Here is a 115343-nt window from a genome sequence, read left to right on the forward strand (position 1 = left end):
GATAATGCTAAAAGACCTTTTATTCCTTAAACTTACTACTTATTTTTGAAAAATAAGTAGAGATTAACAAAATGAATCTGCTAAAAATCAACCAGATTTATTTTGTTAATACATTCTAAAAAACCAATGGTTGATTACTTCTAAAGATATTACACATAAATATGGACTTGACTTGATACGCTGCTCTAACGTGCAAGAAATATAAGACAAGCTCGTTACATTTTCTAACGAGCTAGAGGTTGTATACAAGCCCGTTAGCGCAATATCTATCATCATTTCAATGTAATTTCACCCTAAATATATACGATACATAGCGCTAACGTGCAAGAAACATATGACAGGCCCGTTACATTTTATAACGAGCTAGTGATGATAAACAAGCCTGTTAGAGTGATATTTCCTACGATTTTGTATAATGTTGACTCCGTTTATATTCTAGATGACTTTATTATATATTAGTTTTTGTTTTTTAAATTTTTGTAGACTTCTGCAAACTGTTGTTCTGCTTTGGACGTTAATTTTGGTTGGTAGTATTGTTTATGCTTTAATGTATCAGGTAAATATTGTTGTTTTACATAACTATTTTCATAGTTATGAGGATATTTATAGCCTATTGCGTTACCTAAATCTTTAGCACCTTGATAGTGTCCATCTTTTAAATGTTTTGGCACAAGACCTGCTTTACCATTTTTAATATCTGATAATGCTGAATCTATTGAGGTAATAGCTGAGTTAGATTTAGGAGAGAGGCACAGCTCTATAACTGCCTGACTTAATGGAATACGTGCTTCGGGAAATCCTAATCGTTCACTTGCTTCAATTGCTGATAATGTTCTTGCTGCAGCGCCTGGTGAAGCTAAACCAATATCTTCATAGCTAATAACTAATAAACGCCTAGCTATAGTAGGTAAGTCTCCAGCTTCTATAAGTCGTGCTAAGTAATGTAGTGCAGCATCTACATCACTACCTCTAATAGATTTTTGGAATGCGCTCATGACATCGTAGTGTTGATCACCATCTTTGTCATGTTGAAAAGCGCTTTTTTGTATACATGTTTTTGCGTCTTCAACCGTAACGTGTCGAGTATCATTTTCGATATCTGCGCTTAATACAGCTAGTTCTAATGCATTCAAAGCGCTTCTTACATCACCATAACTAGCTTGTGCGAAATAAGCGATTGCTTCTTTATCTACTTCAGGTTGATATGATAATAATCCATTTTCTTCATCGTTTAATGCACGATTTAAAGCTTCTATAATGTCTTCCTCTTCTAGCGGATATAATTCGAAAATTTGAGCTCTACTTCTAATCGCTGGATTAATAGCATGATATGGATTTGAAGTGGTTGCACCAATTAAAACTATTTTGCCCGATTCTAAGTGAGGTAATAAAAAGTCTTGCTTCGCTTTATCTAATCTATGAATCTCATCTAACAGTAATATAACTTGTCCAGAAATTTTAGCTTCTTCTACGACAAGTTGCATATCTTTTTTCGTGTTTGTAACAGCGTTAAGCTGTCTAAACTTATATTGTGTACTACCTGCAATAGCTTGTGCAATGCTTGTTTTTCCTATTCCTGGGGGCCCATAAAAAATCATAGACGTTAATCTTTTAGTTTCTACCATTCGTCTAATAATGGCTTTAGGTCCAACTAAATGATTTTGACTAATGACATCATCTATCGTTTTTGGACGCATTCTATATGCTAACGGTTCGTTTTTCATCTGTGATCAACCTTTCTAATTACTCAAACTGTCAAAAAAATGATAAAATAAGTTAAACAATACTTTTTAAAGAAAACAAGAGGTGTAGTACATGAAAATTTCAACTAAGGGACGATATGGCTTAACACTAATGATATCGTTGACCAAGCGTTATGGTCAAGGATGTACATCATTGAAGTCTATCGCCGAAGAAAATAATTTAAGTGATTTATATTTAGAACAATTGGTAGGGCCATTAAGAAATGCTGGTCTTATTAAAAGTGTCAGAGGTGCAAAAGGGGGATATGAATTACAAAAATCACCATCTGAAATCACTGCTGGGGATGTTATAAGGTTATTAGAAGGACCAATTACACCAGTCGAAGGAATAGAAGATGAATCTCCAGCTCAACAACAGTTATGGATAAGAATACGTGACGCTGTTAAAGAAGTGCTGGATAATACGACTTTAGAATATTTAGCGAACTATACAAACCAAGATGAATTAGAAGGTTATATGTTCTATATTTAAAAATAATTGAGATTGAACGCGAGCGTTCAATCTCTTTTTTTTATGCCTAAGTGTACGATTTCAGTGCCCAACTGTAAAAAAACTGCTATAAAAGTTAACAGTTGGGTATAAATAATATCAAAGTGAGGTATTTTTATCCTAGAATATTAATTTCATATTAAAATAATTGTACATTACAACAAAGGAGTGTTTTAAATGAATAGATTAAAAATATTTATGTTGGCCTTAGTCTCCGTTATTATGGTTGGTTTAGTTAGTGCACCATTAGAAGCAAATGCACATAATGAACCAAAACAACCAAGAGTCATATTACCTAATAATGACCGCACGCAAATAACAGACACGACTTCTGGACATTACCAATCTGTTGCATTTGCTGATATAGGCGGTACGTCTATAGCATCTGGGGTTGTAGTAGGTAAAAATACAATTTTAACAAATAAACATGTAGTAGACTTTACGAATGGTGATGCATCTCAATTGAAATTCTCACCAGGAGCAAATGGCGAAGGAAATTACCCGTTTGGTACTTTCACAGCTACTGATTACACAACTGCTCCAGATGGAGAAGATTTAGCTGTGGTCCATGTTGGTAAGAATAGTAAAGGACAGTCTATTGGTGATGTAGTTCAACCTTCAAGTCCAGTAGATACATCATCTGTGAAAAAAGGTGATCCAATTACAGTTACAGGTTATCCTGGTGACAAGCCATTAGCTACTTTATGGGAAAGTAAAGGTAATGTATTATCCGCTTCAGGCAGTAGCATTACATATGATTTAAGCACATACGGTGGTAACTCAGGTTCACCTATATTTAACGCTAATAAAGAATTGATTGGTATTCATTATGGTGGTGTTACAGGTGAACATAACAGTGGTGTCCTATTCAATTCAAGTGTACAAGAATATATTAATAATAATTTAAAATAGAACATAAACACACAGTCCGAGACATTTAAAAATGTCTCGGACTGTGTGTTTTTATATCTAATTTACTCACTGTATATTTCGTCTACTACTTTTTTGAATGATTCAAATGATTTATACTGTTTATCTAAATCATAAATATAACTAACTGCCATAATTTCATCTACATTATATTTTTCTTGGAATGCTAAAAATTGTTTTTTAACTGTTTCTTCACTACCTATAAATGAAGTGTTTGTTTTATCTTGTGCCATATATTTTTCTTGAGGTGACCAAATATTTTCTAATTGATCTGTTGGTGGTTGTAATGGTAAACGTGAATTTCTAACAATACCTAAGAACATTAAATGCATAGTGGATGATAAATATGTTGCTTCTTCATCTGTTTCTCCTATTATGACATTTAAACATACTGTCACACGTGGTTTATCTAAATACTCAGATGGTTCGAATAAATCACGATAAATTTCTATAGCTTGTGCCATTTGTTGTGGTGCAAAATGAGCTGCAAACACATAAGGTAGACCAAGGCGAGCTGCTAAGTGTGCAGAATCTGTTGATGAACCTAACACGTATATAGGGATATTTGTATCTACACCAGGGTAAGGTCTTACATATGATTGATCTTCTTCAGGACCGAAATATTTTAATAATTGTTTAATGTCATCTCCGAATGTATATACACCTTTATGTGAATCACGTCTTAGTGCAGAAGCAGTCATCATATCAGTGCCGGGAGCGCGACCAAGTCCTAAATTAAGGCGGTTTGGAAACATAGTAGCCATTGTACCAAATTGTTCTGCTACGACTAGTGGAGCGTGGTTAGGAAGCATGATACCACCTGAACCTACCATGATTGAATCTGTATGTTCTAAAGTATGTTGTATTAATAAAGCAGTTGCAGAACTTACTAAATTAGGTGCATTGTGATGTTCAGCTATCCAATAACGTTCGTAACCTAATTTTTCTACATGTTGTGCAAGTTGTACCATATTTTGAATCGCTTCTTGCTCTGATTCTCCTTTTCTTAAAGGAACAAGATTCAAAGCAGAAATTGGGAAATGTGATTGCATGTTTAATTCTCCTTACTTATTTATATAATCGAAGTATAACAATAGTAAAGAAGGCGCTCTATGAAATTGCTCATTAAAAGTTGACTAATGTAAAACTTCTCGTTATACTATATGGAAATTTAGCGAAAGGTGGCATCAATATTAGACATGGACATCCAATAATTTTTACGCACTTAATTTGATTACGTAAAAATACCATTGTATTACACAATGATGATTGGATAAATATGTCTAAATATTATAAGCCACCATTACTGAGAATAGTGTAATGGTGCGTCCTTGTATGTGTAATACATGGGTCGGGAGGCAACATTATGCTATTTTTATTTGAAGAAAAACCATTAGAAATTGAGAATAAACAGCTTATAAAACGTTTGTCATTTCATATCGAAGACCATGAGCATTTAGCCATTATCGGCGTTAATGGTGTTGGTAAATCTACGCTATTACATCATATTCATAAAAATGAATTGATTGATACAGCCATGATGGAACAAGATTTAAGTAAATATGATGATATTGATGTTATGGATTATGTCATGTCTGCATATCCAAAGTTAGTTGGATTGAGAAAAGATTTATCTGACATTGATTCTTTAAATAGTTATATAGAATTAGACGGATATAACGTTGAAAATAACATTATTATTGAAGGAAATAAATTAGGATTATCATCAACACATTTTGAGCAAAAGATAGGCACTTTAAGTGGTGGTGAGCAAACTAAAGTCTCATTTTTAAAAGTTATTTTATCAGATGCACCATTATTATTAATAGACGAACCAACTAACCATATGGATAAAGAGATGAAAGTGTGGCTAATAAAAGCTTTTAAATCAGAACAAAGAGCTATTCTATTCGTTTCGCATGATAGAGAGTTTTTAAATGAAACACCAGATGCTATTTTAGAACTCACAAAAGATGGTGCAACTCGATATTCAGGTCATTATGATGATTATAAAAATCAAAAAGATATTGAAATTGAAACAGAAAAATTAAAATATGAAAAAGAACAGAAAGAACAAAAAGCAATAGAAGAAAGTATTAAGAAATACAAAGAATGGTATCAAAGCGCTGCTCAGAAAGCTTCTGTTCGAAGTCCATATGCTCAAAAACAATTAAGTAAATTAGCTAAAAGATTTAAATCAAAAGAACATCAGTTAAATCGTAAATTAGAAGAATCAAAATCTGATAATCCGTTAGAAGAAAATTCATTATTTTCTATAGAAAATAATGAATTTAAATCACATTATTTAGTAAGATTCGAAAATGTTTCATTTTCATATAAGAGTCGTGAAATTTTTAAAGACACTTATTTTGAAATAAAGAGAAATCAAACTGTAATTATAGAAGGTAAAAATGGGTCCGGTAAATCTACATTGATACAATTAATTTTAGGTAACTTATTACCAATGAGTGGAGCTGTCAAAAAGCACCCTGACTTAGACATAGGATACTTCTCGCAAGATTTTCAAAATTTAAACCCAAACAACTCGGTATTAGAAGAAGTTATGGATATTGAGAATATGACGATAACAGACGCGAGGACTATTTTAGCGAGTTTTTATTTTGATAAAAGCAGGATGAATGATAAAGTTCGTCAGTTATCAATGGGAGAAAAGTGCAGGTTACAATTTGTAAAATTATATTTTTCTAACCCACACATCTTAATTTTAGATGAACCAACTAATTATTTTGATATTGGTATGCAAGAGAAAATCATACAATTAATCCAAAGTTTTAATGGTGCAGTAATTATTGTGTCGCATGATGAAATTTTTAAAGATGAAATAAGAGACCAAGTTTGGAAGATTGAAAACTGTAAGCTCATTCATGAAAATGTATCTATTAATACACCTATTGATGCTGAATCGATGAAGGATGAGTTAAAAATATTAGAGCTATATACAGATGAAAGAAATAAAGAAACAGACTTCTAGTCAATTTTATAAAATGGTGCTAGAATAGTGACATTGAAAACTAAGAAAGGACGTTCAAGATGAAAGTATATGCAGATTATGCAGCGACAACGCCAGTAAAACCTATTGTTACTGAAAAAATAACAGAAATATTATCAGAGCATTATGGAAATCCATCTTCTATACATTCTATAGGTAGAGATGGGAGGAAATATTTAGATCAAGCGAGAAGAGACATTGCATCTGTTTTAGGGTCTCAACCAAATGAAATTATATTTACAAGTGGTGCGACAGAAGCAAACAATACGGCAATAAAAGGCGTTGCGAGAAAAAAAGAAAATAAAGGAAAGCATATTATCACAAGCAGTATAGAGCATCATTCTGTATTGCATGTCTTTGAAGAACTTGAGCGTGAAGGATTTGAAGTCACTTATTTAGATGTTCATCCAAATGGTGTTGTAGATTTAGAACATTTAAAAGAGAGCATTAGACCAGATACAACTTTAATTTCAATTATGCTTGTTAATAATGAAGTTGGAACTGTTCAACCTTTATATGAGATTGCCGAAATAATTGAAGGACAAGAAATTACATTCCATGTCGATGCTGTTCAAGCAATTGGACATATGCCTATTGATTTTAATGAAATGCCTATGGATATGCTAAGTATTACAGCTCATAAATTTGGTGGTCCAAAAGGTATAGGTGCTTTGCTTGTTAAAAAGGATATTCAGTTTAATACATTTATTCAAGGTGGAGAACAAGAACTAAAGAGAAGAGCAGGTACTGAGAATGTTCCTTATATTTGTGGAATGGCAACGGCTATAATTGAAGCTAATGAAAATATGGATTACCAAAATGTACACTTAATGAATTTAAAGCAAAATTTAATCGTAGGATTACAACAAAATGCGATACCATTTGAACTTAATGGAAGTATGACAGATACAACCGGCCATATAACGAATTTATACTTTCCATTTATAGAAGTTGAAACAATGCTTACGTTATTGGATATGTCTAATATTTATGTTTCAAGTGGTTCTGCTTGTACAGCTGGATCTACACTACCATCTCATGTACTACAAGCGATGTTTGGCAATGAAGAAAGAACGAAAAAATCTGTAAGATTTAGTTTTGGATTAGAGACAACTGAAGAAGAGATTAACTATATTGTAAGTGCAATTATGAAAATATATCATCAATTTAAGGAGGAAGAAAATGAATAATCAATCTACCCGTGTAGTCGTAGGTATGAGCGGGGGCGTAGATAGTTCTGTAACTGCGCATATATTAAAAGAACAAGGTTATGATGTCGTAGGCATATTTATGAAAAATTGGGATGACACTGATGAAAATGGTGTCTGTACAGCTACTGAAGACTATAATGATGTTATTGCAGTATGTAACCAACTAGATATTCCTTATTATGCAGTAAATTTTGAAAAAGAATATTGGGATAAAGTGTTTACGTATTTCTTAGATGAGTATAAAAAAGGAAGAACACCAAACCCTGATGTTATGTGTAATAAAGAAATTAAATTCAAAGCATTTTTAAATCATGCTTTAAAACTTGGAGCAGATTATGTTGCTACAGGTCATTATGCTCGTGTAAGACGCGATGGCGATAAAGTAGAAATGCTTAGAGGCGTAGACAATAATAAGGACCAAACTTATTTCTTAAACCAATTAACAGAAGAACAACTTTCTAAAGTTATGTTCCCATTAGGAGAATTAGAAAAAAGTGAAGTACGAAAAATTGCAGAAGAACAAGATTTAGCAACTGCTAAAAAGAAAGATTCTACGGGTATTTGTTTTATCGGCGAAAAAAACTTTAAAACATTTTTATCTCAATATTTACCTGCTCAAAATGGTAAAATGCAAACACTTGAAGGCGTAGATATGGGAGAACATACTGGTTTAATGTATTATACAATTGGACAAAGACATGGTCTAGGAATTGGCGGAGACGGAGATCCATGGTTTGTTGTAGGTAAAAACCTTAAAGATAATGTGTTATATGTTGAACAAGGCTTTCACCATGAAGCTTTATATAGTGATTACTTAATCGCTTCTGATATTTCTTTCATCAATGAATTAGATTTCAGCACACCAATTCAGTGTTCTGCAAAATTTAGATATAGACAAAAAGATACAAATGTTACAGTAGAAAAAATTTCAGATAACCAAATTAAAGTCATTTTTGAAGAACCAGTAAGAGCAATTACACCTGGACAAGCTGTCGTATTATATGATGGTGAAGTTTGTTTAGGTGGCGCTACAATTGATGAAGTATATAAAACTGAAAAGCAATTAGACTATATGGTATAAAATTTTTAGAGGTGATATCTTTTAAGATACACCTCTTTTTAATTTTGTTATAATGGTAGTCAATGATAATTTTAAAGGAGTTAAATCATGCATAACGAAAATCAAATCGTAGAATTAATAGAAAATAAAAAATTTGATGAAGCACTCAAATGTTTATTTGAAAATATAGAAGAGAATCCAAATGAAGTGACGAATTACATTAATGCGGGTACTATTTTGGCTGAAGCGGATGAAATAGAAAAAGCAGAAAAATTCTTCCAAAAAGCTATTACTATAAATGAAGAGCACGGTGGTGCATATTATAGTTTAGCGAATTTATATTACAATCAACAAAGATTTGATGAAGCTGTTAAATTATATCAATTTGCTATTCAAAAAGGTTTAAATGATTCAGATACTAACTTTATGTTAGGCATGTGTTTTAACGAATTAGGAGCACATACTGAAGCAATGCCATACGTTATGAGAGCTCATGAACTAAAACCAGATGACTTAGAAATAGCTTTTCAATATGGTTTAACACTTTGCCAAGTAGAAATGTTTGGAGAAGCCATTACGCAATTAGAAAATGTGCTTGAAAAAGATTCACAACATGTGGATGCATTATATAATTTAGGATTAGCAAAATATATGAAAAATGAAGATGCTGAAGAAGCGTTACAATACTTCAATAAAGCAGTAGAGATACAACCGGACCATTTATTAAGTGGACACGCAATTAAAATGTTTGAACAAATGTCAGAGGAGGACTAGCATTGGAAAATTTATCTTTATTTGATCTTTCACATGTTAAAGGTGAAGTTATTAGAATATTATTTCAAAATAGTGATAACTATTACACTGTTATAAAAGTTGATGTGATGGATTCAAATGAAGATTTTGACCATGAAGTCACTATAGTAGGGTATTTTCCTCAAATTGTAGAAGGTGAAACTTATCTTTTTAAAGGTAAGGTTATTGAACATCCTAAATATGGAAAGCAACTTCAAGCTGACACTTTCGAGAAAGAATTACCTCAAACGAAACAAGGTGTCATTCATTATTTGTCCAGTGATTTATTTAAAGGAATAGGTAAGAAAACTGCAGAGACAATCGTCAATAAATTGGGTGAAAATGCACTACAAAAAATATTGGATGATCCAGATGTATTAGAAGAAATACCTAAATTAAACAAACAAAAACGTAGTACTATAGTAGAATCTATAAGAGAAAATCAAGCGATAGAACGCATCATGATAAAGTTAAATGAATTAGGGTTTGGACCTAAACTAGCCATGAGTATTTATCAAACGTATAAAGAAGAAACAATGAACATCATAAAACAGTCTCCTTATCGATTAGTTATGGATATAAATGGTATTGGTTTTCAAAGAGCAGACCAAATCGCTGAACAAATTGGTATTTCAAAAGACCATAATGAACGTGTTGTGGCGGGTGTGAATTACTATTTAGATCAGCAATCGTTACAAAACGGTCATACATTTTTACCGATTGATATTTTGATCAATGGTGCATATGAATTATTAAATCATAACCAACCTGAAGTTGTAGCAAAAGAGCAAATTAATGATGTTATGGTTGAGATGAGTGAAGAAAGTAAAATTATAATAGAAGACAATAATTGTTTCATGCCATCTTTATATTACTCAGAAGCTAAAAGTGTTCAAATTATGCATAGATTGTATCAACACCAAGAAGATTTAAAAGAAATTGAAAAAAGTGATTTACAACTTCATATTGGTGAAATAGAAGACATGAATGACGTTTCTTATGCTGAAGGGCAGAAGAATGCACTCGAAACAGCCATCAATAATAAAATGATGTTATTAACAGGTGGTCCTGGTACAGGTAAGACGACTGTTATAAGAGGAATATGTGAGCTATATTCTGAAATTCATGGCGTTAGTTTGGATTATGATGATTATCAAGAAGGAACTGATTTTCCAATAGTTTTAGCAGCTCCAACAGGAAGAGCAGCTAAAAGATTAAGTGAATCAACTGGTTTAGAAGCCATGACTATCCATAGATTGATAGGTTGGAGTAAAGATACTCAACCTGATGATGTATTAGATAATGATATACATGCTCATTTAATTATATTGGATGAAATGTCTATGGTTGATACATGGTTAATGTACCAATTTTTAAGAGCAGTACCTGATTATGCGCAAATTATTTTTGTAGGTGATGAAGATCAATTACCTTCAGTTGGACCTGGTCAAATATTCAAAGATTTAATTGATTCAAAAGTCATTCCACGTGTGAACTTAACAGAAGTATATAGGCAACAAGAAGGTTCATCAATCATTGATTTAGCACATAAAATAAAAAATAATATTCCAGTTTCTATTAATGAAAAACATCATGACCGCTCATTTATCAGTTGTAACAGTAACCAAATTGCTTCAGTCGTTGAAAAAGTTGTTCAAGGTGCAGTTAAAAAAGGATATAATATGCAAGATATTCAAGTTCTTGCGCCAATATATCGTGGTCCAGCTGGTATCAATAAGTTAAATCAATTACTTCAAGACATTTTAAATCCTAAAACTGAAGAAACAAGGTTTTTACAATACGGTGAAGTAGAGTATCGTGAACAGGATAAAGTACTACAGCTTATTAATAGACCGGACGATAACGTGTTTAATGGTGATATTGGTGTTGTTATAGGCGTATATAAAGCTGAAGAAAATGCTTTAGGGAAAGATGTTATTATCGTTGATTATGAGGGAAATGAAATAACTTACACGAAACAAGATTTATCAGAGGTTACACATGCATATTGTTGTTCAATTCATAAATCACAAGGCTCGGAATTTCCGATTGTTATCATGCCTATTGTTAGACAATACTTTAGAATGTTACAGAAAAACATTTTATATACTGGTTTAACAAGAGCAAAACAGTCTTTAGTTGTCTGTGGTGAGGAAAATGCTTTTAATCAAGGTATTAAAACATTAGGAAATGGACGTATGACGTCTTTCGATACAAAACTTAAACTGTATTTTAGTAATGATGATACAGAGGAACCAACTGAAATCAAAAATTTGATACTGACAGAAGAAAATATGTATGAAATTGATCCAATGATAAACATGCAAAATAAAACACCTTATGACTTCATGAAATAATTGACATACAAAATAACTCTGCTTATAATCAAATAGAATAAGAAAAGAAGAGGAGTAAATAAATAATCGCTTAGAGAGACATGTTGGTTGGTGAAAAACATGACATTATTTATTGAACGCTGCTTCTTTGAACTATAATCAAATAAACTTAAAGTGATGACATTGTGTCATAACTAGGGTGGTACCGCGATACGTTCGTCCCTTTTTTAGGGATGGGCGTTTTTTATTTATTTTGAGGAGTGATTTGAATGAAAAATTTAAAAGCTAGTGAAATAAGACAGATGTACATTGATTTCTTCGTAGAAAAAGGGCATATGGTTGAACCATCAGCACCTTTAGTACCTATCGATGATGATACGTTATTATGGATAAATTCTGGGGTTGCGACATTGAAGAAATATTTCGATGGCCGTGAAATACCTAAAAATCCTAAAATTGTTAACGCTCAAAAGGCAATTCGTACAAACGATATTGAAAATGTAGGGTTTACGGCAAGACATCATACATTCTTTGAAATGTTAGGTAATTTCTCAATTGGTAACTATTTCAAAAAAGAAGCTATTCAATATGCATGGGAGTTTTTAACAAGCGAACGTTGGATGGCTATGGATCCTGAAAAACTGTACGTTACGATACATCCAGAAGATACAGAAGCTTATGATTTGTGGCGTGACATGATTGGTTTGGAAGAGAGTAGAATTATTAGAATCGAAGGTAACTTTTGGGATATAGGTGAAGGACCGTCTGGACCTAATACTGAAATCTTTTATGACCGCGGTGAAACATATGGACAAGAAGATCCTGAAGAAGAAATGTATCCAGGTGGAGAAAACGAGCGTTACTTAGAAGTTTGGAATTTAGTATTCAGTGAGTTTAACCATAATAGTGATCACACATATACACCATTACCTAATCAAAATATTGATACGGGATTGGGTCTAGAAAGAATGACATCTATTGCTCAAGATGTTCCAACAAACTATGATACTGATTTATTTATTCCAATTATTGAACAAGTAGAACTTATTAGTGGTTTGAAATATCGAGAAAATAAAGAACAAGATACAGCATTCAAAGTTATTTCTGATCATATTAGAACGATTAGTTTTGCTATTAGTGATGGCGCACTACCTGCTAACGAAGGTCGTGGATACGTATTAAGAAGGTTATTAAGAAGAGCAGTACGTTTTAGCCAAAGTTTAAAAATTAATGAACCATTCTTATATAAACTAGTTGATATTGTTGCAGAAATAATGGAACCATACTATCCAAATGTAAAAGAACAAAGCGATTTCATCAAGAAAGTAGTTAAATCAGAAGAAGACCGTTTCCATGAAACTTTAGAAGAAGGTCTTGCGATTCTTAACACGATGATGCTTAAAGCTAAAGAGAATAATCATATATTATCAGGTTCAGATGCATTTAAACTTTATGATACTTACGGTTTCCCAATTGAGTTAACAGAAGAAATCACAACTCAAGAAGGTATATCAATAGATGAAGAAGGCTTTGCGGATGAAATGCGTCAGCAAAGAGAGAGAGCAAGAGCAGCTCGTCAAAAAACGCAATCTATGCAAGTTCAAAATGAAGTGTTGAGTAAATTAACAACACCGAGCACATTTGTTGGTTATGATAAAACAGAAATACAAACAGAACTCACAGATATTATTCTAAACGGCGAAATATGTGAAGAAGCAGAAAGTGGAGAAACGATACAATTTATTTTAAGAGAAACGCCATTTTATGCAATTTCTGGTGGACAAGTTGCCGATACAGGAATCATTAGACATGATCAATTCGAAATTGCAGTGACAGAAGTTACTAAAGCACCAAATGGTCAAAACTTACACACTGGTCATGTTACATTTGGACAAGTTCATGTAGGCACTACAGTTGATGCATTTGTAAATAAAGATGAAAGAAGAAGTATTACAAAAAATCATTCTGCTACCCATTTATTACATGCAGCATTAAAAGAAGTATTAGGAAATCATGTTAACCAAGCTGGTTCACTAGTTGAAAGCGAAAGATTAAGATTTGATTTCTCTCACTTTGGACAAGTAACTGCTGAAGAATTAGAACAAATAGAGCAAATAGTGAACGAAAAAATTTGGGAAAACATTGCAGTCCAAATTGAAGAAATGTCTATCGATAAAGCTAAAGAAAAAGGTGCAATGGCATTATTCGGTGAAAAATACGGTGATATTGTACGCGTTGTAGATATGTCGCCATTCTCTATTGAGCTTTGTGGTGGTATACATGTCCAAAACACAAGCGAAATTGGATTGTTTAAAATCGTTTCAGAATCAGGTACTGGTGCAGGTGTAAGAAGAATAGAAGCAGTAACTGGCAAGGTAGCATACGAAACATTAAAAGAAACAGAGCAAATTCTTAACGATGTAATGAGTCATGTTAAAGTAAAAGAGCAAGATAGAACAATAGAAAAAATTGATCAAATTCAACAACAAATTAAAGACTTAGAAAAAGAACTTCAACATAAAAATAAAGTTATTACGGATTTAAAAACAGGTAATATTGAAGAAAGTGTAGAAGAAATTAACGGTATAAAAGTATTGTCTACACAAGTTGAAGCAGAAAATCCAAAAGTATTGAGAACAATTATGGATGACTATAAATCAAAAATGCAAGATACCGTATTGTTGTTAGCAAGTGTTAACGGCGAAAAAGTATCATTAGTAGCTTCAGTTCCAAAATCATTAACAGATAAAGTTAAAGCAGGAGATATCATTAAAGAAGCTGCTCAAATTACAAATGGTAAAGGTGGCGGTCGTCCTGATATGGCACAAGGTGGCGGTACTGATCCTTCCAAAGTAACAGAAGCATTACAGTTTGTTAAAAACTACATTAAAACTCTATAATTTTAAGTATTAAAGGAATATGATATAATTAATACTAAGTTAATGGAGTTAAGGAGTGTAAAAAAAGATGAATAATTTTGATAAAACAATGAAATTTAATTATGATGAATTTCCAAAAGAAGATGTCAAAACAGTACTACAAAATGTTTATCGCACTTTAGAAGAAAGAGGATATAATCCAGTAAATCAAATTGTTGGATATTTACTTTCTGGTGATCCTGCGTATATCCCTAGACACAATGAAGCTAGAAATCAAATAAGACGCTTAGACAGAGATGATATAATGGAAGAACTAGTATCAACTTATTTAAAGCAAGAAAATGAATTCAATGCTTAACAAGAGGATAATTGGTTTAGACGTTGGAAGTAAGACTATAGGTGTAGCTGTAAGTGACGCTATGGGATGGACAGCTCAAGGTATCGATACACTCCAAATTAACGAAGAAACAGAAGATTTTGGCTTTGATGAATTAATCAAAATTATAGATCAATATGATGTTGACACTGTCATTATTGGATTGCCTAAGAATATGAATAATTCAATCGGCCCACGTGGTGAAGCTTCCATCTACTTTAAAGAATTATTAGAGAAGAAAAGACCTGATTTGAAGTTGAAATTGTGGGATGAAAGATTAAGTACTGTCGGCGCTGAACGAACATTACTTGAAGCGGACGTATCTCGTAAAAAAAGAAAAAAAGTAATAGATAAAATGGCTGCAGTATTTATATTACAAGGTTATTTGGATTCTATTAAATAACGCATACAGAGGAGAATTAATAATGAGTGAACAAAATCATGAAGGACATTTAGAAATTAATAACGAAGAGGAATTACTAACTTTAATCGATGAGAATAAGAACGAAGTTCTTTATCGTAAAGTGTTAGAATTCTACCATCCTGAATTCAAAAAAGAATATATCATCTTAGCAGAAGAAGGTTCGGATCAAGACGAAGAAATTGAACTGATTCCAATGATTAATGAAGCTAATGATGACGGTGAAGGCGGGAAATTATTACCAGTTGAAACAGATGAAGAGTGGGATATGATTGAAGAAATCGTAAACACTGAAATGGATGATATCTAAACTTCACTTGTAATAGTACACTTTGTCCCTAATGTGATATAATCATTAGGGACAATTTATTTATCTAAGGAGTAAAAGTGGCTTATGAAGAAAAATAGTATTTATAAAGATGCAAGGTTGTTATCTAAGTATATAAGTTTAACGATTTTAGTCATCCTTTTCTTATTATTTATACTAACAGTTTTAATAGGGTTAATTGTTGCAGGAGTAAATACGAGACCAGTAAATGCTGACAGCAATGAAAAAATTATCATAACTGTTAATCCAAATACTACGACTGAAACGTTAAGTCACCAACTTGCAGATAAAAATATTATAAGAAACGCTACGACATTCAAATATTATTTAAAATTAAATAATATTTCTAGCTTTCAAGCAGGTGAATATAAGTTTTCGCCATCTATGACGCTCAAAGAAATAGCGAAAAGTTTAGAATCTGGTAAAGTTTATTTAAAAACTGCAGTTCAATTTGAAATAAAAGAAGGTTCTACAATTGAACTAATAGCGGGAGTAGTAGAAGAGAACACTTCAATATCAAGAGAAACTTTTAAGAAGAAAATGCGGGATAGAGACTACATAAAGAAATTCCAAAAAAAATATCCTGACATGTTAACTGACGAGATAATGAATAAAGATATTAGATATCCTTTAGAAGGGTATTTAGCTCCGAATACATATCAATATTCAGAAAGTGATGTATCATTAGATGATATTATAGATGAAATGTTGAAGAATACTTATGACACTACATTTAAGAAATATAAAGACAATGGTGCTTTTAAGATAACAAAAAACTACCAAGAAACTGAAATTACATTCCATGAATGTATGACATTATCTTCAATAGTTGAGTCGGAAATGAAGAAGATAACTGACAAATCAAGATATATTTCGTTATTAATAAACAGAATAGAAAATAACCCGCAAAGTGCTTTAGATTCTGACGCGACTGTTAGATATGCAGTTAGAAAAGAACCAAATGAGGATTTGTCAGAAAGTGACTTTAATAATGACTCCAAATATAACTCTTATACACACAAGGGTATTCCAATTGGACCAATAAGCAATATTTCTGAAGAAACAGCTAGTACAACAATTAATCCACCAGATACGGATTACTATTATTTTACAAAAAACAATAGTGGTAAAGTATTATTCTCATCTAGTTTAAAAGAACAAAAAGAAAACCAATCTAAATAAAATATTAAAGCAAGAACGCTGAAACTGATTATAAGCGTTCTTGTTTTAAATTTACTCTTACTATTTATGTCATTATGTGATAAAATATCTAATGTTTATAAAACCATATAAATAAATGAGTGAGACATACTAACTAGTTATATAAACTAGTTGGGTTTTTTATTATATTCAAGTGTAAGGAAGTCATGACATGGATAAAGATATAGAGTATATTGAACAATTGTTATTTCAAAACTCATCTCAAATTGATGATTTGAGACCGTATGCTGCTCAACATAATGTCCCAATTATGGATAAGATATCGACCGAATTTGTAAAACAAATTATTAGAATAAAAGAAGCTAAAAATATTTTAGAAATTGGTACAGCTATTGGATATAGTGCAATGCATTTCGCTTCATGTCATAACGATATTAAAGTTTGGACTATTGAAAGAAATGAAGAAATGTATGAGCTAGCTGCTCGCAATATAAAACAATATGGTTTTGAAAATCAAGTTCATCCCATTTTCGCTGATGCTTTAAAAGCAGAAAAATTCATTCCAAATGAAATTAAATTTGATATGATATTTATTGATGCAGCTAAGGCTCAATCACAAAAGTTTTTCGAGCTATATGAGCCATTTTTAAAAAATGATGGGGTCATTATTACTGATAATATTTTATATCATGGATTTGTAAGTGATATCGATATTGTTAGAAGTAGAAATGTAAGACAAATGGTTAAAAAAGTTAAAAATTATAATGAGTGGTTAATAAATCGCAAAGACTATAAGACAACTTTAATGAACGTAGGAGATGGCATAGCTATTTCTAAAAAGGAGTTAGAAGTATGACAGAATTACTAGTTACGCCTAAGTCAATCAACCACATTGAGACTTTAATTGAATTAGGTGCAGATGCGTTTGTCATTGGTGAAGAAAAATTTGGCTTAAGACTAGCAGGAGAATTTAAAGAACCCGAATTACGTGAGGCTATTAAAATTATTCATGAACATGGTAAAAAAGCATATGTAGCTGTAAATGCTATTTTTCATAATGAACATATAGCTGATCTAGAAGCATATATTGATTTATTACATGAATTAAACGTTGACCGCATTATTTTTGGAGATCCTGCAGTATTGATGGCAGTAAAAGAACAAGAGAACCCAATACCTTTAAATTGGAATGCTGAAACTATTGTCACAAATCATTTCCAATGTAATTATTGGGGAGAACGCGGTGCTAATAGAGCAGTTCTTGCACGTGAACTAAGCATAGAAGAAGTAATCGAAATAAAGAAAAACAGCAATGTGGAAATAGAAGTGCAAGTTCATGGAATGACATGTATGTTCCAATCTAAACGTAAACTGCTAGGTAATTACTTTATGTATCAAGATAAAGTAATGAAGATAGAAAACAGAGAAGAAAATAAAGATATGCTATTGTATGATGAAGAACGAAGTAATAAATATCCAATTTATGAAGATAGCAATGGTACGCATATTATGAGTCCTAATGATATTTGTTTAATTGAAGATTTAGAAGAGCTATTAGAAGCAAATATTGACAGTTTAAAAATTGATGGTGTTTTACAAACAGAAGAATATATAAATGTAGCTACAGAGCAGTATAGACAAGCCATCGATTTATATTACGAAGACCCAGAATTGTATGAAGATGAAAAATTTATGTTATTAGAGCCTATTGAAGATGTTCAAAAAGATCATCGTCCAATGGATCAAGGTTTCTTATTTAAACAAACAGTTTACTAAGTTAGATTAAAGGAATGATTAAAATGAAAGTATTAGAACCTATTGGCGCTAGTCGTAAATCAAAATTGAAAAAACCAGAATTACTAGCACCTGCAGGCAATTTAGAAAAATTAAAAATTGCTGTCCATTATGGTGCAGACGCTGTCTTTTTAGGTGGACAAGAATATGGGTTGAGATCTAATGCTGATAATTTCACTATGGAAGAGATAGCTGAAGGTGTTCAGTTTGCTGATAAATATGGTGCTAAAATATACGTTACGACAAACATATTTGCTCATGATGAGAATATTCCAGGCTTGGAAGATTACTTAAAAGGATTAAGTAATACAGGTGCTCATGGCATAATAGTTGCCGATCCACTTATTATTGAAACATGTAAACGTGTTGCGCCTAATTTAGAAATTCATTTAAGTACACAACAGTCATTATCTAATTATCGCGCTGTTCAATATTGGAAAGAAGAAGGCTTAGAAAGAGTCGTGTTAGCTCGTGAAACTAGTGCTGAAGAAATGCGTGAAATGAAAGAAAAAGTAGATATTGAAATAGAAACTTTCATCCACGGTGCTATGTGTATTGCATACTCTGGCAGATGTACATTAAGCAATCATATGACAGCGAGAGACTCAAATAGAGGTGGTTGTTGTCAAAGTTGCCGTTGGGATTATGATTTAATAACAGTTGAAGAAGATGGCGAATTAGAGCCTTATTTTGGCGATGAAGATACAACACCGTTTGCAATGAGTCCAAAAGACTTGAAATTAATCGAATCTATACCTAAAATGATGGACATCGGTATTGATTCTTTAAAAATTGAAGGTCGTATGAAATCTATGCACTATATCGCAACAGTTGTATCCGTTTACAGAAAAGTTGTCGATAGCTACGCTGAAGATCCAGAGAACTTTAAAATTGATCCAGAATGGTTAGTTGAACTTGATAAATGTGCTAATAGAGATACAGCTCCAGCATTCTTTGAAGGTGTCCCTCATTTTGAAGAGCAAATGTTTGGCCGCGAAGCAAATAAAAAAACACCTTTTGATTTTTGTGGTTTAGTGATAGACTATGACCCAGAATCACAAATTGCAACTATTCAACAAAGAAATTATTTTAAGCCTGGTCAGAAAATTGAATTCTTTGGACCTGAAATTGATAATTTCACACAAGTTATTGATAAAATATATGACGAAGATGGCGTGGAATTAGATGCAGCGAGACATCCACTACAAATAATACAAATTAAAGTGGATCATCCAATATACCCAAATAATATGATGAGAAAGGGATTAGTTTGATGGGAAAGACAACAATAATAGGTATTGCAGGGGGTTCTGGTTCAGGGAAAACTTCTGTAACATCCGAGATAATGAAAGATTTAGATGGATATAGTGTTGCTTTAATTGAACAAGATTACTATTATAAAGATCAATCACATATGTCTTTTGAAGATAGGTTGAAGACAAATTATGATCATCCATTTGCTTTCGATAACGAAAGGTTAGTGAATGATTTAAAAAATCTTAAAGAGGGAAATGTAATTGAAGTTCCAACTTATGATTATTCAAATCATACTAGAAGTGATAAGACAATTAGGTTCGAACCTAAAGATGTAATTATACTTGAAGGTATATTCGCTTTAGAAAATGAAGATTTAAGAGATTTGATGGATGTTAAGATTTATGTTGATACTGACGCTGATCTTAGAATACTTCGACGTTTAACGAGAGATATTAAAGAGCGTGGACGTACAATGGATTCAGTAATAGATCAATACCTATCAGTTGTTAGACCTATGCATATTCAATTTATAGAACCTACAAAAAAATATGCAGACATCATTATCCCTGAAGGTGGTAGTAATAAGGTTGCAATAGACATCATGACGACTAAGATTCAATCATTAGTCCAAAATATCTAAATAATTACAAAGTAAAGGAAGATGGAAGAATGGAAACACAAAAAGAATTTCCTATGACACAGGAAGGTTTTGAAAAATTAGAACAAGAATTAGAAGAATTAAAAACAGTTAAACGACCAGAAGTCGTTGAAAAAATAAAAGTTGCTCGTAGCTTTGGTGACTTATCTGAGAACTCAGAATACGATGCAGCAAAAGATGAGCAAGGCTTTATTGAACAAGAAATTCAAAAAATAGAAAATATGATTCGTCACGCTCAAATTATCGAAGATAATGGTGCTAAAAATGAAATTCAAATTGGTAGAACAGTTACTTTTACAGAAATACCAGGCGACGAAGAAGAAAGCTACAAAATAGTAGGTTCAGCTGAAGCAGACCCATTTGAAGGTAAAATTTCTAACGAATCTCCAATTGCTAAAGCATTAATAGGTAAAAAATTAAATCAAGAAGTAAATGTTCCATTACCAAATGGTAATGAAATGAAAGTTAAAATAGTAAAAATAGACTAAATATTTTTACAAAATATAAAAAGGCTGTTTATGCATTTCCATTAAATGTATAAACAGCCTTTTTGTTTTGATTTAATTCATGTTATTATAGTGAAGTATTAATTTAAATAGTCTGATTATTATGGCTAATAAAAAGGGGGGTAAAATTGAATATAAAAGCGATTAGCGAAACACATTTCATGATTTATGATAAAAATGAAATTAATCCTGATGTAAAAGAAAAAATTTCATTTTTAGCTATGCAACTAGAAGAATTAAATCATCCAGGTGTACTAAGTGTTACAACTTCGTATAATTCTATTATGGTTGAGTTTGATGGTTTGAATTTTACATATGAGCAATTGTTAGAAGACTTGAAATTAAACGAAATAGAAAAAACTAAAAAATCATCTAACCAATCTAAAAAGTGCATTACATTACCAGTTGTTTATGGGGAGCAATATGGACCGGACTTAAATGTAGTTGCAGATCATGCAAATATAACAAAAGAGGATGTTATTAATATTCACACTGGTGGGCAATATTTAATATATGCTATAGGATTTTTACCAGGATTTCCATTTTTAGGTGGATTAGACAAGAAAATACATACACCGAGAAAGGAAACACCGAGAAAGAAAATTGCAGCCGGATCTGTTGGGATTGCTAATAACCAAACTGGTTTATACCCTAAAGAATCTCCAGGGGGATGGCAAATTATCGGTAGGACACCTATAGATGTATTTAATTTAAATCGTGATCCAATGATTTTATATGAAGCTGGAGACTATATTTCTTTTGAATCAATAGACGAAGAAACTTATAACAAAATTGAGAAAGAGATATTAGATGGTACGTATGATTATAATCAGTTAGTTGGTGAAGTGAGATGAAAGTAATAAAACCTGGGTTGTTTACAACAGTACAAGATTTAGGTAGGTATAAACATGAAAAAGATGGTTTTTCAGTTGCTGGCGTTATGAATCAATATTTTTATAAATTAGCTACTGCATTGGTAGATAATGAAAATTCAGCTGTGTTAGAAGTTACTTTAAATGGTCCGACATTGAAATTTTCAGAATCAAACATTATTACATTTGTCGCATATGACGCTGAAATATATTTAGATAATTTAACTGTACCGGTAAATACTGCAATTTTTGTAGATAAAGGTCAAGTTTTAAATATTAAGCAAATCACTAAAGGAACAAGAGGATATTTAGCATTTCATAAATTGTTGAATATTGATCCTATTTTAGGTAGTTTATCAACTCATACACGTAGTGGTATAGGTGGGTACAAAGGTAGAACATTAAAGTCTGGTGACACTTTAAGCTTTAAAGATAAAAATTTAAACCACGACGTCATAGGTAATAAGTTTAATGTTGAAGAAGACGAGGAAAAATATATTATACCAATAATAAAAGGATTACAATTCGACCAGTTTACTGATGCTTCAAAAAGGTTATTAACAGAACAAGTTTATAAGATTTCGGATATGTCAGATAGGATGGGCTATCGAATAATCGGAGAATCTAACTTAGAACATCTGGATAGTGCGGATATTATATCTGAACCAATTGCACCTGGTAGCGTCCAAATACCAAGCAATGGCCAACCTATTATTCTTCTAAACGACAGACAAACAATAGGTGGCTACACTAAGATAGCTACAGTTAGTTTCGTGGGCAGAGAAAGATTATCTCAATTAAAGGCAAATGATGAAATAACATTTAAATGGATTTCAGTCGAAGAAGCCAATGAATCATACAAAGAATATTCAAACAAGGTGAAACGTGATTTAGACCTAATAAAGATTAAAAAATTCAAATCATTAGATTTTATTAGACCTAAATCTAAAAAATTAGGACAATTAATAAAGGGGAAATAAAAATGAGTATAGAAAAAGTAGAACAATTAATCAATTTAATGAAAACGAATGATATTCCTTATATGAAATATAAAGAAGAACAGTTTCAAGTTGAATTAGATTTAAATTCTCATAATTCAGAAGTAGTACAACAACCTAAAGAAACAACTAAACAAAATACTAATGAAGAATCTGAACCAAAATCTATAAATGCTGAAATTATTGGTACTTTTTATCTTCAAGATGAAGAAACGTTATCTAATCCATTAGTAAATATAGGAGATAAAGTAAACAAAGGACAAGTAGTAGGATATATAGAATCGATGAAAGTTCTTAATGAAATAACGAGTGATGAAGATGGTGTTATTGAAGAAATACATATTGACCATGGAGAACCAGTTGAATACGGACAAACAATCTTTACATTAAAGTAAAAAAGGGGAATTGTAATGATTAAACGTTTATTAATAGCTAATAGAGGAGAAATTGCTGTTAGAATTATCAGGACTTGTAGGATGATGAACATCACAACCATAGCTATTTATTCAGAAGCAGATAAAGATAGTTTACATGTACAATTAGCAGATGAAGCGTATTGTATTGGACCCAATCAATCTATAGACAGTTATTTGGATATCGAGCGTATTTTAGAAGCATGTAGAATGAGTAAAGCTGAGGCAATACATCCTGGTTATGGCTTTTTATCTGAATCAACTACATTTAGAAAAAGAGTAGACGAAGAAAATCTTATATTTGTAGGTCCAAGTTATAGCACTATGGATTTGATGGGAGATAAAATTAAAGCTAGAGAAACAATGTATAATGCTGATGTACCAATTATTCCAGGATCTATTGGGGAGGTTACAGATGTCGCTGATGCAAAAAACATAGCTAAAGAAATTAATTATCCATTTGTGATTAAAGCTGCCAGCGGTGGTGGTGGTAAAGGTATTCGAATCGTAAATGATGAAACCGAAGTAGAAAAATATTTTAAAGAAGCACAATCTGAAGGTGAAAAATATTTTAATGATAAACGAGTATATATCGAAGCATTTATAGATAAAGCAAGACATGTGGAAGTACAAGTTTTAGGAAGTAAACATAAAGAAGCTGTCCATTTAGGTGAAAGAGATTGTTCTATACAAAGAAAGAACCAAAAATTAATAGAAGAAGCACCTTGTGCGGCCTTAGACAAAGACACACGAGATTCACTACATGAAGATGCTGTAAAAGCTGCATTAGCTTGTGATTATGAAGGGGCAGGAACAATTGAATTTTTATTGACAGATGATGGTTATTATTTCTTAGAAATGAATACAAGAATTCAAGTAGAACATACTGTCACAGAACTATTAACTGATATTGATTTAATTAAACAACAGATATTAATGGTTAATGGTGAACATTTAAAAATCAAACAAGAAGATATTAATTTTAATGGACATGTTATTGAATGTCGAATTAATGCAGAGGATCCTGAGAAGAAATTTAGACCGGCTGCTGGTAAAGTGAATGCGCTTCACTTACCTAATGGATTTAATACAAGAATAGATAGCATGTTATATAATGGCTATGAAATACCGCCTTATTATGATTCATTAGTTGCTAAAATACTTGTTAAAGGGGCTAATCGTCAAGAAGCTATAGAAAAAATGAAAGGTACGCTTGAAGAGACTGTAATAGAAGGATTTCCTACTACATTAGACTTCTTGTATCGAGTCTTAAGTTATCAACCATACATAGACAATGATATAACAATTAAATTCTTACATGAACATAAAATAGTATAAAGGAGATGGGAATCATGCAAGTTGATTTAAATTGTGATTTAGGTGAAAGTTTTGGTAATTATAAATTAGGTGATGATGAGACGATATTACCTTTAATAACTTCAGCAAACGTAGCATGTGGTTTTCACGCAGGTGATCAACATGTTATGAATCAAACAGTTGAAATTGCTAAACAACATAATATTCATATCGGTGCACATCCGGGCTACCAAGATTTAATAGGGTTTGGAAGAAGAAATATTGATGTAACACCGCAAGAAGTATATGATTTGGTTATTTATCAATTAGGTGCACTGTCAGCATTTTGTAAAATACATGATACAAAACTTTATCATGTAAAACCTCATGGCGCTTTGTACCAAATGGGTGCTAGGGATTCAAAGATAGCTGATGCTATTGTTAAGGCTGTAAAAGACTTTGATGACCAGTTATTTCTCGTAGGATTGTCTAACAGTGAACTTATTAAATCTTGTAAGCGTCTTGATCTTAAATATAAAAGTGAAGTTTTTGCTGATAGAGCTTATGAAGACGATGCACAGTTGGTTTCTAGAAAGAAAGAAGGTGCTCTAATAACCGATACACAACAAGCGGTTAATCAAGTATTAAAAATGGTAAAAGAATCGAAAGTAACATCTATAAACGGTAAAGAAATAGATATAGAAGCAGATACAATTTGTGTTCATGGTGATGGTGAACATGCTTTAAATTTTGTAAAAGAAATAATAAAGCAATTTAAATCTGAAGGTATTGAGATTAAAGCGTTAAACTAGGAGGAATGTACATGAAAGAACAAAAGGGGTATGATGATTTAAGCAAGCCATTTGAATATACTAATAAACATCGTAGAATACTATGGGGTGCCGTATTCTTGATGGCCACATCTTCTATTGGCCCAGCATTTTTAACACAAACGGCAGTATTCACAGAACAGTTTATGGCTAGTTTTGCTTTTGCTATTTTAGCATCTATTATTATAGACATAGGTGCTCAAATTAATATATGGCGAGTAATTACAGTAGTCGGTAAAGGCGGCCAAGATATTGCTAATGATGTATTCAAAGGTTTAGGTACATTTATTGCGGTATTAATTGCTATTGGTGGACTTGCATTTAACATTGGTAACGTAGCAGGTGCAGGTCTAGGTTTAAATGCAATTTTTGGTATTGATGTACGGATAGGTGCCGGTATAACTGGTGTATTAGCAATATTAATATTTATTGTTAGAAATGCACAGAAAGTTGTAGATATTATTACACAAATACTAGGTGTTCTAATGATAGCAATTGTTGCTTATGTTATGGTTTTAACAAAACCGCCTGTAATGGAAGCAGCTCAAAAAATGATAGTACCAGATGATATTAATAAGCTGATAGTACCGATTATTACATTAGTTGGTGGTACGGTAGGTGGTTATATTACATTTGCTGGAGCACATAGATTACTCGAGGCCGGTATAACTGGTAAGCATTACATTCCTTTTGTTAACAGAGCTGCAATTTCGGGTATATTAACAACAGGCGTAATGAGAACATTTTTATTTCTAGCTGTTTTAGGTGTTGTAGTCACTGGATTTACACTTAATCCAGATAACCCTCCAGCATCGGTATTTGAACATGTCCTAGGTCCAGTTGGCAAACAAGTTTTTGGAGTTGTATTATTTGCAGCGGCTTTATCGTCAGTTATTGGTTGTGCTTATACAAGTACTACTTTTATACAATCGCTACATCCATCAATTAAAAACCATAAAAACTTAGTAATTATATTATTTATTGTAATTTCTTCTATTATTTTCTTAACGATTGGTAAACCAGTTAAGTTATTAATAATTGCAGGTGCTATGAATGGATTAATATTACCAGTTACTTTAGGAACAATCTTAATAGCGTCTCGTAAAAAGAGTATTGTTGGAGATTATAGACATCCAACTTGGATGCTTGTAATAGGTGTAATAGCTGTATTAACGACATTGATAGCAGGTGTCTTATCTCTACAAGGTCTACAAGATTTATGGAATAATTAAATTTATATCTATAATTAAGTCTATTATGTTAATATATATAAGAATGAACATGATGGAGTGATTTAACATGATAGGTATTATTGGAGCAATGGAAGAAGAAGTTGAAATATTAAAATCCGCTATAGAAAATAAAGAAACAATTAAAAAAGCACATGTTATATTCTATAAAGGACATTTAGAAGGAAAAGAAATAGTTCTTGCACAAAGTGGTATAGGTAAAGTTAATGCAGCAATTACTACCGCTTTAATGATTAATGATTTTAAACCAGATCTAATTATTAACACTGGTTCAGCTGGAGCTATTGATCCTAATTTAAATATAGGTGACATTATTATAAGTAATAAAGTTTACTATCATGATGTAAATGCTACTGCATTTGGGTATAAAATGGGACAAGTTCCTGGCATGCCTGAATCTTATACGACAGAAAATCATTTAATTAAAAGTGCGCGTTCAACAATTGAAGAATTAGAATTAAACGGAGTTGTTGGAGAAGTTGCAACAGCTGATAGTTTTATTGGTTCTTTAGAACAAAGAAGAGTAATAAAAGAAACATTCCCTACAGCTAGTGTCGTTGAAATGGAAGCTGGCGCTATTGCGCAAACTTGTTATCAATATGAAGTTCCGATTATAGTAACAAGAGCAGTTTCAGATTTAGCTGATAAAGAATCAGATGTGACTTTTGATGAATTCTTAAAAGTTGCTTGCGTGAACTCAAGTAAAATTGTAAAATTATTATTAAATAGAGTGGCATAAGGAGGCAGTAAAATGTTAATATTAATGGCTATCGCTGTCATTGCTACAGCACTTGTTGGATTTGTAATTTATGCGAATACAGATGTTGAAAAATCTTCTGACCGTGAAATTACAGAATAATATTGAGTGTTGCAAATCTTTAAAGGTTTGCAACACTTTTATTTTGTTTTATGTAAAAGAAATTTAAGTTATTTTTATGTTAGAATAAGAAATAATATAGAGGTGTAAACATGGGTATATTTACAAAATATTTTTTACCAAATGAATATGTAGAATCAATTTATCATATTCGTCCAGAGCATTTAAAAAGTAAAGGCATTAAAGCTATTATTACAGATTTAGATAACACTTTAGTTGGTTGGGATGTTAAAGATCCAACAGATGATGTGAGAAATTGGTTTGAACGAATGAAAGAAAATGATATTACTGTAACGATTGTTTCTAATAACGGTCAAAAGCGTGTAGAATCATTTTCAAAAACATTAAACATTGATTTTATATTTAAAGCTCGTAAGCCAAGAGGTAAAGCGTTTAGACAAGCTTCTCATCTTATGAATGTACAAAAATCAGAAGTGGTTGTAATAGGCGATCAAATGTTAACAGATGTATTTGGAGGCAACCGAAATGGTTTATATACAATTATGGTTGTTCCTGTGAAAAAAACAGACGGTTTAATTACTAAATTTAATCGATTAATAGAAAGAAGATTATTAAATCGTTTCAAAAGAAAAGGTTTAATTAATTGGGAGGAATAAATTTGACAGAAACAGCAAAATGTATTGGTTGTGGGGCGACCTTACAATCAGAACACCCGAACGAAGCGGGTTACGTTCCAAAATCCAGCTTGCATAAAGAAGATGTAATTTGTAAAAGGTGTTTTAGACTAAAAAATTATAATGAAGTACAAGATGTAGATTTAACAAGTGATGATTTTTTAAATATGTTGAAATCACTTCATAATGAAGATGGTTTGATTGTAAACGTAGTGGACGTATTTGATTTGGAAGGTTCAATGATACATCGACTAAAGGATATTGTAGGAAAGAAAAAAGTGATTTTAGTTGCAAACAAGATGGATATTTTACCAAAAGCCATTAATAAAAAGAGAGTAGAAATATGGCTGAGACAAAGAGCGAAAGATTATGGTTTAAATCCTGACAAAGTTGTACTTATTTCTGCCGCTAAAAATCAAGGAATTGATGAACTATTAGGCACAATAGAAGAAATCAGAGATAGAAAAGATGTCTTTGTTGTAGGTACGACAAACGTAGGTAAATCTACGCTTATAAATCGTTTGATTGAAAAGAGTGTTGGAGAAAAAGATGTTATCACAACAAGTCATTTTCCAGGTACAACTTTAGATATGATAGATATACCTTTAGATGATGATTCTTATATGTTTGATACACCTGGAATTATCCAAAGTCATCAAATGACTCATTATGTTACAGATAAAGAATTAAAAGTAATAATGCCGAAAAAAGAAATTAAACCTAAAGTTTATCAATTGAATGAAGAACAATCTTTATTCTTAGGTGGGCTAGTAAGAGTTGATTATAAAAAAGGTGGACGTCGTTCATTAACTTGTTTCATTTCAAATGATTTGAATATTCATAGAACAAAGCTAGAAAATGCTGATGATCTATGGGAACGCCAAATTGGGGAATTATTAAAACCACCATATTCTAAAGAAAATTTTAATTTTAATAATTTGAAAAACAATGAAATATTTGTTAAAGATGAAAGACGTGATATTATGATTTCTGGGTTAGGCTTTATTACAGTGGACGAAGGCGCAGAAATAAACGTAATAGCACCTAAAGAGGTAGAGGTTACATCAAGAAAATCAATTTTATAAGAGGTGAGCGACATGAAATTTGCAGTTATAGGACATCCAATAGGACATTCTCTTTCTCCAATTATGCATTTAAATAACTTTGAAGCGTTAGAAAGAGATGATGAATATATAGCACTTGATATAGACCCTAAACATATGCAGCATATAAGAGATATCATAAAAGAAAAAGAACTTGATGGATTTAATATTACGATTCCACATAAAGAAACGATTATTCCATACTTAGATGAAATTTCTACAAATGCTGAGCATATAGGAGCTGTTAATACTGTTCATATAGATGGTGATAAATGGACAGGTTATAATACAGATGGTATTGGATTTGTTAAAGGTTTACTAGATAATTATGGTTCTATAGCAGGCAAAAATATACTTGTACTAGGTGCTGGCGGTGCAAGTAAAGGCATAGTCGCTGAAATGATGAAGTATACTGAAAGGAAAATTTCTGTAGCAAATCGCAGTCTTGAAAGATTTGAAAATTGGAATTTAGATATTAATCAGTATCAATTAGATAAAATAAAGCCTATTTTGAACGAATTCGATATTATTATTAATACGACACCAGTTGGTATGAATGAATCATCGGATGAACTCATTATACCTATAGAAGAAATTCACGCAAATGCTTTAGTCTGTGATATTATTTATATCCCAGACAAAACACCACTTTTACGAGCATGTGAAAGTAGAGGATTAACTATATATAATGGTTTAGATATGTTTATATACCAAGGTGCAGAAAGTTTTAAAATATGGACAGGTGAAACTGCGGATATAAAAGCAATGAAAAATAAAGTTATAGAAGAACTTAAAAGGAGATAAATATGTTAACAGGTAAACAAAAGAGATATTTAAGAAAAGAAGCTCATCACTTAGATCCAATATTCCAAATAGGTAAAGGCGGAATAAGTGAAAACATGATAGAACAATTAAACGAGGCATTAGAAAAAAGAGAATTAATTAAAGTACACATTTTACAAAACAACATGGATGATCATAAAGAAGTAGCAAATTCAATATCTGAACAAACTGAAAGTGAACTCGTTCAACTTATAGGTAGTATCATTATTCTTTATAAAGAATCTAAAGAAAACAAAAAAAGAGAATTACCTTAAATAAAATGAAAAAAATCATGATATACGGTGGCCAATTCAATCCAATACATGTAGGCCATATGTTAGTTGCGAGTGAAGCCTATCAATTTGTTAAACCAGATGAGTTTGTGTTTTTACCAAGTTATCAATCACCTTTAAAAAGCCACAATGAATCTCAGTTGTTAGAAAATGAAAGAATTGACATGCTAAAGTTAGCAATTGAAGATTTAGAATTCGGCGTAATTGATAAAAGAGAAATAAACAGACAAGGAACAAGTTATACTTTTGATACTATTAGTGAAATTCAAAATGAATATCCAGAATATCAAATCTATTTAATCATCGGAACAGATCAATATGTAAATTTAGATAAATGGAGAAATATTGATAAATTGAAAGAAATGGTTACGTTTGTAGTGGTCAATAGAGAAGTAGATAAACAAAATGTTGATAGTGGTATGTTATCCCTAAATATCCCAAGGATGGATATAAGCTCGACGAGTATACGAAATCGTTGTAAAAATCATCATTCAGTCAAGATGTTAGTTACACCAAGAATTGAAAGATATATCAAAAGGGGACGGTTGTATGAAGATTAAAAAAGCAGTTAAACTCGTAGAAGAAACTTTACCCACAAAACGTTATAACCATTCAATAAGAGTAGCAGAAACTGGTAAGAAAATGGCGGAAATTTTTGATGGAGATCCGAAAAAAGTTGAGCTCGCAGGCATTCTACATGACTTATGTAAATATGAAGAGTTATCAGAGTTGTATCAAAGTGTAACGAAGTATGATTTAGGTCAAGATTTATTAAGCTATGGATCTGAGATTTTACATGGGCCAGTGGCAGCTGCAAGATTAAAAGATGAATATGAAATTGATGATGAGGAAGTATATTATGCGATATATAACCACACTACTGGTAGAGCGCATATGAATAAAACTGAGAAAATAATCTTTATCGCTGATTATATTGAACCTAAAAGAACGCAACCTGGTGTAGATGATATTAGAGATATCGTGTTTAAAGATAAAAATTTAGATAAAGCGATTTATGAAATATCTAAACGAACAGTGTTACATTTAGTTGGTAAAGATAAAACTGTACATTTAAAAACAATTGAATGCTTAAATTATTATAATATGCATACAGAACAATAAAGGAATGATTAAATGAATTCGAATGAATTAATGAAACAAAGTTTAATTGCATGTGATGATAAACGTGCAGAAGATATAATAGCAATCGATATGCAAGGTATTAGTGATGTTGCTGATTACTTTGTAGTTTGTCATGGTAATAGTGATAAACAAGTACAAGCTATCGCTAGAAATGTTAAAGACGAAGCGGAAATCAATGAAGTTAATGTCAAAAGACTAGAAGGCTTTAACGAAGCAAGATGGATTTTAATCGATTTAGGTAATGTAGTCGTACATGTATTCCATAGAGAAGAAAGAGATTATTATAACTTGGAAAGATTATACAAAGATGCACCAATCATTACCTTGAATGAGGTTATGTCTTAATGGCTTATAATAGAATGAGCGATTATTATGATTTGTTGACAGCTGATCAACCTTATCATAAGTGGAAATATATAGTTGAGCATTTTATAAGTAGCTCAGAAAATGAAATATTAGATATAGGTTGTGGAACAGGTACATTAACTTCGCAATTGACTGAATATGGTCAAGTGAGTGGTGTAGACATTAGTCAAGAAATGCTAGAAATAGCAGAGTTTCGTAATCCATCTATAAATTGGTATTGTCAAGATATGAGAGATTTAGAACTACCAAATCAATATGATATGATTACTATATTTTGTGATAGTTTAAACTATGTGACTGAACCGGAAGATATATTACAAGTATTTAATTATATAGATAAATATTTAAAAGACGAGGGTATATTTATTTTTGATGTCCATAGCATATATAAGATGAATCATCAATTTAATAACCAAAATTATATCGATGAAGAAGAACGCCTTACGCTAATTTGGCAGGCTATAACAGGAGAAGAACCTAATAGCGTTTATCATCAGATGTCATTTTTCGTAGAACGCGAAGATGGTTTATACGAACGATTTGATGAAGAGCACTACCAATGTACTTTTGAAATAAGTTTATACGAAGAATTATTAAAACTAGCAGGATTTGAAATTAAAACAAAATTCACTGATTTTGATATAGATACGTATAGTGAACAAGGCGATAGACAATTTATCGTTGCTCAAAAAATGAATAAGTAATTTTAGACACCTTTTACGTTTATATATGTAGGAGGTGTTTTTTTGGATAAAATCAAAATGATTAAGGAGTATTTTTCGCAATATTATCGTTATATTTTAATTGGATTTATAGCTTTGATTATCATACTGAAATTAATTTTTGGAATGAATGAACCAGAGGAAGAGCCAATAGAAACTATAAATAAAAATAATAGTGGAATGATTGAAAATGAAGAAAGTAAAGAATCAAAGCAAGAAATAGATAGGAGAGAAATATCATCTAAAGAAAATATTAAAGAAGTAATTGTAGATGTTAAAGGAGCTGTTAAATTTCCAAAAACATATGAAATGAAATCTTCAGAAAGAATAAATGATGTTTTAAAGAAAGCACAAATAAATGAGTAAGCTGACTTATCTAAATTAAATCTTTCAGAGAAATTAAAAGATCAAATGAGTATATATGTTCCAATGAAAGGTGAAAAAATACCTTCAAATTTGAATAAGCAAAGTAGTCAAAATGAAAATGTTGAAGTAAATATTAATACTGCAACTAAAGAACAAATACAGAAAATACCCGGGATAGGACCAAGTAAAGCCGACGCAATTATAAAATATAGAGAAGCAAAAGGAGATTTTAAATCTATAGACGATATGAAGAAGATAAAAGGATTTGGAGATAAAACAGTAGAATCTTTGAAAGAATATGTCATTTTAAATTGAAATTGCATTTCATAAACATAATACTTACAATAATAGTATATGAAAGGTTGGATGATTAATATGGAAAGAATCAAGTGGAAGGAATATTTTATGGCTCAAAGCCATTTGTTATCACTAAGATCAACATGTGAAAGGTTGTCGGTAGGTGCAACTATCGTTAAAGATAATAGAGTGATTGCAGGGGGATACAATGGGTCTGTTTCAGGTGAAGAACATTGTATTGATAATGGATGTTTAGTTGTCGACGGACATTGTATAAGAACAATCCATGCTGAAATGAACGCTATTATTCAGTGCGCAAAATTGGGTGTATCTTCAGAAGACGCAACAATATATGTAACACACTTTCCTTGTTTAAACTGTACTAAATCTATAATACAAGCTGGCATTAAACAAATTTATTATGCAGACGATTATCACAATCATACATATGCGATTCAGTTATTAGAACAATCAGGTGTTCATTTTGAAAGAATTGATTTCCATCCTGAAGATATTATGAAATATTTAAAATAATAGGTTACGCAGCGTTATGTATTTTTACTTAGCCTTATATTTATTATCAGGTATTTTAATTGTCTTTAATATTTATATCGGGATGATATTTTTAAGTATAGTCATGCTAAGTTGTATGATCAAATTGAAATCATATAGAATTGCGATACTTGGTATTATCTTTGTCGTAATTGGTTATTTAATTTTACCGTCAATACAACTACCACAATTGGATTCGTTTAATCATGAAAAGCGTAACAAAGCACCGTTACATGATTTTATAGAATTTAAAGATGATATGGTAATTGACGGTGATTTATTTAAATCAATTGCTCAACAAAAAGGTGAAACTTATCAAGTTTATTACACAATTAAATCTAAAGAAGAAAAAGATAAAATCCTTAATAACTTACCTTTATTTAAAAAATGTGAAGTTTATTATGATTATAGTAACCCTTTACCTAATACTAATAGTTTGAAGTTTAACTATAAAGAATATCTTATCCAACAAGATATTGAAGGCATCATTAAAATTAAACAACCGTTTCTCAAATCTTGTATTAATAGTAAATTGAATCTTTTAGAAAAATTGCAGTTTCATAGGGAACATCTTATTTTAAATTTAAAAAGGTTAAATTCAAAATATATTGAAGATATTATTGCATTGACTTTAGGAGAAACGAAGTATTTATCTAGCGAACGAATTGAAGAATTAATACATTTAGGTATATACCACTTGTATGCAGTAAGTGGTTCACATGTTGCTTTACTCAGTGTGTTTTTGTTTAATATATTGTTGAAATTTAAGCTAAGATATCATCAGGCAGAACTGATTATTTTTATTTTATTACCTATATATGCAGTATTAACAGGATTAAGTCCAAGTGTTATTAGAGCAGTAGCTGTTGTAATGTTATATCTTGTGATTAAAAAGTTTACACGTCTTGATTCACTACAAATTCTTTCAATTACCTTTATTTTGTCTGTCATGTATAAACCGTTTATAATTTATGACATAGGTTTTCAATTATCTTATTTAGTTTCTACATTTTTACTACTTACTATCCCCATTATTAAAACATTTCATTTCATTTATAAACTAATATGTATTAACTTAATAGCTCAAATTTCTACTTTTCCTATTCTTATTATGCATTTTAATACTTTTCAATGGTTAGGTTTATTAACCAACTTCTTTTTTATTCCTTGGTTTGAATTAATATTATTCCCTCTAGTTATGATTTTTTTGATTATCTATGTAACAATCGGCTTTGTACCTAATATTTTGATATATTTAACAGATTTAATGTTAAGTATAACTATTGATATTATACAAATAATAAATAATTTCAATATAGAAGATATTGTAGTAAGGAATCTTTCTCATATATCGTATTTTCTAATATTTATTATTTGTGTGATGATAAGTATGTATATTCTTAAAAAGAAAATTTTTAAAGCTATTATTATTTTTATATTAGTTATTATAACTATAACTTATGATTTTAAAGAAGATAGAGTGATATTAAGGTTTTTGGATGTGGGACAAGGGGATGCAATGGTTTCATATCATAAAGATACAAATCAAATTGTAATGATAGATACAGGCGGTAAAATGTTATCAAATAAAAAAGACTGGCAAATCAAAGATAATGAACTTTCTTATACAAAGTCTGTATTAATACCTGAACTTCATGAAAAAGGCATTCGAAAAATCGATTATTTAATTGTATCACATCCACATTTAGATCATATGGGAGAACTAGAAGAATTAAGTCAAAAAATAAAAATTAAAAATCTAATAATAAATAAAAGAACTTGGGATAACAAAGAATTGAAGTTACTAATTAGTAGCCTTGAACAAAAAGGAATAACTATTATTGATAGTGTAGGGTTGAAAAATATAAAAGTAGGTAAAGCGATTTATAGGTTTTATAATCAAGATACAAAAAGTCATCCTGATAAAAATGAAAATTCAATCATAACGGAATTAGAAGTTTACAATAAGAAGATAATTTCTACAGGAGATGCAACGCAGAATAATGAACGAGCTGTTTTAAATAAAATTGATCATCAATATGATATTTTAAAAGTCGGACATCATGGTAGTTCAACGAGTTCAACTGAAGAATTTTTATCTTGAGTGAAACCTAGGTATGTATTATAAGTGCTGGTAGAGGAAATAAATATGGCTTACCTAAAAAAGTAACTATTAAAAAACTTCAAAACCATAAATGTAAAATATTAAACACGCAAGATATAGGGGGAATAACCATCACATTGACTAAAGCTGGGATATCAACAACTAATGGTTTATACGATTACAATAAATCAGGCTGAGACATTATTATGTCCCAGCCTTGATTAAAAAATATAAATATGTACTATTAGTTAGGTAGTAAGCTGAATACTTGAGCAATGATATAAATCGCTGCTAAAAATAAGAAGCCTACAATAAAACCTAATCCAGAGTCTTTAACGTCATTGTTACGCCCTTGAGTATTTTCACCTTCAAATCTGTTCATATGACTCCCTCCTATACTTACATTCATTATATGATAATAAGCTTAAAAATGCTATACTTAATTAGAACTTTATAAGAGAGGAAGACTTATTTTGAAAGATAATATTGTATTAAATTATGGTGCAGTAGATGCATTAATAGAGAAAAAATCTAACGAAATTATCAATCAATATTTAAAAGAAGGGCGTGATGAATTCAATTACGCCAAATATGATTTATACGAAACACCCATTTCTAATGCAATAGAAGAAGCGTTAACTTTACCTTTCCTCTCAGACAAGAAAGTTGTTCATATTAAAAATGCTTACTTATTTACAGGTGAAAAAGTGAATAATAGCATTAACCATAGTACTGATGCTTTACTTGAATTTATAGAGCAATATGATGGAGATACGCTAGTAGTTTTTGATGTAAGTAACGAAAAATTAGATGAAAGAAAGAAACTCGTAAAAACTGTTAAAAAGAATGCAACACTAAATAAAATAGAGCAAATGTCAGAACAAGAAATGAAACAATGGATTAAGTCATATTTAAATGAGCAGTATAAAGACATTAAAGAAGACGCACTCGTCGCATTTTTAGAGTTAACTGGTATTCAATTTAATATTATACATGCAGAATTAGAAAAATTAATTTTATTTATTGGTGATGAACCAGTTATTAATAAAAAAGATGTTACTGAAATAGTTAGCCGTTCTCTTGAACAAAATGTATTTTTATTAACGGAGTATATACAAAAAGGAAAAAAAGAGAAGTCTATTGAATTGCTAAAAGATTTAATAAATTTGAAAGAAGAGCCTATTAAGTTGTTAGCATTAATAACAAGTAATTATAGATTGTACTATCAATGTAAAATATTAGCCGGCAAAAGTTACAGTGAGCAACAAATTGCTAAAACAATAGGAGTACATCCTTATAGAGTGAAATTAGCCTTAAGAATTATAAGAAATTTATCTTTAGAAAGACTGTTAAAGACGATAGATATATGTGCTGATACTGACTATGAATTGAAATCTTCATACATGGATAAAGTTTTAATTTTAGAGTTGTTTATCTTGAAAATTTAAAAATAAAAAAGCTACAGATGAACTGTAGCTTTTGTTAATTAGTTAGCTTTAGACATTAAGCTAGATTTAATTCTGTTAGCTTTATTTGAATGAATTAAGTTCTTTTTAGAAGCTTTATCAACCTTTTTGATAGCTAATGAAACTAATTCACCTTTGTTATCAGCATTATTTTCGATAGCAGTTCTTGCAGATTTAACAGCTGAACGCATATCATTTTTTTGTGAAATGTTTGCAGCGTCTTTCTTTTCAGTTACAGAAACACGTTTAATTGCAGATTTAATGTTTGGCATGAGAGTCACCTCCTAAATATGTTGTCCGTGATCAAATAATTTGATTGCAACAAAAAATATTTTATCAAATGTACGCCTTAAGTGCAATCATTATTTACATATTCCTTATAAAGCTTAACACTTTATGAACAGTTTGGTAATTGGTTTGCATTTATTCTATAAAGAAGGTATCATATCAAAGATGCTACTTACATCTGAAGATGTAAAATTAACGAGAAAGTTGGAGTTCAAATGGACAGAATGAAACGCCTAGAGCGCCAAAAGAAAATAAGAAACTTTTCTATTATTGCTCATATTGATCATGGAAAATCAACATTAGCTGATAGAATTTTGGAAAATACGAAAAGTGTTGAGACGAGAGATATGAAGTCTCAATTATTAGATTCAATGGATTTAGAAAGAGAACGTGGTATAACTATCAAATTAAACGCTGTTCAATTAAATTATACAGCGAAAGATGGGGAAACATACATACTACATTTAATTGATACACCGGGACACGTCGATTTTACTTATGAAGTATCACGTTCATTAGCTGCATGTGAAGGGGCTATTCTAATCGTAGATGCAGCTCAAGGTATCGAAGCACAAACTTTAGCAAACGTTTATCTTGCTTTAGACAATGACTTAGAGTTGATTCCAGTAATAAACAAAATCGATTTACCTGCTGCTGAACCGGAAAGGGTAAAGCAAGAAGTTGAAGATGTTATTGGTTTAGATGCGAGTGATGCGGTACTTGCAAGTGCGAAAGCTAATATTGGTATCGAAGAAATATTAGAGAAAGTCGTTGAAATAGTACCACCACCAGAAGGTGACCCAGAAAATCCACTACAAGCATTAGTATTTGATTCTACTTACGATGCTTATAGAGGTGTAATTTCTTCAATTAGAATAGTTGAAGGGTCAGTTAAAGCCGGAGACAAAATTCAAATGATGTCCACAGGTAAAACTTTTGAAGTTGCGGAAGTAGGTATTAATACACCTAAACCATTACCAGTTGAAACTTTATCAGTAGGTGATGTTGGATATATAATTGCATCTATTAAAAACGTTGCTGATTCTGACGTAGGTGATACGATAACAAATGCTGACAGACCTGCAGACAAACCACTTCAAGGTTATAAGAAAATGAATCCAATGGTATTCTGTGGGCTTTATCCAATAGACAATAGTAAATATAATGACTTAAGAGAAGCTTTAGAAAGACTTCAATTGAATGATGCTTCTTTAGAATTTGAGGCAGAAACATCTCAAGCATTAGGCTTTGGGTTCAGAACTGGATTTTTAGGATTATTACACATGGAAATCATACAAGAAAGAATTGAACGTGAATTTAACATTGAATTAATAGCAACTGCACCTTCAGTTATTTACGAATGTGAATTAACAGATGGAGAGAAAGTTGAAATTGATAACCCTTCACAATTCCCAGATCCACAAAAAATCAACACGATTTATGAACCGTATGTTAAAGCGACTATGATGGTACCAAGTGACTATGTCGGAGCAGTAATGGAATTATGTCAGAAAAAACGTGGTAATTTCGTTACAATGGATTATTTAGATGATATTCGAGTGAATATTATTTATGAAATTCCTTTATCTGAAGTTGTATTTGATTTCTTTGATCAATTGAAGTCTAATACGAAAGGTTATGCTTCTTTCGACTATGAATTAATCGGATATCAAGAAAGTAAACTTGTGAAAATGGATATCTTATTAAATGGAGACCAAGTAGATGCGTTAAGCTTTATTGTGCATAAAGAATTTGCTTACGAAAGAGGTAAAGCAATTGTAGATAAACTTAAAACATTAATTCCTAGACAACAATTTGAGGTGCCAGTTCAAGCAGCAATTGGTAATAAAATAGTAGCACGTACAAACATAAAATCTATGGGTAAAAATGTATTAGCAAAATGTTACGGTGGTGACATTAGTCGTAAACGTAAATTACTTGAAAAACAAAAAGCCGGTAAAGCTAAGATGAAGTCAGTCGGAAACGTTGAGATTCCACAAGATGCATTCCTAGCAGTACTGAAAATGGATGAAGATTAAACAAGAAACAGCTGCGTTTAAGTAGCTGTTTTTATTTTTAAAGGAGGATTTAAATGGCTAAAAGTGTATATATTCATATACCTTTCTGCGTTAGAATTTGTACTTATTGTGATTTTAATAAGTTTTTTATAGCCAATCAGCCTGTTGATGAATATTTAGATTGCTTAATAAAAGAAATGTCTACTCGCAAAGATAAAGTTGTAGAAACAATTTTTGTTGGAGGTGGGACGCCAACAGCATTATCAGAAGTTCAATTAGAAAAACTACTAATATCAATAAATGATTTATTTACTGTAACTGATGAATATACATTTGAAGCAAACCCGGATGAACTAACTGAAGGTAAAATTCAACTTTTAAAAAAATATGGTGTTAATAGGTTATCACTTGGAGTGCAAACTTTTGATGATGGTTTATTAGAAATTTTAGGACGTACACATCATAGTGACGATATTGAAAAAGCAGTTAAGTTATCTAGAAAACATAATATAGGCTCAGTTAGTTTAGATTTAATGTTTCACTTACCTGGTCAAACGTTGAAACAATTTGATGAATCAATAGATAAAGCATTATCACTTGATGTTGACCACATTTCAAGCTATGCACTTATACTTGAACCTAAAACTCAATTCTATAATTTATATAGAAAAGGAAAATTAAAATTACCTAATGAAGATTTAGGTGAAGAAATGTATCAACACTTACAAAATAAATTAAAAAAATCACCTCTACATCAATATGAAATATCTAATTTTTCTAAAGTAGGCCATGAATCACTTCATAACAAAGTATATTGGAAGAATGAAGAATATTATGGTTTCGGAGCTGGCGCACACGGATATATAAACGGTGTGAGATATAGTAATATTAATCCGGTTAATCAATATATAAATAAACTAACTAATGGAGAAATGCCTGTACTGCAAAATAGTGAAGTTACATTGAAAGAGCAAATGGAAGAACAAATGTTCTTAGGCTTACGCATGACTGAAGGTGTTTCAAAATCTAGATTTTATAAAAAATTTGATCAAACGATTGAAGAAGTATTTGGTCAAAAGGTTAATAATTTATTGGAAAATGGTTTGTTAAATGAAAATGAAGATTATTTATACTTAAGTGAACGTGGTCAAATCATTGGTAACGAAGTATTTGAGCAGTTTTTATTAACTTAAATAAAAGAATGAAAAATCTTTCAAAAATTCGAGGGTTTAATGTTGACTTACTTTGACCAATTTGATAAATTATAATTAGCACTTGGATAGATAGAGTGCTAATCGAGGTGATAACATGATTACTGAGAGACAATTACAAATACTAAATGTAATTGTTGAGGATTATGTTGAGTTAGGCCAGCCAATTGGTTCTAAGTCGATTATTGAAAGGCATCAATTGCCTATAAGCCCAGCAACAGTTAGAAATGAGATGAAACAATTAGAAGAATTAGAACTCCTCGAGAAGACACATACTTCATCAGGAAGAGTTCCTTCTGAAAAAGGAATTAGACATTATGTTGACCAATTACTAAAGGTTAAATCACGTAGTAAACAATCAATAGACTGGTTCAACCAATTTTATGATGATAATCAATATGATGTTAATGCAATGCTAAAATGGTTAGCTTTGGAAATATCCAATCGTTCTCATTATACGACTGTTGTATTAGGACCCAATAAATTTTCAAGACATATTTTTGAAATTCATTTCGTTAGAGTGAACCCTAATCATTTAATGAGTGTTATCGTTTTTGCAGATGGATATGTAGAGAAAGTTCATTTACAAATTTCTAAACTCATAACACATGAACAAATAGAAAAGTTTATGAATTACTTGAATCTACATTTTAAGCAAAATACTTTATCTACATTGATAAACACGTTAGAATCATTAACGTTGTCATTTATTGATCAACAATTTATAAATAATTTTAAGTACGCGCTAATTACACAAATTAATGATCAAAATGAAGAAATGTTTTTAGGTGGAAAAATGCACTTGATTGAGGCGTTAAACGTTTCGAATGTGTCCATGATACAGTCAATTTTAAAGTATCTGGAATCTGAACGAATTGCCCAATTTTTAAACGAAACAGCTAATGATTCCATTAGCGTAAACATTGGACAAGAAATTAATCAGGACTTAGAAGGTATTTCAATAGTAAGTACAAGTTATGAGATTTCGGGAGATATAAGCGGTCATTTAGCCGTTATAGGTCCAACTGCAATGCATTACAATAAAGTGATTCAACTTTTGAATCATTTTTAAATAAGGAAAGAAAATGGAGGGCATGAAATGACGGAAGAAAATCAAAATGAAAAATTCGACGAGTCGTCTGAACAATCTCAAAACGTTGCCACTGAAGAAACTAATGGTAACGAAAATGAAGAAGTTGAAAATGTAGAAGAGGTTGAAGAGACTGAAAAAACAGTCGAAATTCCGGAAACTGAACTCGAACAATTAAAAGAAAAATTAAACGAAGAAGAAGAAAAATACTTACGTTTGTATGCTGAGTTTGAAAATTACAAGCGTAGAATGAAACAAGAAGCTAGTGTGGCGAAAGATTACCAAGCGCAACGTGTTTTAACAGATGTGTTGCCAGCATTGGATAACATGGATCGCGCACTAAAACAAGAAGGCGAATCAGACGATTTCGTATCATTTAAAAAAGGTGTACAAATGGTTTATGATGACTTATTGAGATCATTAAAAGAAAATGGTCTAGAAGAAATTGAGTCAGAGAATAAAGAATTTGATCCAACTGTACATCAAGCAGTTATGCAAGATAGCAATCCTGATTTTGAATCAGGTGTTATTACTGAAGAACTACAAAGAGGTTACAAATTAAAAGAACGCGTTTTAAGACCAGCAATGGTTAAAGTAAATGAATAATTAATTGAATTTAAAACGCAAATAAATAATTGGAGGAATTTTCTTATGAGTAAAGTAATAGGTATAGACTTAGGTACAACAAATTCAGTAGTATCAGTATTAGAAGGTGGAGAACCTAAAGTTATTCAAAACCCTGAAGGTAACAGAACTACACCATCAGTAGTAGCATTTAAAGACGGTGAAACTCAAGTAGGTGAAGTTGCTAAGCGTCAAGCAGTAACAAACCCTAATACAATTCAATCAGTAAAACGTCATATGGGTACTGATTACAAAGAAAAAGTAGAAGATAAAGAGTATACTCCACAAGAAATTTCAGCAATGATTCTACAAAATCTTAAATCAACAGCAGAAAGTTATTTAGGCGAAAACGTAACTAAAGCAGTAATCACAGTTCCAGCTTACTTTAATGACTCTGAACGTCAAGCAACTAAAGACGCTGGTAGAATCGCTGGCTTAGAAGTAGAACGTATTATTAACGAGCCAACTGCAGCAGCTTTAGCATACGGTTTAGATAAAACAGAGCAAGATCAAAAAGTACTTGTATTTGACCTTGGTGGCGGTACATTTGACGTGTCTATTCTAGAATTAGGCGACGGTGTATTCGAAGTATTAGCAACTGCTGGTGACAATAAACTTGGTGGTGACGATTTTGACGACGTTATCATTCAATATTTAGCTGAAGAATTCAAAAAAGAAAATGGCATTGATTTATCACAAGATAAAATGGCTTTACAACGTCTAAAAGACGCTGCAGAAAAAGCTAAGAAAGATTTATCAGGTGTATCTTCAACACAAATTTCATTACCATTTATCTCAGGTGGCGCTAATGGCCCATTACACTTAGAAACTACTTTAACTAGAGCTAAATTCGAAGCTTTAACTAGTGAATTAGTAGAAAAAACTATGGGTCCAACTAGACAAGCTATGAAAGATGCTGGATTATCTAATTCAGATATCGATGAAGTAATTCTAGTAGGTGGTTCTACTCGTATACCAGCTGTACAAGATGCAATTAAAAAAGAAATCGGTAAGGATCCTAACAAAGGTGTTAACCCAGATGAAGTAGTAGCAATGGGTGCTGCTGTTCAAGGTGGCGTTATAACTGGTGATGTTAAAGACGTTGTATTATTAGACGTAACACCATTATCATTAGGTATTGAAACAATGGGTGGCGTTTCTACAGTATTAATCGAAAGAAACACAACTATCCCAACATCTAAATCTCAAGTATTCTCTACAGCAGCTGATAACCAACCAGCGGTAGACATTCACGTATTACAAGGTGAGCGTCAATTAGCAGCTGATAACAAAACACTTGGTAGATTCCAATTAACTGATATACCACCAGCTCCACGTGGTGTACCTCAAATCGAAGTATCATTCGATATCGACAAAAACGGTATTGTAAATGTTACAGCTAAAGATTTAGGTACTAATAAAGAACAAAAAATCACAATCGAATCTAGTTCTTCACTATCAGACGATGAAATCGACCGTATGGTTAAAGACGCAGAGAAAAATGCGGAAGAAGACAAAAAACGTCGTGAAGAAATCGATTTAAGAAATGAAGCAGACCAAATGGTATTCACTGTAGATAAAACATTATCTGACTTAGGTGATAATGTTGACGAAAGTGAAAAAACTAAAGCTGAAGATGCTAAAGAAGAATTGAAAAAAGCATTAGAAGGCGACGATATTGAAGATATCAGAACTAAAAAAGATGCTCTTGAAGAAATCGTTCAACAATTATCAGTGAAGATGTATGAACAAGCTGCTCAAGCACAACAAGGTGCAGAATCAGCTGAAGGACAAGGGAATTCAGATGATGATGTAGTAGATGCAGAGTATACTGAAGTTAACGACGAAGATAAAAAACAATAATATTACTCATTAAAAAGTCAAAGTCAATGTGATTGGCTTTGGCTTTTTTAATTCAAGTTTTTCTAGTAATATATCAATGTGTAAAGGAGAGTTTTTTTTGGCTAAAAGAGATTACTATGAAGTACTCGGTGTATCTAAAGATGCTTCACAAGATGAAATTAAAAAAGCTTATAGAAAATTATCAAAAAAGTATCACCCAGATATAAACCATGAAGAAGGTGCTGACGCCAAATTTAAAGAATTATCTGAAGCATACGAAATTCTTAGTGATGAAAATAAACGTGCTCAATATGATAGATTTGGACATAATACATCACAACAAGGATTTGGTGGAGGATCACAAGGATTTGGAGGTCAAGACTTCTCTGGCTTTGGTGGATTCGAAGATATATTTGGTTCATTCTTTGGTGGCGGTGCAAGAAGAGATCCTAATGCACCGAGACAAGGTGATGACTTACAATATAGCATGACGTTATCATTCGAAGAAGCAGTATTTGGTACTGAAAAAGATATTACAGTTCGTAAAGATGTAGAATGTGATACTTGTCATGGTAACGGTGCTAAACCAGGAACTAAGAAGAAAACATGTTCATATTGTAATGGACAAGGTCATGTAACAGTAGAACAAAATACAATTCTTGGTAGAATGCAAACGCAAAAAGTTTGTCCTGAATGTAATGGTACTGGACAAGAATTTGAAGAGAAATGTCCAGATTGTCAAGGTAAAGGTACTCAAAACAAAAAAGTTACAATCAAAGTTAAAGTACCAGCAGGTGTAGATAATGATCAACAAATTCGTCTAGCAGGCAAAGGTGGACCAGGTGTTAATGGTGGTCCAGCAGGTGATTTATATGTGGTATTTAGAGTTAGACCTCATGATAAATTCAAACGTGATGGAGACGATATATTCTACGACTTAAATCTATCATTCCCTCAAGCAGCATTAGGTGATGAAGTAACTGTTCCGACATTAAATGGCAGCGTGGCACTAACAGTACCTGCAGGAACACAAACTGGTAAGCAGTTCAGATTACGTGAAAAAGGTATTCAAAATGTTCATGGTTATGGTAAAGGTGATTATTTCGTAACTGTAAAAGTTGTAACACCGGATAAATTAACAGAACGTCAAGAAGAATTACTACGTGAATTCGCTGAAATTGGTGGAGAAACATTAACAGAACAACCTTCAAGTTTAAAAGATAGAGCTAAAAAGTTCTTTAAAGGAGAATAGCCCGTGAATTGGATTGAGTATTCTATAATGATAAATGAAGAATCAGAACCTGTCGTAACAGCACTATTAAATGAATTAGGTGCAAATGGTGTTGTTATTGAAGATTCATCTGAACTAGATAAAGAACACATCGATGTTTATGGTGAAATATATGAATTAAATCCTGATGATTACCCAGATCATGATATTAGAGTGAAATGTTATTTTAGTGAACTAGTATTTACTGAATCGCTAGAACAAGAAATAAAAAATACAATTTCAAATATTGATGGTATTAAACCGGAAGTATTGGCTTTTTCAAAGACGGTCATTCAAGAATCAGACTGGGAAAATGAATGGAAGAATTATTTTCATCCTTTTAAAGCTTCAGAACGCTTTGCGATTGTTCCTAGTTGGGAAGAATATGAAAACGCTGATGACAGTTTATGTATAGAACTTGATCCAGGGATGGCTTTTGGTACAGGAGATCATCCAACTACAAGTATGTGTTTAAGACACATAGAAGAAGTTGTAGAGCCAAATCATAAAGTGATTGATGTTGGTACCGGCTCAGGTATTTTAAGCATTGGGTGCTATTTATTAGGCGTTAAATCTATCAAAGCTATTGATTTAGATGACTTAGCTGTTAAAGTTGCTAAAGAAAACTTTGAAAAAAATCATTGCGAAAATAGTATAAAAGTTGAGACTGGGAATTTATTAACAGAAGAAACTGAGCAATACGATGTTATTATTGCAAATATTTTAGCGCATGTTATAGATTTAATGATAGAAGATAGTTACGATAGACTTAACGATGGTGGTTTCTTTATAACATCTGGCATCATTGATGAGAAATGCGATGAAATCACTAATAGATTAACCGAAGTTGGTTTTAAAATTGAGAAAGTTTTAAAAGAAAACGGCTGGGTTTCAATAAGAGCTAGAAAGTAGGAGAACAATGCAAAGATACTTCTTACTTGAAAACGCTGAGTTAAATCAGCGTTTTTTTCTACATAATAACGAAGACATACACCATATAAAAAATGTAATGAGAATGACAGTTGATGATGAGATTATCATCACTTTTAATGATCAAAAATCGATGATTTGCAAAATTATAGATTTTCATGAACAAAATATAGAAGTACTGACATTAGAAGATACGACGAGACAGACAGAATTACCTGTCGAGATTTCAATCGCTAGCGGATTAATAAAAGGCGATAAATATGAGTGGATGATTCAAAAAGCAACAGAAATGGGCGCACACCATTTTATTGCTGTTCAATCTGAACGTTCTGTAGTTAAATTAGATCATAAAAAGCAGTCTAAAAAGATTGATAGATGGCAAAAAATCATTAAAGAAGCAAGTGAGCAAAGCATGCGTTTGACTATCCCAGATATCAGGTATATGTCGAATTTTAATTCTGTTTGTGATATTATAAATGAATATGATTATGTATTAATAGCTTATGAAGAAGAAGCTAAACGTGGGGGAACAAGTAATTTACATCAAATTGGTTCTAACTTAAAAAAGGGACAAAAAGTTTTAATCATCTTTGGGCCAGAAGGTGGGCTTTCTGAAAAAGAAGTTGCTTTATTTGAAGATGGATATAACATAAGTCTAGGACCGAGAATATTAAGGGCTGAAACCGCTCCATTGTATGCTTTAGCTGCTTTAAGCTATCAATTAGAATTAATGAGGTGAATATAGTTGGCTACAGTAGCATTCCATACTTTAGGTTGTAAAGTTAACCATTATGAAACTGAAGCAATTTGGCAATTATTTAAGGAAAATGATTACGAAAGAGTAGAGTTTGAAACAAACGCTGATGTATTTATTATAAATACTTGTACAGTGACTAACACAGGAGACAAGAAGAGTAGACAAGTTATAAGAAGAGCTATTCGTAAAAACCCTGATGCAGTAGTATGTGTAACAGGTTGTTATGCGCAAACATCTCCAGCAGAAATCATGGCGATACCAGGAGTAGATATCGTTGTAGGTACTCAAGATCGTCATAAGTTAATTTCTTATATTGAAGACTATAAGACAAGCAGACAGCCAATAAATGGTGTTGGAAACATCATGAAGAATAGAAAATATGAAGAACTAGAAGTACCTTATTTCACTGACCGAACTCGTGCTTCATTAAAAATTCAAGAAGGCTGTAATAATTTCTGTACTTTTTGTATTATTCCATGGGCTAGAGGATTAATGCGTTCAAGAGATCCTAAACAAGTAGTTAGCCAAGCGACAACACTTGTAAATTCAGGATATAAAGAAATCGTATTAACTGGTATTCACACAGGTGGATATGGTGAAGATTTAAAAGATTATAACTTAGCGCAATTATTACGTGATTTAGAAGAAGTAGAAAACTTAGAAAGAATTAGAATTTCTTCTATAGAAGCGAGTCAATTAACAGATGAAGTTATCGATGTTATCGATAAATCTACAAAAGTCGTAAGGCATTTGCATATTCCATTACAATCCGGTTCTGATTCTGTATTGAAACGTATGAGAAGAAAATATACTATGGCTCATTTTTCAGAAAGACTACAAAAACTTCATAAAGCATTACCTGGTTTAGCAGTAACAAGTGATGTTATAGTTGGTTTCCCAGGTGAAACTGAAGAAGAATTCCAAGAAACTTATGATTTCATAGTTAAGCATCAATTCTCTGAACTGCATGTTTTCCCATATTCAATGAGAACAGGTACACCTGCAGCAAGAATGACAGATCAAGTAGATGAAGACATTAAAAATGATCGTGTTCATAGACTTATAGAACTATCAAATCAACTTGCAAAAGATTATGCATCAAAATTCGACCAAACTGTATTAGAAGTCATTCCTGAAGAAAAAGGCTCTAAAGATGGTAAATTAGTTGGTTATGCAGATAATTACATGAAGATAGAATTTGATGGAGATGAATCTCTAATTGGAGAATTAGTAAAAGTTAAAGTAATAGAACCAGGTTATCCAATTAATAAAGGAAAACTTGTAAAAGTAATCAATCATGCAACAAATAAAGACGAAAGATTAGTTGCATATTAAGATTCATTGCAAATGATTATTGACTTAAAAAATGACTTATTTTATAATGTTTAAGTACATAGTAATATATTTACTATGTAACTGACATATAAAGCTTTGTTGATATTTGGAGGGAGGGAAATACAGATGTCTAAAACAGTAGTTCGTAAAAACGAATCAATCGAAGATGCATTACGTCGCTTTAAACGTACAGTTTCAAAAAGCGGTACGATTCAAGAAGTGCGTAAACGTGAGTTCTATGAGAAACCTAGCGTTAAACGTAAGAAGAAATCAGAAGCAGCTCGCAAACGTAAATTTAAATAATTAATTTTCTATTGAACTCCCTCAAAGAATATTAATTAATTATAATGAAATCTACTTGCGTAAATTAAATGTTAAAGCAGTCCGAGACCTATAGGTTTCGGACTGCTTTTTTATATAGGCAATAGCTGACTTAAGTAAAATATAAATATATCAAGCTTTTTCAATCCTATTCATGGGTATACGATATTTTTAGAAAAATGAGTTTTCTATTCCTTTTTTCTAAATAAAATATAGTAAAAATTGAAAATAAAAAACTTTTCTATAAAATATTTAGAATAAAAGATATATACGTTTTAGTTCACTGGTGATTTATTGTATAATGAAATAGAGGGGTGGTAATATTGACATCAGCGTATGAATACATACTTATGTTTATTCAAAACAACATAAATTTAGGTATTGTTTCAAGTCAAAGTGTTTCTTCATTTGGTGACTTTATATCTTCGCCAATTATTACATTGATTTTGACTTGTATTATTTTTCTAGGCGCACTTTATCAACTATATTCAGAACGTATAAACTTTGCCGGCATTGCAAGTTTTATATGTACACTTATATTTTTTATAGGTTTTGTAATAGTTGATGAAATTAGTTTAATGTCCGTTTTATTGTTTTCAATTGGTGTTATTTTAGTCATTATTGAATTATTTGTTGTAGGCGCTGTACTTGGTATCCTTGGTTTTATTGCAATTATCGGCAGTTTTATATTAGTTGGTGATAATTTATTAATCATGGGCGCTATTATTGCAGTTGCTTTAATTTTAACAACTATAGAGTGGGTGATATTAGTGAAAGGTTTTAATCGAAAAATACCATTCTTTGAAAAAGTCATTCTTAGAGATTCTACAAACAAAGAGTCAGGTTATACATCACATGATGATAGAAGTCATTTAATTGGTAAAGTGTGTACAACTTTTACAGCGCTGAGACCCTCAGGTATTATCCTTGTTGATGATGATAGAATAGATGCTGTTTCTGATGGTAATTTTATTCAAAAAGACCAACAAGTTAAAATTGTACAGGTTGAAGGTACAAGAGTAGTCGTAAGAGAAATTTAAATTAAGGAGAGTTGCATATGTTATCAGGTTTAATCGCCATAATCATTATTGCGGTAATTGTTATTGTATTACTTATGATTCTATTCTCGTTTGTACCAGTTGGATTATGGATTTCAGCTGTAGCTGCAGGCGTTAAAGTAGGAATAGGAACATTAGTCGGAATGCGTTTAAGACGTGTTTCACCAAGACGAGTTATTAATCCGTTAATTAAAGCACATAAAGCAGGTTTAGCATTAACTACAAATCAATTAGAATCTCACTATTTAGCTGGAGGTAACGTTGATAGAGTAGTAGATGCGATTATTGCAGCACAAAGAGCTGAGATTAACTTAGCATTTGAACGTGGTGCAGCTATCGATCTAGCTGGTCGTGACGTTCTAGAAGCTGTACAAATGTCAGTTAACCCTAAAGTAATTGAAACACCATTTATTTCTGGTGTTGCTATGAATGGTATTGAAGTTAAAGCGAAAGCTAGAATTACTGTTAGAGCAAATATTGATCGCTTAGTTGGTGGTGCTGGTGAAGATACAATCATCGCACGTGTTGGTGAAGGTATTGTATCAACAATTGGTTCAAGTAAACACCATACGAAAGTACTTGAAAATCCAGACAGTATTTCACAAACAGTGTTAAGTAAAGGTTTAGATTCAGGTACAGCATTTGAAATCTTATCTATAGATATCGCAGACGTGGATATCGGTAAAAACATCGGTGCAGATCTTCAAACTGAGCAAGCACTTGCAGATAAAAATATTGCACAAGCTAAAGCTGAAGAACGTCGTGCAATGGCTGTAGCTACAGAACAAGAAATGAAAGCACGTGTACAAGAAATGCGTTCTAAAGTTGTTGAATCTGAAGCTGAAGTACCTCTTGCAATGGCTGAAGCACTTAAATCAGGCAATATCGGCGTTAAAGATTATTATAATTTAAAAAATATAGAAGCTGATACTGGTATGAGAGAAGCTATAAATAAGAGTACTAATCCACAAGACGCAAATTCACCGAACGAATAAGAGAGGTGATTTAAATGGAGATAGGCATTATAATCTTTGTTATTTGGATTATTATTAGTGTGATTAGTGGCATAGTTGAAAATGGCGCTAAAAATAAAAAGAAAAAGCAAAATACTCAATGGCCTGCACATCCAAATCCGAGTAAAAAGCCAGTCCAAAGACAAGCTAGTAATCAAGTGGATAATGCTCAACTAGAATTACAAGAATTAGTTAAAAAGTTCTATTCCTATAAAGAAAAGGCTGAAACTAGTTCGACTGATCGAATGTCTAACCACTATAAACAATTAGCTAAACAACTATCCAATCATCTAGAGAAACAAGGGATAGATGTTGAGCAAGTAAATACAAAGCAAAATAATAGTGAAACTCAGCCACAAACTCAAAGCCAAGCTCAGTCAACAGATGCTCATGAAAATGAATTGATTAATAAAAGAAAAGAAGAAATTCATAAAAATAAACCAAAGCGTCAAAAAGAAGCAATCAAAAATTTATTAGAATTTAGTAAAGAAGAAAAACAATCTTTATCTAAAGTTCAACAGGAAAGCTTTGAAAAACTTGAAGAAGAAGCTAATGAGATTATTCATAATACTCAACTTTCTGAAAGAACTAGAAGAACGATGGTTAAACAACTCTACTTAAATAGTAAACATAAATTTAATGATGAAGCTGTAAATATTGACGAGAACAATGTTGTTAATGGTATTATTTGGTCAGAAATTCTTAAAAGACCAGAGGGCATCAAATAAGTTGAATAGCTAGAGATTAACATTTATTAGAGTAGCATAACTCAGGGGAAATTCTTACAACTAGAATTTTCTCTGAGTTTTTATTTTGATAATACCTTTAGTTTTTATTCACAAATTGTAGATTTAGAATTACAATAAACTTAGTAAGAACAAAGGTGTGATAAAAATGATATTTAAAAAGAAACTAAGTGTTTCATCTATAATGATATCAATTTTGCTATTTTTAATATCTTTAATTCCGTTACTTATAAGTAATAAATTACTAATTTTTATTACTTTTGTTCTAGTGTTTTTAATTATAATTAATATACTTCTAGAGAGATATAGTGTAAAAGAACACTTCTTGACTATACGTAGAGGTCTTTTCAAAAAAACATATAATATATTTAATATTGAACAGTTAAATATGGCGAAATCTATCGAAGGAAATAGTATGATAGAAATAGTATACAAAGGAGAAATTATAGAAAAAGTTTCTCCAATAGAAGAAAGAGAATTTATTATTACATTAATTCGAATCAATCCGGATATTAAGTTAAATAATAGTAATAGGTTACGTGAATTTCAAAAAATAAATAAAATGATTAAATCACAGGAAAACTTAAATAATATTCAAAATAAAGTGCATAAGATTGCACGTTAGACAAAGGTTTGGTACATTTAAAGTGGTAACAATTCAACTAATAAAGGAGTTATTTAATGCCTACACTAATTCAAATCGAGAGTATGGATCAAGCTCAAGCATTACTAGGTAATGGAGATGAGCATATAAAATATATTGAAGAAGAACTCGAGGTGGATATTTTAACACGAGGACAAGAAATAAGTGTTCGTGGTAAACGTTTAGAAAATGTTGGAAAAGCTGAACGTGTATTAATGAATTTACTTAAAGTAATTGAAAGTGGTTCGAATATAACGATAAATGATGTACAAGCAGCAGTGAAAATGGCTGAAAAAGGTACAATTGATAAATTAGTCAATTTATACGACGAAGAAGTTGCGAAAGATAGTAATGGTAAAGTAATTAGAGCCAAAACAATGGGCCAAAGAATATATATTAATAACATTAAGAATAATGATTTAGTGTTTGGTATAGGACCAGCAGGTACCGGAAAAACATTCTTAGCTGTCGTAATGGCTGCAAGAGCGTTACGCTTAGGTAAAGTTAAAAGAATCGTATTAACAAGACCAGCTGTTGAAGCTGGAGAATCTTTAGGATTCTTACCTGGCGATTTAAAAGAAAAAGTCGACCCTTATTTAAGACCACTTTATGATGGTTTGCACACTATATTAGGGACTGAGCAAACAGCGCGCTTAATAGAAAGAGGTACAATTGAAATTGCTCCTTTAGCCTATATGAGAGGGCGTACGCTTGATGACGCATTCGTTATATTAGACGAAGCCCAAAATACAACTTTACCGCAAATGAAAATGTTTTTAACAAGATTAGGTTTTGGCTCAAAAATGGTAGTCACGGGTGATAGAACACAAATTGACTTACCTAAAGGCGTTAAAAGTGGTTTAATTGAAGCGGACCAAAAGCTAAGTGGTATTAAAGGTATTGAAATTACTTACTTAGAACAAACTGATGTTGTCAGACACCCATTAGTTGGTAAAATAATTAACGCTTATGAAGAGGAGAAATAACATGTTAACAATGGATTTTATTGATGATCACAACGTCATTAATCAAGATACGAAAGAACAAATAGAATCACTATTAAAATTTGCTGCTAAAAAGGAAAAAATTGAAGAAGAAGCAGAATTATCTATTTCATTTGTCGATGAAAGCGAAATACAAGCAATCAATAGAGACTATAGAGATAAAGATAAAGTAACAGATGTTATTTCATTTTCTCTAGAAGAAGATGAACCAGAGATTGAAGGGTTAGATATGCCTAGAATATTAGGTGATATCATAATTTGTTTAGAAGTTGCTAAAGAGCAAGCAGAATCATATAATCATAGCTTAAGTAGAGAATTAGGATTTTTAGCATTACATGGCTTTTTACACTTACTAGGTTATGATCATATGGCAGAATCAGAAGAAAAAGAAATGTTTTCACGACAAGATGAAATTTTAACTGAGTTTGGACTTACACGTGAATAAATTTTTTAATAGGTTTAAATTTCCTGTAGTAGGACTTTTTACGATTCTAAAGAAAGATAATAATTTTTTATTTCATTTATTAATGGCACTGATTGTTATTGTTTTGAGTTTTGTTTTTAAGTTAAATATGTATGAATGGTTATTTGTTTTAATTGCCATTTTTATAGTCTTAATAACAGAAGTGCTCAATACATCAATAGAATACATTGTAGACATGTACACTGATGATTTTCATATACTAGCAAAGCACGCTAAAGATACAGCTGCTTTAGCAGTATTATTAGCATCTATTATGGCTATCATTATCGGGATAATAATATTTTTACCTAAATTGTTAAATATTTTTTAAGGGGATGGAAAATATGGAATTTTTAAAAGAATGGTATGAAGGTGCTAGAGAAGCGCAAAAAAGAGCGTATACACCTTACTCTAAATTTAATGTAGGTGCTTATTTAATAACGAAAGACGGAAAAACATACTATGGCGCAAATATTGAGAACGCAGCCTATCCATCAACTATTTGTGCAGAACGATCAGCTTTAGTGGCGGCAATGTCAGATGGTTATAGACCCGGTGATTTCAAATGTATTACAATTACAGTTGATGCTGATGAACCTTCTTCACCATGTGGAACATGTAGACAAGTACTTAAAGAACTATGTGACGATGATATGCCAGTATTTTTAACAAATCAAACAGAAGAAAGAATTGAAACGACTGTTAATGAATTATTACCACTCGGTTTCTCAGGAAAGGATTTAGGATAAATGAGCGAATTCAAATCAGGTTTTATATCTATTATAGGTAGACCTAATGTCGGCAAATCAACATTTATGAATAAAGTTATAGGTCATAAAGTTGCGATTATGTCAGATAAAGCACAAACTACTAGAAATAAAGTACAAGGTGTATTAACAACGGATGATGCACAAATGATATTTATTGATACTCCAGGTATTCATAAACCTAAACATGCTTTAGGAGATTACATGATGAAAATAGCGAAAAACACTTTAAAAGAAGTGGATTTAATCATGTTTATGGTAAATGTTGATGAAAACATAGGTAAAGGTGATGAATATATCATTGAGTTACTTAAACAAACTAAAACACCAGTGTTTTTAGTTTTAAATAAAATTGATTTAATACACCCTGACCAATTATTAGTTGAAATTGAAAAATATCAAAAAACTATGGAATTTGCAGAAATTGTTCCAATATCAGCTTTAGAAGGCTTAAATATTGAAACGTTATTAGCTCAATTCAAAAAATATCTTGAAGAAGGTCCAATGTATTATCCAAAAGACCAAATTTCTGATCACCCTGAACAATTTGTTGTAGCAGAATTAATCAGAGAAAAAGCTTTGCATTTGACGAATCAAGAAATACCACATGCAGTAGGTGTAAATGTTGATAAAATGACAAAAGCTGAAAATGAAAAAGTTCATGTAGAAGCAACAATTTATGTAGAACGTGATTCACAAAAAGGTATTATCATCGGTAAAGGTGGAAAAATGCTTAAAGAAATAGGTAAACGGGCACGTAGAGACATTGAAATGTTGTTAGGTTCTAAAGTTTATTTAGATTTATGGGTTAAAGTACAAAAAGATTGGCGTAATAAACCTAACTTTATTAAGCAAATGGGTTATCGCGAAGACGAGTATTAATGAGAATGGAGGCGATGATAAAGTGCTTTATAAACAAGAAGGTTTTGTCATTCGCTCTGTAGATTACGGTGAAAATAATAAAATCATTACAATTTTAAATGAACATGGTCATAAAGTTCCGCTTATGGCTAGAGGTGCAAAAAAAACAAGTCATCATTTACAAGGTGCTACTCAACCCTTTGTACATGGCTTGTTTATTTTTTCTAAATTTAAAGGAATGGGCACTTTAACTTCTGCTGACATTATTAATAGTCATAGAATGATGCAAAGTGATATATTTAAAAGCGCTTATGGTGCTTATTGCATAGAAGTAATAGATAAAGCACTTGAAGCTGAAGAGCATGATGCATTTTTCTATGAATTATTGCTAGGTGTTTTTCAAGCGGTAGAGAAGGGTGTCGACGCTGACACAATGAGTATGATTGTCGCTTTAAAATGTATGCCTAAATATGGTTATGAACCAAGGTTTAATGCATGTGTTGTAACAGGTGATATGGATCAACAACAACTTAATGCTTACAGCTTTATATATAATGGTCCCTTAAGTAATCAGGCATTAATTCATGATGAGCATGCATTTAGAATTTCAAATAGAGCATTGTATCTTATGAATTTAATGTATCAATTACCAATACAGAATTTAAATAGTTTTAAAATCAATGATGATATAAAAAAAGAAATACAAAACCTTATCGATAATATGTACGATGAATATATAGGCGTTATTTTTAAAACCAAAAAGTTAATAAAGCAACTTGAAAATTTAAAAATATAAAAACACCCCTTAAATGAGCGTTTAAATTTCATTTAAGGGGTGTATGTTTTCTAAATTAAAAATTAGAATTTAATTTTTTCCGCTAAGAAGTTTTCAACTTCATCAATTGGCATACGAATTTGTTCCATTGTATCACGGTCACGTACTGTTACTTGATTATCTTCTAATGAGTCGAAGTCGAAAGTAATACAGTAAGGTGTACCAATTTCGTCTTGTCGACGGTAACGTTTACCAATAGATTGTGATTCGTCAAAGTCGATTGCGAAGTTTGCACTTAATTTTTCATAAACTTTAATAGCGTCAGGTGATAGCTTTTTACTTAATGGTAAAATTGCTGCTTTATATGGTGCTAGAGCAGGGTGGAAATGCATTACTGTACGTTGCTCTTTTTCACCTTCGTTTTCTTCTTCATAAGCATCACATAAAAATGCTAATGTTACACGGTCTGCACCAAGTGATGGTTCAATACAATAAGGGATGTATTTTTCATTTGTTTCTTGATCGTGATAATTGAAGTCTTCACCACTGAATTCACTATGTTGTTTTAAATCATAGTCTGTTCTTGAAGCGATACCCCATAGTTCTCCCCAACCAAACGGGAATTTATATTCAATATCAGTTGTAGCATTTGAATAGTGACTTAATTCATCTTCATCATGATCACGCATTTTAGTATTTTCTTTTTTAATACCTAAATCTGTTAACCAATTTGCTGCGAAATCTTTCCAGTAATTTTGCCATTCAATTTCAGTACCAGGTTTACAGAAGAATTCTAGTTCCATTTGTTCAAATTCTCTTGTTCTGAAAATAAAGTTACCTGGTGTTATTTCATTTCTAAATGATTTACCAACTTGTCCGATACCGAATGGTAATTTTTTACGCATTGAACGCTGAACATTTTTGTAGTTAACAAAAATACCTTGTGCAGTTTCAGGACGTAAGAAAATTTCGTTTGTAGATGATTCTGTTACACCTTGGAAAGTTTTAAACATTAAATTGAATTGTCTAATGTCAGTCCAGTTAGCTGTTCCACTTTCTGGACAAGTGATACCTTTGTCTTCAATTAACTGTTTCATTTCATCAAAGCTCATGCCATCAGCAATAAAGTTCTCATCGCCTTCAACATTTTGCATGTAATCTTCAATTAATTTATCTGCTCTATAACGAATTTTTGAGTCTTTGTTATCAATCATTGGGTCGTTAAAGTTTGATAAATGTCCTGATGCTTCCCAAGCTTTTGGATTCATTAAAATTGCAGCATCTAAACCAACATTATACGGAGACTGCTGAATAAATTTTTGCCACCAAGCTTTTTTGATATTATTCTTTAATTCTACACCTAGAGGACCATAATCCCATGTGTTAGCTAAACCACCATAAATTTCACTTCCTGGGAATACAAAACCTCTGTGTTTCGCTAACGTAACTATCTTATCCATATCTTTTGCCATAAAAAATTCACTCCTCATTTAATTAAAAAAGCCCCAAGACATCAAGTATCAATGCCTTGGGACGAGTATATTACCCGCGGTTCCACCCAAATTAGTGTAGCCACTCACTTTATATATATATATTTGTAAGCCAAAACTTTATTGTTAAGCTTTCACCGTCCTTAACTCGCTTTTAATTTCAAAGTTAATTAAAATATAGCACGCAATTTGGTACTAATCAAGTAAAAACAAGTATTCAAATTGAGTATATTTTATCAGTCATGTTATAATCAATATAACTGAGTTGTGTTTGAAGGGGTGAGAGAAATCGAATTAAATCAAAGACAAGAGCAAATCGTTCAAATTGTGAAAAATAATGGCCCGATAACAGGAGAAAAAATTGCTCAACGATTAAGCTTAACGCGAGCAACTTTACGACCGGATCTCGCTATTTTAACAATGGCTGGATATTTAGATGCCAGACCGAGGGTGGGGTATTTTTATACAGGAAAATCTAGTACACAATTATTAAGTGATTCTATCAAAAAAATAACAATTAAAGAATCTATGGCTATACCAGTTGTTATAGAAGAAAGTGTTTCAGTATATGAAGCAATTTGTAAAATGTTTTTAGAAGATGTAGGAACATTGTTTGTTATCGATAAAGAAGGTTATTTAATAGGTGTATGTTCAAGAAAAGACCTTTTAAGAGCAGCAATTGGTGGTCAAAGTTTAAAAGAGACACCAGTAAGTATAAATATGAGCCGCATGCCAAATATTACAGTTTGTTTAGAAGAAGATTTATTAATCTATGCTGCTAAATTATTAATTGATAAGCAAATTGATGCATTACCAGTAGTGAAAAAAGTAAAAGATAATAAATTGAAGGTTAAAGGTAGAATAACAAAAACTACTATAACTAGAGCTTTTGTTTCACTTATCGAAGACGAGTAGGAGGAATATTTCAAATGGAAGAAATTAGAATAATCATTGCATCTGATTCAGTAGGAGAAACAGCTGAACTTGTAACTAAAGCATGTACTTCACAATTTAAAACAGAAGGTAATGCATTGGATATTGTTAGATTGCCTTACATCGAAAATGAAAATAATATTAATGAAGTAGTATCACTCGCTTTAGAACAAAAATCAATCGTTGTATATACATTGGTGAAACCTGATATGAGAAATTACTTAAAGGAACAACTAGAAGAACATAACATAGAAAACGTAGATATTATGGGGCCATTAATGACAATACTGAGCAATGAGTTAAATGAAAAGTCTCTTAATGAACCAGGCAATATTCATAAATTAGATGAAGATTATTTTAAGAAGATAGAAGCTATTGAATTTGCTGTTAAATATGATGACGGAAGAGATCCACGAGGATTACCTAAAGCAGATATTGTACTAATAGGCGTATCTAGAACTTCTAAAACCCCTTTATCGCAATACTTAGCTCACAAAAGATATAAAGTGATGAACGTTCCATTAGTTCCGGAAGTAGCACCTCCAGAAGGATTATTTGATATTGATCCAAAAAAATGTATAGCGCTTAAAATTAATCAAAAAAATTTAAATGCCATTAGAAGAGCGAGATTAATACAATTAGGTTTAAGTGATGATGCAAATTATGCGAAAGATGACCGTATTGAAGAAGAGTTACACTATTTTGAAGAAGTAGTTGATAAAATTGGCTGTCCTGTACTTGATGTGTCAGATAAAGCAATAGAAGAAACAGCTAATGATATTATAAAAATCATTACTCAACAAAACCGCTAAAGGGTGAAATAATGAGAATTGAACAAGAAACAATAAACGAAATTCGGGAAAAAAATGACATATTAGATGTTGTAAGTGAATATGTAAAGTTAGAAAAAAAAGGTCGTAATTATATTGGACTTTGCCCTTTCCATGATGAAAAAACACCGTCCTTTTCTGTTTCTGAAGATAAACAAATATGTCATTGTTTTGGTTGTAAAAAAGGTGGTAACGTCTTTCAATTTATTCAAGAAATTAAGGATATTCCATTTGTTGAAGCAGTAAAAGAACTTGGAAGTAGAGTAGATATTCATGTTGAAAGTAATGAACCGAGTTCTTCTGAGGCAATAGTAGACGATCATATAAAAATGATTGAAATGCACGAACTAATGGCAAATAACTTTCATTATATTTTGAAACATACTGAAGAAGGAGAAGAAGCTTTAGCATATTTAAAATCTAGAGGATTTACAGATGAATTAATTAATGATAGAAAAATTGGTTATTCACCTAACCATTCTAAATTTACTCATGATTTTCTTGAAAAAAATGGATATGATGCAGTATTAGCGTTTGAGGCAGGGTTATTAAGTAGAAATGATGAAACTTTTGATTATTTCGACAGATTTAGAGATAGAATAATATTCCCGTTATTAAACTTTCAAGGTAAAACAGTTGGTTTCTCAGGGCGTACATATACAGATCAGACACCTAAATACTTAAACAGCCCAGAAACTCCTATATTTCAAAAGAGAAAAATGCTTTATAATATCGATCGAGCAAGAAAGTTTATTAGACAAAACGATGAAGTGATATTATTAGAAGGCTTTATGGATGTTATTAAAGCAGATCAAGCGGATATAAAGCAAGTTGTAGCAACAATGGGAACAGCTTTATCAAAAGAACATATTATTATGGTCAAAAAACTGGCATCTAATGTAACTTTGCTGTATGATGGAGATTTCGCAGGGAATGAAGCAGCTTTAAATGTAGGTAAAATATTATTAAATGAAGGCATAAATGTTTATGTAGTTCATTTACCTAAAAAAATGGACCCTGATGATTATATTACAGAGTACGGAAACGAAGCGTTTAAATCGTTTGTAGATAGTCAAAAACAATCATTTGTTGGATTTAAAGCACAACAATTATATTATGCTAATGAAAACAACGATTTAAAACACGAGCAACACTTAGAAGAATTAATTAATGATATAAATCTTATTCGCTCAGACTTTTTAAGAAAAAAAGTATTGCAACAAGTTGCTGATTTGTATAAAGTAGATGTTAACAGTCTAAAAAATCAACTCTCGCCTAATATAGTTCAAAATACTATCGATTACGACCAATATGTTCCGGATTTCAAGGAAAAAAAACTAGATAAAGTCGGTAGAGCTGAACAAGCATTAATAAAACATTTTATGAATCAAAAACAGTTATTTTTAGAATATCATTCTAGGATTAATCAAGAAGATTTTACTTCATTGAATAATAGAGTGATTTTTTCACGTTTAAATGGGTATTATAAGAATAACGATGTCTTTAATATTAGTGATTTTTCGAGTTACATTGAAGATCATAATATTATGGAAACCGTTATGTACCTCGATTCATTGCTTATTAATGACGATCCAGAAAGTGAAGAAATTGAAGACTATATTAATATAATCAGTCCTGAAGAAATTAAAGAAAATACAATCGAATATTTAAATGAACAATTAAATAAAGCAATGCAATCAGGTGATATGGCGTTGCAAAGACAGTATTTGGAACAAATTGTACAATATAATCGGAATAGAATGTAAGAGTTAAATAACCGGGAGGCCTATTCATGTCTGACAAAGAATTAAATAAAATCAATAGCGCTAACAATGAAGCAGTTTTAACAATTGAACAAGTTAAGCATCAATTAATTGAACAAGGTAAAAAAGCTGGACATTTAAGTCATGAAGAAATTGCTGATAAATTGCAAAATTATGAAATGGATTCAGATCAAATGGATGATTTCTTTGATTTGATCAATGAAAATGAAATCAATCTTATTAACGAAAAAGATTCTACTGATACTGATGATAAATTAAGTTTAAATGACTTAAGTGCTCCTCCAGGTGTAAAAATAAATGACCCAGTAAGAATGTACTTAAAAGAAATAGGACGTGTAAATCTATTAACAGCACAAGAAGAAATTGAATTAGCTAAAAGAATAGAAAAAGGCGATGAAGTAGCGAAGTCTCGTTTAGCTGAAGCGAACTTAAGACTTGTAGTAAGTATAGCTAAACGTTACGTTGGTAGAGGTATGTTATTCCTAGACCTTATTCAAGAAGGTAACATGGGTCTTATTAAAGCTGTAGAAAAATTCGACTTTAACAAAGGATTCAAGTTCTCAACTTATGCTACATGGTGGATTCGTCAAGCTATCACTAGAGCTATAGCTGACCAAGCACGTACTATACGTATTCCAGTACACATGGTAGAAACGATTAATAAATTAATTCGTGTTCAAAGACAATTATTACAAGATTTAGGTAGAGATCCATCACCAGAAGAAATTGGTGAAGAAATGGATTTACCACCAGAAAAAGTACGTGAAATCTTGAAAATTGCTCAAGAACCAGTGTCACTTGAAACGCCTATTGGTGAAGAAGATGACAGTCATTTAGGTGACTTTATAGAAGATCAAGATGCACAAAGTCCTTCTGACCACGCTGCTTATGAATTATTAAAAGAGCAATTAGAGGATGTTTTAGACACATTAACGGATAGAGAAGAAAATGTATTAAGATTACGTTTTGGTCTTGATGACGGTCGTACACGTACTTTAGAAGAAGTAGGAAAAGTATTTGGTGTAACAAGAGAACGTATTAGACAAATCGAAGCAAAAGCTTTACGCAAATTAAGACACCCATCAAGAAGTAAACGCTTGAAAGATTTTATGGACTAATTTGTAAAAGTTAATATTAATCCCAAAAAGCCTTTGACAATGCGTTGTTTTAATATAAAATATAATTGTATGAAGGTTTAATAAAAGGGAGGTTGTATGAATGAATCGTAATCCTGTTTTCCCGTTTATTCTGATTTTATTACTCGGTGTGGGATTAATATTCTTCATGTCAGCACATGGTGCTAACAAGGATGAAGAAAAAGAAGGCAAAGGTGGCGGTGAAAAAACTGAGAAGTTTGACGCTGCAACATTTGCAAAAGATAATTGTACAAGTTGTCATGGACAAAATCTTGAAGGTGGAATGGGTCCTAAATTAGCTGGTAGTTCTAATGACGCTGGTGAAATGAAAAAAATCATCCGTGATGGTAAAGGTTCAATGCCTGCGCATGACGAAGCGACTATTTCAGACAAAGATTTAGACACACTTGTCAAATATTTAAAAGAAGATGCTAAATAATAATAAAAAATCTTTTGCCTTGGCAAAAGATTTTTTTAATGAAAGGAAAATTTCATGATCCAAATAAATAAACGTTTAACAAAAGTTAGTGAGTACTTAAATCATAATAAATTAGCAGATATAGGATCAGACCATGCTTATTTGCCTATTTACGCCATTCAAAATAATTTAGTAAAAGAAGCTATCGCAGGGGAAGTTGTTAAAGGGCCATTTCTATCAGCTCAAAAAAACACCGAGTTACACGGACTTTCGAAGTCTATTGAGATAAAGTTAGGCGATGGATTAGAAGTTGTAAATGGTACGGTAGATGTTATTACAATATGTGGTATGGGTGGACCTTTAATTGCTCAAATATTAGATGAAGGTAAAGAAAAATTGATACATTACCCTGATTTAATATTACAAGCTAATATACATGCGTTACCAATTAGACAAGTATTGAAAAAGTTAGGATACAACATTGAAGCAGAGCAATTGATTAAAGATAAAAAGCATATATACGAGATTATTGTTGCTAAAAAAGGGAAAATGCAATTAAGTGAGAATGAATTAAAGTTTGGTCCTAAATTAATGATAGAAAAAGATGAATTATTTTATGAAAAATGGGAAAGAGAAATTGAATCTTTAGAGAATATTAGTAATCAGCTAAAAAATCATAAAGACCAAACTCGTTATAATGAAATACAGGCGCAAATAAAACAGATTAAAGAGGTGCTATGATGATTATTAAAGACTTATTACAAGTAATAGATAAGCATGTACCATTCTCAAGTAGTGAATCATGGGATAATGTAGGTTTGTTGATTGGTAACCAAGAAAATGAAGTGAATGGTATACTAACAACTCTCGATTGCACGAATGAAGTAGTAGATGAAGCAATTGAACAAAATATCAATACGATTATCGCACATCATCCTTTAATTTTTAAAGGTGTTCAAAACATCACAAATGATAGTTATGGACCGATTATAAGAAAATTAATCCAAAATGACATACAATTAATTGCCCTTCATACAAATTTAGATGTGTATGATAAAGGTGTAAGTTATATGATAGGTCAGAAAATAGGACTTACTAATGTGGAAATTTTAGATAAGCAAAATGAAACATATTATAAACTGCAAATATTTATACCAGATGAAAACGTAGAAGAAATGAAAAAGGCATTTGATAATCATCAATTAGCTCAAACAGAAGAATATAGTAATGTATTTTTCCAATCACAAGGTAAAGGCCAATTCAAGCCAAGTGAAAATGCTAATCCCCATATAGGTACATCTAATAAAACAAAAATAGTTTATGAAACGAAATTAGAGTTAATGATTGATGGGAAAGATAAAGCTTTAGCAACACGATTATTATACGAATATCATCCTTATGAGGAACCTGTTTTTGATTTTATTAAAATGGAGAAAGCTTCTTCAGTAGGTTTAGGTATTATAGGAGAATTACCACAAGAACTTTCTGTAGAGGATTTTGTTGGACATTATAAAACACAGTTAGATATACCAGCAGTTCGTTTTATAGGTGATAAAAAAGTTACTATTAAGAGAATTGCTATAGTAGGTGGAGCTGGTATTGGTTATGCTCATATCGCTAAAAATAAACAGGCTGATTTATTTATTACAGGCGATGTGAAACATCATGAAGCTTTAGATTCAATAATGGATGGTATAAACGTATTAGATGCCAATCACTATAGTGAATATGTCATGAAAGACGGATTAAAATCATTACTAGAAGATTGGACTAATGGTGAAATAAACGTTGTATCATCAAATATTAATACTGATCCTTACGAATATATGTAATAAACTATAAGTACAATTAATAGGTTTAATCAATTAGTCTGGGGCATTTGTTTGTGTCGCAGACTTTTTTTATTTAATTAATCCAATAAAACTTATCTATTTAATACTTACCTTATAAAAAAGCAGTGAAAAACTCCACCGATTTGAAATCTTTCACTGCAACTTATAATATTTAATCATTATTACTTCATAATTTCTACAGGCTTTGTTTTTTTAATTTTTGGTAATATTTTTTCAACTGGCACATTACTTTTAAGTTTTTCAACGTCAATATTTGTTGGGTCATAATTTTTAATATAATCAATTACTTCTTTAACAATTGGTGTAGGAGTGGAAGCACCTGCTGTTACTGCAACGGTACTTACACCTTGCAACCACTCAATTTTTAGTTCGCTTATATCTGAAATTCTATAGGCATTTGTATGTGCAATTTCTTTAGAGACTTGTGCTAATCTATTAGAGTTGTTACTTTTTGGGTCGCCAACAACAATTAATAAATCAGCTTGGTTTGCTTGGTTAGCAACAGCTTCTTGTCTAACTTGAGTCGCTAAGCAGATTTCTTCGTGTATTTCGATATTTGGATATTGTTCTTTTAATTCGTCCATAAGGTGTTTAACATCCCACTGAGACATTGTAGTTTGATTAGTTACGATTAATTTTTTATCTTTTAAAGACTCGGGTAAAGCATTAATATCATCAATTGTTTCAACTAAATGTACAATATCTGGTGCTACTCCTACTGCACCTTCTGGTTCTGGATGGCCTTTTTTACCTATATAAACAACGTTATAGCCATTTGATTTCATATTTCTAATTAATTGGTGTGTGTTTTCTACATCAGGACAAGTGGCATCAATACATACAAGCCCTTTTTCTTTGGCGCGACGTTTAACTTCTGGAGAAACGCCGTGCGCAGTAAATATAACAGTTCCATCGTTGATTTGTTCTAAAATTTCTAGTCTGTTTGGGCCATCTAAAGTAATAATACCATCAGATTCAAAAGCTTCAGTCACATGTTTATTATGAACAATCATACCTAAAATATATATCGGACGCGGTAACGTTTTATCTAATGAAGCATTTCGTGCAATAACCATGGCATCTACAACACCATAACAATATCCTCTAGGCGTTATTTTAACGATTTCCATACAAAGCCCCCCTTATTCTTAATCATTATAACAAGTGTCAAGAATGATTGAAACTAATTAAAGTATCAAAATAACCTTAAACTCTATCATATTACTTTCATTTACTATATAATATATGAAGTGAAAAAGAAACGAGGAGGGTCGCTTATGTCTAAGCATCCGTTTGAACATTTTCAATTAGAAAATGAATTAGTTGAGGCAGTTAAAGATTTGAAATTTAACCAGCCGACAGAAGTACAACGACGTGTAATACCAAAAATTAAAAAGGGTTCAAATATAATAGGACAATCACAAACTGGTACAGGTAAATCTCATGCATTTTTATTACCACTATTTGATAAAATAGATGTAGATTTAAAAGAACCACAAGTTATTATATTAGCTCCAACAAGAGAGTTAGCTAAACAATTGTATGACGCTGCATCTCATTTAGCGGAATATAAAAAAGGTATAAAAGTCAATTTATATATTGGTGGTACAGATAAATCAAGAGATATAGATAAGTCTAAGAACACGCCACAAGTTGTGGTAGGAACTCCAAATAGAATTGATGATATGGCTGTAGAAAAAGCATTAGATTTACATTTAGCAAAATCAGTAGTAATTGACGAAGCGGATTTAATGATTGATTTAGGATTTATGCCTAAAGTAGACAGCATTGCTAGCAGACTTGATAAATCTGCTCAAATTTCTGTGTTTAGTGCAACTATACCTAAAGCATTACATCCATTTTTAAATAAATATTTAGATAAACCTGAATTTGTTGAAATAGAAACAGAATCATCTAATAAAGATAATATAGATTTTTATTTAATACCTACTAAAGGTGAAGAGAAACAAGCGAAAATGTTAAAAGTAATGGACGTTATTAATCCATACTTAGCAATTATTTTTGCTAATAGTCGTGATAGAGCAAATGAGTTAGTGGCTTATTTATCTGAACATGGTTATAAAGTTGGTGTTATTCATGGTGGATTATCACCAAGAGAACGTACACAACAAATGAAACGTGTTAAGCAGTTAGACTTCGAATTTGTTGTTGCAAGTGACTTAGCTTCAAGAGGTATCGATATTGAAGGTGTAAGCCATGTTATTAACTATGACTTGCCAAAAGAAATTGACTTCTTTACACATAGAGTTGGTCGTACAGGTCGTGGAGACTATAAAGGTATTGCTATTACTTTATATACGCCTGATGAAGATGATTTAATTACGCAAATCGAAAAGAAAAACTATAAATTTAATCACGTTGATATAAAAAATGGTGAATTTGTCGAGATTAAAGATCGTCAAAAACGTACAAGACGTGTTAAAAAAGAAGATAATATAGAACAAAGTTTAAAACAAAGAATTAAACGTAACAAAAAAAATAAAGTAAAACCAGGATATAAAAAGAAATTCAAGAAAGAATTAGATGAGCTGAAATTCAAAGAGAAAAAAGCACATTCTAAACGTACAAAAAAGCAAAGTAGAAAAGGATAGGTGTCAGATATGTTAATTGGATCTCACGTTTCTATGAGTGGTAAGAAGATGTTACTTCAAGCAGCAGAGGAAGCTGCTAGTTATAATGCTTCAACATTTATGATTTATACTGGAGCGCCTCAAAACACACGACGCAAAAAAATAGAAGATTTAAATATTGAAAATGGTCAAGCAGCTATGAAAGAGTATGGCCTTTCAAATATTGTTGTTCATGCACCTTACATTATTAATATTGCGAATACAACGAAACCTGAAGTGTTTAATTTAGGCGTAGAATTTTTACAATCTGAAATTGAACGTACTGAAGCACTTGGGGCGAAAGATATTGTTTTACATCCAGGCGCTCACGTTGGGGCTGGAGAAGAAAAAGGTATTAAAAAAATTATAGAAGGTTTAAATGAAGTTTTAACTAACGATAATGATGTTCGTATTGCTTTAGAAACAATGGCAGGTAAAGGTTCAGAATGTGGTAAAACTTTCGAAGAACTTGCTCAAATCATTGATGGTGTAGAACATAACGAAAGGTTATCAGTATGTTTTGATACATGTCATACAAATGATGCTGGATATAATGTTAAAGAAGACTTTGACGGTGTATTAAATGAGTTCGATAAAATTGTAGGGCTTGATAGAATTAAAGTGCTACATGTTAACGATAGTAAAAACACACAAGGTGCTAGAAAAGATAGACACGAAAATATAGGCTTTGGTTCTATTGGCTATGATGCATTACATTATATTGTAAACCATGAAGCTTTCAATGACGTGCCAAAAATATTAGAAACACCATATGTCGGTGATGATAAGAAAAATAAAAAACCACCATATAAATTTGAGATTGAAATGATAAAGAATGGTACATTTGATCCAGATTTAAAAGATAAAATATTTAATCAATAATAAAAAAAGAATGCTAATCATATAGCATTCTTTTTTTATTCGTAAACATTACTATTTACATTTATAAATAATCGTTGTATAGTAATCTATTGACGAGGTGAATAATGTGGAAAATGAAACACCAATTTTCGAATTAAAAAACATAAGTTATAGTTATCCTAGTAAATTAGCATTAAGAGATATTAATATCCAAATATACAGAGGAGACTTTTTAGCTATTGTAGGTCCGAACGGATCAGGTAAGTCTACGTTATTAAAATTAATTTTAGGATTATTATCTTTACAAAAGGGTGATATATATATAAGTGGTAAAAAAATAAACCAATATAAATCATGGGAAAAAATAAGTTATGTATCTCAAAAATCTAACGCATTTAGTTCAGGATTTCCTGCAACTGTAAAAGAAGTTGTTATGAGTGGATTGACTAAAAATAAAGGTTTGTTTAAATGGTTTAATAAAGATGATGTAGCAAAAGTCGATGAAATATTAGAACGTTTAAATATAAGTAATTTAAAAAATGAAAATATAGCCCAATTATCAGGAGGGCAACAACAAAGAACTTTTATCGCACGTGCTTTAATATCTAAACCAAGCATTTTAATATTAGATGAACCAACTGTTGGTATAGATGCACGACACGTATCAGAATTCTATCAGTTATTAACACAACTGAAAGAAGAGGGAATCACAATTATTTTAGTAACACACGACATTGGTGTAGTTGCAGACACGGCAAGTAAAGTAGCATGCCTAAACCAACACATACATTTCCATGGAACAAGCGAATCATTCAAATCATTAGATGAAGTAGCTATTTCTAAAATATATGGACATCCAGTCCAGTTCGTAGACCATCAGCACGATAGAAGTTGTTGTGTTGAAGAAGAAGCCATAAGCGAATAGACAAAAAATATTGCGCATTACAAAATGTAATGTTACTATATAAATCTAAAAACACTCAGTAGCTTTGGGTGGTGTACTAAGTGTAAAATGTTAGGCCATAGATAATAATAGGTCTACTTTACCATAGCTTATTGAAGTTTAGTCGTTTGTGGTGCTACACAAGCGGCTATTTTTTATTACTATTTTAAAATAATACATTGAGGTTAAAACTTTATTTTATAAAACAATTAAGGTTGATTTAGTAATGAATACGATTTACACTACTAATAGTACTTTAAATGACTATAAAAATTATTAATAAAAAAGTAAGAATTGTGTAACTTAAATGAAAATGTTAGTTAATAGGATAAATATGATTTTAAGTGATTAGCTTCTTGCTACATAAACTAAAGTATAATAAACAAAACAAAAATGGTTAGGAGTTATGATATATGGAAGGTACACCCAATGATTCTAATGCGTATTGGGTTACGTATGAACAGCATACACAATCATATGAGCTCGAAAGGTCGTGCTGTGTATGATCGATGCTTTTATGAATTTTGATTTTATAAGATATTCGTTTATTAGTGGTATCCTTGTTGGGCTAATTGCGCCTTTAATTGGTGCTTTTATCGTTGTAAGAAGATTATCTCTTATCGCGGATGCATTGAGCCATGTGACGCTTGGTGGTATCTCTATGGGACTGTTCTTTATGAGCATTAGTCCAGTATTTGCTGCTGTAAATCCTATATGGTTCGGTATTATCTTTTCGATAGCAGGTGCTTTATTAATTGAAGAGTTAAGAACTGAATACAAACATTATCAAGAAATCGCGATACCAATTATTATGAGCGCAGGTATTGGAATAAGTGTTATTTTTATTTCTTTAGCTAGTGGCTTTAATCAAGATTTATTTGGTTATTTATTTGGATCAATTAGTGCTGTAAATTTAAGTGACTTATTTACGATATTGGCTATAACAATCATCGTATTAATATTTGTTATGTTACTGTATAAATCGCTTTTCGTTTTATCATTTGATGAAGAATATTCTCGAGTAATAGGGATGCCTAAGTGGATTCAATTATTATTCATTGTCATTGTAGCGCTAGTTATTTCCGCTTCAATGAGAGTTGTAGGAATATTATTAGTCAGTAGTTTAATGACTTTACCAGTTGCTACGAGTATGAGACTAGCAAAAGGCTTTAAACAACTAATAGGATTAAGTATCTTATTTGGTGAATTATCTGTAATACTGGGATTAATACTTTCATTCTATTTGAATATTTCTCCGGGTGGTATTATAGTAGGTTTATTGATAATAGAGTTATTAGGAAGTATTACTTATAGTAAAGTATTGATAAAAAAAGGAGGCTATCATCTTGAAAGTAGAAGAGGCCATTCAAATCTTGAAGAGTGAAGGACATAAATATACAAATAAACGCCGCGATATTATTTCATTATTTGTTAATGAAGATAAATATATAACGGCTAAATATATTCAAGAAGCTTTGAAAGATGATTACAAAGGTTTATCGTTTGATACTATCTATAGAAACTTATATTTATTTAAATCTCTAAATATTATAGAAAGTACGGAAATAGATGGAGAAATGAAGTTTAGAATTTCATGTCAGGATCATCACCATCATCACTTTATTTGTGAATCATGCGGAAACACAAAAGTTATTGATTTTTGTCCAATGGATGTAATCAAACAACAGTTAGGAAATGTTGAAATTACTTCACATAAATTAGAAGTATACGGTAAATGCGAAAATTGTAAAACGGGATAAATTAAAAGGACTTCTTCATTAGTTGTTAAATCTAGTGAAGAAGTCCTTTTTTATATTTTACTTAAAATGCTTGATACGTCATGCCAATTATTAATTCTATATATGCCTTTATTAAGTGATTTTTGATTATAAGGCGTATCGAATAAAAAGACCGGGATATTAAGCTTTTCGTTAATATCTAAAGCATTATCTAATTTATCTTCAAAGAATACATCAATACGTTGTTCTTTAGTAACCTTTAATTTATCGTGGCTCCCTGTTAATATGATTTGATCAAAAGGAATATTGTGTGTATCAAACCAAGTCTTAGTTATATCTTCTAAATAGTGGTGTCTGGCACTGATGTAATATAATTCATATTCGTGTTTTAGCTGGTTTAATATATCTTTAGCGCCTTCAGCAACTGGGGAATTTTGATATATATAAGATTCATTATTTTTGAACCAGTTTAACATTTCTTCTTCCTCACACTTTAATACATTAGCTAAATTGTATTCAGTTATATCTTCATAACGTAATTTCTCATTAAAATCTTTCTGTAAATAAGGAACGAAAGTTTTGGGACATGTAACTGTACCATCAATATCTATTCCTAATCTTGGTTTCCGAGTCATTTAAATCACCTTTTTATAAATTTAATAAAAACACAATAAATAAAATTTATTGTGCCTTAATTTGTTTTTCCTGTTTTGTTGAACTTTATGCTTTTTCCATTTCTATTGCCAGTTTATCGATTTCTTTTTTTAATTCTTCCACCATTGTTTCTTCTGGCACTTTTCGAACTGTTTTACCTTTCATGAATAAAAGTCCTTCTCCACGTGCTCCAGCTATACCTATATCAGCTTCACGAGCTTCGCCAGGACCATTTACTGCACAACCCAATACCGCTACTTTTAAAGGTACTTGAAGGTTAGAAATGTATTCTTCAACTTCGTTGGCAATGGATATTAAATCAATTTCAATACGTCCACAAGTAGGGCATGCAATTAAAGTAGCCGCATTACTAGCTAAGCCGAAAGCTTTAAGTAAAGATTTAGCTACTTTAACTTCTTCAACTGGATCGGCAGATAATGAAATTCGACAAGTATTTCCAATGCCTAGACTTAAAATAGCCCCTAAACCTGCTGATGATTTAACAGTACCATTAAATAACGTACCACTTTCTGTAATACCTAAATGTAATGGGTAATCAAAAGCTTGTGCTGCTTTAGTATAAGCTTCTATAGCTAAGTTAACATCACTAGCTTTCATAGATACGATAATATCATGAAAATCTAAATCTTCTAGTATTTTAATATGGTGTAATGCGCTTTCTACCATACCATCTGCAGTAGGGTAACCATATTTTTTTATAATATGTTTTTCTAAAGAGCCTGCATTAACGCCAATTCTTATTGGAATATTTTTTTCTTTACATGCTTTTACAACGGCTTCTACCTTTTCTCTTCTACCTATATTACCAGGATTGATACGAATCTTATCAGCACCGTTTTCAATTGCAATTAATGCTAATTTATAATTGAAATGTATATCTACGACAAGTGGAATGTTAATTTGTGACTTTATGTCTTTAATAGCATAAGCATCTTCTTCGTTAGGACAAGCTACACGGACTATTTGACAACCTGCTTCTTCTAAACGTTTGATTTCTGCTACTGTTGCTTCAACATCATGTGTTTTAGTAGTCGTCATACTTTGAATAACGACTTCATCAGAACCGCCTATTGTTAAATTGCCCACTTTAACTGGCTTCGTTTTAGTACGATGAGTGATTTGTGACATGATAAGACCCCTTTATTTAATTTATTATTGTTTAAGACTAGCACGTTTCTTTCCGTTTGGTAAATAATACGCCGTAACAATAATGCCCACAATTATTATACACCATGATACAAACATTAATAAAGCGTTCCCAATAAGAATACCTAATAATAAGACTAAAGTAGGGATAGATATAATAAATGTTATCATTTTAAACCAAGTCATATATCTAGATTTTTTATTTAACAGGATACTAATTAAGTGACCTATAAAAGCAACTATAGCAATTTTAAATGAAATACTCATAAATTGTATAAACAATAATAGTAAGATAATGATAGAGAAATAAAAATATTTGGAAGCATTAATAGTATCGATAAAACTAGATAAATCCTTTTCATCATGAATTACACTTGATAAAGAACCATAACTTATTTTAGTATGATCATTATAATTTGAAATTTCTATGTCCTGTGGTTTAAAGACGACTAGATGTTCGGGTTTCATTTTAAATTGTTGTGATTTAGTAAATACAATAGAATGTTTATCATTTAGTTTAATGATTTTTTCTTCAGACAGTTTCATTTCATTATTATGTATTTTAAACTTAGGAATTTCATCAACTTCTTCGTGAGCTAATGTAGATATATTTTGAGTGATTTGAAAATACTGAATAGTATTCGGTATAATTAGAATTATACTCAGTAGTAATATATGTAGAAAAACATATCTCAATTTAGTAATTCTATACATGGGATATTTTTTTGGATGCTTAATCAATCTCTTTAATTCATTAACATATTGCATGCGTTCACCTCATTCTTAATTAATAATAATGATAAATCGATTTAAGTGCAACATGATTAAATACTAAACTAAATATTTTGAATATTAATAAACAAAAGATTTGTTTAAATAGAATAAACTTGATAAGATAAGTATGTAAAACAAATGAGGAGGATGATTATTTATGGCTTTTGAATTACCAAAATTACCATATGCGTATGATGCATTAGAACCACACATCGATAAAGAGACAATGGAGATTCATCATACGAAACACCATAACACTTATGTAACAAAACTAAATGATGCAGTTAAAGGTACTGACTTAGAAAGTAAATCTATTGAAGATATTATTAAAAACTTAAATTCTGTACCAGATGATATCCGTACTGCAGTTCAAAACAATGGTGGCGGACATTACAATCACTCATTATTCTGGGAGATGTTAACTCCAAATGCTTCTGAACCATCAGGCGAAGTAGTAGATGCAATCAGTTCTACTTTCGGTTCATTAGACAAATTTAAAGAAGAGTTTGCAGCAGCAGCAGCTGGACGCTTCGGTTCAGGTTGGGCATGGTTAGTTGTAGATAACGGTGAATTATCAATCGTTTCAACTCCAAACCAAGATAACCCATTATCTGAAGGTAAAATTCCTGTATTAGGATTAGATGTTTGGGAACACGCTTACTACTTGAAATACCAAAATAAACGTCCAGATTATATCAGTGCATTCTGGAATGTTGTAAATTGGGATAAAGTAAACGAATTATACCAAGCAGCAAAATAATTTATTAATAGAGTCCGGGGCATAATTAATTGTCCCGGACTTGTTTTTTATTGGCAGTAGTTGATTGGATTGAAATTCTCTTATATCAAGCTTTTTTCATTCCTAATCATCCAAGCTGGGGTGAGATAACGAAATCTTTTTAGAAAAAAGAGATTTTCCTCTCGCTCTCTTTTTTTATAAAATTTCAACTATATCAATGGCATTGTTAGCTATAATCATATATTATGAAAGTATTATATTAGAGTTGAAAAGGTAGGTTTAGTTCTTGAAACGATTAAAAAAGAAATCTAAAGAAGAAGAATTTCGACTTTTAATGAATAAACGCGTAAGTATCATCTTAGGGATAGTTGTCATTTTATTCTCAGTCTTAATTATGCGATTAGGGTATTTACAAATTGTAAAAGGTGCTGAGTATAAGAGAACAATTGATAGTACAGAATCAATAACTGTGAACGAGTCGGTCCCTAGAGGTCGAATTTACGATAGAAATGGAAAAGTACTAGTCGATAATGAATCTAAGAAAGCAATTACATATACAAGAGATAGAAGAACGAGTCAGGATGATATTTTAGATATTGCAGAAAAATTATCTCATTTAATAAAAATGGATACTTCTCGTATCACAGATCGAGATAAACAAGATTACTGGATTATCAAAAATCAAGATAAAGTGCAAAAACTTATGAAAGATGAACAAGCACTTTTCTCTGACGGTAACATAAGTCAAGATGATTATGATGAAGCTTTATACAATAAAGTGACGAAGAAATATACAGATGAATTATCTAAAGACGATTTACAAGTTTTAGCTATTTTTAGAGAAATGAATTCAGGTTCTCAGTTAAGCCCGGTAGTCATAAAAAATGAAGATGTAGGCAATGAAGAATATGCAGCAGTATCTCAACATTTATCTGAATTACCAGGTGTTAATACGACAATGGACTGGGAAAGAAGATATCCATATGAAGAAACACTAAGAACATTATTTGGTGATGTTTCTAGCAAAGAGGAAGGTTTACCGAAAGAATTAGTAAACGACTATTTATCAAAAGGATATTCAAGAAACGATAGAGTAGGTAAATCATATTTAGAATACCAATATGAAGATATTCTAAAAGGTTCTAAGAAAAAAATGAAATACGTTACTGATAAATCCGGAAAAATAACAAGTTCTGAAGTTATATCTGAAGGGTCTAGAGGTAATGATCTTGTCTTAACAATCGATATAGATTTACAGAAAAAAGTTGAAGAATATGTTGATAAACATATAGAATCATTACGAAATAAAGGTGCCAAAGATATGGATCGAGTGATGGTTGTTGTACAAGACCCAAGAAATGGTGATGTACTTGCAATGGCAGGTCGAGATATTGATGAAAATGGCAAAATTACTGACAATCATATCGGAAATATTACAAGTCAATATACAGTTGGTTCATCTGTAAAAGGCGCTACTTTATTAGCGGGTTATCAAAACGATGCATTAAAAATTGGAGATTCAATGGTCGATGAACCATTAAAATTTAGTGGTGGTTTAACAAAACGTTCTTACTTTAACCAAGATGGTACGAAGAGAATAACAGATGCTGAAGCACTTATGCATTCATCTAACGTGTTTATGTATAAAACAGCATTATTATTAGCGGGAACACCATATAATAGTGGTATGTCATTACCATCTGATGTGGAAGAAGCCGGTATTAAATTAAGAAAAGGGTTAAACCAAGTAGGGTTAGGTGTTAAAACAGGTATAGATTTACCAAATGAAACAGCAGGTCAAATCGAACCTATTAAAGATAATCCAGGTAATTATATTGATTTAGCAATTGGACAATTTGATACTTATACACCAATACAATTATCACAATATGTTTCTACAATAGCTAACGATGGTTACCGCTTAAAACCACACTTAGCAAAAGAAATTAGAAATTCTACTAATGAAGATTCACTTGGACCTATTAAGAAATCATTTAAAGGTGAAGTGATGAACAAAGTAAACAATAATGATAAAGAAATAAAACAAGTCCAAAAAGGTTTCGATATGGCATTTAATAAAGAAGAAGGAACAGGGTATTCTAGTTTCCATGATACTGTAGTTAGATCAGCAGGTAAGACTGGAACAGCAGAAGTATTTAAAGATGGTAAACCACAGGTTAACTCAACATATGTAGGATATGCACCAGCTAAAGACCCTGAGTTATCATTCTCAATCACATATACAAACCAACCAGTACCAGAACCATGGTTACCAGGTGGGGACTTAGGTAGAGATATCATAAATTATTACTTTAAAGATAAGAAGTAATTCATAAAGAGGCTGAGACAAATAAATTGTCTCAGCCTCTTATTTGTGTAATTAAAGTAGCGAATGTTGCAAGACGAGGTCCACGTGCAACATAATTAACCAATCTATTACTCGCACTTATTGTTTATGAAGAAATAAGAAGAGAGTGGATACTCTAGGCAAGCATGCACGAACAAAATTGAAGTTTATATAAAAATAATATCTCATTTCTAATTGAATAAATCAGTAAAGTGAGGACTTATTTATTTTGAGTGAGGATTTATATTCCAAGCTCCTCTTTTATTTTATCAGCTATATTTAGCTGTTTTATGCCTTTTCGCCTTATATTTGTCACAACTAATGACGATATAAACGCTTTCATAACGTCTTAACACAAACTTTACATTAGGTTTATTTGTAATTAATAAAGTAATTGTAAAGTGAAGATGTAATAAAGATTAAGGGTGTAATTAATAGGAGGATTTGACATGAAAAAATGGCAATTGATTGGAACTACAACTGCATTAAGTTCTGCACTATTATTAGGTGCTTGTGGAGGCGCAGCAGAAAAATCTAGTTCAGGAGAAAGCAAATCTTCTGGAGACGATAAATTAAGTGGTGAAGTTAAAGGTGATGGTTCTTCAACAGTAGCACCTGTAATGGAAAAAATAAATGAAGAATTCTCAAAGGATCAGCCTGATGTGTCAGTATCAATCGGGGTTTCGGGAACTGGTGGAGGATTTGAAAAATTTATCGCTGGTGAAACAGACTTTTCGAATGCATCTCGAGAAATTAAAGATGAAGAAAAAGAGAAACTTAAAAAAGAAAACATAGAATATACAGAATTTAAAGTAGCTCAAGATGGTTTAACAGTAGCAGTTAATAAAGAAAATGATTTTGTAGACGAATTGAGTAAAGATGAACTAGCAAAAATTTATAATGGTGAAGCTAAAACTTGGAAAGATGTAAATTCTAAATTCCCAGATAAAAAAATAAAAGCTTTTTCACCAGACCAATCTCACGGTACTTACGATTTCTTTAGTGAAGAAGTATTAGATGAGAAAGATTTAAAATCAGAAAAAAATGCTGATACAAACGTTATTGTTAAATCAGTGCAAGATAACAAAGATTCAATTGGGTTCTTTGGATATAACTTCTATCAAGAAAATAAAGATTCATTAAAAGCAGTGAAAATTAAAGACGATAAAGATAAAGCAATAGTACCAGAAGAAAAAACAATAAATGATAATTCTTATCCTTTAAGTAGACCATTGTTTGTATACGCTAAAAATAAATCACTAGAAGAAAATGATGCATTCCACGGATTTATGGAATATGTAATTGAACATTCTAAGAAAGCATCTAAAGATGCAGGATATGTTCCACTTAAAGATGAAGAATATGACAAAGATAAAGAAACATTAGAAAAGTTTAAAAAATAAATAAAAATCAATCAAAGCTAAGGGCGTCTTAATGTCGCCCTTTTTCAAAATGAAGGAGTCAATTGTATGAAAGAACAAACTTCTGTTCAAGAATTAATAAAGAAAAATAATAATAATAAAGGAAAAGTATTTGCTGATAAAGCAGTTCCAATTGTATTGCTACTTATTGCCTCTGTTTCAGTACTTACAACTATCGGGATATTATTTACACTTTTAACTGAGACAGTAACTTTCTTTACAAGAGTAAATCCAATGGAATTCCTACTATCAAAAGAATGGGCGCCGTTTTCTTCTGATCCTAAATACGGAATTTTCTCTCTAATTCTCGGTACTTTAAAAGTAACTGCAGTTGCAACAGTCTTTGCTGTACCAGTTGGATTAGGAACAGCACTGTATTTAAGTGAGTATGCATCGGATAAATCAAGAAGAATTATTAAGCCGATTTTAGAAATTTTAGCGGGTATACCAACTATTGTTTATGGTTTCTTTGCTTTAACTTTTGTTACACCAATATTAAGAAGCGTTTTCCCAGAATTAGGCAGCTTTAACTCAATTAGTCCAGGTTTAGTCGTGGGGGTCATGATTATACCAATGATTACAAGTATGAGTGAAGATGCTATGAGTTCAGTACCTGATTCTATTAAAGAGGGTGCATTAGGTTTAGGAGCTACTAAATTTGAACTTGCTACAAAAATAGTGTTTCCTGCAGCGTTATCAGGCATCATTGCTTCAATTGTATTAGCGATTTCTAGAGCAATTGGGGAAACAATGATTGTTTCACTAGCAGCTGGTAGCACACCGGATTCATCATTTAGTTTAATAGGTTCTATACAAACCATGACAGGGTTTATTGTTCAAGTTGCAACTGGTGACGCAACATATGGTTCTGATATTTATTACAGTATATATGCGGTTGGTTTCACATTGTTCTTATTCACATTTATTATGAACATCATTTCTCAGTGGGTAACGAAGCGCTTTAGAGAGGAGTATTAATATGTCGAATACAAATTTAGTAGATCAATCAATAGTTCGCAAAAAATTACCTACTAGGCTAATGAAAAATAAAGTTATTAAAAGTGTATTTTTAATTTGTACACTAATAGGTTTAGTCGTATTAGCTATTTTGTTATTTGATATATTTAGAAAAGGAATGACACATCTTAATGTGGATTTCTTTACTAATTTCTCATCTACGACACCAAGCAGTGCAGGTATTAAAGGTGCGTTAATTGGTACACTTTGGTTAATGATGACGATTGCACCAATATCTATCATTCTTGGAGTAGGAACAGCTATATACATGGTGGAATATGCTAAAGAAAATTGGTTCACAAAATTCATTAGAGTGAACATCTCTAACTTAGCAGGTGTACCATCAGTAGTCTTTGGTTTATTAGGGCTAACAATATTTGTTCGAGGCGCAGGATTTGAGAATTTATCATTAGGGAAATCGGTAATAGCAGCAGCACTAACGATGTCTTTAATGATATTGCCAATTATCATTGTAGCTAGTCAAGAAGCGCTAAAATCAGTGCCTTCGTCTATTAGAGAAGCTTCTTTAGGCTTAGGCAGTACTAAGTGGCAAACAATTAAAAATGTTGTATTGCCAGCTTCTATACCAGGAATATTAACTGGTACCATATTAGCTTTATCGAGAGCGTTAGGAGAAACTGCTCCATTAGTAGTAATCGGTATACCAGCCATATTAATGAAAACACCAAATAGTATATTTGATTCATTCCAGGCCTTACCAATGCAAATATACAACTGGGCTAAACTGCCACAAGCTGAATTTCAATTGGTCTCATCAGCGGCAATTATTGTATTGTTAATCATACTCATAATAATGAACTCAATAGCTATATATATTAGAAATAAATATCAACGTAAACTTTAAATCAAAATGAAGAGGGGTCATAATGATGACAGACGTTAAAATAAGAGAGTTATCTCAAAATGCTACATCAAATGAAAACTTAGAAAATAAAAAGATTATAGAACAAGAAAAAAATATTGTATACAAAACAAACAATTTAGATTTATGGTATGGTGATTTCCATGCTTTAAAAAATATAAATTTAGATATTGCTGAAAATGAAGTTACAGCAATTATAGGACCATCTGGTTGTGGTAAATCAACTTATATCAAAACGTTAAATCGTATGATTGAATTAATTCCAAGTGTAAAAACATCTGGAGAAATTATTTATAGAGATAAAAATATTTTTGATAAGAAATATAGTGTTGAAGAATTAAGAACGAATGTTGGTATGGTGTTCCAAAAGCCAAATCCATTCCCTAAATCAATATATGATAACATAACTTATGGACCTAGAATTCATGGTATTACAGATAAAAAAATTCTTGATGAAATTGTAGAACGTTCTTTAAAAGGCGCTGCAATTTGGGACGAGTGTAAAGATAAATTAGATCAAAATGCTTACAGTTTATCTGGGGGACAACAGCAAAGAATTTGTATTGCACGTTGTTTAGCAATAGAACCTGATGTTATTTTAATGGATGAACCTACATCGGCTTTAGATCCAATATCAACTCTTAAAGTTGAAGAGTTAGTACAAGACTTAAAATCAAAATACTCTATCATTATTGTTACACATAACATGCAACAAGCAGCTAGAATTTCTGATAAAACAGCTTTCTTCTTAAATGGATACGTAAATGAATTTGATAACACTGACAAAATCTTTTCTAATCCGGCTGACAAACAAACTGAAGATTACATTTCAGGGAGATTTGGTTAATATGGTTATAAGAGAAAAGTACGAAGGCGAACTGAAAGCACTTATAGAAGATTTATTTGAATTAGGTAAAGAAGTATATAATATGATAGAACAGTCTGTGTCAGTGTTAAGCGATGAAGATAAAAAAAACGCTAGAGCACTTATTGCTTATGATAGTAAAATTAATAAAATGGAATATGATATTAATGAAAAAGTAGTAATATTAATTACAAAACAACAACCAATGGCTACAGATTTGCGCGTTATGATTTCTGCACTTAAAATTGCTTCTGAACTAGAAAGAATGGCGGACAACTCAACGAACATTGCTCAAATTAGGAAGCGTGTTATTATTACTGATTATTTTATTCTTACAAGATTAAAAACAATGGGTAAATTAGCGATGTTAATGTTAAAAGATTTAGAAAATGCAATTCGAAATAAAGATATATTATTAATCAAAGAGATTATTGAAAGAGATACAGATATTGATGATTTGTATAGAGAAATTAGTAATACAACTTATTTAATAGATGATGATCCATTTATTTCGACTCAAGCACATTTAGCTGCAAGGTATTTAGAAAGAATAGGCGACCATATAAAAAATATAAGTGAAAGTTGTTATTACTATATAACAGGTGAACACTATGAATCTATTGAAAAATAATACTGGAATTCTGTAACCATAGATGGTATTATAAAAAGGTCGTATATTAATTGAAATAAGAACAGGAGGGTTCATCATGCGCGTAAACGTAACTTTAGCATGTACTGATTGTGGTGAAAGAAACTACATCTCTAAAAAGAATAAACGTAATAACCCAGAGCGAATCGAAATGAAAAAATATTGTGCTCGCGACGGTAAACACACTCTTCATAGAGAAACTAAATAATAAAACGAATGAAAACACATGGCTATTTTATAGTTATGTGTTTTTTATTTTTATATAATGAAAATGAATTTATAAGGTGCAACAACTACCTTACCCTGTATTTCTTATGTTATTATTAAAGGTGTCTAACGTGGTTTTAAATAATTTATTTAGGAAGTGTAGAAGGCCATGACTACTAAAAAATTACTTAGAAAAAAAGTGCTTCAAGAAATGAAAGAACAAACTAAAGCTCAAAAATTAACTTTTGATGAAGATTTATATGAACAATTATTTAAACATGATTATTTTATACAAGCTAAATCTGTAGCAATTGTTTTGAGCATGGACCATGAAGTGAATACGGATCCTATTATCGAAGAATTGCTTAAATTAAATAAAGAAGTTTATGTACCGACGACAAATTACTTAACAAAAGAAATGAAGTTTCAGCGATTATACGATATGAATTCTATATCATTCGATTCAAAAGGAATAAGATTTATTACTAAAGAAACGGAAATAAGTGATGATATCGATTTAATTATTGTACCTGGTGTTGTATTTCGTCATGATGGTTATCGGATTGGTTATGGTGGAGGATATTTTGACAAATATCTTGCGGATTATACTGGTTCAACTTTAAGTTTAGTATATCCAATACAAATTCATGGTTTTGATATAGAAAGTCATGATGTACCAGTACAAGAATTATTATTACCAAGAGAAGTATATGGAGAAAAATAAATGGAAAAATTAAAAAGAATGTGGAAGTCGATTTATTATTTAGTGTACACAGAAGGTTATACAATATTATCAATTGATGAGGATAATGACGAAATTTGGCTGACTCATGAAGCTAAAAAAACAGTTAAACGATTTATATATAAAACACCAACTCATCAAGAAGTGGACTTTGACTTTAAAAAAGTCACAGACCATCTTAGTAATTTAATAGAGTTTATAGGGTTTAGTTTTGAACAGTTAGATGTATTTTATATATCTGATAAAGAGATGGACTTAACAGAGTTTAAGCAAACTAGTCGTCCTAAAATTAAATACTATGTTATTAATGAAATTAAAGATTTTGAGAAAGTAACATCACATGTAGTGACAAAACATCAAATTAAACGTAATAAATTAATGTCTGTTACAACATATAAAAATAAATTATTAAACGCTAGTTTTATAGATAAATTTATGTTGAAATTTTCACCAGTAACATATTTTTTAATCGCAACTAATGTCATTGTATGGTTATCAATAGTTCTAGTGTTTAAGCGAGATTCACAAATTAGCTTAATAGATTATGGAGGACTCGTTCATTTCAATGTGGTGCATGGCGAATGGTATAGATTGTTTACCTCCATGTTTTTACATGCAGACATCACACATTTACTTATGAATATGTTCTCGTTAATCGTATTTGGTAAATTGATAGAAGGAGCCATAGGTTCTATAAAGATGGGGACGATATACTTAATTTCCGGTTTATTCGCTGGCATCGTTTCTTTAAGTATTGATACAACTTCTATTTCGATTGGTGCTAGTGGCGCAATATTCGGGTTAATTGGTGCGTTTATCGTTTATCTATTTACTAAAAGTAATATTAATAAACAATTTGTTTTACAAACATTTATAGGTATTTTGATTATTTCATTATTTACGTTATTCATAAATAATGTTAACCATTTTGCTCATTTAGGTGGATTTATCGGTGGTGCTATCATTATGTATTGCATTCAAAAATGGATGGACAACGATAAGCGTAAATGGTTATATTTCATTGGATTTTTCGTATTAACTATTATTCTCATAATCGTAATTTTTAATAGGCAACAACATTATATTTATGATGAATTAACGAAAGATGCTATGAATCAAGGGAATTTTAATAGCGCTGAAAAGATGATTACACATATAAAAAATAAGCACTTTGAGTCAGATGAAACATATATACTTAGCGGTCTAATTAAAGCTAATGATAAGTCATTAGACGAGGCTATACTAGAATGGGAAAAAGGATTAAAAGCTTTTCCAGACTCAGCAGATTTAAATTATCAACTCGCATTAGGTTATCGTGCAAAAGATGATTACGATAAAGCAGAGAAATTTAATGATAAAGCGATAAAATTAAATGGAAATAATAAAAATTACAGTGCTTTGAAAAAAGAAATCGCAGCATTTAGGAGTTAAAGATGAATAATTTATATGATGTACAACAATTGTTGAAAAAATTTGGTTATATAATATATTTTAAAAATGAAGATGATCAATTAGAAATGATGGAGCAAGAAATTAAAGATTTATACAAATCGATGTTAATTTCGAAGGAAACATTTTTACAAGCAAGATTAATTATAAATCAGAGAAGGATTGAAAATAAATGACATATATACTATCAGCTGATATTGGCGGAACTACTTGTAAATTAGGGATTTTCGATGAAAAATTAGACATAGTTGAAAAATGGGAAATAGCGACTAATAAAGCAGGGGAAGGAATATTAGAGAATATCTCCGATTCTTTCAACGTACATTTAAAAAAACATGATATTACTTTATCAGACGTACTTGGGATGGGAATTGGAGTACCTGGGCCAATAGATTTTGATAATGGCATAGTTCATGGAGCGGTCAATTTAAATTGGACAGGTAAAATTGAAGTTAGAAAAATCATGCAACAATATTTTGATGGCCCAATTTATGTAGATAATGATGCTAATGTAGCTGCTTTAGGAGAGAAGTTTAAAGGTGGCGGACAAAACGAAAGTGATGTTGTTTGCATCACATTAGGAACTGGTGTTGGAGGTGGAATCGTCTCTAACGATGAATTAGTTCATGGACATAATGGTTCGGGAGCTGAAATTGGGCATTTCGTAGTAGATCATGAAAAAAGGTTCCGATGTAATTGTGGTATGAAAGGTTGCTTAGAAACTGTAGCTTCTGCTACTGGTGTTATTAATTTAGTACACCATTATTATTCAAATATGAGTGTTAAATCTAGTATCCACGACTTAATCACAACTAAAAATATTTCAGCAAAAGATGTTTTTGATGCAGCAAAAATAGGAGACGAGTTTAGTTTATTTATAATTGATAAAGTTGCTAATTATATTGCGTATGCGGCAAGTATTATGAGTGTCATGAGTAACCCTAAATATATTATAATTGGGGGAGGCGTTAGTAAAGCCGGTGATATTTTAATTGAATATATCAATGAGCATTATGAAAAAATGACGTTCAAGCCTGCTAAAGAAGACACAGAAATTGTTGTTGCGAGTTTAGGTAACGATGCAGGGATTATTGGTGCAGCAGCATTGATTAAAACATATGTAATAGATAAGGAGAATGCATAATGGCAATTGTAGATGTCGTAGTAATTCCAGTCGGGACTGAAGGACCAAGTGTAAGTGAGTATATCGCTGATATTCAATTAATTTTGGAAAAACATAAAGAAGCTGGTAAAATAGATTTTCAATTAACACCAATGAACACATTAATTGAAGGTGACTTAAAAGATTTATTAGAAGTTGTACAAGAGATTCATGAAAGTCCATTTAATAAAGGACTAGATAGAGTTTGTACAAATATTAGGATTGATGATAGAAGAGACAAATCGAGAAAAATGAATGAAAAATTAGATTCAGTACAAAGACATTTAGACAAATAAAAAAAAGACGAGTTTTAACTCGTCTTTCTTTAATGACTTAATATTGGATATCCATATGTGAATATTGTAGCAAGTGAAAAGAAACCAAATGCTACTACTGTAATCGCACCAAAAAGAATGCCTAAAACATTTTTGTTTTTGAATGCTGAAATTAAACCGAATATTCCGAGTATAAATACCGCTAGCATTAACAATGAGAAAATATTAACACCGATATGTATCTTTACTCCGAATAATTCAAATAGTTCCCCTGTGTCGATAAATGGCATTCCATTACCCCCAATACATTTTTCTTTTATTATCATATTAATTGTATAATTAATATTGTGTTTTGTCGAGATACTTTTTACAAGAGGAGGAAAGAAAATGAAAGTCCATAGTTATTCTTTAGGAATAGTTGAAACAAATTGTTATATAATTGAAGGTGAAAGTGAACTATTAGTTATCGATCCAGGTGATAACGGTGAATTTATAAATGAACGTATAAAAAAATTTAATAAAAAATTAGCTGCCATATTATTAACACATGCACACTTTGACCATATTGGTGGAATAGATGCAGTGGTCAACAAGCAGGGCGTTGAAGTTTATGTTCATAACGAAGAAAAATCTTGGTTAACTGATACTGTAAAAAATGGTTCTAAAAAGTTTGAAGCATATCAGTTACCTCAAGTAGTACAAAAAACAATACCAACAGTGATTGATGAAGGACATCATGTTATAGGTGAGTTTGAGTTTGAAGCTCTGCATACACCTGGTCATTCACCAGGCAGTTTAACGTTTGTATTTGATGACTTTGCAATCGTTGGAGATACACTATTTAAAGGTGGAATAGGTAGAACAGATTTATATAAAGGAGATACTCAAACTTTATTAAATTCTATTGAAGATAAACTTCTATCTTTAAATCCAGATACAACCGTGTTCCCTGGCCATGGTCCAGATACTACAATAGAACAAGAAGAAATGAGCAATCCTTATTTAAATGGTTTTAGTTAAAGCTATAAAAAACACCAATTCGTTAAATAACGAATTGGTGTTTTTAGGTTGAGATAAACTTCTATTAACCATGATGTCCGAAACTTGGCTCTAGTAAGAATGTTGAATAATATGTAAATCCAACAAAGCATACAACTAAATATAGTGCGAATATATACATATACATTCTTTCTGTTAATTTTAAGTATCCCAACAATACGAAAAATCCTGTTTGAGCTACGAAGAAATAAGCCATCATGTTCATACCGCCAACATAAAACATTGTAGCAAATATAGCAGTCCAGAAGCCTAGAGTTTTAAAAACTTTATCCATCTTCTTATGAACCCCCTCTGTGTTTACTTTCTTAGTCACTTACAATTATAAAGTTACTATGTGTAAAAGTAAATAGGCATTACTACAAAATATAAAGTATATAGTAAGTAAAACAAGGTTTTCATTACGTTTATATATATTAGGAGGCGATTATGGAAACTTTATTTAAGACAATTATCAAAGATGCTATTATTTTGAAAGCAACGGACATTCATTTTATTCCAGTGAAAGAGGATCGAGTCAAAGTTCAGTTGAGGATAAGTGGTGAGAATACGATTTATGATTGTGATATTAATAACGCTTTATATAACCGTTTATTAATTTATATGAAGTTTATTGCTCATCTAGATGTAAGTGAAAGGAATAAAGCTCAAAGTGGTCAATATATATTTGATGATATATATAAATATTATTTAAGAATATCCACTTTACCTTTAAGTCTAGGAATTGAGTCTTGCTCAATTAGGTTAACGCCTAAATATTTCGAAGAATATATTGACCATAATATTGATGACAATTATAAAATGATTAAAGAAGAAATGTTTAATTCCGAAGGCTTATTTTTGTTCACAGGACCAACCGGTTCGGGTAAATCGACGATTATGTACCAATTTTTATATGACTTACAACAAATTAAAGATAAACATATTATTACGATTGAAGACCCAGTTGAACAAGTTTTAGATGGTGTAGTACAAGTTTCTGTAAATGAAAAAGCAAACATAAATTATCATAATTCTTTTAAAGCCATTTTAAGATGTGATCCAGATGTTGTCATGATAGGAGAAATTAGAGATGAAGAAACAGCCAAGCAAGTTATACAAGCAAGTTTAAGTGGTCATTTAATATTATCTACAATGCATGCGAAAGATAATTTAGGGGCTATTTATAGACTTTTAGAACTTGGAATATCTAAAGAGCAAATAAAACAAGGTATCGCATGTATAGCCAATCAAAGACTTTTAAATGACCAATTAGGAAATAGATATAGACAAATGACTTATATATTTAGTCATGAAATTAATCTATATTTAGAAAATAAATCATGATGAAGAAAGGCAATATATTAAAGAAAGACCAAATACTATTTTTAACACGCTTATCAGATATGTTAAAGCAAGGTTTCACATTAATGGAATCAGTACAATTACTAACTGATCAATTTTCGCAATTATCAAGGTTACGTATTAAGGAAAAGCTTATTGAAATAGTAAAAAATACTGGTCAACTTCATGAAGTTGTTTCATTTTTAAATTATCCTCAAGTTATTATCACTCAAATTTATTTTGGTGAACAATATGGCAATATGATTGATTCTATAGATCACTCAATTTTGTATTTAAAAAAGATAGAACAAGTGAAACAAAAATTTATAAAAACGATTCAATATCCAACACTTTTATTTTTTATATTTTTCATGTTACTAACCGCAGTTAATCATACGATTATCCCTCAATTCAATGAAATTTATCAATCAATGAACATAAATGTCTCTACCTCATTAAAAGTATTATCTACAATATTTTCTTACTTACCAACTTCGTTATTAATTATATTTTTAATCGCAATACTCACATTGTTATTAGGTTATTTTTTCTATATAGGTATAGAAGTATCAAAGAAAATCTACTTTTTTAATAAAATTCCTATTTTGAATCAATATATTTCGATGTATCGCTCATATAGATTATCTAGAGACTTTTCATTTTTTATTCAAAATGGCATACCGCTTCATAAAATAATTGAAATTTATATTATGCAGACTAAAGACGATGTATTAAAATATATCGGATTATTTATTCAACAATCGATCAAATCAGGAGACTCCTTACCTCAAGCGATTAATAACTTGAATTGTTTTGATAGTACTCTGATTCAATATATTACACATGGAGAACATAAATCTAAATTAGACTTAGAATTATATTATTTTAGTGTATATATGCTTGAGAAATTAGAAAAATCTATTATCAAACATTTAAAGTGGGTACAACCCATCGTCTTTGGAACTTTGGCATTCCTAATCGTCACATTATATTTAATTATTATTTTACCAATGCTACAAATGGTTGATGGCATTAAATGAAAGAATGAAAAATATAAAGTTTTTTAAAAAAGAAGAAGGCTTCACGTTGATTGAGATGTTAATCGTATTATTAATTATAAGTATTTTACTTATAATTATAATCCCTAACATAAGCAAGCAGTCTGAAACCGTGAAAAGTACTGGTTGTCAGGCACAAGTTAAAATGGTTGCTGGCCAAGTAGAAGCATATACATTAAAACACGATGCTAAGCCAAATTCAATTAATGATTTAGTAAGTGATGGGTTCATAAAAGAGAATCAATTGACTTGTAAATCTGGTCAGAACATTGTTTTAAATAACGGAGAAGTAGTAGCTCAATAATGAATAATAAAGGCTTCACGTTAATAGAAATGGTAATTGTGTTGAGTATTCTAAGTATTATTGTTCTCATAACAATACACATTTCAATTAATTCTGTAGATAAATTTGGTTTAACAAGTGGCATTAATGATTTTGAAACAAAATTAGAATATTTAGAAACCAAATCTTTATCAACTAAACAACCTATACTTGTATGGTTTAAACCAAATTCAACCAAAATACAATATCAAATTAATAACGGAAATATAAATTCAATTAATCTATATAAAGGAAAAATATCTAAAGATAATAAATTCACTACATTAGTTTACGATGGAGAAGGTAATATCAATCAATTTGGAACATTAAAACTAGAGTTTAATAATAAACGTTATCTTGTCATATTTCGTATTGAAAAAGGGTGGTATAGAATTGTTGAAGAAAAATAATGGTTATGTATTTATAGATTTAATGTTATCTATATTTATTATCGTATTGTTAGGAGGCACTTTATTACCGATAGTTCATACATTAAATAAACATATACAAAGTGAACAGAAACAAATTAAGCTTTATCAAATTCTATATCAATCAGTACAATCCAAACAAATAAAGTACGATACTACTAAAATAAAATTAAGTCATTTGAATGACAAAGTATGCTTGGAAGACGTGTATAGTTATGAAAAAGTTTGTGTTCAGAAATAACAAAGGGTTTACGATGTTAGAAATGTTATTATCTTTATCATTTTTAATGATTATATTAGCGTTAATACCATTCTTAATTCAAAGTATATATGCTCTGAAAGAAAATGCTTTTAATCATAGTGAATATGAATTAATAATGTTTAGAAAAGATATTATAGAAGAGAGCAAAGAGGCTGAAATCAAACTTAATCAGGTTCATAATAAAATAATTTTTACCCATAAACTCTCGAGTTCTGAGTATACCTTATTAAATTCTAAAATTTATAAAAGTATAAATGGCAGAGGATATATAACTTTATTAAATAAAATTAAATCTTTTAAAATCAATAAAAACGATAATGGTAATATACAGATTGACTTAGAAATCATTAAGGGGAGAATCACAATTCGTGAAACGATATTTATTTAAAAATGATGGATTTATTTTACCATTTCTTCTTAGTATATTATTTGTCTATTCTGCTTTTTTATCATTTTATCTCGTTCAATATAGTTATAAAATAAAAATCTATAATCATCTAGAAGAATACTACAAAAACGAAATAAAAATTATTTTAAATAAATGATTTATAGTCTTTTTATTTTCTGAATAATGAGATAGAATATAGTTTAAGTTGGAATATAGCAACTAAGGAGTCGATATAATGTCAGTAGTATTAATAGGATTTATGGGCGTAGGTAAAACTTCAATCGGTAATTATTTAGGTGAACATTATGACAAACCTTTAGTTGATATCGATACTTATATCGTTGAAACAACTAAACTATCAATTCCAGAAATTTTTGCTAAGTATGGAGAATCACATTTTCGAGATTTGGAAAAAAAATCACTGGAAGAATGGATTGATAAAGACGTTATTATTTCAACTGGTGGTGGTATTATTGAGTCTGAGGCATCAAGAAATGTTATGAAAGGTAATCCTCATAACATTTGGTTAAAATGCGATGTTGATACAGTTTATGAGAGAATTAATCATGACCCAAACAGACCAAATGCTAATGGAAAATCACTAGAAGATTTAAAAAGCTTGTATTCAAAACGAGAATCAAGTTATAATGATATCGCATTCATACATATTGATGCAGATAGACCTAAAGAAGTAGTTGTTACAGAGATTATTAATTCTCTGGACAAAGATATATTTGCGAATGATCAAAGTTAGAGAGAATGAATGAATAATTCATCGCCGAAGGAGCAAGCCATGTTAGTGTGAATCTCTCAGGCAAAAGGATAACTTTGTGACGCATTCCTGAAGAGTACTTCAACAGGGTAGCTTAAGCTACCCTGTTTTTTTATTATACATAACAAGAAGGGAAGAAAAATAATGGCTAATGAATTAAAAAAGACACCGTTATATCAAACGTATCTTGATCAAGGTGCAAAAGTGATTGATTTTTCAGGTTGGGCTTTACCAGTCCAATTTACAAGTATTAAGGAAGAACATAATGCAGTAAGAAATGAAGTCGGTATTTTTGATGTTAGTCACATGGGAGAAATTTTAGTAACTGGGGAAGAAGCGTCTAATTTTGTACAATATGCACTTACAAATGACATTACAAAACTTAACGATTCTAAAGCTCAATATACAGTCCTTTGTACTGAAGAAGGCGGTATTATTGATGACTTAGTGATTTATAAACTGAAGGATTCTGTATATTTATTAGTTGTTAACGCTGGTAATACTGATAAAGATTACGAATGGTTGAAAAAAATAAAAGGATTTAACGCAAAAGTAGAAAATAAATCATCAGATTATGGTCAATTAGCGATTCAAGGTCCTAAAGCTAGATCAATTGTTCAAAAACTAGTAGACGTTAATATTAGTGAAATGAAAATGTTTGAATTCAAACAAAATGTAACGATATTTGGTAAAGAAGTTATACTTTCTCAATCAGGCTATACAGGTGAAGATGGTTTTGAAGTATATTGTCATTCTGAAGATACGAAATTAATTTGGGATGGTTTTATAAAAGAAGGTGTAACACCATGTGGTCTTGGTGCACGTGACACTTTAAGATTAGAAGCGGGTCTACCATTACATGGACAAGATTTATCTGAAGATATTACACCATATGAAGCCGGGATAGGTTTTGCTGTAAAGCCATTGATTGAAGATGACTTTATCGGAAAAGAAGTTTTAAAAGAGCAAAAAGAAAATGGTGCTGACAGAAAATCAATTGGAATTGAAATGATTGATAAAGGTATACCAAGAACTGATTATGAAATTTTAGATACTGATGGTAATGAAATAGGTTATGTAACATCAGGTACTCAATCACCTTCTACAGGTAAATCAATTGCTATGGGCTTAATTAAAAAAGAAGAGTTTGAATTGGATAAAGAACTACTTATTCAAGTAAGAAAAAGACAAGTTAAAGCTAAAATTGTTAAAAAATCATCATTTAAATCATAGGAGTGAAAAAAATGGGTCATCGTTATATTCCTTTAACAGAGAAGGATAAATCAGAAATGTTAGATGTAATTGGTATTAAATCAGTAGATGAATTATTTACTGACATCCCTGAGTCAGTTAGGTTTAATCAACCTTTAAATATTAAAGAAAAGAAATCAGAAACAGCTTTATTAAGGGAACTGTCTCAACTAGCTAATAAAAATATTACGAGTGAAACTCATGCTTCATTTTTAGGAGCAGGCGTATACGATCATTATATTCCTACGGTTGTTGACCATGTAATTTCTAGATCGGAATTTTACACTGCATATACACCATACCAACCAGAAATTTCTCAAGGCGAGTTACAAGCGATTTTTGAGTTCCAAACATTAATCTGCGAACTTACAGGTATGGATGTTGCAAACTCATCAATGTATGATGGCGGGACAGCATTTGCAGAAGCAGCTGTATTAGCAGCTGGTCATACAAAAAAGAAAAAAGTTATTGTTTCTAAATCTGTACATTATCAAACTATTGAAGTACTTAAAACATATACGAAAGCTCAAGATATTGATGTTGTAGAAATAGATTTAGATGGCACTGTTACGGATTTAGAGAAATTAGAAGCTGCAATAGATGATGATACAGCAGCAGTTTGTGTTCAGTATCCAAACTTCTTTGGTTCTTTAGAAGATTTAGAAAAAATTCAAACATTAATTGAAGACAAAAAAGCTTTATTTATTGTTTCTAGTAACCCATTAGCTTTAGGTTTAATTACTCCTCCTGGAGATTTTGGTGCAGATATTGTAGTTGGTGATGCACAAGTATTTGGTATTCCAGCTCAATATGGAGGACCTCATTGTGGTTACTTTGCTTCAACTAAAAAATTAATGCGTAAATTACCAGGTAGATTAGTTGGACAAACTCAAGATGATGACGGGAACAGAGGTTTTGTATTAACATTACAAGCTCGCGAGCAACATATTAGAAGAGATAAAGCAACTTCTAATATATGTTCAAACCAAGCATTGAACGCATTAGCAGCTTCAGTATGTATGAGTGCATTAGGCAAAAATGGCGTCTATGAAATGGCTGAAATGAACATGGAAAACACGTATTATATGAAAAATAAATTGAAAGAAAATGGTTTTGAAGTTTTAGAAGGCATTTCATTTAATGAATTTGTTGTTAAATTTAGCCAGCCTATTGCAGAAATTAATGAAAAACTATTGCAAGATGGCTTTATTGGTGGTTTTGATTTAGGATTTGTAGATGACAATTTAAAAAATCATATGTTAATTGCTGTAACTGAACTAAGAACGAAAGATGAAATAGATACATTTATTGAAAAAGTAGGTGAATATAATGCGTAAACCATCAAGTGAATTAATTTTTGAAAGATCAAGAGAAGACAGATTTGCATATTCATTACCTGAAAAAGAAGTAGACAATCAAAACATAAAAGAAATTTTAGGGGATAAATTCACTAGAAAACAAAAAGCCGAGTTACCTGAAGTTAGTGAATTGGATTTAATGAGACATTATACTGAGCTATCTAATAAAAACCATGGGGTTGATACAGGTTTTTATCCACTTGGTTCATGTACGATGAAATATAATCCTAAAGTTAATGAAAAAGTAGCAAGAATGTCTGGGTTTGCAAATGCTCATCCACTTCAAGATGAATCAACTGTTCAAGGTTCTTTAGAAATCATTTATGATTTACAAGAACACTTAAAAGAAATTACAGGTATGGATGAAGTAACATTACAGCCAGCAGCAGGTGCACATGGTGAATGGACTGCATTATTAATGATTAAAGCTTATCATGAAGCAAACGGTGACTATAATAGAACGAAGGTTATCGTACCAGATTCTGCTCATGGCACGAACCCAGCTTCTGCAAAAGTCGCAGGTTTTGATACTGTCACTGTAAAATCTAATGATAAAGGATTAGTCGATATAGAAGATTTGAAAAAGGTTGTAGGTGATGATACTGCAGCTATTATGTTAACGAACCCGAATACTTTAGGTTTATTCGAAGAAGATATACTTGAAATAAGAGAAATTGTTCATAAAGCAGGCGGTAAACTTTATTATGATGGCGCAAATTTAAACGCAATTATGAGTAAAGTACGTCCGGGAGATATGGGATTCGATGCTGTTCATTTAAACTTACACAAAACGTTTACTGGTCCTCATGGAGGTGGCGGTCCTGGTTCAGGTCCGGTTGGAGTCAAATCTGATTTAATTCCATATTTACCAAAACCAACTGTTATTAAAGAGAATGATGTATATAAATTTGAACATGATATGCCAAATTCTATTGGTCGAGTAAAACCATTCTTCGGCAACTTTGGTATATATTTACGTGCTTATACTTATATTAGAACTATGGGTCCTGATGGTCTAAAAGCAGTATCTGAAGCAGCAGTATTAAATGCTAATTACATGTTGAGAAGATTACAAGATCATTTTGATACACCATATACGCAACATTGTAAACACGAATTTGTAATTAGTGGTTCAAGACAGAAAAAGCTAGGTGTAAGAACTTTAGATATGGCAAAACGTTTGCTTGATTTCAATTTCCATCCACCTACAATTTACTTCCCGATAAATGTTGAGGAATGTATGATGATTGAACCAACAGAAACAGAATCAAAAGAAACACTAGATGCATTCTGTGATACATTAATTCAAATTTCAAAAGAAGTTGAAGAAGATCCTGAATTGGTATTAGATGCACCGCATACAACTGTTATTGGTAGACTAGATGAAACTCAAGCAGCTAGAAAACCAGTATTAAAATTCGAACTTTTAAAAGAAGAAAAAGTATAATGATAAAATAAAATAGCAGTGATGAATTCCAAAAAAACGGAATTTTTCACTGCTATTTTTTAAATATTAAAGCTTTTAATCTGGACGTTTTTAATCTATTTAGATTTAACTTTTCCTGTCCATTTTTTATATCCGCCTTTTAACATGTAAAGATCTGTGTAACCTTTTTTCTTCATCATTTTTGCGGCTCTATAACTTGCTACGCCATTGGCATCACAAAAGTATATAGGTTGATCTTTACGTAACCCTTGATATCTTGTGCGGAAAACACTCATTGGTATGTTTCTAGCACCAACGATATGACCATAGTCAAAATCGGCTTTTTCCCTTAAGTCTATGACTTGCGCCTTTCTTAATCCTTTGTGAAACTCATTTTGATCTAATTCTGTGACTGCGCGCTTATTTAATGTGTAGTTTATTGCCATATAAATGATAATCAAAACTAGGACGATGAGCGCGATGTACCAATAATTCATGGTCTGATTCCTCCCAATTTAACTCTATAACTACTATTATAAGATTTATTGTGAGATTTATCAAAATATATTTGCTAAAATAATAAAGTATATAGAATTTATCGAATAGGAGTTTTTATTGTGAAAGAAACTTGGCATTTTGTAAATACAAAATCTAGCAATCCGTTTTATAATATGGCTGTTGATGAAGCGCTTATGAATTTTGTAAGCAGGGAGGAAATTGATCCTGTAATAAGGTTTTATACTTGGAATCCAGCAACTTTATCAATCGGTTATTTTCAAAAACTCACTAAAGAAATAGATATTGAAAAGGTTAAAGAAAAAGGATTTGGTTTAGTAAGACGCGCAACAGGAGGCAGAGGTGTCTTACATGACAAAGAATTAACTTATAGTGTTATCGTACCAGAGTCGCATCCAAACATGCCTCAGACTGTAACTGAAGCATATAGAGTTATATCTGAAGGGTTGCTCGAAGGTTTTAAAGCATTAGGTTTTGAAGCTTACTTTTCGGTTCCGAAATCTAAAGAAGCAAGAGAAAAGTTAAAAAGTCCAAGAAGCTCAGTTTGTTTTGATGCACCGAGTTGGTATGAACTTGTAGTTGAAGGTAGAAAGATAGCTGGTAGCGCCCAAACTAGACAAAAAGGTGTTATCTTACAACATGGTTCAATTCTTCAAGATATTAATGTAGATGAATTGTTCGATATGTTTACATATAGAAATGATAGATTAAAAGAAAAAATGAAAGCTGCATTTATGGATAAAGCAATCGCTATAAATGATATTTCAGATCGTCACATTACATTAGAAGAAATGGAAACAGCATTCTATGAAGGTTTTAAAAAAGGACTAAATATTGAATTTAAACCATTAGAATTCACAGAATCTCAAAAAGAAGAAATAAAACACTTAGAAGATAAATATCGATCAGAAGAATGGACTTATAGAAAATAAAAAAATCCCAATCCGAAGTAAAAAAAATCAACGGATTGGGATTTTAATATTGAGAAGGGAATTTATCTCCCGATTTCATATTTATCTATTTTTTCTTTTGTTTTTACGAACTGCTTTTTTGTATTTTCTTTGATCGGGTGTTAAGAAGAAGAAATAATAAATTAAATAAATGATAATACCAAATATGATTAATGAAATAACCATTCTAATGAATCCCATAATAAAGAAATCAAGATTCATAATTAATCCAAACAATGCAATTATTATAATTAAATAAAACAAAAACTTTTTCATAAAATCTCACCTTAGTTTATTAGTCTATTTAATATATCATATTTCAGATAATACCTCACTTAATTTGACCTATTTCATCCTTCAAACCATTTAATTTATTAATAGATTCTTCTATTTTCTTTTTATCTTTTTTCTCATAAGCGTCATTTAAATCTTTGAAAACATTTTCTATATTTTTAGATAGACTTTCCAAATTTTCATGTAAATTTTTAAAATCTTTTGGAATGGTTTTGCCTTTCATTTCATTTTTATACTCATTTGAAATTGTCTTTTGATTCGTATATATATTTTCTATTTTATTTTTAATATTTTCGTCTCCAAGTTTTTTCTTAATATCATCATTTATTTTATTATATTCAGATATGTTCGATCTTGTTTCATTTATAAATTGAGTAGAAGAACGTAAATATGTAATAGAAAATTGTGATGTTACTTGGCTTTCTTTGTTTTTAATAGAATTTTCTAATGTTTTTTCCTTTTGTTTATATGTTTGATTTTTATCTTCTAGATTCGTAATTTCTTGTTTAGCTTTTCTATTTTCTTTTTTTAATTTTGATTTCTTTTGTTCTAATTGATCTATTTTATCATTACCACATGCTGATAATATGATTGTACTCGTCATTAATATTGTTATTATTTTTTTCATATTTTTTAACTCCCAATGTTTTACTCTGAAAAATTTAAACTATGTATGATATTATTTTAATGTATATAGATTTATTGTACAAATAGAAAGGGGATAAATATGAAATTTACAAACTTAAGAAAAGTAATGGAACAAAAAGGGTTAGATGCTATTGTTGTTCTTTCGCCATACAATAGAAGATACCTTTCTGGATTTACTGGTACAAGCGGGAGTTTATTAATCACCCAGGATACGAAACAATTAATTACTGATTTCAGATATATACAACAAGCGAATTCGCAAGCTGAAGATTTTGAAATTATTAATCAAAATGGTCCTATGATTAATAAAATTAATGAATTAATTCAACACGGTGATTATAAAAATGTAGGTGTTGAAGCAGATTTAATTACGTATAATGAATATCAAGCTTTAAATACAGACGAAGTACAATTATCTTCTATTGAAGGTGTAATTGAAACAATTCGTATGATTAAAGATGATTTTGAAATTAAACAAATCCAAAAAGCAGCTGATATCGTTGATGAAACATATGAACATATTCTTAAGTGGGTTAAACCAGGTATGACTGAGAACGAAGTAAATAATGAAATGGAAATGTTCATGCGTAGTAAAGGTGCAACATGCTCTTCATTCGATACAATAGTAGCATCTGGACATCGTGGAGCTTTACCTCATGGTGTTGCAAGTAATAAAGTAATTGAAGAAGGAGACATGATTACTTTAGATTTTGGTGCGTTATATGAAGGTTACGTTAGTGATATTACGAGAACATTTGCTATTGGTGAACCTAAAGAAGAAATGAAAAAAATATATAATATTGTATTAGAATCACAATTAGCAGCATTAGAGCAAATTAAACCAGGTATGACTGGTAAAGAAGCAGACTCTATCGCACGCGACATTATCTCTAGTTATGGTTACGGCGAGCAATTTGGACATTCTCTTGGACACGGTATAGGATTAGAAGTACATGAAGGTCCTGCATTATCACAAAAATCAGATATAGTTCTTGAAGAAAATATGTGCGTTACGTTAGAACCAGGTATATATGTAGAAGGACTTGGTGGTGTAAGAATAGAAGATGACGTATTAGTAACAAAAAATGGCTTACAGCGCTTTACTAAATCCACAAAAGACCTTATTATTTTATAAGAAGGATAATTAGGAGGAAAATGAATGATTTCAGTAAACGATTTTAAAACAGGCTTAACAGTTAAAGTAGATAATGGTATTTGGAAAGTTATGGACTTCCAACACGTTAAACCTGGTAAAGGTGCAGCATTTGTTCGTTCTAAGTTAAGAAACTTAAGAACTGGTGCCATTCAAGAAAAGACATTTAGAGCTGGTGAAAAAGTAGAAAGAGCACAAATCGATAACCACCGTATGCAATATTTATATGCTAATGGTGACAGCCATGTATTTATGGATAATGAAACATATGATCAATTAGAATTACCTGGCGACACTTTAGAAAATGAGCTTAAATTTATTAAAGAAAATATGGAAGTTCATATTCAAACGTACGAAGGTGAAACAATCGGTATCGAAATGCCTAACACAGTTACTTTAACAGTCACTGAAACTGAACCAGGTATTAAAGGTGATACAGCAACTGGTGCTATTAAACAAGCTACTGTAGAAACAGGATATACTTTAAATGTTCCTTTATTCGTTAACGAAGGTGACCAACTTGTTATTAATACAAGTGATGGAAGTTACGTATCAAGAGGATAATATTTAAACAATTTAGGCTGAGACATAAATAAGTGTCTCAGCCTAAATTATTATATGGATAGTGTGCGACTGTTTTGTAAATGTATTTATATAAGGCTTTTTAAAATTCAAAATTTGTATTACACTCCCAAATTTTAATTAAATATTAAAATCGCTTGAATTGGTATGACCACTAAAGTAAAATGTATGAAGTATCATGAATTTGAATTTAAAAGGAGTTTTTTTACATGAACTTGAAACAAATTAAAGAACTTGTTGACGTACTAGACAATTCTTCTTTAACTGAAATTGACATTAATGATAAAGAATTTAAACTGACTTTAAAAAAAGAAATTAAACAAGAAGTTATCTATAATCAGGAACCTACACGTGTAGCAGAGCCTGCACCAGTTACAAATCAAGCTGACACACAACCTGCTCCTGAAACTGAAGTAGATGATAGCATCACTATTAATGCACCAATGGTAGGTACTTTCTACAAATCTCCATCACCAGATGAAGGCCCATATGTACAAGTTGGATCTAGAGTTGAGTCTGATACTACTGTATGTATATTGGAAGCTATGAAACTATTTAATGAAATACAAGCCGAAGTATCAGGTGAAATAACTGAAATATTAGTTGAAGACGGACAAATGGTAGAGTATGGCCAACCGTTGTTCAAGGTGAAATAATATGAAAAAAGTATTAATAGCAAATAGAGGGGAAATAGCCGTAAGAATTATTAGAGCTTGTAGAGAACTTGATATACAAACAGTAGCCATTTATTCTGAAGCAGATAAAGAAGCATTACATACTCAAATTGCTGATGAAGCATATTGTGTTGGTCCAACACAATCTAAAGATTCATATCTACACATACCTAACATTCTATCAATTGCTAAATCTACAGGTTGTGATGGCATACATCCTGGATACGGCTTTTTAGCTGAAAATGGCGACTTTGCAGAAATGTGTGAAGCTTGCCAAATTAAATTTATCGGCCCTAGTTACAAATCCATTCAAAAAATGGGGATTAAAGATGTTGCTAAAGAGGAAATGATAAAAGCTAATGTACCTGTTGTACCAGGTAGTGACGGGTTAGTAGACACGGTTAAAATCGCAAAAAAATGCGCGAAAAAAATTGGTTATCCAGTAATTATTAAAGCAACAGCTGGCGGCGGCGGTAAGGGTATTAGAATAGCACGCGATGAAGAAGAGCTTGTTACTGGATTTAGAATGACTCAACAAGAAGCTGAAACAGCGTTTGGTAACAAAGGCGTTTATTTAGAAAAATTCATAGAAAACTTTAGACATATTGAAATTCAAGTATTAGGCGATTCATTTGGAAACGTGATTCATTTAGGAGAACGTGATTGTACGATTCAACGTCGTATGCAAAAATTAGTAGAAGAATCACCTTCACCTGTATTATCAGAGGAAATGAGAAAAGAAATGGGAGAGGCAGCTGTCAGAGCTGCTAAAGCCGTTGAATATGAAAATGCAGGTACGATTGAATTCATTTATGATTTAGATGAAGATACATTTTATTTCATGGAAATGAATACACGTATCCAAGTAGAACATCCTGTTACTGAAATGGTAACAGGTATGGATTTAGTTAAATTACAATTAAAAGTTGCAAGTGGTGAAGCATTACCATTGACGCAAGAAGATGTAGATTTATCAGGTCACGCTATTGAGTTTAGAATCAATGCAGAAAGTCCATTTAAAAACTTTATGCCTTCACCTGGTAAAATCAATCAATACTTAACACCTGGTGGATTTGGTGTACGTATAGATTCAGCTTGTTATGCAGGTTACACTATACCGCCTTATTATGATTCCATGGTTGCTAAGCTAATTGTATATGGTTCAGACCGTACTGAAGCAATACAAATTGGTAAAAGAGCTTTAACAGAATTTTTAGTAACTGGTATAGATACAACTATCCCTTTCCATCTAAGATTATTAGAAAATCATGTTTTCAAATCAGGTGATTTTAATACCAATTTCCTCGAGATTCATGATATTATAAATAATGAAGATAATTAAGGAGGGATTCAAGTGGCTAAAACAATTGAAAATGAAAAGCCTTCTTTAGGTAAAATAGAGATCGCGCCAGAAGTAATTGAGGTAATAGCAAGTATAGCAACTACAGATATCAAAGGTGTCTCTCACATGCAATCCGTTTTTAATAAGAATTCCTTAGAAAAATTCGGGAAAAAGAATTTTGGTAAAGGTATTAAAGTCGATATAAAAGAAGATGGTATTTATATTAATGTTTACTGTACATTTGACTACGGAACAAAAATTTCTGAAACAGCGAGAAAAGTCCAATCAGAAATTAAACAAGCATTAAATACAATGACTGCATTAACACCTAAAGAAGTTAATGTTCATATCGTCAATATACACTTTCAATAATAAACAATGATTAATTAAGAGGATGCGTGCATCCTCTTATTCTTTGAAGGAGAAGAATATGAAAAGACAAGAATTAAGAGAAATTGTGTTCAAAACTTTGTATCAATTAGAAAACAACAAAACTGAATTAACTGTAGAAGAAGCTATTTCTTATTTAGTTGAAGATTTTAAAGGTGAACAATATTTATATGTAAAAAACTATGTCAATCAAGTTATTGAAAAATCTAACGAATTAGATGATATTTTCAAACCACATTTGAAAAATTGGACGCTTGAACGGTTACTGAAAACAGATAGAATTATTTTAAGAATGGCCACATATGAATTAGAATATACAGATACACCTGAAAAGGTCGTATTTAACGAAGCGGTAGAAATATCAAAAACTTATAGTGATGATGATCATTATAAATTTATTAATGGTGTACTAAGCAGCCTATCAAAATAATAAAGAGTGATAATTAAATGGATAAGTATTTAACAGTTACAGCTATAACAAAATATATAAAATATAAATTTGACCAAGACCCTCATCTCCAAAATGTATTTATTAAAGGAGAAATATCAAATTTCAAAAGACATTCAAGCGGGCACCTTTATTTTGCTTTAAAAGACGATAAAGGTGTATTAAGCGCAATGATGTTTAAATCCAATGCTAACCAATTATCATTTGAGCCAAAAGAAGGCGATCAAGTTTTAATTGAGGGACGTATAGGCGTTTATGAGTCAAGAGGTTCATATCAAATTTATGTCCAAACTATGCAATTAGACGGTATTGGTTTGCTATATGAGAAATTTGAAGCACTTAAAAAAGAGCTTGCTGAGAAAGGTTATTTTAATGCCGATCATAAATTAAGTATTCCAAAATATCCTAAAAAGATAGCAGTTTTAACTGCTTCAACAGGTGCAGCAATAAGAGATATTTGTTCTACCCTAGACAAGCGTTACCCGCTTGCTGAACAAGTACTCATAAGTACTTTAGTTCAAGGTAAAGGAGCTAAGGATAATATTATTAACAATATTAAAGAGGCGGACTCTATGGGTGTTGATGTTATTATCGTTGGCCGTGGTGGTGGATCAATTGAAGATTTATGGAGTTTTAACGAGAAAGAAGTAGTTGAAGCTATATATAATTGTTCTACTCCTATTATTTCTGCAGTAGGACATGAAACTGATACGACATTAAGTGATTTTGTGAGTGATGTTAGAGCTGCTACACCTACACAAGCCGCTGTTATTGCAACGCCAGATATAAATGCGTTGTATCAACTTATTCAGAATGCACGTCAATATTTGACGAAACATATCACACAAGATATTCAAAGAGAAAAACAAAGGCTGAATCAGTTATCATCTTACTATAAATTGAAAACACCATCATTATTATATGATCAGGAAACTCAATTACTAGATGATTATCAAAAGCAATTAAATAGAAATCTCGAGCAAACAATACTCCGATATAAACATCGAATGGATATATTACAGAATAAATTAAGAATTGGACCAATTTCCAATAGAATTTTTCAATACAGACAAGATTTTGATCGTTTGAAATATGAACAGAATCAGCTGATTAATCGTATTTTGACTGATAAAAAGCAACTATTAGCTAATAAGCTTGTACAATTAGATACTTTAAGTCCTACACAAACAATGTTACGAGGTTATTCTATTATTGAGAAAGATGATAAAATAATCACAAGTAAAGATGATTTAAGTGTAGAAGATGAAATTACGGTTAACTTAAAAGATGGTAAAATAAAAGCTAATGTTAAAGAAATTAGGTGATGATTGTGACTAAAGAACAGACATTTGAAGAAATGATGACAGAACTTGAAAAAGTTGTAGGTAAATTAGATGAAGAGAATATTTCATTAGAAGAATCTATAGAACTTTATCAACGTGGCATTGAATTGAGCAGTAAATGTGAAACAAAACTTAAAGAAGCTGAAGATAAAGTTAACAAGCTAGTAAAAAAAGAAGGTGATTCTAATGAATCAGATAATGAATAATTATGTTGAAAAATTTAATGAATCACTCAATAACACCAAACTTATCCCTATAGTTGAGACTCAATTAGAAGAAAGTATGCGCTATTCTCTTTCTGCTGGTGGTAAACGAATTAGACCTGTTTTATTATTAATGACGTTAACTATGTTGAAGACTGACATAAATAAAGGTATGGAAACTGCCAAAGCTCTAGAAATGATACATACGTATTCATTAATCCATGATGATCTACCTGCAATGGATGACGACGATTATAGACGTGGTAAAAAGACAAACCATAAATTATTTGGCGAGGCAACAGCTATCTTAGCAGGAGACGCTTTATTAACGAAGGCATTCGAACTTATTTCTAAAGATAAAGAGTTAGCCTCTGAAGAAAAAGTTAAATTAATAAGATTATTATCTGAAGCAGCTGGGCATCAAGGTATGGTAGGTGGCCAAATTCTCGATATGGATAGTGAAAATAAAGATATTTCATTAGATACTCTACGTAAAATTCACAGATATAAAACTGGAGCGCTTATACGTTTTTCTGTTGTTGCAGCTTGTACAATTGCTAAAGTAAATAGTAAAACATTTTTATTATTAGATTCATTTAGCCAAGAATTAGGTTTAATTTTCCAAATAAAAGATGATTTATTAGATATCGAAGGTGACTTTGATAAAATTGGAAAAGCTGTTGGAAGCGATGAAACAAATAATAAGAGTACATATATAAGTATACTTGGGACAACTAATACAAAAATTGCTCTAGAGCAACATGTTAACCAAGCGTTATATTTACTTGAGCAATTAGGTAAAGATTATAATACTGAAGAACTTAAATCGTTAACTAAATTATTTGCAAATAGGGAAAAGTAATAATCTCGAACTTATAGGTAATAGGGCTAAAGGTGGTAAAATAATGGATGTTTCAAAAATAAAAAATCCTTCCTTTATAAAAGGACTATCAAACTCTGAACTTGAGGAATTAAGCGCAGAAATCAGAAAATTTTTAATTGAAACATGTTCTATAACTGGGGGACACATCGGGGCGAATTTAGGTGTTGTTGAATTAACACTGAGTTTACATAAACACTTTAACAGCCCAATAGATAAAATTATTTGGGATGTTGGTCATCAAGCTTATATCCATAAAATTTTGACTGGAAGAGGACACGAGTTTGATTCTTTAAGGCAATATAAAGGATTATGTGGCTTTCCTAAAATGAAAGAATCTGAACATGATGTTTGGGAAGCAGGTCATAGTTCCACTTCATTATCAGCTGCCATGGGGATGGCAAAAGCACGCGATATTCTTGGAAACACAAATCACATCGTTCCAGTTATTGGAGACGGTGCTTTGACAGGCGGTATGGCTTTAGAAGCATTAAATCATATCGGTCACGACAAAACTGATTTAACAATTATATTAAATGATAATGAAATGAGTATTGCTCCGAATGTAGGTGCGATGCATAATATGTTTGGACGAATTAGAACAAATCATAATTATAATCGTTTTAAATTTGATGCTGAGAGCTTTATCACAAGATTACCAGGTGGAGATAAATTGAGGGACTCAGCTGATAAAATTAAAGACAGTTTAAAATATTTAGTCGTTGATGGTATATTTTTTGAAGAGTTAGGTATCAAATATATTGGTCCAGTAGATGGTCATAATTTTAAAGAATTAGACGAAGCAATAAATGCTTCTAAACAAATAAATAAACCTGTATTGATTCATGTTGTCACTAAAAAAGGTAAAGGTTATAAACCCGCAGAAATTGATACAGTAGGCACTTGGCATGGTTTAGGACCATATAAACTTGAAACTGGTGAAGTGATTAAAGGAAAAGCAGAAGGCCCTGCCTGGAGTGCTTTAATGAGCAACGAAGTACTTAATTATGCGAAACAAGATAAACGTGTAGTAGCTATTACACCAGCAATGCCAGTTGGTTCAAAATTAACGAAGTTTCAGCAAGAACTACCTGAACAATTTTTTGATGTAGGTATTGCTGAACAGCACGCTGTAACAATGTCTGCTGGATTAGCGACTCAAGGTATGAAACCATATGTAGCTATATATTCAACTTTCATGCAAAGAGCTTATGATCAGCTACTACATGATGTTGATAGACAAAACCTCGGCGTTTTATTTGGTGTTGATCGTTCTGGTTTAGTTGGTGCAGATGGAGAAACACACCAAGGCGTCTTTGACATAGGATTTTTAAATCAATTTCCTAATTTCACGATTATGATGCCTAAAGACGGTAATGAAGCAAAGGACATGCTTAAAACTGCATTTGAAACCGAACATGGTCCAATGGCGATTAGATATCCTAGAGGTAATGCACCAGCAGTAGAAGATAGAGAAGAAATAAAAGTATTATCCATAGGAAGTTGGACAAAGGAACGAGAAGGCAATGATGTAACATTAATAAGTTACGGTCCAACTTTAGAATTAATTACTGAAGTAGCCGATGAATTATTGAAAGAAGGAATAAATGCTACCGTAGTAAATGCTAGATTTATTAAGCCGATGGATGTAGAGTTGTTACATGAACTAGGCGAAAAAGGTATACCGTTTATTACGATAGAGGAATCTATGTTAACTGGTGGTTTAGGTACACAAATTGCAACATTCATTATAGAAAACGATTATGAAAATAAACTGCGAAGAATCGGTATAAATGATGAATATATAGAACATGGAGATGTTAATTTATTATTAGAAGATATAGGTATCTCCAAAGCAAATATAAAATCAGTTGCTAAATCAATAATAAAAAAATAATTATAAACAGATGAATAATTATGATAAAAAGGACGCTTTAGTAATAATAAAGCGTCTTTTAAATATTTAATAGCGCTTACATTACTCATTTTACAAATTTTATGCTATTATAATTGTATAAATATTCATTAGTTGAGGTGTTATAAATGGCAAATAAAACAATGCGACAAATTAAAGTAAGAGAAATTATTTCAAACGAACAAATAGAAACACAAGAAGAATTAGTTAGAAGGTTAAACGAGCTCGATTTAAACATCACGCAAGCCACTATTTCTCGTGACATTAAAGAGTTGCAATTAATCAAAGTCCCAGCTCCATCAGGTCAATATATATATAGTTTACCTAGAGATAGAAAATATCACCCAATTGATAAATTAGGTAGATATTTAATGGATTCATTTGTGAAAATCGATGGTGCAGATAATTTACTTGTACTAAAAACATTACCCGGGAATGCTCAATCAATCGGTGCTATTATAGATCAAATTGACTGGAAAGAAGTTTTAGGCACAATCTGTGGTGATGACACGTGCTTAATTATCTGTAAAGACAAAGAATCTGGAGAAATTATTACAGATAGAATTTTCAATATGCTTTAAAGGAGATTTAATAAACTATGTTACAAGCACTTACAATCAAACAATTCGCAATAATTGAATCTTTAGAAATAAATTTTTCAAATGGTTTAACTGTACTAAGTGGTGAAACGGGTGCAGGTAAGTCTATTATTATAGATGCTATAGGTCAGTTAGTAGGTGCGAGGGCGTCACAAAGTTTTGTAAGACATGGTGAACAAAAATCAACAATTGAAGGTGTGTTTGACATTGATAATGTTCCAAACGTCAATAAAATCCTTCAAAATTTAGATATTGACGTTGATGAAGATTTTCTATTTGTGAAACGAGAAATATTCGCATCAGGTAAGAGTCTTTGTAAATTAAATAACCAAAATGTAACTTTAGCTGAATTAAAAACAGTTATGCAAGAATTGTTGGATATACATGGACAGCACGAAACACAAGTTCTATTAAAGCCCAAATATCATTTAACACTTTTAGATAATTATGCTGATGGTAAATACCAAAAAGAAATTGATAATTATATTAATGTTTATGAATCTTATAGAATTAAAAAGCAAGAGTTAGAGAAGTTAGAATCTCAAGACCAGGCTTTACTACAAAGATTAGACTTGATAAAATTTCAACGTGATGAATTACATGATGCTAATTTAAAAGAAGATGAATTAGACTTTTTAAACCAAGAAATTAAAAAGCTACAAAATCATGAGAAAATTAGCGAAAGTTTAAATAAAGCTCATTTATTTTTAAGTAGTGAAGAAAATATACCAGATAAAATTTATGAACTTAATCAAGAAATTCAAAATATTAATGATATAATACCAGATAAATATACTGCTTTTAGTGAAGAATTAGATCAAATGTATTATACGTTAGAAGATTATAAACATGAATTATATAATGATTTAACAAATAATGAGTTTGATGAATCATTATTAAATGAATACGAATCTCGATTAAATGTTTTAAATGATTTAAATCGGAAATATGGTAAAAGTATTCCTGAGCTTATTAAGTATCGTGACAAAATTGATGATGAAATTTTCAAAATTGAAAATTATGAACAAAGTACTACTCAACTAAGAGAAGAAATTCAAAGCTTACATGAAGAAGTTCTTGAAAAAGGAAAGTTATTATCTACAAAAAGACGAAAAATCGCATTGAAGTTAAGAGATAGACTTATTGATGAAGTTCAAAACTTGCATATGCAAGATGCTAATATTGAAATAGCATTTACTGAAACATCACCAGGTAAAAATGGTTTAGAAGAAATTGAATTTCTAATCAGTCCGAATAAAGGTGAACCACTGAAAAGTTTAAATAAAATCGCTTCAGGTGGTGAATTATCAAGAATAATGTTAGCATTAAAAAGCATATTTGTATCTAATAAAGGTCAGACAGCAATCTTATTTGATGAAGTAGATACTGGTGTTTCTGGTCGTGTAGCTCAAAAAATGGCAGAAAAAATGTATCAAATATCTCAATCAATACAAGTGATATGTATTTCCCATTTACCACAAGTCGCTGCGATTAGTGATAATCATTTATACATTACTAAAGAAACTGTAAACGATCGGACGATTACATCTATCAAACAATTAGTCGGAGACGATAAAATAGATGAAATAGCTAGAATGATTTCGGGTGTTGAAGTGACAGAATTAACAAAACAACATGCTAAAGAAATGATAATTCAAAATAAAAATTAAAATAGTATGATTTGATAGGGTGTTAAATATGAGTATTAAGGTAGCGATAATAGAGGATTCGAAAGCTTATGTGAGCGAAGTGTCTCATTATTTGAAAACACATGATATTGAAATAGTTAATATAGGTTACAATGGTAAAGAAGCACTGGAGATTCTTAATACAGATACTTTCGACGTTCTTTTATTAGACTTAATTTTACCTCATATTGATGGCATGACTTTGCTAAAAAAATATATAAAACCTAATAAAAAGTATAAAGTAATTTGTATGAGTGCATTTGTCAGTGATGACCTATTAAAGGAATCTGTTTCCTTAGGCGTAGATTATTTTCTTATCAAACCGGTAGAATTTGATGTATTACTTAATACAATTCAACGTGTTCTTAATAATAATAAACCTATTATAGCTGAAATAGATGCTATAGATTTATTATTAGAGAAAATAGGTTTTTCTTATAATCTTAATGGTTATAAATATATCAAATATGGCGTACAAATAATGCTAGAACACTCACATAATATGCAACTTACAAAAGAATTGTATCCACGTATATCAGAATATTTTAATGTACAATCGAATAATGTAGAACGTTCAATTAGACATGCAATTAAATTAGCGTGGGATAAAGATTTAAAAAAATATTGGTATAAACAAGAAAATTCATATGTAAGACCTACAAATGGTGAATTTATTATTCATTTATATCAATTATATAAAGACGATCAAATCAAAAAAAGCTGATAAATCTATTTAAGATTTGTCAGCTTTTTTTGATTGTTTCTTTTGATTATCTTTGTTTAAAAAGTATTCTTGAGCGCGTTTATTTTTCTTTTCTCTATGCAATATATATCCACCGATGAAAACAACACCAAACACAAAAAATATAAGACCTAGTAAAAACTGTAGCCATATAAATTGTAATTGGGGGACGAGCTCTCCAAAGACAGCATCTCGCATCCATTTAATACCTAAGCCTGCTAAAATTCCCGGAATAACTAAAATGATTAATGCAATATATTTTTGCATAATTGAAAACTCCTATTTATTAATAACTTATATTATATATGAGATGATGAATGAAAGTAAACAAGGAAAAGATGGAATAATCGGTGAAATTTGATTATGATTAATATTAGGAGGGGTTTATATGCAATTTAATGAAATGATAAATAAAGGTCAAAATATAGATGCTACTATAGCAGTTTGCAAATCAAATGATGAAGGTATTATTAAAGCGATTATAAAATGTATTAAACAGACAAGAGCTAAATTTATTTTATTTGATGAAGAACCACAAGACGAATTAATACGTTCTTTTAATTTAAGTCATGAGGAATTCGAAAAGATTAAAATTGTTCAAACAAGAGATTATGAACATACGATTTCAGAATGCGTTAGGGCGGTTAATGAAGGCACTGCAAATTTAATAATGAAAGGATTAGTATCGTCGTCAGAAATTTTAAAAGAAATACTTAAAGATAAATATTCTTTAAAAACGACTCAGAGAATTAGTCACCTATCTTTCTTCAAAATCCCAACATATCATAAAATGTTAGCAATTTCAGATGTTGCAATGAATATTGCACCTGATGTAAATCAAAAAATAGAAATTACTGAAAACGTAATATCAAATTTAAAAAAATTAGGCATTGATACACCTAAAATTGCTGTATTATCTGCTATTGAAACAGTTAACCCTAAAATGCAATCTTCAGTTGATGCAAAGGAAATAGTAGATTATATTAAAAAAGAAAATATAGATGTTGAAATTGAAGGCCCATTAGCTTTTGATGCTGCGATTAATAAACGAGCTTCTATTATAAAAAAAATATCTTCAAATGTTTCTGGAAATATTGATGCTGCTATTGTTCCACAAATTGAAAGTGGAAATATATTATATATGTCTCTAGTGTATTTAGCTAATGCTGATGTTGCTTCAGTAATAGTAGGTGCTAAAGTTCCTGTCATATTAACTTCTCGTTCAGATTCATCTAAAGATAAATTTCATTCAATTTGCTGTGCATTAACATTAGTATAATTTAGTATATTTAAATAATAATATGTTAATTATGCTTTAATTTAGAATAACTGGAAAGTTATTACAATCTATAGATACCAAGTTATTTAAAATATTCTAAAAATTTTTACTTTTTGTAAGCGCTATCATTTTGCATGAATTTATTTGATAAATAAAACATTTGATGTAAAATTAAAGATGAAGTTTATTATATATAGAATGAAAAGGGGATTATTATGTTATTCGAAACAATTGAAAAATATGACTATGAACAAATCGTTTTTTGTCATGATAAAAGTTCAGGTTTGAAAGCAATCATTGCTATTCATGATACAACATTAGGACCTGCATTAGGTGGTTGTAGAATGTGGCCATATGAAAGTGAAGAAGAAGCGATAAACGATGCACTGCGTTTATCAAGAGGTATGACATATAAAAATGCTGCTGCCGGTTTAAACCTTGGCGGAGGTAAAACAGTTGTGATCGGAGATCCGAAAAAAGATAAATCAGAAGCATTATTTAGAGCATTAGGTAGATATGTAGAAAGCTTAAATGGTAGATATATCACTGCAGAAGATGTGGGCACTACGGAAATGGATATGGATACTATTTTTGAAGAAACAAATTATGTTGTTGGTTTATCAGAAAGTCACCATTCAAGTGGTAATCCAAGTCCGAAAACTTCTTTAGGTGTATTTGTATCAATGAAACGTGCAGTTAAAGAAGCTTTCGGTTCAGATGATCTAGAAGGTAAAACTGTAGCAGTTCAAGGTGTAGGTCATGTTGCTTACGAACTTTGTCGCTATTTAAATGAAGCAGGTGCTCATTTAGTCGTTACAGATATTAATCAAGAAGCTGTAGACAGAGTTGTAAATGATTTTAACGCTAAAAGTGTAGGTATCGATGAAATTTATGATGTTGAAGCTGACGTATTTGCACCTTGTGCATTAGGTGGAGTATTAAATGACGACACAATTAACAGATTAAAAGTTAAAGTTGTTTGCGGTAGTGCAAATAACCAATTAGAAGATATTGATAAACATGCTGACCAACTTGAAAATAAAGGTATAGTATATGCACCAGACTTTGTTACTAATTCCGGTGGTGTTATCAATGTTGCTGATGAATTAGATGGCTATAACGAAGCGCGTGCAATTGCTAATATTGAAAAAATTTATGATCAAATGGATAAAGTATTTGAAATAAGCAAGCGTGATAAAATTACATCGGCTAGAGCTGCTGAAATTTTAGCTGAAGAACGTATTAACCAAATGATGAATGTAAGAAGTACTTACTTAAGTACAGAAAAATCTATTTTATCTAGAGGTAAACGTTAATGAAAAATATTCTTGTACTTAATTTAGGAAGCACTTCATCTAAAGTAGCAGTATTTACTGATTATGAAATGCTATACGAAGATGTTATAAGACATGATATGAATGTGACAAATCTTCCACTAATTGATCAAGTTCCATATAGACTTGAAAGTATCAAGAATTCTATGAATCAACACAATGTTTCTCTACAAGCAATAGACGCTATTGCTTGTAGAGGTGGTGTGTTGAAGCCTATACAAGGTGGTACTTATCTTATAAATGAAAAGATGTTAGAAGATTTAAAGACGTTTAAATATGGATTTCATGCATCTAACTTAAGTGGTTTGATAGGTTATGAATTATCTAAAAAGTTCAAAATTAAAGCATACATAGTTGATCCTGTTGTTGTAGATGAATTAATTCCAGAGGCAAGAATAACAGGTATTAAAGGAATAGAAAGAAAAAGTATTTTCCACGCATTAAACCAAAAATCTGTTGCAAAACAATATGCTGAAGATAATAATAAAGTATACGATGATATAAATGTTATCGTTCCACATTTAGGTGGTGGAATTAGCGTAGGGGCACATAAGAAAGGCCGTGTCGTTGAAGTAAATGACGGGTTACTTGGAGAAGGACCATTTAGTCCTGAAAGAGCCGGCTCAATACCCAATGATGCTTTAATTAAATGGGTGAAAGAAAACAACTTCACTGTTGAAGAAGCAAATAATCAACTCAGTAAATCATCTGGTTTACTTTCATATTTTGGGACAAATGATTGTAGAGAAGTAGTAAGAATGATAAACGAAGGAAACAAAGAAGCCAAATTAGTATTAGATGCTATGGCTTACCAAATAGCAAAATCAATCAGTGCTTGCGCTGTACCATTAGAAGGTGAAGTTGATCAAATCATTATAACTGGTGGGTTAAGTTATTCTGAATATTTAGTAAATAAAGTGAAAAAATATGTATCTTGGCTACAAAATGTTACGATATACAAAGGAGAAAAAGAAATGCAAGCCCTAAATGTTGGCATTTTGGACCTTTTACAAGGTAAAATTAGTACCAAGTCATATGAATAAGGAGTAATACTATGTCTAAAGAATACGATTTAGTTATTCTAGGCGGTGGAACGGCAGGTTATGTATCTGCTATTCGTGCTGCTCAACTTGGAAAAAAAGTCGCAATTGTCGAAAAATATAAATTAGGTGGTACATGTTTACATAAAGGATGTATACCTACTAAATCTTACTTAAAAACCGCTGAAATATTAAGATATATTAATCATGCAGATCAATATGGTATCAAACAAGCTTCCGCGAATTTTGATATCCAAGATGTTGTCGCTAAAAAAGATGAAACCGTTACAGCTATGTACAAAGGTGTACAAAGTTTAATGAAAAAATATAAAATTGATGTATATCAAGGAAATGGAAGATTACTTGGACCATCACTTTTCTCACCACAAGCTGGCACTGTGTCAGTAGAATTAGAAAATGGTGAATCTGAATTACTTGTTAACCAAAATGTTTTAATTGCTACAGGTTCTAAACCTGTGGAATTACCATTCTTAAAGTTCAATCATAAAACAATCATTTCTAGTGATGACATGATGAATATGGAAACTTTACCTAATAATATTTTAATTATAGGCGGTGGCGTTATAGGTCTTGAGTTTGCATCTTTACTCAACGATTTAGGGGTAGATGTGACAGTAGTAGAAGCAGGGGCTTCGATTATTCCAAATGAACAGCAAGAAATTAGTAAAATAATCAAAAAGGATTTTCAAGAAAGTGGTATTAAAATCTATGAAGATTTACCATTAAGCGAAGAAAATATATCAATTACTGACCAAAATATTAAAGTACAATTACGAGATGATGAAGTAACGTTTGATAAAGTACTAGTAGCTGTTGGCAGAAAGCCAAATACTGAAGATATTGGAATTCAAAATACAAAGATTAAAACAGATGATAAAGGCTATATCGTTACAAACAATGTATATCAAACAGAAGACAAACATATATATGCAGTAGGTGATGTAATAGGTAATTATCAATTAGCTCATGTTGCAACTAAAGAAGGAACCATATCTGTGGAAAACATGTTTGATCAAAATCCAATTCAGTTAGATTACTTAACGGTGCCTAGATGTATTTATACAAATCCTGAAGTAGCTTCAATTGGTATGACAGAACAAGATGCTAAAAATGAAAATATAAATTATAAGAAATTCAAAGTACCTTTTAAAGCCATAGGTAAATCTGTAATAGAAAACAATGGATTAGGAGAATGCATATTAATAAAAGACATGGAAAATGACCGTGTGTTAGGCATTCATATGGTTGGTGCTAAAGTAACTGAGTTAATTAATGAAGTGTCTTTATTTACTTTTATGAATGGTTCTACTGAAGAATTAGCAACAGCAGTACATGCTCATCCTTCAATTGGAGAAGTATTAATGGAATTAGGATTACAATCAGAAAACCGTGCAATTCATGTCTAAAAAAGGAGTGACAAAATGTTAGATTACAAAACTGTTGGTTTAACACATGAAGATTTAAAAGAAATATATAAATGGATGTTGCTCGGTAGAAAAATCGACGAAAGAATGTGGCTTTTGAATAGAGCGGGTAAACTTCCGTTTGTTATTAGTTGCCAAGGTCAAGAAGCAACCCAAATCGGTACTTATTATGCATTACAAGATGATGATGTATTAGCACCATATTATCGAGATTTAGCTTTAGTTACAGCTAGAGGCATAACTGCAGAAGAATCGATGCTAGCTGCTTTTGCAAAAGAAGGAGACACTTCTAGTGGTGGTAAGCAAATGCCTTCACATTTCAGCAAGAAAGACTTAAATATATTAACTCAGGGTTCATGTGTAACTACACAAGTATTACACGCAGCTGGAGCAAGCTTATCTTTAAAAATGGATAATAAAAAGAACATAGCACTTGCAACTCTAGGTGAAGGTAGTACGAGTCAAGGTGATTTCCATGAAGCGATGAACTTTGCTGGTGTACACAAACTACCTTATATTTGCATAATAGAAAATAATAAATATGCTATATCAGTTCCAACTGAATTACAGTTTGCGACAGATGATTTATCTAAAAGAGCTGAAGGATATGGCGCTTTTGGTGAACAAGTAGATGGGAATGACCCAATAGCAGTATATAAAGCTGTTAAAAAAGCGAGAGAACGTGCAATAAATGGAGAAGGTCCAACTTTAATTGAAGCAATTTGTAGCCGTTTAACACCACATTCTTCAGATGATAATGATAACTATCGTCCAGCCGAAGAATTAAAAGAAGAAAAAGAAAATGATTGTAATATCAAATTCAAAGAATATTTGATTGAAAATGAAGTTGCAGATGAAGAGTGGTTTAATCAG

The 115343-nt window shown here is 31.1% G+C and carries 127 protein-coding genes, 1 riboswitch and 1 other annotated feature (1 of these 129 running past the window's edge); of the genes, 112 read left to right on the forward strand and 15 right to left on the reverse strand.

Annotated elements, in window-relative coordinates; genetic code table 11:
- Window positions 1–455 precede the first annotated feature (455 nt).
- The gene (locus LQ682_RS09255; RefSeq protein ID WP_182093982.1) at window positions 456–1724 is read right to left on the reverse strand and encodes a replication-associated recombination protein A; all 1269 of its coding nucleotides are present in this window, start codon (window positions 1722–1724) and stop codon (window positions 456–458) included.
- Between the two features lie 91 nt (window positions 1725–1815).
- Here LQ682_RS09255 and cymR point away from each other — a divergent pair, with 91 nt between their 5' ends.
- Both cymR and LQ682_RS09265 read left to right on the forward strand, forming a co-directional pair.
- The gene (cymR, locus tag LQ682_RS09260) at window positions 1816–2235 is read left to right on the forward strand and encodes a cysteine metabolism transcriptional regulator CymR (RefSeq protein WP_182093981.1); all 420 of its coding nucleotides are present in this window, start codon (window positions 1816–1818) and stop codon (window positions 2233–2235) included.
- A gap of 195 nt (window positions 2236–2430) precedes the next feature.
- Window positions 2431–3165: a trypsin-like serine peptidase gene (locus tag LQ682_RS09265; protein ID WP_182093980.1), complete on the forward strand. Its 735-nt coding sequence runs from the start codon at window positions 2431–2433 to the stop codon at window positions 3163–3165.
- Window positions 3166–3227: 62 nt separating this feature from the next.
- Here LQ682_RS09265 and LQ682_RS09270 read toward each other — a convergent pair whose 3' ends face one another.
- Window positions 3228–4235, reverse strand: a complete 1008-nt coding sequence (locus tag LQ682_RS09270) for an LLM class flavin-dependent oxidoreductase (RefSeq protein ID WP_064204501.1) — start codon at window positions 4233–4235, stop codon at window positions 3228–3230.
- A gap of 314 nt (window positions 4236–4549) precedes the next feature.
- Between LQ682_RS09270 and sal(B) the strand changes: the two genes are divergently transcribed.
- The 34 genes from sal(B) to LQ682_RS09440 all read left to right on the forward strand — a co-directional run bounded on the left by sal(B) (window position 4550) and on the right by LQ682_RS09440 (window position 35911).
- Window positions 4550–6175 (forward strand): ABC-F type ribosomal protection protein Sal(B), encoded by a 1626-nt coding sequence (gene sal(B), locus LQ682_RS09275; RefSeq protein WP_239724143.1) that lies wholly within the window; start codon window positions 4550–4552, stop codon window positions 6173–6175.
- Window positions 6176–6234: 59 nt separating this feature from the next.
- Entirely contained in the window at window positions 6235–7383 is a 1149-nt protein-coding gene (locus LQ682_RS09280; RefSeq protein ID WP_239724144.1) for a cysteine desulfurase family protein, read from the forward strand.
- The gene (mnmA, locus tag LQ682_RS09285; RefSeq protein ID WP_064204504.1) at window positions 7376–8485 is read left to right on the forward strand and encodes a tRNA 2-thiouridine(34) synthase MnmA; all 1110 of its coding nucleotides are present in this window, start codon (window positions 7376–7378) and stop codon (window positions 8483–8485) included. Before LQ682_RS09280 ends, mnmA begins: the two co-directional genes overlap by 8 nt.
- A gap of 87 nt (window positions 8486–8572) precedes the next feature.
- Window positions 8573–9238, forward strand: coding sequence for a tetratricopeptide repeat protein (locus LQ682_RS09290; RefSeq protein WP_239724145.1), 666 nt, complete (start codon window positions 8573–8575; stop codon window positions 9236–9238).
- A 2-nt stretch (window positions 9239–9240) separates the two neighbouring features.
- On the forward strand, window positions 9241–11613 hold the full coding sequence (gene recD2, locus LQ682_RS09295; protein ID WP_103268856.1) for an SF1B family DNA helicase RecD2: 2373 nt from the start codon (window positions 9241–9243) through the stop codon (window positions 11611–11613).
- Between the two features lie 38 nt (window positions 11614–11651).
- Window positions 11652–11819 (forward strand) — a binding site (T-box leader).
- Window positions 11820–11861: 42 nt separating this feature from the next.
- Window positions 11862–14492: an alanine--tRNA ligase gene (gene alaS / locus LQ682_RS09300; RefSeq protein WP_103268855.1), complete on the forward strand. Its 2631-nt coding sequence runs from the start codon at window positions 11862–11864 to the stop codon at window positions 14490–14492.
- Window positions 14493–14559: 67 nt separating this feature from the next.
- Window positions 14560–14829 carry an IreB family regulatory phosphoprotein gene (locus tag LQ682_RS09305; RefSeq protein ID WP_016998515.1) on the forward strand — a complete coding sequence of 90 codons (270 nt, stop codon included), beginning with the start codon at window positions 14560–14562 and terminating at the stop codon, window positions 14827–14829.
- Window positions 14822–15250: a Holliday junction resolvase RuvX gene (gene ruvX / locus LQ682_RS09310; RefSeq protein ID WP_016998516.1), complete on the forward strand. Its 429-nt coding sequence runs from the start codon at window positions 14822–14824 to the stop codon at window positions 15248–15250. The genes LQ682_RS09305 and ruvX overlap by 8 nt, the downstream gene beginning before the upstream one ends.
- A 22-nt stretch (window positions 15251–15272) precedes the next feature.
- Window positions 15273–15578 (forward strand): DUF1292 domain-containing protein, encoded by a 306-nt coding sequence (locus LQ682_RS09315; RefSeq protein ID WP_239724146.1) that lies wholly within the window; start codon window positions 15273–15275, stop codon window positions 15576–15578.
- An 84-nt stretch (window positions 15579–15662) separates the two neighbouring features.
- Window positions 15663–16778 (forward strand): endolytic transglycosylase MltG, encoded by a 1116-nt coding sequence (gene mltG / locus LQ682_RS09320; RefSeq protein ID WP_147640724.1) that lies wholly within the window; start codon window positions 15663–15665, stop codon window positions 16776–16778.
- 190 nt (window positions 16779–16968) lie between these two features.
- Window positions 16969–17613 (forward strand): O-methyltransferase, encoded by a 645-nt coding sequence (locus LQ682_RS09325; protein ID WP_064204508.1) that lies wholly within the window; start codon window positions 16969–16971, stop codon window positions 17611–17613.
- Window positions 17610–18533, forward strand: coding sequence for a peptidase U32 family protein (locus LQ682_RS09330; RefSeq protein ID WP_103268853.1), 924 nt, complete (start codon window positions 17610–17612; stop codon window positions 18531–18533). Before LQ682_RS09325 ends, LQ682_RS09330 begins: the two co-directional genes overlap by 4 nt.
- 23 nt (window positions 18534–18556) lie before the next feature.
- Window positions 18557–19825 (forward strand): peptidase U32 family protein, encoded by a 1269-nt coding sequence (locus LQ682_RS09335; protein WP_239724148.1) that lies wholly within the window; start codon window positions 18557–18559, stop codon window positions 19823–19825.
- Complete coding sequence (gene udk, locus LQ682_RS09340) at window positions 19825–20448, forward strand: uridine kinase (protein WP_016998522.1); 624 nt, start codon at window positions 19825–19827, stop codon at window positions 20446–20448. The genes LQ682_RS09335 and udk overlap by 1 nt, the downstream gene beginning before the upstream one ends.
- Before the next feature lie 29 nt (window positions 20449–20477).
- Window positions 20478–20954, forward strand: a complete 477-nt coding sequence (greA, locus tag LQ682_RS09345) for a transcription elongation factor GreA (RefSeq protein WP_016998523.1) — start codon at window positions 20478–20480, stop codon at window positions 20952–20954.
- A gap of 146 nt (window positions 20955–21100) precedes the next feature.
- Window positions 21101–21826, forward strand: coding sequence for a 5-oxoprolinase subunit PxpB (gene pxpB / locus LQ682_RS09350; protein ID WP_103268852.1), 726 nt, complete (start codon window positions 21101–21103; stop codon window positions 21824–21826).
- Window positions 21823–22824, forward strand: a complete 1002-nt coding sequence (locus tag LQ682_RS09355; protein WP_103268851.1) for a 5-oxoprolinase subunit C family protein — start codon at window positions 21823–21825, stop codon at window positions 22822–22824. Before pxpB ends, LQ682_RS09355 begins: the two co-directional genes overlap by 4 nt.
- A 2-nt stretch (window positions 22825–22826) precedes the next feature.
- On the forward strand, window positions 22827–23237 hold the full coding sequence (locus LQ682_RS09360; RefSeq protein ID WP_064211028.1) for an acetyl-CoA carboxylase biotin carboxyl carrier protein: 411 nt from the start codon (window positions 22827–22829) through the stop codon (window positions 23235–23237).
- Between the two features lie 15 nt (window positions 23238–23252).
- A complete protein-coding gene (locus LQ682_RS09365; protein WP_239724149.1) occupies window positions 23253–24593 on the forward strand; it encodes an acetyl-CoA carboxylase biotin carboxylase subunit in 1341 nt (446 codons plus the stop codon).
- Between the two features lie 14 nt (window positions 24594–24607).
- Window positions 24608–25363 carry a 5-oxoprolinase subunit PxpA gene (pxpA, locus tag LQ682_RS09370; RefSeq protein WP_016998531.1) on the forward strand — a complete coding sequence of 252 codons (756 nt, stop codon included), beginning with the start codon at window positions 24608–24610 and terminating at the stop codon, window positions 25361–25363.
- A gap of 11 nt (window positions 25364–25374) precedes the next feature.
- Entirely contained in the window at window positions 25375–26613 is a 1239-nt protein-coding gene (locus tag LQ682_RS09375; RefSeq protein ID WP_016998532.1) for an NRAMP family divalent metal transporter, read from the forward strand.
- Window positions 26614–26680: 67 nt separating this feature from the next.
- Window positions 26681–27370 (forward strand): 5'-methylthioadenosine/adenosylhomocysteine nucleosidase, encoded by a 690-nt coding sequence (locus LQ682_RS09380; protein WP_103268849.1) that lies wholly within the window; start codon window positions 26681–26683, stop codon window positions 27368–27370.
- Between the two features lie 230 nt (window positions 27371–27600).
- A complete protein-coding gene (locus tag LQ682_RS09385) occupies window positions 27601–28125 on the forward strand; it encodes a YqeG family HAD IIIA-type phosphatase (RefSeq protein ID WP_016998538.1) in 525 nt (174 codons plus the stop codon).
- Between the two features lie 2 nt (window positions 28126–28127).
- Window positions 28128–29228 (forward strand): ribosome biogenesis GTPase YqeH, encoded by a 1101-nt coding sequence (gene yqeH, locus LQ682_RS09390; RefSeq protein WP_103268848.1) that lies wholly within the window; start codon window positions 28128–28130, stop codon window positions 29226–29228.
- Between the two features lie 12 nt (window positions 29229–29240).
- The gene (gene aroE, locus LQ682_RS09395; protein WP_016998542.1) at window positions 29241–30050 is read left to right on the forward strand and encodes a shikimate dehydrogenase; all 810 of its coding nucleotides are present in this window, start codon (window positions 29241–29243) and stop codon (window positions 30048–30050) included.
- A gap of 2 nt (window positions 30051–30052) precedes the next feature.
- Window positions 30053–30343, forward strand: a complete 291-nt coding sequence (yhbY, locus tag LQ682_RS09400) for a ribosome assembly RNA-binding protein YhbY (protein WP_239724150.1) — start codon at window positions 30053–30055, stop codon at window positions 30341–30343.
- A 5-nt stretch (window positions 30344–30348) separates the two neighbouring features.
- On the forward strand, window positions 30349–30921 hold the full coding sequence (nadD, locus tag LQ682_RS09405) for a nicotinate (nicotinamide) nucleotide adenylyltransferase (protein ID WP_167543688.1): 573 nt from the start codon (window positions 30349–30351) through the stop codon (window positions 30919–30921).
- Complete coding sequence (gene yqeK, locus LQ682_RS09410; RefSeq protein WP_016998546.1) at window positions 30911–31483, forward strand: bis(5'-nucleosyl)-tetraphosphatase (symmetrical) YqeK; 573 nt, start codon at window positions 30911–30913, stop codon at window positions 31481–31483. The genes nadD and yqeK overlap by 11 nt, the downstream gene beginning before the upstream one ends.
- A 12-nt stretch (window positions 31484–31495) precedes the next feature.
- A complete protein-coding gene (rsfS, locus tag LQ682_RS09415; protein WP_016998547.1) occupies window positions 31496–31849 on the forward strand; it encodes a ribosome silencing factor in 354 nt (117 codons plus the stop codon).
- Complete coding sequence (locus LQ682_RS09420) at window positions 31849–32574, forward strand: class I SAM-dependent DNA methyltransferase (RefSeq protein ID WP_103268846.1); 726 nt, start codon at window positions 31849–31851, stop codon at window positions 32572–32574. The genes rsfS and LQ682_RS09420 overlap by 1 nt, the downstream gene beginning before the upstream one ends.
- A gap of 42 nt (window positions 32575–32616) precedes the next feature.
- Complete coding sequence (locus tag LQ682_RS09425) at window positions 32617–32958, forward strand: hypothetical protein (RefSeq protein WP_239724152.1); 342 nt, start codon at window positions 32617–32619, stop codon at window positions 32956–32958.
- 45 nt (window positions 32959–33003) lie between these two features.
- Window positions 33004–33273, forward strand: coding sequence for a helix-hairpin-helix domain-containing protein (locus LQ682_RS09430; protein WP_239724154.1), 270 nt, complete (start codon window positions 33004–33006; stop codon window positions 33271–33273).
- 60 nt (window positions 33274–33333) lie between these two features.
- On the forward strand, window positions 33334–33789 hold the full coding sequence (locus tag LQ682_RS09435) for a ComE operon protein 2 (RefSeq protein WP_103268845.1): 456 nt from the start codon (window positions 33334–33336) through the stop codon (window positions 33787–33789).
- Window positions 33790–33913: 124 nt separating this feature from the next.
- Complete coding sequence (locus tag LQ682_RS09440) at window positions 33914–35911, forward strand: DNA internalization-related competence protein ComEC/Rec2 (RefSeq protein WP_239724156.1); 1998 nt, start codon at window positions 33914–33916, stop codon at window positions 35909–35911.
- Window positions 35912–36155: 244 nt separating this feature from the next.
- On the opposite strand, the gene LQ682_RS09445 is transcribed toward LQ682_RS09440, so the two are convergent.
- Complete coding sequence (locus tag LQ682_RS09445; RefSeq protein ID WP_016998552.1) at window positions 36156–36293, reverse strand: YqzM family protein; 138 nt, start codon at window positions 36291–36293, stop codon at window positions 36156–36158.
- A 91-nt stretch (window positions 36294–36384) separates the two neighbouring features.
- On the opposite strand from LQ682_RS09445, the gene holA reads away from it, so the two are divergent.
- Window positions 36385–37359 (forward strand): DNA polymerase III subunit delta, encoded by a 975-nt coding sequence (gene holA, locus LQ682_RS09450; protein ID WP_016998553.1) that lies wholly within the window; start codon window positions 36385–36387, stop codon window positions 37357–37359.
- Between the two features lie 38 nt (window positions 37360–37397).
- Here holA and rpsT read toward each other — a convergent pair whose 3' ends face one another.
- The gene (gene rpsT, locus LQ682_RS09455) at window positions 37398–37649 is read right to left on the reverse strand and encodes a 30S ribosomal protein S20 (RefSeq protein WP_064204513.1); all 252 of its coding nucleotides are present in this window, start codon (window positions 37647–37649) and stop codon (window positions 37398–37400) included.
- A gap of 231 nt (window positions 37650–37880) precedes the next feature.
- Between rpsT and lepA the strand changes: the two genes are divergently transcribed.
- From lepA to recO, 20 genes are all read left to right on the forward strand, one after another.
- Complete coding sequence (gene lepA, locus LQ682_RS09460; protein WP_103268844.1) at window positions 37881–39704, forward strand: translation elongation factor 4; 1824 nt, start codon at window positions 37881–37883, stop codon at window positions 39702–39704.
- A gap of 53 nt (window positions 39705–39757) precedes the next feature.
- Window positions 39758–40876, forward strand: a complete 1119-nt coding sequence (hemW, locus tag LQ682_RS09465; protein WP_016998556.1) for a radical SAM family heme chaperone HemW — start codon at window positions 39758–39760, stop codon at window positions 40874–40876.
- A gap of 115 nt (window positions 40877–40991) precedes the next feature.
- Window positions 40992–41966 (forward strand): heat-inducible transcriptional repressor HrcA, encoded by a 975-nt coding sequence (gene hrcA, locus LQ682_RS09470; RefSeq protein ID WP_016998557.1) that lies wholly within the window; start codon window positions 40992–40994, stop codon window positions 41964–41966.
- A 27-nt stretch (window positions 41967–41993) separates the two neighbouring features.
- The gene (grpE, locus tag LQ682_RS09475) at window positions 41994–42590 is read left to right on the forward strand and encodes a nucleotide exchange factor GrpE (RefSeq protein WP_239724158.1); all 597 of its coding nucleotides are present in this window, start codon (window positions 41994–41996) and stop codon (window positions 42588–42590) included.
- 45 nt (window positions 42591–42635) lie between these two features.
- A complete protein-coding gene (gene dnaK, locus LQ682_RS09480; protein ID WP_147640723.1) occupies window positions 42636–44471 on the forward strand; it encodes a molecular chaperone DnaK in 1836 nt (611 codons plus the stop codon).
- A 97-nt stretch (window positions 44472–44568) separates the two neighbouring features.
- Complete coding sequence (dnaJ, locus tag LQ682_RS09485; protein WP_239724160.1) at window positions 44569–45702, forward strand: molecular chaperone DnaJ; 1134 nt, start codon at window positions 44569–44571, stop codon at window positions 45700–45702.
- Window positions 45703–45705: 3 nt separating this feature from the next.
- Complete coding sequence (gene prmA / locus LQ682_RS09490) at window positions 45706–46632, forward strand: 50S ribosomal protein L11 methyltransferase (RefSeq protein ID WP_103268841.1); 927 nt, start codon at window positions 45706–45708, stop codon at window positions 46630–46632.
- A 7-nt stretch (window positions 46633–46639) separates the two neighbouring features.
- Complete coding sequence (locus LQ682_RS09495) at window positions 46640–47389, forward strand: 16S rRNA (uracil(1498)-N(3))-methyltransferase (protein ID WP_016998562.1); 750 nt, start codon at window positions 46640–46642, stop codon at window positions 47387–47389.
- 6 nt (window positions 47390–47395) lie between these two features.
- Complete coding sequence (gene mtaB / locus LQ682_RS09500; RefSeq protein WP_016998563.1) at window positions 47396–48742, forward strand: tRNA (N(6)-L-threonylcarbamoyladenosine(37)-C(2))-methylthiotransferase MtaB; 1347 nt, start codon at window positions 47396–47398, stop codon at window positions 48740–48742.
- A 126-nt stretch (window positions 48743–48868) separates the two neighbouring features.
- The gene (gene rpsU / locus LQ682_RS09505; RefSeq protein ID WP_016998564.1) at window positions 48869–49045 is read left to right on the forward strand and encodes a 30S ribosomal protein S21; all 177 of its coding nucleotides are present in this window, start codon (window positions 48869–48871) and stop codon (window positions 49043–49045) included.
- Between the two features lie 368 nt (window positions 49046–49413).
- Window positions 49414–50103, forward strand: a complete 690-nt coding sequence (locus LQ682_RS09510) for an NfeD family protein (RefSeq protein WP_026023587.1) — start codon at window positions 49414–49416, stop codon at window positions 50101–50103.
- 17 nt (window positions 50104–50120) lie between these two features.
- Window positions 50121–51116, forward strand: a complete 996-nt coding sequence (gene floA, locus LQ682_RS09515; protein ID WP_016998566.1) for a flotillin-like protein FloA — start codon at window positions 50121–50123, stop codon at window positions 51114–51116.
- 14 nt (window positions 51117–51130) lie between these two features.
- Complete coding sequence (locus tag LQ682_RS09520; RefSeq protein WP_239724162.1) at window positions 51131–51862, forward strand: hypothetical protein; 732 nt, start codon at window positions 51131–51133, stop codon at window positions 51860–51862.
- Between the two features lie 202 nt (window positions 51863–52064).
- Window positions 52065–52505: a PH domain-containing protein gene (locus LQ682_RS14240; RefSeq protein WP_338133593.1), complete on the forward strand. Its 441-nt coding sequence runs from the start codon at window positions 52065–52067 to the stop codon at window positions 52503–52505.
- Between the two features lie 56 nt (window positions 52506–52561).
- On the forward strand, window positions 52562–53509 hold the full coding sequence (locus LQ682_RS09530) for a PhoH family protein (RefSeq protein WP_239724165.1): 948 nt from the start codon (window positions 52562–52564) through the stop codon (window positions 53507–53509).
- 1 nt (window position 53510) lies between these two features.
- Window positions 53511–53972 carry an rRNA maturation RNase YbeY gene (ybeY, locus tag LQ682_RS09535; protein WP_239724167.1) on the forward strand — a complete coding sequence of 154 codons (462 nt, stop codon included), beginning with the start codon at window positions 53511–53513 and terminating at the stop codon, window positions 53970–53972.
- Window positions 53965–54321, forward strand: coding sequence for a diacylglycerol kinase family protein (locus LQ682_RS09540; protein WP_016998571.1), 357 nt, complete (start codon window positions 53965–53967; stop codon window positions 54319–54321). The genes ybeY and LQ682_RS09540 overlap by 8 nt, the downstream gene beginning before the upstream one ends.
- Before the next feature lie 13 nt (window positions 54322–54334).
- Window positions 54335–54739 carry a cytidine deaminase gene (cdd, locus tag LQ682_RS09545; RefSeq protein WP_064204523.1) on the forward strand — a complete coding sequence of 135 codons (405 nt, stop codon included), beginning with the start codon at window positions 54335–54337 and terminating at the stop codon, window positions 54737–54739.
- Window positions 54740–55639, forward strand: coding sequence for a GTPase Era (era, locus tag LQ682_RS09550; protein ID WP_103268838.1), 900 nt, complete (start codon window positions 54740–54742; stop codon window positions 55637–55639).
- A 22-nt stretch (window positions 55640–55661) separates the two neighbouring features.
- Window positions 55662–56414, forward strand: a complete 753-nt coding sequence (recO, locus tag LQ682_RS09555) for a DNA repair protein RecO (RefSeq protein WP_016998573.1) — start codon at window positions 55662–55664, stop codon at window positions 56412–56414.
- A gap of 62 nt (window positions 56415–56476) precedes the next feature.
- Here the strand turns inward: recO and LQ682_RS09560 are convergent, their stop codons facing one another.
- Window positions 56477–57865: a glycine--tRNA ligase gene (locus tag LQ682_RS09560; RefSeq protein ID WP_064204526.1), complete on the reverse strand. Its 1389-nt coding sequence runs from the start codon at window positions 57863–57865 to the stop codon at window positions 56477–56479.
- Window positions 57866–58162: 297 nt separating this feature from the next.
- Here LQ682_RS09560 and ccpN point away from each other — a divergent pair, with 297 nt between their 5' ends.
- From ccpN to LQ682_RS09595, 7 genes are all read left to right on the forward strand, one after another.
- Window positions 58163–58798 carry a transcriptional regulator CcpN gene (gene ccpN / locus LQ682_RS09565; protein WP_016998575.1) on the forward strand — a complete coding sequence of 212 codons (636 nt, stop codon included), beginning with the start codon at window positions 58163–58165 and terminating at the stop codon, window positions 58796–58798.
- A 14-nt stretch (window positions 58799–58812) separates the two neighbouring features.
- Window positions 58813–59628 carry a pyruvate, water dikinase regulatory protein gene (locus tag LQ682_RS09570; protein ID WP_016998576.1) on the forward strand — a complete coding sequence of 272 codons (816 nt, stop codon included), beginning with the start codon at window positions 58813–58815 and terminating at the stop codon, window positions 59626–59628.
- 11 nt (window positions 59629–59639) lie between these two features.
- Window positions 59640–61412: a DNA primase gene (dnaG, locus tag LQ682_RS09575; protein ID WP_103268836.1), complete on the forward strand. Its 1773-nt coding sequence runs from the start codon at window positions 59640–59642 to the stop codon at window positions 61410–61412.
- 26 nt (window positions 61413–61438) lie between these two features.
- The gene (gene rpoD / locus LQ682_RS09580) at window positions 61439–62548 is read left to right on the forward strand and encodes an RNA polymerase sigma factor RpoD (RefSeq protein ID WP_016998578.1); all 1110 of its coding nucleotides are present in this window, start codon (window positions 61439–61441) and stop codon (window positions 62546–62548) included.
- 100 nt (window positions 62549–62648) lie between these two features.
- Window positions 62649–63005, forward strand: coding sequence for a c-type cytochrome (locus tag LQ682_RS09585; RefSeq protein ID WP_103268834.1), 357 nt, complete (start codon window positions 62649–62651; stop codon window positions 63003–63005).
- A gap of 54 nt (window positions 63006–63059) precedes the next feature.
- On the forward strand, window positions 63060–63725 hold the full coding sequence (locus LQ682_RS09590) for a tRNA (adenine(22)-N(1))-methyltransferase (protein WP_103268833.1): 666 nt from the start codon (window positions 63060–63062) through the stop codon (window positions 63723–63725).
- Complete coding sequence (locus LQ682_RS09595) at window positions 63725–64816, forward strand: Nif3-like dinuclear metal center hexameric protein (RefSeq protein WP_239724169.1); 1092 nt, start codon at window positions 63725–63727, stop codon at window positions 64814–64816. The genes LQ682_RS09590 and LQ682_RS09595 overlap by 1 nt, the downstream gene beginning before the upstream one ends.
- Window positions 64817–64998: 182 nt before the next feature.
- On the opposite strand, the gene LQ682_RS09600 is transcribed toward LQ682_RS09595, so the two are convergent.
- Window positions 64999–65967, reverse strand: a complete 969-nt coding sequence (locus LQ682_RS09600) for a 4-hydroxy-3-methylbut-2-enyl diphosphate reductase (RefSeq protein WP_147640714.1) — start codon at window positions 65965–65967, stop codon at window positions 64999–65001.
- Window positions 65968–66114: 147 nt separating this feature from the next.
- Here LQ682_RS09600 and LQ682_RS09605 point away from each other — a divergent pair, with 147 nt between their 5' ends.
- From LQ682_RS09605 to LQ682_RS09625, 5 genes are all read left to right on the forward strand, one after another.
- A complete protein-coding gene (locus LQ682_RS09605; RefSeq protein ID WP_239724172.1) occupies window positions 66115–67449 on the forward strand; it encodes a DEAD/DEAH box helicase in 1335 nt (444 codons plus the stop codon).
- Between the two features lie 9 nt (window positions 67450–67458).
- Window positions 67459–68349, forward strand: coding sequence for a deoxyribonuclease IV (locus LQ682_RS09610; RefSeq protein ID WP_239724175.1), 891 nt, complete (start codon window positions 67459–67461; stop codon window positions 68347–68349).
- Window positions 68350–68455: 106 nt separating this feature from the next.
- Window positions 68456–69253 (forward strand): metal ABC transporter ATP-binding protein, encoded by a 798-nt coding sequence (locus LQ682_RS09615; RefSeq protein WP_239724177.1) that lies wholly within the window; start codon window positions 68456–68458, stop codon window positions 69251–69253.
- A gap of 520 nt (window positions 69254–69773) precedes the next feature.
- A complete protein-coding gene (locus LQ682_RS09620) occupies window positions 69774–70655 on the forward strand; it encodes a metal ABC transporter permease (RefSeq protein ID WP_016998587.1) in 882 nt (293 codons plus the stop codon).
- Window positions 70618–71031, forward strand: a complete 414-nt coding sequence (locus LQ682_RS09625; protein ID WP_016998588.1) for a Fur family transcriptional regulator — start codon at window positions 70618–70620, stop codon at window positions 71029–71031. Before LQ682_RS09620 ends, LQ682_RS09625 begins: the two co-directional genes overlap by 38 nt.
- A gap of 50 nt (window positions 71032–71081) precedes the next feature.
- On the opposite strand, the gene LQ682_RS09630 is transcribed toward LQ682_RS09625, so the two are convergent.
- The 3 genes from LQ682_RS09630 to LQ682_RS09640 form a co-directional block, all read right to left on the reverse strand.
- The gene (locus LQ682_RS09630; RefSeq protein ID WP_064204530.1) at window positions 71082–71645 is read right to left on the reverse strand and encodes a 5' nucleotidase, NT5C type; all 564 of its coding nucleotides are present in this window, start codon (window positions 71643–71645) and stop codon (window positions 71082–71084) included.
- Between the two features lie 85 nt (window positions 71646–71730).
- Window positions 71731–72804, reverse strand: a complete 1074-nt coding sequence (gene ispG, locus LQ682_RS09635; protein ID WP_174700891.1) for a flavodoxin-dependent (E)-4-hydroxy-3-methylbut-2-enyl-diphosphate synthase — start codon at window positions 72802–72804, stop codon at window positions 71731–71733.
- A 33-nt stretch (window positions 72805–72837) separates the two neighbouring features.
- Entirely contained in the window at window positions 72838–73599 is a 762-nt protein-coding gene (locus tag LQ682_RS09640) for a DUF1189 family protein (protein WP_016998591.1), read from the reverse strand.
- 163 nt (window positions 73600–73762) lie between these two features.
- Here LQ682_RS09640 and LQ682_RS09645 point away from each other — a divergent pair, with 163 nt between their 5' ends.
- The 13 genes from LQ682_RS09645 (at window position 73763) to LQ682_RS09705 (ending at window position 85382) form a co-directional block, all read left to right on the forward strand.
- On the forward strand, window positions 73763–74365 hold the full coding sequence (locus tag LQ682_RS09645) for a superoxide dismutase (protein ID WP_016998592.1): 603 nt from the start codon (window positions 73763–73765) through the stop codon (window positions 74363–74365).
- 313 nt (window positions 74366–74678) lie between these two features.
- Window positions 74679–76673: a peptidoglycan D,D-transpeptidase FtsI family protein gene (locus LQ682_RS09650; RefSeq protein ID WP_239724203.1), complete on the forward strand. Its 1995-nt coding sequence runs from the start codon at window positions 74679–74681 to the stop codon at window positions 76671–76673.
- 467 nt (window positions 76674–77140) lie between these two features.
- A complete protein-coding gene (locus LQ682_RS09655) occupies window positions 77141–78094 on the forward strand; it encodes a PstS family phosphate ABC transporter substrate-binding protein (RefSeq protein ID WP_103268830.1) in 954 nt (317 codons plus the stop codon).
- 66 nt (window positions 78095–78160) lie between these two features.
- On the forward strand, window positions 78161–79090 hold the full coding sequence (pstC, locus tag LQ682_RS09660) for a phosphate ABC transporter permease subunit PstC (RefSeq protein ID WP_239724179.1): 930 nt from the start codon (window positions 78161–78163) through the stop codon (window positions 79088–79090).
- Window position 79091: 1 nt separating this feature from the next.
- On the forward strand, window positions 79092–79994 hold the full coding sequence (pstA, locus tag LQ682_RS09665; protein ID WP_064211047.1) for a phosphate ABC transporter permease PstA: 903 nt from the start codon (window positions 79092–79094) through the stop codon (window positions 79992–79994).
- Window positions 79995–80016: 22 nt separating this feature from the next.
- Window positions 80017–80859, forward strand: a complete 843-nt coding sequence (gene pstB / locus LQ682_RS09670) for a phosphate ABC transporter ATP-binding protein PstB (RefSeq protein ID WP_017000224.1) — start codon at window positions 80017–80019, stop codon at window positions 80857–80859.
- A gap of 1 nt (window position 80860) precedes the next feature.
- Window positions 80861–81508: a phosphate signaling complex protein PhoU gene (gene phoU / locus LQ682_RS09675; RefSeq protein WP_103268829.1), complete on the forward strand. Its 648-nt coding sequence runs from the start codon at window positions 80861–80863 to the stop codon at window positions 81506–81508.
- 76 nt (window positions 81509–81584) lie between these two features.
- Entirely contained in the window at window positions 81585–81734 is a 150-nt protein-coding gene (rpmG, locus tag LQ682_RS09680; RefSeq protein ID WP_016911879.1) for a 50S ribosomal protein L33, read from the forward strand.
- 168 nt (window positions 81735–81902) lie between these two features.
- Window positions 81903–82457: a 5-formyltetrahydrofolate cyclo-ligase gene (locus LQ682_RS09685; RefSeq protein ID WP_064204534.1), complete on the forward strand. Its 555-nt coding sequence runs from the start codon at window positions 81903–81905 to the stop codon at window positions 82455–82457.
- Window positions 82458–83906 (forward strand): rhomboid family intramembrane serine protease, encoded by a 1449-nt coding sequence (locus LQ682_RS09690; RefSeq protein ID WP_239724181.1) that lies wholly within the window; start codon window positions 82458–82460, stop codon window positions 83904–83906. It abuts the gene before it with no gap.
- A gap of 2 nt (window positions 83907–83908) precedes the next feature.
- Window positions 83909–84100 carry a YqgQ family protein gene (locus LQ682_RS09695; protein ID WP_017000229.1) on the forward strand — a complete coding sequence of 64 codons (192 nt, stop codon included), beginning with the start codon at window positions 83909–83911 and terminating at the stop codon, window positions 84098–84100.
- Window positions 84097–85068 carry an ROK family glucokinase gene (locus tag LQ682_RS09700; protein WP_239724182.1) on the forward strand — a complete coding sequence of 324 codons (972 nt, stop codon included), beginning with the start codon at window positions 84097–84099 and terminating at the stop codon, window positions 85066–85068. Before LQ682_RS09695 ends, LQ682_RS09700 begins: the two co-directional genes overlap by 4 nt.
- Window positions 85068–85382, forward strand: coding sequence for an MTH1187 family thiamine-binding protein (locus LQ682_RS09705; RefSeq protein ID WP_017000231.1), 315 nt, complete (start codon window positions 85068–85070; stop codon window positions 85380–85382). The genes LQ682_RS09700 and LQ682_RS09705 overlap by 1 nt, the downstream gene beginning before the upstream one ends.
- A gap of 29 nt (window positions 85383–85411) precedes the next feature.
- Here LQ682_RS09705 and LQ682_RS09710 read toward each other — a convergent pair whose 3' ends face one another.
- Entirely contained in the window at window positions 85412–85651 is a 240-nt protein-coding gene (locus LQ682_RS09710; protein WP_017000232.1) for a DUF2759 domain-containing protein, read from the reverse strand.
- 97 nt (window positions 85652–85748) lie between these two features.
- Here LQ682_RS09710 and LQ682_RS09715 point away from each other — a divergent pair, with 97 nt between their 5' ends.
- A complete protein-coding gene (locus tag LQ682_RS09715; protein ID WP_017000233.1) occupies window positions 85749–86381 on the forward strand; it encodes an MBL fold metallo-hydrolase in 633 nt (210 codons plus the stop codon).
- A gap of 64 nt (window positions 86382–86445) precedes the next feature.
- Here LQ682_RS09715 and LQ682_RS09720 read toward each other — a convergent pair whose 3' ends face one another.
- Complete coding sequence (locus LQ682_RS09720) at window positions 86446–86694, reverse strand: DUF2626 family protein (RefSeq protein WP_017000234.1); 249 nt, start codon at window positions 86692–86694, stop codon at window positions 86446–86448.
- Between the two features lie 152 nt (window positions 86695–86846).
- Here LQ682_RS09720 and comGA point away from each other — a divergent pair, with 152 nt between their 5' ends.
- The 10 genes from comGA (at window position 86847) to gcvPB (ending at window position 95026) form a co-directional block, all read left to right on the forward strand.
- Window positions 86847–87743, forward strand: a complete 897-nt coding sequence (gene comGA, locus LQ682_RS09725) for a competence type IV pilus ATPase ComGA (RefSeq protein ID WP_135031058.1) — start codon at window positions 86847–86849, stop codon at window positions 87741–87743.
- Window positions 87740–88780 (forward strand): competence type IV pilus assembly protein ComGB, encoded by a 1041-nt coding sequence (comGB, locus tag LQ682_RS09730; protein ID WP_239724184.1) that lies wholly within the window; start codon window positions 87740–87742, stop codon window positions 88778–88780. Before comGA ends, comGB begins: the two co-directional genes overlap by 4 nt.
- A gap of 4 nt (window positions 88781–88784) precedes the next feature.
- A complete protein-coding gene (comGC, locus tag LQ682_RS09735; protein ID WP_070045385.1) occupies window positions 88785–89102 on the forward strand; it encodes a competence type IV pilus major pilin ComGC in 318 nt (105 codons plus the stop codon).
- Window positions 89102–89530, forward strand: coding sequence for a competence type IV pilus minor pilin ComGD (comGD, locus tag LQ682_RS09740; protein WP_239724186.1), 429 nt, complete (start codon window positions 89102–89104; stop codon window positions 89528–89530). Before comGC ends, comGD begins: the two co-directional genes overlap by 1 nt.
- A complete protein-coding gene (gene comGE / locus LQ682_RS09745; RefSeq protein WP_017000240.1) occupies window positions 89514–89789 on the forward strand; it encodes a competence type IV pilus minor pilin ComGE in 276 nt (91 codons plus the stop codon). Before comGD ends, comGE begins: the two co-directional genes overlap by 17 nt.
- A gap of 13 nt (window positions 89790–89802) precedes the next feature.
- Entirely contained in the window at window positions 89803–90198 is a 396-nt protein-coding gene (gene comGF / locus LQ682_RS09750; protein WP_239724188.1) for a competence type IV pilus minor pilin ComGF, read from the forward strand.
- A gap of 235 nt (window positions 90199–90433) precedes the next feature.
- The gene (locus LQ682_RS09755) at window positions 90434–90952 is read left to right on the forward strand and encodes a shikimate kinase (RefSeq protein WP_064205405.1); all 519 of its coding nucleotides are present in this window, start codon (window positions 90434–90436) and stop codon (window positions 90950–90952) included.
- Window positions 90939–91034, forward strand: a riboswitch (glycine riboswitch). (Overlaps the previous gene by 14 nt.)
- An 80-nt stretch (window positions 91035–91114) precedes the next feature.
- On the forward strand, window positions 91115–92203 hold the full coding sequence (gene gcvT, locus LQ682_RS09760; RefSeq protein ID WP_103269518.1) for a glycine cleavage system aminomethyltransferase GcvT: 1089 nt from the start codon (window positions 91115–91117) through the stop codon (window positions 92201–92203).
- Between the two features lie 11 nt (window positions 92204–92214).
- Window positions 92215–93558 (forward strand): aminomethyl-transferring glycine dehydrogenase subunit GcvPA, encoded by a 1344-nt coding sequence (gcvPA, locus tag LQ682_RS09765; protein ID WP_103269519.1) that lies wholly within the window; start codon window positions 92215–92217, stop codon window positions 93556–93558.
- Window positions 93551–95026, forward strand: coding sequence for an aminomethyl-transferring glycine dehydrogenase subunit GcvPB (gene gcvPB, locus LQ682_RS09770; RefSeq protein WP_064205407.1), 1476 nt, complete (start codon window positions 93551–93553; stop codon window positions 95024–95026). The genes gcvPA and gcvPB overlap by 8 nt, the downstream gene beginning before the upstream one ends.
- 95 nt (window positions 95027–95121) lie before the next feature.
- Here the strand turns inward: gcvPB and LQ682_RS09775 are convergent, their stop codons facing one another.
- A complete protein-coding gene (locus LQ682_RS09775) occupies window positions 95122–95502 on the reverse strand; it encodes a rhodanese-like domain-containing protein (protein ID WP_064205408.1) in 381 nt (126 codons plus the stop codon).
- A 120-nt stretch (window positions 95503–95622) separates the two neighbouring features.
- Between LQ682_RS09775 and LQ682_RS09780 the strand changes: the two genes are divergently transcribed.
- Window positions 95623–96453 carry a lipoate--protein ligase family protein gene (locus LQ682_RS09780; RefSeq protein WP_064205409.1) on the forward strand — a complete coding sequence of 277 codons (831 nt, stop codon included), beginning with the start codon at window positions 95623–95625 and terminating at the stop codon, window positions 96451–96453.
- Between the two features lie 81 nt (window positions 96454–96534).
- Here LQ682_RS09780 and LQ682_RS09785 read toward each other — a convergent pair whose 3' ends face one another.
- Together LQ682_RS09785 and LQ682_RS09790 are read right to left on the reverse strand one after the other, a co-directional pair.
- A complete protein-coding gene (locus LQ682_RS09785) occupies window positions 96535–96747 on the reverse strand; it encodes an SA1362 family protein (RefSeq protein WP_017000249.1) in 213 nt (70 codons plus the stop codon).
- Window positions 96748–96802: 55 nt separating this feature from the next.
- Window positions 96803–97393 (reverse strand): hypothetical protein, encoded by a 591-nt coding sequence (locus LQ682_RS09790; protein WP_239724190.1) that lies wholly within the window; start codon window positions 97391–97393, stop codon window positions 96803–96805.
- A gap of 99 nt (window positions 97394–97492) precedes the next feature.
- Between LQ682_RS09790 and LQ682_RS09795 the strand changes: the two genes are divergently transcribed.
- The 13 genes from LQ682_RS09795 to LQ682_RS09855 all read left to right on the forward strand — a co-directional run bounded on the left by LQ682_RS09795 (window position 97493) and on the right by LQ682_RS09855 (window position 109354).
- Window positions 97493–98548, forward strand: a complete 1056-nt coding sequence (locus LQ682_RS09795) for a M24 family metallopeptidase (protein ID WP_064211057.1) — start codon at window positions 97493–97495, stop codon at window positions 98546–98548.
- Between the two features lie 24 nt (window positions 98549–98572).
- Entirely contained in the window at window positions 98573–99130 is a 558-nt protein-coding gene (efp, locus tag LQ682_RS09800) for an elongation factor P (protein WP_239724191.1), read from the forward strand.
- A 227-nt stretch (window positions 99131–99357) separates the two neighbouring features.
- Complete coding sequence (gene accB, locus LQ682_RS09805) at window positions 99358–99804, forward strand: acetyl-CoA carboxylase biotin carboxyl carrier protein (RefSeq protein WP_064204547.1); 447 nt, start codon at window positions 99358–99360, stop codon at window positions 99802–99804.
- Window position 99805: 1 nt separating this feature from the next.
- Window positions 99806–101164, forward strand: coding sequence for an acetyl-CoA carboxylase biotin carboxylase subunit (gene accC / locus LQ682_RS09810; RefSeq protein ID WP_017000254.1), 1359 nt, complete (start codon window positions 99806–99808; stop codon window positions 101162–101164).
- 12 nt (window positions 101165–101176) lie between these two features.
- On the forward strand, window positions 101177–101536 hold the full coding sequence (locus tag LQ682_RS09815) for an Asp23/Gls24 family envelope stress response protein (RefSeq protein ID WP_017000255.1): 360 nt from the start codon (window positions 101177–101179) through the stop codon (window positions 101534–101536).
- 58 nt (window positions 101537–101594) lie between these two features.
- Complete coding sequence (gene nusB / locus LQ682_RS09820; RefSeq protein ID WP_017000256.1) at window positions 101595–101984, forward strand: transcription antitermination factor NusB; 390 nt, start codon at window positions 101595–101597, stop codon at window positions 101982–101984.
- Between the two features lie 17 nt (window positions 101985–102001).
- The gene (gene xseA, locus LQ682_RS09825) at window positions 102002–103327 is read left to right on the forward strand and encodes an exodeoxyribonuclease VII large subunit (protein WP_064211058.1); all 1326 of its coding nucleotides are present in this window, start codon (window positions 102002–102004) and stop codon (window positions 103325–103327) included.
- Between the two features lie 5 nt (window positions 103328–103332).
- Complete coding sequence (locus tag LQ682_RS09830; RefSeq protein ID WP_017000258.1) at window positions 103333–103551, forward strand: exodeoxyribonuclease VII small subunit; 219 nt, start codon at window positions 103333–103335, stop codon at window positions 103549–103551.
- Entirely contained in the window at window positions 103532–104410 is an 879-nt protein-coding gene (locus LQ682_RS09835) for a polyprenyl synthetase family protein (protein WP_103269266.1), read from the forward strand. The genes LQ682_RS09830 and LQ682_RS09835 overlap by 20 nt, the downstream gene beginning before the upstream one ends.
- Window positions 104411–104453: 43 nt before the next feature.
- Window positions 104454–106325, forward strand: coding sequence for a 1-deoxy-D-xylulose-5-phosphate synthase (gene dxs, locus LQ682_RS09840; protein WP_239724193.1), 1872 nt, complete (start codon window positions 104454–104456; stop codon window positions 106323–106325).
- A 146-nt stretch (window positions 106326–106471) separates the two neighbouring features.
- Window positions 106472–106924, forward strand: a complete 453-nt coding sequence (ahrC, locus tag LQ682_RS09845) for a transcriptional regulator AhrC/ArgR (protein ID WP_103269267.1) — start codon at window positions 106472–106474, stop codon at window positions 106922–106924.
- Between the two features lie 17 nt (window positions 106925–106941).
- Window positions 106942–108612, forward strand: a complete 1671-nt coding sequence (gene recN, locus LQ682_RS09850) for a DNA repair protein RecN (protein WP_017000262.1) — start codon at window positions 106942–106944, stop codon at window positions 108610–108612.
- A gap of 28 nt (window positions 108613–108640) precedes the next feature.
- Window positions 108641–109354 (forward strand): sporulation initiation factor Spo0A C-terminal domain-containing protein, encoded by a 714-nt coding sequence (locus LQ682_RS09855; protein ID WP_070045399.1) that lies wholly within the window; start codon window positions 108641–108643, stop codon window positions 109352–109354.
- A gap of 9 nt (window positions 109355–109363) precedes the next feature.
- Here the strand turns inward: LQ682_RS09855 and LQ682_RS09860 are convergent, their stop codons facing one another.
- Window positions 109364–109639 carry a DUF2627 domain-containing protein gene (locus tag LQ682_RS09860; protein WP_103269268.1) on the reverse strand — a complete coding sequence of 92 codons (276 nt, stop codon included), beginning with the start codon at window positions 109637–109639 and terminating at the stop codon, window positions 109364–109366.
- A 121-nt stretch (window positions 109640–109760) separates the two neighbouring features.
- Between LQ682_RS09860 and LQ682_RS09865 the strand changes: the two genes are divergently transcribed.
- The 5 genes from LQ682_RS09865 to LQ682_RS09885 all read left to right on the forward strand — a co-directional run.
- Window positions 109761–110651, forward strand: a complete 891-nt coding sequence (locus LQ682_RS09865; protein WP_239724196.1) for a phosphate acyltransferase — start codon at window positions 109761–109763, stop codon at window positions 110649–110651.
- A gap of 215 nt (window positions 110652–110866) precedes the next feature.
- Complete coding sequence (locus LQ682_RS09870; RefSeq protein WP_017000266.1) at window positions 110867–111967, forward strand: Glu/Leu/Phe/Val dehydrogenase dimerization domain-containing protein; 1101 nt, start codon at window positions 110867–110869, stop codon at window positions 111965–111967.
- Window positions 111967–113028, forward strand: a complete 1062-nt coding sequence (gene buk / locus LQ682_RS09875; RefSeq protein ID WP_239724197.1) for a butyrate kinase — start codon at window positions 111967–111969, stop codon at window positions 113026–113028. The genes LQ682_RS09870 and buk overlap by 1 nt, the downstream gene beginning before the upstream one ends.
- Window positions 113029–113039: 11 nt before the next feature.
- On the forward strand, window positions 113040–114452 hold the full coding sequence (gene lpdA, locus LQ682_RS09880) for a dihydrolipoyl dehydrogenase (protein ID WP_103269270.1): 1413 nt from the start codon (window positions 113040–113042) through the stop codon (window positions 114450–114452).
- Between the two features lie 15 nt (window positions 114453–114467).
- Window positions 114468–115343, forward strand: partial view of a thiamine pyrophosphate-dependent dehydrogenase E1 component subunit alpha gene (locus LQ682_RS09885; RefSeq protein WP_017000269.1) — the 5' portion only. It continues 123 nt past the right edge of the window; only the first 876 of its 999 coding nucleotides appear in the window; its start codon is at window positions 114468–114470; the stop codon falls past the right edge of the window.

This window comes from Mammaliicoccus sp. A-M4 (genome assembly GCF_022386955.1).
Taxonomy (GTDB): Bacteria; Bacillota; Bacilli; order Staphylococcales; family Staphylococcaceae; genus Mammaliicoccus; species Mammaliicoccus lentus.

Bases quoted from the DNA above. Each gene is read 5' to 3' on its own strand.
- LQ682_RS09255 (WP_182093982.1), bottom strand. From the start codon at position 1,724: ATGAAAAACGAACCGTTAGCATATAGAATGCGTCCAAAAACGATAGAT.
- cymR (WP_182093981.1), top strand. From the start codon at position 1,816: ATGAAAATTTCAACTAAGGGACGATATGGCTTAACACTAATGATATCG.
- LQ682_RS09265 (WP_182093980.1), top strand. From the start codon at position 2,431: ATGAATAGATTAAAAATATTTATGTTGGCCTTAGTCTCCGTTATTATG.
- LQ682_RS09270 (WP_064204501.1), bottom strand. From the start codon at position 4,235: ATGCAATCACATTTCCCAATTTCTGCTTTGAATCTTGTTCCTTTAAGA.
- LQ682_RS09280 (WP_239724144.1), top strand. From the start codon at position 6,235: ATGAAAGTATATGCAGATTATGCAGCGACAACGCCAGTAAAACCTATT.
- mnmA (WP_064204504.1), top strand. From the start codon at position 7,376: ATGAATAATCAATCTACCCGTGTAGTCGTAGGTATGAGCGGGGGCGTA.
- LQ682_RS09290 (WP_239724145.1), top strand. From the start codon at position 8,573: ATGCATAACGAAAATCAAATCGTAGAATTAATAGAAAATAAAAAATTT.
- alaS (WP_103268855.1), top strand. From the start codon at position 11,862: ATGAAAAATTTAAAAGCTAGTGAAATAAGACAGATGTACATTGATTTC.
- LQ682_RS09305 (WP_016998515.1), top strand. From the start codon at position 14,560: ATGAATAATTTTGATAAAACAATGAAATTTAATTATGATGAATTTCCA.
- ruvX (WP_016998516.1), top strand. From the start codon at position 14,822: ATGCTTAACAAGAGGATAATTGGTTTAGACGTTGGAAGTAAGACTATA.
- LQ682_RS09315 (WP_239724146.1), top strand. From the start codon at position 15,273: ATGAGTGAACAAAATCATGAAGGACATTTAGAAATTAATAACGAAGAG.
- mltG (WP_147640724.1), top strand. From the start codon at position 15,663: ATGAAGAAAAATAGTATTTATAAAGATGCAAGGTTGTTATCTAAGTAT.
- LQ682_RS09325 (WP_064204508.1), top strand. From the start codon at position 16,969: ATGGATAAAGATATAGAGTATATTGAACAATTGTTATTTCAAAACTCA.
- LQ682_RS09330 (WP_103268853.1), top strand. From the start codon at position 17,610: ATGACAGAATTACTAGTTACGCCTAAGTCAATCAACCACATTGAGACT.
- LQ682_RS09335 (WP_239724148.1), top strand. From the start codon at position 18,557: ATGAAAGTATTAGAACCTATTGGCGCTAGTCGTAAATCAAAATTGAAA.
- udk (WP_016998522.1), top strand. From the start codon at position 19,825: ATGGGAAAGACAACAATAATAGGTATTGCAGGGGGTTCTGGTTCAGGG.
- greA (WP_016998523.1), top strand. From the start codon at position 20,478: ATGGAAACACAAAAAGAATTTCCTATGACACAGGAAGGTTTTGAAAAA.
- LQ682_RS09355 (WP_103268851.1), top strand. From the start codon at position 21,823: ATGAAAGTAATAAAACCTGGGTTGTTTACAACAGTACAAGATTTAGGT.
- LQ682_RS09360 (WP_064211028.1), top strand. From the start codon at position 22,827: ATGAGTATAGAAAAAGTAGAACAATTAATCAATTTAATGAAAACGAAT.
- LQ682_RS09365 (WP_239724149.1), top strand. From the start codon at position 23,253: ATGATTAAACGTTTATTAATAGCTAATAGAGGAGAAATTGCTGTTAGA.
- pxpA (WP_016998531.1), top strand. From the start codon at position 24,608: ATGCAAGTTGATTTAAATTGTGATTTAGGTGAAAGTTTTGGTAATTAT.
- LQ682_RS09375 (WP_016998532.1), top strand. From the start codon at position 25,375: ATGAAAGAACAAAAGGGGTATGATGATTTAAGCAAGCCATTTGAATAT.
- LQ682_RS09380 (WP_103268849.1), top strand. From the start codon at position 26,681: ATGATAGGTATTATTGGAGCAATGGAAGAAGAAGTTGAAATATTAAAA.
- LQ682_RS09385 (WP_016998538.1), top strand. From the start codon at position 27,601: ATGGGTATATTTACAAAATATTTTTTACCAAATGAATATGTAGAATCA.
- aroE (WP_016998542.1), top strand. From the start codon at position 29,241: ATGAAATTTGCAGTTATAGGACATCCAATAGGACATTCTCTTTCTCCA.
- yhbY (WP_239724150.1), top strand. From the start codon at position 30,053: ATGTTAACAGGTAAACAAAAGAGATATTTAAGAAAAGAAGCTCATCAC.
- nadD (WP_167543688.1), top strand. From the start codon at position 30,349: ATGAAAAAAATCATGATATACGGTGGCCAATTCAATCCAATACATGTA.
- yqeK (WP_016998546.1), top strand. From the start codon at position 30,911: ATGAAGATTAAAAAAGCAGTTAAACTCGTAGAAGAAACTTTACCCACA.
- rsfS (WP_016998547.1), top strand. From the start codon at position 31,496: ATGAATTCGAATGAATTAATGAAACAAAGTTTAATTGCATGTGATGAT.
- LQ682_RS09420 (WP_103268846.1), top strand. From the start codon at position 31,849: ATGGCTTATAATAGAATGAGCGATTATTATGATTTGTTGACAGCTGAT.
- LQ682_RS09430 (WP_239724154.1), top strand. From the start codon at position 33,004: ATGAGTATATATGTTCCAATGAAAGGTGAAAAAATACCTTCAAATTTG.
- LQ682_RS09435 (WP_103268845.1), top strand. From the start codon at position 33,334: ATGGAAAGAATCAAGTGGAAGGAATATTTTATGGCTCAAAGCCATTTG.
- LQ682_RS09445 (WP_016998552.1), bottom strand. From the start codon at position 36,293: ATGAACAGATTTGAAGGTGAAAATACTCAAGGGCGTAACAATGACGTT.
- rpsT (WP_064204513.1), bottom strand. From the start codon at position 37,649: ATGCCAAACATTAAATCTGCAATTAAACGTGTTTCTGTAACTGAAAAG.
- lepA (WP_103268844.1), top strand. From the start codon at position 37,881: ATGGACAGAATGAAACGCCTAGAGCGCCAAAAGAAAATAAGAAACTTT.
- hemW (WP_016998556.1), top strand. From the start codon at position 39,758: ATGGCTAAAAGTGTATATATTCATATACCTTTCTGCGTTAGAATTTGT.
- hrcA (WP_016998557.1), top strand. From the start codon at position 40,992: ATGATTACTGAGAGACAATTACAAATACTAAATGTAATTGTTGAGGAT.
- grpE (WP_239724158.1), top strand. From the start codon at position 41,994: ATGACGGAAGAAAATCAAAATGAAAAATTCGACGAGTCGTCTGAACAA.
- dnaK (WP_147640723.1), top strand. From the start codon at position 42,636: ATGAGTAAAGTAATAGGTATAGACTTAGGTACAACAAATTCAGTAGTA.
- LQ682_RS09495 (WP_016998562.1), top strand. From the start codon at position 46,640: ATGCAAAGATACTTCTTACTTGAAAACGCTGAGTTAAATCAGCGTTTT.
- rpsU (WP_016998564.1), top strand. From the start codon at position 48,869: ATGTCTAAAACAGTAGTTCGTAAAAACGAATCAATCGAAGATGCATTA.
- LQ682_RS09510 (WP_026023587.1), top strand. From the start codon at position 49,414: ATGTTTATTCAAAACAACATAAATTTAGGTATTGTTTCAAGTCAAAGT.
- floA (WP_016998566.1), top strand. From the start codon at position 50,121: ATGTTATCAGGTTTAATCGCCATAATCATTATTGCGGTAATTGTTATT.
- LQ682_RS09520 (WP_239724162.1), top strand. From the start codon at position 51,131: ATGGAGATAGGCATTATAATCTTTGTTATTTGGATTATTATTAGTGTG.
- LQ682_RS14240 (WP_338133593.1), top strand. From the start codon at position 52,065: ATGATATCAATTTTGCTATTTTTAATATCTTTAATTCCGTTACTTATA.
- LQ682_RS09530 (WP_239724165.1), top strand. From the start codon at position 52,562: ATGCCTACACTAATTCAAATCGAGAGTATGGATCAAGCTCAAGCATTA.
- ybeY (WP_239724167.1), top strand. From the start codon at position 53,511: ATGTTAACAATGGATTTTATTGATGATCACAACGTCATTAATCAAGAT.
- cdd (WP_064204523.1), top strand. From the start codon at position 54,335: ATGGAATTTTTAAAAGAATGGTATGAAGGTGCTAGAGAAGCGCAAAAA.
- era (WP_103268838.1), top strand. From the start codon at position 54,740: ATGAGCGAATTCAAATCAGGTTTTATATCTATTATAGGTAGACCTAAT.
- LQ682_RS09560 (WP_064204526.1), bottom strand. From the start codon at position 57,865: ATGGCAAAAGATATGGATAAGATAGTTACGTTAGCGAAACACAGAGGT.
- LQ682_RS09570 (WP_016998576.1), top strand. From the start codon at position 58,813: ATGGAAGAAATTAGAATAATCATTGCATCTGATTCAGTAGGAGAAACA.
- dnaG (WP_103268836.1), top strand. From the start codon at position 59,640: ATGAGAATTGAACAAGAAACAATAAACGAAATTCGGGAAAAAAATGAC.
- rpoD (WP_016998578.1), top strand. From the start codon at position 61,439: ATGTCTGACAAAGAATTAAATAAAATCAATAGCGCTAACAATGAAGCA.
- LQ682_RS09585 (WP_103268834.1), top strand. From the start codon at position 62,649: ATGAATCGTAATCCTGTTTTCCCGTTTATTCTGATTTTATTACTCGGT.
- LQ682_RS09590 (WP_103268833.1), top strand. From the start codon at position 63,060: ATGATCCAAATAAATAAACGTTTAACAAAAGTTAGTGAGTACTTAAAT.
- LQ682_RS09595 (WP_239724169.1), top strand. From the start codon at position 63,725: ATGATTATTAAAGACTTATTACAAGTAATAGATAAGCATGTACCATTC.
- LQ682_RS09600 (WP_147640714.1), bottom strand. From the start codon at position 65,967: ATGGAAATCGTTAAAATAACGCCTAGAGGATATTGTTATGGTGTTGTA.
- LQ682_RS09605 (WP_239724172.1), top strand. From the start codon at position 66,115: ATGTCTAAGCATCCGTTTGAACATTTTCAATTAGAAAATGAATTAGTT.
- LQ682_RS09610 (WP_239724175.1), top strand. From the start codon at position 67,459: ATGTTAATTGGATCTCACGTTTCTATGAGTGGTAAGAAGATGTTACTT.
- LQ682_RS09620 (WP_016998587.1), top strand. From the start codon at position 69,774: ATGATCGATGCTTTTATGAATTTTGATTTTATAAGATATTCGTTTATT.
- LQ682_RS09630 (WP_064204530.1), bottom strand. From the start codon at position 71,645: ATGACTCGGAAACCAAGATTAGGAATAGATATTGATGGTACAGTTACA.
- LQ682_RS09640 (WP_016998591.1), bottom strand. From the start codon at position 73,599: ATGCAATATGTTAATGAATTAAAGAGATTGATTAAGCATCCAAAAAAA.
- LQ682_RS09645 (WP_016998592.1), top strand. From the start codon at position 73,763: ATGGCTTTTGAATTACCAAAATTACCATATGCGTATGATGCATTAGAA.
- LQ682_RS09650 (WP_239724203.1), top strand. From the start codon at position 74,679: ATGAATAAACGCGTAAGTATCATCTTAGGGATAGTTGTCATTTTATTC.
- LQ682_RS09655 (WP_103268830.1), top strand. From the start codon at position 77,141: ATGAAAAAATGGCAATTGATTGGAACTACAACTGCATTAAGTTCTGCA.
- pstC (WP_239724179.1), top strand. From the start codon at position 78,161: ATGAAAGAACAAACTTCTGTTCAAGAATTAATAAAGAAAAATAATAAT.
- pstA (WP_064211047.1), top strand. From the start codon at position 79,092: ATGTCGAATACAAATTTAGTAGATCAATCAATAGTTCGCAAAAAATTA.
- pstB (WP_017000224.1), top strand. From the start codon at position 80,017: ATGATGACAGACGTTAAAATAAGAGAGTTATCTCAAAATGCTACATCA.
- phoU (WP_103268829.1), top strand. From the start codon at position 80,861: ATGGTTATAAGAGAAAAGTACGAAGGCGAACTGAAAGCACTTATAGAA.
- rpmG (WP_016911879.1), top strand. From the start codon at position 81,585: ATGCGCGTAAACGTAACTTTAGCATGTACTGATTGTGGTGAAAGAAAC.
- LQ682_RS09685 (WP_064204534.1), top strand. From the start codon at position 81,903: ATGACTACTAAAAAATTACTTAGAAAAAAAGTGCTTCAAGAAATGAAA.
- LQ682_RS09690 (WP_239724181.1), top strand. From the start codon at position 82,458: ATGGAAAAATTAAAAAGAATGTGGAAGTCGATTTATTATTTAGTGTAC.
- LQ682_RS09695 (WP_017000229.1), top strand. From the start codon at position 83,909: ATGAATAATTTATATGATGTACAACAATTGTTGAAAAAATTTGGTTAT.
- LQ682_RS09700 (WP_239724182.1), top strand. From the start codon at position 84,097: ATGACATATATACTATCAGCTGATATTGGCGGAACTACTTGTAAATTA.
- LQ682_RS09705 (WP_017000231.1), top strand. From the start codon at position 85,068: ATGGCAATTGTAGATGTCGTAGTAATTCCAGTCGGGACTGAAGGACCA.
- LQ682_RS09710 (WP_017000232.1), bottom strand. From the start codon at position 85,651: ATGCCATTTATCGACACAGGGGAACTATTTGAATTATTCGGAGTAAAG.
- LQ682_RS09715 (WP_017000233.1), top strand. From the start codon at position 85,749: ATGAAAGTCCATAGTTATTCTTTAGGAATAGTTGAAACAAATTGTTAT.
- LQ682_RS09720 (WP_017000234.1), bottom strand. From the start codon at position 86,694: ATGGATAAAGTTTTTAAAACTCTAGGCTTCTGGACTGCTATATTTGCT.
- comGA (WP_135031058.1), top strand. From the start codon at position 86,847: ATGGAAACTTTATTTAAGACAATTATCAAAGATGCTATTATTTTGAAA.
- comGB (WP_239724184.1), top strand. From the start codon at position 87,740: ATGATGAAGAAAGGCAATATATTAAAGAAAGACCAAATACTATTTTTA.
- comGC (WP_070045385.1), top strand. From the start codon at position 88,785: ATGAAAAATATAAAGTTTTTTAAAAAAGAAGAAGGCTTCACGTTGATT.
- comGD (WP_239724186.1), top strand. From the start codon at position 89,102: ATGAATAATAAAGGCTTCACGTTAATAGAAATGGTAATTGTGTTGAGT.
- comGF (WP_239724188.1), top strand. From the start codon at position 89,803: ATGTTAGAAATGTTATTATCTTTATCATTTTTAATGATTATATTAGCG.
- LQ682_RS09755 (WP_064205405.1), top strand. From the start codon at position 90,434: ATGTCAGTAGTATTAATAGGATTTATGGGCGTAGGTAAAACTTCAATC.
- gcvT (WP_103269518.1), top strand. From the start codon at position 91,115: ATGGCTAATGAATTAAAAAAGACACCGTTATATCAAACGTATCTTGAT.
- gcvPA (WP_103269519.1), top strand. From the start codon at position 92,215: ATGGGTCATCGTTATATTCCTTTAACAGAGAAGGATAAATCAGAAATG.
- gcvPB (WP_064205407.1), top strand. From the start codon at position 93,551: ATGCGTAAACCATCAAGTGAATTAATTTTTGAAAGATCAAGAGAAGAC.
- LQ682_RS09775 (WP_064205408.1), bottom strand. From the start codon at position 95,502: ATGAATTATTGGTACATCGCGCTCATCGTCCTAGTTTTGATTATCATT.
- LQ682_RS09785 (WP_017000249.1), bottom strand. From the start codon at position 96,747: ATGAAAAAGTTTTTGTTTTATTTAATTATAATAATTGCATTGTTTGGA.
- LQ682_RS09790 (WP_239724190.1), bottom strand. From the start codon at position 97,393: ATGAAAAAAATAATAACAATATTAATGACGAGTACAATCATATTATCA.
- LQ682_RS09795 (WP_064211057.1), top strand. From the start codon at position 97,493: ATGAAATTTACAAACTTAAGAAAAGTAATGGAACAAAAAGGGTTAGAT.
- efp (WP_239724191.1), top strand. From the start codon at position 98,573: ATGATTTCAGTAAACGATTTTAAAACAGGCTTAACAGTTAAAGTAGAT.
- accB (WP_064204547.1), top strand. From the start codon at position 99,358: ATGAACTTGAAACAAATTAAAGAACTTGTTGACGTACTAGACAATTCT.
- accC (WP_017000254.1), top strand. From the start codon at position 99,806: ATGAAAAAAGTATTAATAGCAAATAGAGGGGAAATAGCCGTAAGAATT.
- nusB (WP_017000256.1), top strand. From the start codon at position 101,595: ATGAAAAGACAAGAATTAAGAGAAATTGTGTTCAAAACTTTGTATCAA.
- xseA (WP_064211058.1), top strand. From the start codon at position 102,002: ATGGATAAGTATTTAACAGTTACAGCTATAACAAAATATATAAAATAT.
- LQ682_RS09835 (WP_103269266.1), top strand. From the start codon at position 103,532: ATGAATCAGATAATGAATAATTATGTTGAAAAATTTAATGAATCACTC.
- dxs (WP_239724193.1), top strand. From the start codon at position 104,454: ATGGATGTTTCAAAAATAAAAAATCCTTCCTTTATAAAAGGACTATCA.
- ahrC (WP_103269267.1), top strand. From the start codon at position 106,472: ATGGCAAATAAAACAATGCGACAAATTAAAGTAAGAGAAATTATTTCA.
- recN (WP_017000262.1), top strand. From the start codon at position 106,942: ATGTTACAAGCACTTACAATCAAACAATTCGCAATAATTGAATCTTTA.
- LQ682_RS09855 (WP_070045399.1), top strand. From the start codon at position 108,641: ATGAGTATTAAGGTAGCGATAATAGAGGATTCGAAAGCTTATGTGAGC.
- LQ682_RS09860 (WP_103269268.1), bottom strand. From the start codon at position 109,639: ATGCAAAAATATATTGCATTAATCATTTTAGTTATTCCGGGAATTTTA.
- LQ682_RS09865 (WP_239724196.1), top strand. From the start codon at position 109,761: ATGCAATTTAATGAAATGATAAATAAAGGTCAAAATATAGATGCTACT.
- LQ682_RS09870 (WP_017000266.1), top strand. From the start codon at position 110,867: ATGTTATTCGAAACAATTGAAAAATATGACTATGAACAAATCGTTTTT.
- buk (WP_239724197.1), top strand. From the start codon at position 111,967: ATGAAAAATATTCTTGTACTTAATTTAGGAAGCACTTCATCTAAAGTA.
- lpdA (WP_103269270.1), top strand. From the start codon at position 113,040: ATGTCTAAAGAATACGATTTAGTTATTCTAGGCGGTGGAACGGCAGGT.